We start from the raw sequence: 115,343 nt of genomic DNA on the forward strand, positions 1-115,343 counted from the left end.
GAAAAATCGCCCGACTCTCGCTGTTTGATCTTTTTCCAAACATCGATCTTCTCTTCATTGGTGTAAACACCCCACTCAGCTATCTCGATACCACTACGCTGACAAGCAATACAAAGGTCATTTTCATCGAGTGCACATACGCCAACACAAGGGTTTGGGATAGGTTTGTTTATCTGTTCTGTCATTACTTAGCCTTGCCGCTCTAAACTACGATTGTAACGGCGCATATTATCAACATAATGCTCAGCATTCTTTGTTAACTCAGCTACCTGCTCTACCGATAAGCTACGCTTTATTTTTGCAGGTGATCCCACTACTAACGAATAGTCCGGAATTTGCATACCTTCAGTGACTAAAGCGTTTGCACCAATCAAACAACCTTTGCCTATTTTAGCCCCGTTCAAAACAACAGCATTAATACCGATCAAGGAACCATCTCCTACCTCACAACCATGTAACATGGCCTGATGCCCCACTGTCACATTTGAACCTATACGCAAGGTAAACCCTGGATCAGTATGTAAAACTGCACCATCCTGGATATTTGAACCCGCTCCAATAAGGATAGGATCATTATCACCGCGAATAACAACATTGAACCAAATACTACTGCAGTCATGTAGCTCAACATTACCGATAACCGTCGCGTTTTCTGCCACAAAATGCTCTTTACCTATTAATCTGACACTTTGCTCTTCAAGGGAATACAACATTACGGCTCCTCCTAGTCACGTAAAAAATGTCTAACTGCATATTCAGGCCTCGGTTTCATTGGAATATCAGCACCGCACCCTTCATTTAAAAGCTCAACCAACATATAAGCCGTTAAGCCCCAAATAATATGCCCTTGATACTCCCATGCGGGAACATAAAGTGATTTCCCCTTAAAGCGTATCTCATCTGTTGAGTAACGCTGATCCGCTAAGAAAAAACTTAGCGGGACACTAAATATCTCATCAAGTTCACCTAAGTTCGGTACCAGCTCAACCGTTTTAGGCACAACGCCCACCCAAGGCGTAACCTGCAAACCGTGCTTAGAAAGCACTTGCCCTAAAGGACCGATAACATCAACCAACGAAGGCTGCAAACCCACCTCTTCATGAGCTTCACGCAACGCGGTAAACAATAGATCTGTATCGGTCTCATCATATTTACCGCCAGGAAATGCTATCTCCCCACTATGGGTTGAGAGTGTGGCGGCTCGTTTAGTTAGAATAACTTCTGGATCATCATCATCCGTTAATGCAATAAGCACACTGGCTTGCGGTCGGTTTGATGAAAACCGAGCGGGAGTTAATCCAGTTAAACGTTTTCGTATAGTCGTTATCATATAAATATCATTATTATTCACTCTGCTTTAATCATACCCTTAAGCACAGCGACAAATTAAGTAAGATTTTATAGACTCTCTATCTCTTTGCGATATTTATAATCTATAGACTCGCAAACCACTAGCAGCACGCTTAAGGATGTAGGATGAAATTTTGTTCCAATTGCGCAAACCCTCTTCGCTTAGGCATCCCCGACGAAGACAATTTACCGCGTCATATTTGTGATAACTGCGAGACAATTTATTACCAGAATCCCAAAGTTATCACCGGCTGTTTACCGGTTTATCGAGATAAGGTCTTACTCTGTAAACGCGCAATTGAACCCAGAAAAGGCTACTGGACACTGCCCGCAGGATTTATGGAAAACAATGAATCCACTATGGAAGGAGCATTACGAGAAACTTATGAAGAAGCTAATGCTCATGTCGAAATCAGCCATCTCTATACCTTAACCTCTATTGTTCACGTTAATCAGGTGCAACTTATCTATCTCGCCCATTTAGACAAGCCAGAATATGCACCGAGCAATGAATCCCTTGAGGTTGAACTGTTTAGCGAAAAGGAGATTCCTTGGGATGACCTTGCCTTTTCCACTATTAAAAACGCCCTCAACTTCTACTTTGAAGACCGACGCACGGGAACATACCCATTGCATGAGATGATCTTGAAGGGGAATAAAGCGTAAATTGAGGGCGTTAAAAGCACTGTAGCTATACTCGTTTAGAAGTTATAACTAACACCAAGTGATACCGTATCAATTTGGTCTTCAAAATCCATACGCTCCCACTCTAAACGCACATCTACAGTGTCAGTCACATTATAATTAAACCCAAGTCCATAAAGCACATCTGACTCACTATCAGATACACTTCCTATACCTGCCGCATCAACATTTGCATCAAGACGTGCGACGCCCAACTTGGCGAACACTTCAGCCTTTTCACCCAATGGCAACTTGCCGAGCACCGCTAAAGAAACAGCATCGCCATCAACCGATACCGGAACACCCGAAAGATCAACTGTACTGTCGCCTAAATCTTGGTACGCGAACTCAAGCGCAACGTTTTTATTAAAATTATAACCAGCAAAAAGTTTCCAGCTCGTATCAGAATCATCCGTTACTGTTAAACCTGGAAATGCAGCGTAATCAATCTCAGTTTGACCAACACTACCACCTACATAGAATGCTGAATCAGCCATTGCAGTTTGTGATGCCATACCGGCCATCAAAGCCGTTGCTATAAGTATCTTTCTCACCTAACTATTCCTTAAATAACTATCTATAAAAATGCACTTCATGTGCGCCGTAAAGATACCAATCATAATAACGTCACACCAGCTCTTCAAGTCAAAACTATAATTAATAACATCACAACCATTCATTAATGCTACTAATTAATATAAAAAAAAACCGCGGAACGACCTGCGGCAGGATGCCGCGCGACACTGTGCCACATTGTTAGCGTACTAAAAATCACTTATTTTCCGCGCCAATATATATTTAGGACGGAAATCACATGTCACTATGTCAGCCCCCCTTCCCCACCAAAAAAATAGCTATTCTCATTTCGGCAATGATTGCTCCTCTCTCGGTTTTTGCCGATGAAGACTCAGCCTCAAAAGTAACGACCGAAATAATTCCAGATACGATTACGGTCACAGCTACCCGAGCAGAAAGAAGCTCAGCTGAAGTACCTGAAAGCATTGCGATTGTTGATCAAGCTCGACTCGAACAAGAGAATATGACCAACATTGCCAATGCACTTAAAGGCACACCCGGTGTATTAATTGAATCCACTAGCGGCGGTTATAGCTCACGCATGATAGTCCGTGGCGCAGGATTAAAAGCACAGTACGGTATACGAGAGATCATGGTGCTTAGGGATGGTGTACCTATTACCGATCCTGATAGCTTCACGCGTATGGATTTTATCGACACCCAAGATATTGAACAGATCGAGGTCAGCAAAGGTCCAGGCAATATTTATGCACCGGGCTCTACCGGTGGTGCGATCCATATTATTTCAAAATCGGTTTTTGATGATAGGCGTGATCAAATAAAACTGGGTACTGGTGAATTCGGACAGAGCAACCTTCATCTACGTAAATCATTTATGTCCGAGGAGGGTAATGCACTCGCCATTACTGCATCCCACCGAAAAGCAGATAATGATTGGCGCGAGCATAATGATTTTGAATCCAACCAGTTCAGTATAAAGGGCGGCTTCCTCCCATCAGACAACAGCGAATTAGAGACTGAATTCAGCTATACAAAAGCGCAGCTCAATCTGCCCGGCAGCATGAACGAAAGCCAGTTTGAAGAGTACAAACGCACCGGTAAACAAACAGATAACAGCGACGCCTTTAAAAACTCTGCCCGCAACTCTGAAATCTTCTTTTTCAACAGCCGCCTAAATGTAGATTTGGGCGCCATCACATTGAAACCACGCGTTTACTATAACCACTGGAGTCATTTCCATCCCGTCACGGGCATTATTAATGATACGCCAGGAGTTGATATCTGGGGGACCGATTTAGAACTTGCTTATGCTCATAATCTGCTAGGTAAAGACAATTTAGTCGGCGGTATTACATATCGCCAAGACCGTAATATAGGCGCACAAAAATATGCTTACGCCGATATAGTTACAGCAGGCCCCACCTTAGTCAGCACTCTATCTGATAGAAAGGGTGAATTACTAGAAGAACAAAATGAAATAAATACCGTTTACGGATTCTTTTTGCAGGAAAACCTACGCCCCAACGACAGATTACTAATTGATGCAGGTTTCAGGTTTGATCATATCAAAGTCGAACAAGAAACATGGAATAGCGATACCTCATATAACTATGGCATGGGCGGTTATCTAACAATTCCTGGTAGTGGCGGCAACAGTGAAATGCAACATAGCTTTGATCTGTTCTCACCACGCGTTGGTGTTAGTTATAAACTCAACAACAACCTCACCCTGTTCGGTAACTTGGCGCAAGGCGAGCAAGTGCCGTTTGCAAGCGAGCTCGAAAGCAATTCCGATCTTAAAAACTCAACGAGCCGCAGTTTTGAAGTGGGCTTAAAAGGTCGCGCCTCCAGATGGCAGTTTGACTTAAATGCCTATATCAGCGAAGTAGAAGATGAGATTATTAACGTCCGCACGAACGGCGAAAGCATCTACCAAAATGCAGGTAGCACAGATAAAAAGGGCATAGAGTTTAGCGGTGCATTAAATGTATTAGAGAAACAACTCCCCGGGGAGTTATCACTCGGATTCAATTACGCCTATAGCGACTACACCTATAACGACTTTTCTGAAATTGTTTATAGTATGGGCGTTCCTGATAACTTTGACCGCTCAGGTAATCAGCTACCCTTTGTGCCAAAACACTACTACAGCATCAATGCAAACTATACCCACCCATCTGGCATAAAAGCCCGCTTACAAGCCGACAGCTGGGGCGAATATTATCTAGATAACGCAAATAGCGAAAAATACGGCGGCTATGACTTTGTCACTAGCGTTAATATTGGCTACACAAAAGGTCCTCACGATATCAGCCTAAACATCCAAAACCTATTTGATAAGCGTTACGCTGTGGAAGCACTAAAAGATACTAGTGGTGAAAAAACCTTTTCACCTGGAGCGCCTCGATCAGCCATGCTGAGTTATCGTTATCAATTCTAAATCGTACCTTTAAACCCCCACCAAAAAGTCATCGTAAAAGATGGCTTTTTTTATAAGCTTTTTCAGAAACAGCCCCGCTCCAACTAAAATCAACGCCAAGTAAGCACCCATTCTTCGATCTCACTTAATAATAACGTGAATAGCACCGATCCTAGTTTTCTTACAAAAACACGCCGATCTATTTAACTTTCTCCTGCCATTCCAAATCACCGATTTGAACTTTCAACCATTCAAATCCAATTCGCTTAGCGACGGCTGCCGCCCCATCTAAGCTTTTAAATTCTCGCTCTTTTTTAGAACGCTGAAGCTCAAGTGTAAAAACCTCCTCCTGTTTCGTAACAAATTTAAGCGTCCATCCCCGTGCCATAGAGATAGGCATTGCTTGGCATGAATCAAACACACCCGCCTTAAATAAAAGCCTTACTTCCTTTTCTTGCATTTTCATTTACTCCTTTTGAAGGATCATTTAACTTATATGATTATTATATATTTTATATTGATAAATCACAAATAAATTAAGATAATTATCGACATGTAACCTATTGAAATATAAGAGAAAAAAAAGAAAAACAAGAAGCGCAATACTCTCTTCTTCAAAATAATGTAAGGCATTGAAATATAAGGACTTTATAGGCTTGCTTTGACTTGAAAAGATTTCAATAAAAACAGAAAAACAATGATTAAAAGTAATTACACGAATAATCATAATTAATTTATGAAAAATCAAAAATAAACTGTAAATTTATAAAAAGAGGGGTTAAATAAAGAAGTAATCACTAAAATAAGGCACAAACAGTCCGAAATAGCTGAAGCTGCTCAACTATAAAAACGTCTATCTGTTAGATGGATAAATATGAAAGGAGCAAGTATCTCAGAAGGAAGATACAAACAAAGCGCAGCCAAGGCTATCGGAGAATCTTATACTGCAACGCCAACTCATAATTAAACGAGGCAGCGCCATTTAACAACTCAGAAGGAATAGATATAGGTAAAGATCGCTTGATCGAAGCTAAAGTACTTTTATAAAACAAACGATTTCCATCAATCCACTCAAAACTCTGCAGGTAGCCCTCGTTATTCAAGGTTAAACGGAAGCTCACCCGCCCTTGAATCCCTCGTTTAAGTGCACGACTGGGGTACTGTTTATTTTTGTCTATGCGCCGAACCAACTCAGCAAGCAAACGATCCCGCTGCTCAGCCTTACTTTTAATAGGTAGATCATTTGGCACCACGGACTCAAGCTGAGGCTGAGGCTGAGGCTGAGGCTGAGCAGCCTGATTATCCTTAGACTTTAACGGTTCGGCTGGCTTTGGCTTTGGCTTTGGCTTTGGCTTTGGCTTTGGCTTTGGCTTTGGCTTTGGCTTTGGCTTTTCAATTTTAGGTGGCAATTCGGCAATAGGAACTACCGATTTTTCTAACGCAGAGGTGTTAAGTACGGGGGCGGGTATAGGTTTGGAAACATTGATGCGAACAGCAGCATAACTTGGCATTAACTCCTGCGTTTGCTCCACTTTGGTATGCTGCAGTTTATAGCCAACAACCCCATGAATACCAAGTGAAAAAAGAACGCCTACGGCAAAAATAAGGCGGTGATAAGGTTTAATCGGGACAGACATTAAAGAGGCTCTGTAACTATATCTATGCTAGATATTCCCACCAAGCGTGCACTATCTAATACATGAACAAGCTTGCTATAACTCACCTCTTGATCGGCCTTTAACTGCAAGATTATCTCAGGGTTTTTACCCTGTTCCACCTTCAAACGCTCGCGCAACATATGAGCATGTAAGGCTTCTCCATCAATAAAATAGATTCCCGCCGCATCAATACTCACGGTAACAATGTCCTCAACATGGGTATCCATCGCACTTTCCGCGCTAGGTAGTTGTAACGCAATCTGCTTTCATCAACAAAGTGCGCGGTCAGCATAAAAAACACCAGTAAAAGAAAAACTATATCTATTAATGGGGTTAAATTTAGGATCCCATGCTGTTGAACAGGAGACTTATATCGCACTAACAGCCCCCTCATCCGTAGCTACCTCAGGAACGCTCGACGACTCCAGGTCATGATGATCCAATACTAGCGCAGCCGCTTTTTGCAACCGCCAGTGATAGCGTGCCAGAGCAGACTCAAGAAAGTGCAGAAAGATTAATAACGGAATGGCGACAGCCAACCCAACACCCGTTGTAAGCATCGCCTCCCATATACCACCTGCTAGTGCGGTCGCATCCACCTTACCACCTGCATTTTCAATGACTTGAAACGCTTTTATCATGCCAGCAATAGTACCTAGCAAACCCAACAAAGGTGCAGTGTTTGCTAGAATAGACACAGTTTTAAGGCCCGTTTCAAATACCTTAATCTCGTTATAAATCAGATGGGTAGCGGCCGCTCGAAGCTCAGGCCCATGAGCATGCCGTTTTTGTTTCTGCTGTAATTTAACAACAACTCTTTTTTCAGCGCTCTCCTTCCACTGAGAGATAGGCTGTTCCAGCTTTACCCGTCGTGTAAATAGGAGTTGTAAGTAACGCCCTGCCAAAATAGAAAACCCAATAACGGAATAGGCAACCAAAATCCATACTATAGGTCCGCCTTTATCTATCCACATCATCCTGGAATACCTCGCCATGCCGTATTCACCGCTACTAGAACCAACATTAATGCGCCGGTGCGTGTTAATCCTGCTTGCCACTGAACCAATTGATTTCTCAACTCCTTACCCAGTAACGCCACCCCGTAACGGACTAATAAACTAGGAATCACGATGGCGCCTAAACCAAAGCTAAGAGAAATAGCGCCTCCCCAAACAGGATCTGCACTTTGCGCAGCAGCAGCAAGCAAGCCAAGTAGAGGGATACAAGGATTTAACGCCAACGAGAAACCAAGCATACTCAACTGCCATGCGTTACGTGCATCAAGCGGCTGTGCATCAGAAGCGATAAGATTGTCACTTTTAGACCCAGTAGGTTGATGAACACCGGCACTTGAACATTTTTTTCACCTGCCTGTCGCCACATTTTTAGTGCTAACCACAAGCTAACGACTGCAGCAAAAATGGGCACTAAGGGATGTGCAAGGTAGCTCTTTATAATACCGCCAAGCAATGCAGCACTTGTTCCCATGCATAGATAACCCAAAAGACGACCTGACATGAAAGGCAGTACCACCTCGACAAAAGGTCGCTGAGCGCCAGGCCCAAGTAAAACAGGGCCTAAATAAGGTAAGCAGCTTAGATTACATGGCCCTGTACCAAAGCTAAGGCCGATTAAAAAAGCGGAGAAAGTCGCAGCAACAAACCCTAACTGCAATAGGTCTGCGCTCATCATTTCACTTTCACCGGCTTAGCCAAAGAGTGATCAAAACCAATGAGCTTAACTTTCTCCCATTGAGTTTGGGCTTTTTTACGTCGCTTAAAATACTGAGGAGTAGCGCTAAACACCGGGATATTAAGGTAACGGATTTGCAGAACATCTTTATCTGGACAAAATTCGACACAACGACCGCATAAGGTACAGTCAGGCAAGGTGATATCTTTAGCTTTATCTGTTGCATTGTGATCTGTCTGGAGCTCTTTTATATCCATAGGGCAAGCTTCAGCGCAAAGGCCGCACTTATCACAGCGCGAAGACCCCTTCTTAACTAAACGAACAAAACCCATCTTGCGAAACACTGCATGCATCGCCAACAAAGGACAGATACGGCAAAACGGCTGACGCAAGGTCATGGACATAGCGATAACCAAACCAAAAAGAAAATCACCTAAGATAGACAGCACCATATAGCTAGGAGTCGAAATATCAACAAACAACTGCTCATCACTACCTGTAAACAGTGTTGTCAGAATACGGCTAGGGCATATTTGGCAGAAGGGGTCACCCCACTCATCACTCAGAAAACCTAAACTGGTCAATGCTGGTAGGCCAAACACTAATCCACCGAGCATAAGCCACTTAATAGGCCTTACTTTATCCACAGCACCGTGGGACAAACTTTTCACTTGGCGCAATCCCAGCTTTTGACCAATAAGCCCCATCACCTCTTGGAAAAAACCCAAAGGGCAGACCCAACCACAAAAGGCCTTGTTAAGAAGTACAAACATCATTAAAAAAGTAACGATCGTTGTACCCACCGGTAGCAACAATTTCAAATAATCACCGCTATCAACTGCAGGCCCCAAACGATGATGAAACTGATGCTGTAATGGAATAAGAGCACAGTAATCAGCGTTCATAGAATCATACGCGCAGCTTAATGATGGCAAAGCACCGGAGAGCTTATCCGCCGCATAGAAACCAACAACCGTCGACCCATAAACCAAGAAAACAAACATAAATAACTGCACAAAACGCCGCAGTACCGTTAGGTTTTTCAACGTATTCACTTCACTTTTCTCCTGCTATGCTCAGGTAAACGGCGATTAATAACAAAACCAAAAACAATGCCAGCAAGGGCAACACCTGCACCTAAACTGACACTTTTCCAACTTGTTTCGCTAGCGTGGTAAGCGGTAGTTAAACTTGCCTCATAAGTAACGCCATCTTTCTCCACCGCACTAAACATTTGCAACTCAGCAGCGGGGGTAGCACGTTTAAGCGGCACTATTTCTGGAAAATCTTCCGGTGTAAACAGCTGCACACGGCCTTCATCATCGGTATGTACCACTTTATTACTACCTAAGGTGGTAGTAGCGAGCAAAGGGTGATCAGCCAAAGGAGCGCCATCCAAAATCACATTAAAGTTATACGTCTTTAAGCTTTCATAGCGCCAATGCTCTCTTGGCAAGGGAGAGGGGATTATTTGCAAACCACCCAATTCAACAGCGAGAAGATCAGAGGGAGATGTACTAACTGGACGGCCGTTGTTATAAATATATCGAACCGCTAGACTCTGAAAATTATCACTCTTTTGACGAGCCACTAGCGCGTGATAACTATCTTTCCCAGTCGGTTTCAGTGTAACGATACTGTTCTTTTTATCTAAGGGAGCGGACACTAAATCCGAATGAATAAATTCGATAACAGAACTAAACTCAGGCTGCTCACCCATCAACTGAAACTGCTTAGCTTGACGGCCATGACCTGAAGAGTGAGTTTGCTCTACCGGTTGCCAATAGATATTAGCGACTGACGAGGTAGTTACAAAGAGAAGTAAAGAAGGTAGATATTTACTCATAGAAAAATAGCCACAAGAGTTGAATTGCGGCGATTTTAACTAAAGAGGAGTAATTATAAATGTGACCCAATGCCACATGTGACAATTAGTCACAGTCTGAAAATGACGGCTCTGCTATATAAGGTATAGCCCCTAAACATTTTTTTAAGAGAAGTGTTTCTGCTCAAACTCCTTAACTGGAATCGGCTTTTCATAAAGGAAACCTTGCCCCTCAACACAACCGACATCAGCCAGAAACTTCACCTGTTCGATCGTTTCAATACCTTCTGCTACGGTAACTAAACCAAAATGATGTGCCACATCAATAATCGCCGATGTGATAGCTGCATCATCTTTATCATGGGGAAGATCACTAATAAATGCGCGATCGATTTTGAGCTGATCCAGATTAAAACGTTTTAAGTAGGCCATACTTGAATAGCCCGTACCAAAATCATCTAACGACAGTTGAACACCCAGATTCTTTAGCTCTTGAAGCAACACTAAAGTCGCTTCTTCATTTTGCATCAATGTGCTCTCTGTAATTTCTATAACAAGAGCATTTGCAGCCAGACCCGACTCACTTAAAGCACTACGGACCTCATCAACCAGTTCCGGTCTAAACTGCCGTACAGATACATTTACGGACATTGTGATCTTGGCATTATATTGTTCTGACCATTTGGCTGCTTGAAGACAGGCTTGCTCTAGCACCCAACGGCCGATTTGAATTATCAACCCTGTCTCTTCTGATAAAGGAATAAAAGCATCCGGTGAAACCAGTCCTTGTATTGGATGCTGCCAACGAATAAGAGCCTCACAACCAACCAACTGATTATCTTGCAAACAAAACTGGGGTTGATAAAACAACTCAAACTCTTTGTTCTTTATCGCTTTACGAAGCTCTGTTTCAATATGCAAACGTTGAGATGCTTGATGATTCATCTCAGCAGTAAAGAATTGATAGTTATTGCGGCCTTGAGCTTTAGCAAAATGCACAGCAGCATCAGCATTTCTTAATAGCTCATCAAAACTTAATCCATCATTAGGGTAAACAGAAATACCTATGCTTGGCGTGACCGTTAAATGACTATCATTCTCTAATGGCCTAGAGACTTCATGTAAAATACGTTCCGATAGACTAACTGCTGACTCTAAGTGGTCTAACTCTGACATAAGGATCACAAATTCATCCCCACTTAAACGACTTACGGTGTCTCCTTCTCTGAGTAAAGACTTCAGACGTTTAGCTATTTTTTGTAGGATTTCATCCCCAAAACCATGCCCTAAACTATCGTTAATATTCTTAAAATGGTCTAAATCTATATAAAGCAGCGCAAATTGTTGCTCACCTTTTTGCTTACTAACACTGATCGTTTGATCCACTCTGTGACCAACAAGTCGCCGATTAGGTAAGTTTGTCAAAGGGTCATAATCAGAGAGGTACGCTAATTTTTTCTCTACAGCTTTTCTTTCCGTCAAATCAGAAATGGAAGCTATATAGTTACGGACATTATCCATCTCATCGACAAAGGTACTAATTGCCAACCATTGCGGGAAAACTTCTCCGTTTTTCCTGCGGTTCCAAATCTCTCCACTCCACTGCCCATACTCTTTAAGCTGAGTCCACATATTGCTATAAAAGTCTTTATCATGCCGTCCTGAGCGCAAAAAGTTGGGGTTTTTATTCATAACATCAGCAGAGCTATACCCTGTGATCGCAGCGAATGCATTGTTTACTGCAATAATTCTATTGTCGGCGTTAGTCACCATAATGCCCTCACTGGCATTATGAAAAACCCGTGACGCTAACTCTAATTGATCCGCATTTTGATAAAGCTCTTTCTGCTTTTGCTCAAGATCACGATGATACTGCGTGAACTTTCTTTTCATCCACTGAGAAAAGATAAAGGATAGACTCAGCGTTATAATTGCCACAATAATAAGAAATATATATAACTGATCGCGATCTTCTTTTTGTGTTTTCGCCAATAGAGCCTTCTGCTCCTGCAGCAGATCTTCAACTTCCTTAGGATAAAAGCCTGCAATAAGGATCAAATCCAATTGCTCTATACTTCGCACTAAAGACTTTTTCGGATACGGGCCTCCTCCGTCGGGAAGAAACCAATCGTAATTAATAAAACCACCTCCTTGTTTAGCCACCCTAAGTGCTTTAGTGATGATATTTTTTTCTAGTTCATTGATCTCTTTATTGGCCGTATGGCCAGCTTGATAACTCACGCCTGATGTAGATAAAACCTTACCTTTATTATCGACGACCAATATATAGCCATACTTACCGAAATGGACTGCCTGTAAACGTTTTATTGCTTGCTGCTTCAAATCGTTTTCAATAAAGGAAAGGTAATCCCCTGTTCCAATAATCCATTCATAAGGTTCAAAGGTTTTAACAAAGGTTAGCTTTTCACGCATAGTGTCTGTTTTAGATGAGGGATACCAGCGATAACGAGAGTAACCTTCCCCCTCATCATTATCAACGGCAGCCAATAGACCACGCATAATATAGTGCCCAGTATCATCTTGGTTATTATATAACGAGCGCCCTTCGGCCGATGGTGAGGTAGGTAACAAAATGCACGTGCCATCTTTATCATCAATAAAGATATAACCACGTCCATTAAAAAAACGAAGACCCCTTAATGATTCGCGAATAAGCGCTTTTATTTCAGCGGCTGGTCTACTCCCATGCTCCCGCTCATAAATGGTTGTTGCCACCAAATGGGCTTTTAATACTTCAGCGCGTGCTTGTTCTTTTAGTACATCTTCAGCTTGAGCGATAACATAACGTATATAGTCCTCCGCACTGTCAATTTCCGAAACAACACGATCTTGTCCCTTTTTTAAAAACTCCTGTTCAAGAGCAAAAAGGCGATGACTATTGTCAGTATGATTTTTAATCAAGAAATGCGATGCAACTATAACTAATAGAGCTACAGCTATAGCTACAGTCCCAAGTAATAGAAATCGGGGAAATGCATGTATTTGATTTTGAGGCATAAATTACTGAGACACCGATCCGATATAGGCAGTTAGTTTCGTATCTACGATCACAATCCTATGAAACGCACATCATCTAAGCGTTTGGGATCTGCTTGATGCAGGCCAGATTGGCCGATTCTACCAGAAACCATTCAAACTAAGGATGAATGGTCGGTTTATTTATTGATACAGATCAACAAAACCACTAGGGTTTTGTTAAGTGTTCAATTTCTGCGTAATACCGACGAAAATCGGGACTATCTGAGCGACTATAATTTAAGTTTTTAAACAAGCTCGTCAGTTTCACAAAGTGATCCCTGACCTCCGTTTTATCTTTAAACACTGCAGGTGCAAACAAGCAAGCACGTAGCAATTGAAAGGTATCTTTCTGTCTCAATAAAGGCACGGATATATCTACATCATCAAATGCATCTTGCTGGAGGTAAACTTGATCTAAACAGATCGACTTGTGGTACAAAACATAGTCATCTAGCGTTACCCCTTCCTCCCCAGTCACTTGCATCATCTGTTGAACAGACTCGCCTTCACTTAATAAAAGCTGCATCTCTTTGACTTGATCAACCCAGCCCTCACCTAAATTCTCTTTATACCAAACAGAGATCTGATCTAAATAACGAGACCACGAAATTAAAGGATCAACCGCAGGATATGCACGTTTATAAGCACGTTCAGCACTTAAGCCAAGAAATGCTTTAACCGTTCTTAAGGTCGATTGAGTCACCGGTTCCTCAAAGTTACCGCCCGCAGGAGAGACCGTACCGATCAAAGTCAGGCTACCTAAATCACCTGCATTATTCTGAATAACACCTGCTCTTTCATAAAGTGCGCGTATAGCAGAATCCAGATACGCAGGGAAAGCCTCTTCACCTGGAATCTCCTCTAAACGACCAGAGGTTTCACGCATCGCTTGTGCCCAGCGAGAGGTGGAGTCAGCGATGACAAGCACGTTATATCCCATCTGACGATAGTATTCGCTGATGGTTATACCTGTATAAATTGATGCTTCTCGTGCAGCTACGGGCATTGACGATGTATTACAAATAATAACGGTACGATCCATAAGTGAGCCACCTTTAGGATCGGACATATTTGGAAACTCGGTGATCGTCTCAACAACCTCACCTGCACGCTCACCACAGGCAACAATAACCACTATATCTACATCAGAAAAACGAGAAATAAGGCTTTGTAGTACGGTTTTACCCGCACCAAATGGACCTGGAATACAGGCTGTACCGCCACGGGCGATAGGGAAAAAAGTATCGATTAATCGTATTGATGTTAACAGCGGCTTATCAGGATATTGGCGTACACTCTTACCACTTCTTAACAATGGCTGGCTTACCGGTACACGAACAGGCCATTTTTGCTGCATGGAGACTTCCATCTCCTCTGCATCATCAGTTACGCGAAGACGGGCAACAGGCGTATCGACTGTAAATGTTCCCTCTTGGATCCAGCTCACTTCAGCACAATCTTGTAGATCAAAAGGAGCCATGATGTGATGCTTGAAGCGCCCCTCTTGCACATGACCAATAACATCACCCGCTTCCACTTTATCGCCAATCTTCACGCAAGGCTGAAAAGCCCAATGCTGCTGTCGATCTATTCCGTCAACTTCCAAACCACGCGGCAGAAAAAAACCATGCTTTGAAGCTATATTTTCAAGAGGGTTTTGCAAACCATCATAAACCTGTCCAAGCAACCCTGGTCCTAAAGTAACCGACAGCATATGCCCGCTTTGCGTGACATCATCACCTACAGCAACCCCACGGGTATTCTCAAAAACTTGCACATCCGCCTCACCATGACGTACACGGAGAACCTCAGCCTGCAACGCTTCTTGCCGCCCTCCCTTACCAAGTCGTGTAGGGCAAATATGAACCATTTCATTCTTTAAAATAGGGAAGTAATCACCATCGTTACCTTTAAGCAATTTAATTGTAACAATGTCGTCCCTTACCGCCACAACCTGCGCTGTAATATGCTGATTCACTAATTATTCCCCTGTAATAACTGCTGATTCAAACCAGAAAGTTCTAACAACACACTGCGCGACTTATTAAACGTGTCTACGGCTTTATCACCGTCATATCGTAAACAGCGTTCGGCAATTGCCCAGCGCAAAACAAAGCAGGCGAGTGCCTCAAAGCTAAAGTGATGGCTATGCTCTGCCTGACGTAAACTTGTCCATAATTGCTGATTATAATATTGCTCTACAAGCATTGGCTTTTCTTTGCTCATTAAACGCTGCAACTGCAATAGCTGAGGACATACACGATCTAATCCAAAACCTGGCTCAAACCAATGCTTCTTAATCAATTGAACCCAGCGTCCGGCACCATGGAACTGCGAAGGATCATCTAAACCTACGGCTCGACACCTCAAAGCAGCCAGCAAGGTTTTTAGCTCCATCTGATAGTTAATCAACTCCAACATAACTGGGGACTCGACCTTGCTCATATCGGCCTTCCACTGAGCAATCAGATCTTTATCCGTCAACATAATGTAATGATCAATAATCGGATGAAATAGCGCTTCAATATTAGCCAACTGTGCGCTGCCTTCGTCTGACAACATGGTCAACCGACGATCTAAAGCAATCCGCGAAATAGGCAGCTGAGTACACTGCTCCAGTTCCGGCAGCCATGGTAGCGCCGTCATCAGCGTATAGTAATCCGACACTATCGAATCACTCCCTCAATGATCGCCCTAAATCGAGGCTGTAGATGTTTCAATAGAAGCTTAGCAACCGCCTCACTACTTAAATCAATCTCTACCTCTTGCCCACTCAAGCAGACCCTTATGCCCTTACCTTCATGCAGTTCAAAATTAACCCCTGCCCGCATCTGCTCAGCCGCTAAGGACTGGACAAACTGACTAAGCTTACCTTCGCGGTACTCTTTAGGGTTTCTTCGTAGTTCATCTAAACCGATAAAGTCTTCAGGCAGTAAAACATCAATCGCTTTCGCCTGTGAAATCCCTTGATCACTACTGACCTTAGCCACCAACTCTAAAATAAGGCTACGCATAAAAGCAGGGTTATCCATTTGAGTCGCAACTAACCGCTCAACTTGATCAGTAAAGGAGTGTGATAAAGTTTCTCTCACCTCAAGATGCATATCTCGCACAGCGATACGCAATGCATCTTCACCGGCTTGCTTAAGCTGTGCAGCCTCTTTCTTGGCCTTACTTAAAATAAGATCCGCTTCCTGCTTCGCTTGTGCAAGCAGCCAGTCCGCACGATGCTCAGCTTCTTCAACTAAGCGTTCCGCTTCATGTTGACCTTTTTGCACCCCTTGCTGACGTAGTTTTTCAATCAGATCCTCTACACCGGAAGAGGCTTGCGTTTTATGCTCGTTATTCATATTGACCACCTAGGCTGGCACACCTGCACTGATAACTAATGCAAAAATAAACGCAAACACAGCAAACCCTTCCACAATTGCAGCAGGCGCTAACGACATACCAAAGATTTCAGGACGAATTTTTGCAACATTAATTGCAGAAGCACAGCAGCGCCCCTGCCAAGCAGCACTGAACAATAATGCTAAGCCACAAAGCAAACCTATCGCCGCTAAACCGGGCGCATTATCAACAGTGATCTCACGGTTCAAAGCAAACATCACCACAATTCCATAAATTGACTGTGATGAAGGCATTGCAGCAATACCTATGTACCGACCATGGCCTGTTTCTGTCTCTAATAAAGCACCACATGCGGCCTGCCCAGCAAGAGCACAACCAATCATGCTACCAATAGCCCCTAACGCCATAGGCCCATACAAACCAGCCCAACCCAAAGCAATGATTAGGTTATCCAAGGTGAAACCTCCTGTTTAGCGAACGGCTGAAAGGCATAACCCTCATCAGCCAAACTCCAGTTATAAAATTCAATCAAGTTAAGGCGTAAACCGTGGATAACTCCACTGATTACAGTCAGTAAAAAGTTCAAAAGATGCCCAACCAAAGGGATAAGCACTTTAAAAAGAAGACCAATGGCAGGCAAAGCAGCCGCAACATCAACAGCCAATTTGTTAAAAGTCATGGCAAGAGAGGCGCTCGCTAAACCTAATGCAAATAAGCGCAAATAACTTAAAACATCGCCAAACAGCTTAGTAATACCGGTTAAAGCTAACAAACCATCAACAAGCCTCATCCCACTCCAGCCACTACGTGCAGAAGAGAAACATAGAACAAGCATTAACCCTGCGGCAAAACACAACCAGTGCAGAACAGTAAAGCCTTGAATCCAACCGGCTAAGGCCACTGCTATACTGATTGCCCAGCCTATTGCGGCCCAGGCTTGTAGCGACTTCCTACGTACCCAAGCCATCATCAAATTGCCTAATATCAGATGGATAGCACCGACGGTAATCGAGAGCAGCATCATACTATCAAAGTCGTTAAGATCTAACATTTTAAGCCCTTGAAGCCATCCAAATGGGGCCTGAGCACCGAAATAACTACCGACAACAACACCCCATATAAATCCAGCGATGGCTAACGCACAACCCATAGCACGCAGGCGTATACCGCTTTCAGTCATACCCATACGTTGCCAATAGAAAAACAAAATTGCAGCAAGCAGTAAGGAGTAACCTGCATCCGACATAATCAATGCAAAAAATGAAACGAATGAGAAGAAAACAACACGAGAAGGGTCCCAGCTACGATAACCAGGCATTTGGAAGAAGTTGACCACCTCTTCACCACCCGCTATGGCCGTAGGGTTATCAAGTAAGGTGGGAGGAAGCTCATCCTCTTTAGGTGACTCAACTTGAAGCGCTAAGCACTGTTCTTGCGCTAATAACTGGAGTTGCGCTAAATGCTCCTCGGAGAGCCAACCTTGAACTGCGAAAATTTCATCTCTATCTAATGTTTGATTAGAGACTTCCGCTAACTGTGCAGCATCATCAGTACCCGCAATAGAGCGCTGTAACAAATATATCCACCGCGTATAACCTTCTCGTTCAGCTTCAACGGTTTCAAGTTCAATCTCAATATCTTCTAATTCTCGCTTGAGATGAACCAGCGGCACGGCACCCGTGTGGGTTCGAAGAACAGGCAGTACATTAATACCTGGCTCTTTTTCAGAGATAACTGCAATATAGCTGTGACGGTTATCTCGATGAACCACCTGCCAAGGAAGTTCAACATCTTGCAGCTCTTTCATACGGAAATTGGGTACTAAATAGAACCAAAAGCGCTGTCCATAAAGTTCATTTTCTTCCGGTAATTCAAAGCTCCCCCAAGGGGTTAAATCTTTAATTCTTTTCTGTAAGAAGTCATATCGTTCAACAAGATCGAGGCGTAATCGGCGGTTTTTCTCGACACCTTGAACTACAGATAGCAGGTCGAAATGACGTTCACTAACAACCTGTTTCCGCTTTTGTTTACAATTCAGAAGGTAATGTAAACTTTCATATAACTGCTCTGGACTAACCTTTAATGAGTTTGTTTCGGTATGCTTGGAGGGTGCCGAAGAGGATAGTTCCTGTAAAGGTATAATATGCATTACACCTAAAGACTGAAGCTGATCTAAAACCTGTGCTTTATCTTCAGTTAACCCAACTAATGTGGCTTTTTTTAACGCTAGGATACTCATAGCTGCATCCTCCTGCGTTTATTTTTTGCAATTTTTGCTCTCACAACACCGGCACGCTCGGCATCTGAGAGCGCTATTCTAATTTTACGTATATTTCTTTGTGCTTCAGGAATCAAAACCTTATCAAACAGATTTAATCGCTGTGTGGTTTTTTGTAACCCTAGCTCCAGCAATTCTAACCGTTGTTGATAGATCTTAACTTCGATCTCAGTTCGTAACGCTTTGGTCTGTAAATTTAAGAAATCATCGACCCAGTGAGGTAGCAACAATACCGAATATTTTGCTATTTCGACGTCAAACACTGCCAACTTTGGTAACTCTAATCCAACAAGGTTCACATAATTAATAGTTAGCTGTTTAACCTGTATCAGTGAGTTTAAATCAATTTTTGAATCCGCAGACATAGGTAACTGCTCAACCACTTGCTGCTGCAATAACGCCAACTGTTCTTGATTATTTTCCAAGGCAGCAACCGCTTCTTGGCGAGCTGATAATAATTGCTTACGCTTAAGATCCAACGCAGGTACAAACTGCTTAAAAGCCTTTAAGCGCCGCCCCTCTCTATTGAGCGTGGTTTTATTAAGCGCTAACTTTGCCACTATTTATCTACCTTACTATTAAAGAGTTTCACTACTTTGAACATCGGCCTTTTTCGGGAAATACTTATCAATCAGCACTTGTTTCATTAACAACTCATGATCATGAAAGCATTCAGCTAAGGTTTCCCAGCTCAGATCCAACGCATCTTCTAAAGGCAAAGTAACGTCTATACCCATAAATCGTTGACGGAAGAGTTCACCAAATTTCAGAAGGCGCTCATCATACTCACTCAGTTCAAATGACATAGCCTGTTTCTGAGCGGCATCTTGCGCTTCTGCATAAAAGCGCACCATCGTATTCATAATCTGACTGTGGTCTTCACGGGTTACTTTGCCGATAACGTGCTGCTTTAAGCGTGATAAAGAGCCAAAAGGATCAATTACGCCATTATGCAAATAGAACTGACCTTCCGTTATATAACCCGTATTATCAGGCACAGGGTGCGTTACATCATCGCCCGGCATAGTTGTTACAGAGAGAATAGTCACAGACCCTGCACCTTTATAATCACAAGCTTTCTCATAACGACGTGCAAGCTGTGAATAAAGGTCGCCGATATAACCTCGGTTAGAAGGTACATGCTCCATAGAGATACCTACCTCTTTCAAAGCATCCGCATAAGCGGTCATATCAGTTAGTAAAACAAGGACGCGTTTGCCCTCTTCTACTGCAAATCGTTCCGCTACCGCAAGCGCCATATCCGGTACTAATAAAGCTTCGACGGTAGGATCTGAACCTTGATGAACAAACATCACCGTACGAGCATGAACACCTGCCTCCTCAAACGCTTGGCGAAAAAAGTAATAATCATCAAAGATCAGCCCTATCCCACCAAACACAACCACGTCAGCATCCGCGTGTGTGCCAATCTGAGCCAACAGCTGGTTATAAGGCTCGCCTGCAACTGAAAAAATAGGTATTTTTTGGCTTTCAACTAGGCAGTTAAAAACATCAATCATCGGCACATCAGTGCGGATCATATGGGAGGCTAAGACACGACGTGCGGGATTTACTGTTGGCCCGTCGATCTCAATTTTTGGTTCTTCCGTTAACGCTGGGCCTGTATCAATCGTTCGCCCAGTGCCAGAAAAGGCACGACCAAGAATATTAGGGGAGAATGTAACTTCCATTGATCGCCCTAAAAAGCGAATAACAGAATGAGTGGACAAACCTTTAGTGCCGCTAAACACCTGAAGAGACACGGCCTCTTTATCGAGCAAAATCACTTGCGCCAAACTGGCATGCTGGCCACGATTTTCATCATTTTCAATTAATGCCAGATCACCAAAACATATAGGTGAAATACCTTCTTCAGACAGTGGCACATGAACTTTGACGATATCGCCCACTATCTCAAGAATTCGCGAATACCTAACCAGCAGCTGCGTCACAACGTTCTCCCTATAAGAATTATGCGAATATGAGTTAAAACATTTCTAATTTCCAAACTTCATAGGCAGGCTCTTCATATGGATGAGCCTGTTTTAAAGCCATGACTGCCTGCTTAATAAACTCTTCATCACAAACCAATTCAACTTTCCATTCTGAAACGGTTTCTAACTCGTTGCACTTACCTATAAAAGGGGTACTGCCTTCTAAGGCTCTAAACTGTCCACGACCCAGCACTTGCCAGCAACATTGATCGTAATTACCAATACGGCCAGCACCTGTACTAAAAATAGCCGTTTTAACAGTTTCCAAATGATCTTCAGGTACAAAAAAACTCAACTTATACACGTACTTTTACCTGTTTATATCACACCGATAAGAATCTGCCACTCATTAAGTAAGTAACAACTAAAGTAAGCAACAACGGCTAAGCTCAAAATCTAATTCTATTAATCTACCACCTAATCGATTCAAGATAGAGTCATGACTCCAGTCTGCTTTATCTAGGTAACAAACAAATTGATCTGCGGCATTGATAGTTTAAGTTATTTGGCTAATTTCTACATTTCTACTACCCAATAGAATAATACTAATCTGCTCATCAAAACTTTAGCAAGATCCAGATAGAACTTCATACAGACCATAGGCAGATTGTAATAACGGACTTAAGAACCTACGAGCCATGAGCTCAAGCAAAAGTTTGTGTCTTAAAAATAAGGCGTTACCTCTCCACACACCACGCCTATTGCACAAAATATGAATAAGCAGGCATAAAAAAACCGCTTTAAAAGCGGTTTTAGCTATCAATCATCAATATAGGTTATTTCAGACCTAAAATATCTTGCATATCAAACAGGCCAGATTTTTTACCTTCTAACCACTTACACGCACGTACCGCACCTTTAGCAAAGGTCAGACGGTTACTAGCTTTATGAGTAATTTCTATACGCTCACCTTCAGTAGCAAACAGTACCGTATGATCGCCCACCACATCACCTGCGCGAATGGTTTCAAAACCGATTTCGCCACGTGGACGCGCACCGGTAATCCCTTCACGACCATAGACTGCGCACTCTTTTAAATCTCGACCAAGTGCATCGGCTACGACTTCACCCATACGTAACGCGGTGCCGGAAGGGGAATCAACTTTATGACGGTGATGCGCTTCGATCACCTCAATATCATAATCATCATTACCTAATGCCTGAGCGGCTACTTCTAGCAGCTTAAAGCATAAGTTCACGCCGACACTCATATTCGGTGCAAAAACAATCGCCGCCTTGCTGGAACGGTCTTGCAATATCGCTTTTTGCTCATCATTTAGACCGGTGGTCCCAATGACAATTTGTTTACCGTTCTCAACACAGAAATCGACATTCTGTAAGGTCACTTCCGGCGCAGTAAAATCAATCAACACATCAAAATCATCAACGGCTTCAGACAAGGAACCTTTGATAGTAACACCGAGCTTCCCAACGCCAGCCATTTCACCTGCATCAGCGCCGATCAAGGTACTTGTAGGCTCAACAATCGCGGCCCCTAATTCTATATTTTCAGTCATTTGGATAGCTTCAATATTAGCTTTACCCATTCGACCCGCTGCACCAGTCACTGCCACTTTAATCATGCGTTTTTTCCATTAGTCTTTGTCATACAGAATATTTTGATCCATATCCAGTGCAGGTTTCTCACAGGATGGGTGTCCTACTGCTCGGGCAGGCACACCAACAACAGTCGTATGTGCAAGCACATCATCAAGGACAACACTCCCACCGCCAATTTTTGCGCCAGCGCCAATTTCTATATTGCCGAAAATTTTTGCACCTGCCGCGATCATGACACCTTCGCGGATCTTTGGATGTCTATCACCTGTAATCTTACCGGTTCCGCCTAAAGTAACTGACTGCAGAATAGATACGTCATTCTCGATCACACTCGTTTCACCCACAACAATACCTGTTGCATGATCAAACATAACCCCTTGGCCAATAACGGCACCCGGATGTATATCCACTTGGAGCACACTACTGACACGACTCTGAATATACATCGCCATGCTTTTACGCCCCTGCTTCCACATATAATGCGCTACTCGATAAGCCTGTATCGCGTGAAAACCTTTAAGGTAGAGTAAGACAGTAGAATATTTATCAATAGCAGGATCGCGTGTACGTACCGCCGCTATATCAGCACAAACTGCCGCAATAATTTCCGGCGCATCACGAAAGACCTCTTCTATGACTAAACGGAAAGTTACCGCAGGTACGGCATCGTCATAGAGCTTTCGGCTTAAAAGATAGGCCAGTGCTGAACATAAGCTTTGGTGGCCTAATATATTGGCGTGGTAATAACCCGCTAAAACTGGCTCATTAATGACTTCTTGCTCAGCTTCTGCAGTAATCTCTTGCCAAAGCCAATCTCGGCATTCTGGATTCTGGCTCATGCCATCTCCGATGATCTTGTAAATACTCAAGTTAGCAGAGACTTTCCTAACCAACCTGAGTATTTGGGACAACTTTTTAGGTCATGTCTTCAAAGAATTTCTTCACGGAATCAAAGAAGCCATGCTTTTTAGGGCTGTGTTTACGTGTACCTTGCTCCATCTCATCTTGGAACTCACGCAATAACTCTTTTTGACGACTACTTAGTTTAACCGGCGTTTCCACAACCACTTTAACCAACATATCACCAACAGAACCACCACGAACAGGCGCAATACCTTTGCCTCGTAAGCGGAACATTTTGCCCGTCTGCGTTTCAGCAGGCACTTTCAGTTTCACACGGCCATCCAAAGTCGGAACTTCAAGCTCACCACCTAGGGCTGCATCAACAAAACTGATAGGTACTTCACAATAAAGATGTTTGCCATCACGCTCAAATATTGGATGCTCTTTAACATGAACCTGAACATAAAGATCACCCGCAGGACCACCATGCGTACCTGCTTCACCTTCGCCAGATAAGCGAATACGATCACCTGTATCAACTCCTGCAGGGATTTTAACGGATAAGGTTTTGGTTTTCTCTTTACGACCCTGACCATGACAATCAGTACAGGGATCAGAGATAATTTTACCTTCACCATGACAGGTAGGACAGGTTTGCTGTACAGAGAAAAAGCCTTGTTGCATACGCACTTGGCCTTGGCCGCCGCACGTACCACATACTTTAGCTGAACTCCCAGGTTTGGCACCAGTACCGTCACACGTTTCACAGGCTACAAGCGTAGGAATCTGGATGCTTTTTTCGACACCACGAACCGCCTCTTCCAGTGTCATCTCCATGTTGTAACGTAGATCAGCACCACGCTGCACGGAGCTTCGACCGCCACGACCACCGCCGCCGCCAAAGATATCTCCAAAGACATCACCAAAGATATCTGAGAAGTTACCATCAAAGCCGCCACCTTGACCGCCACGCATGTTGGGATCTACACCCGCATGACCGTATTGATCATAAGCAGCTTTTTTCTGCGCATCCGAAAGTACTTCGTAGGCTTCATTCACCTCTTTGAACTTATCTTCAGCCTCTTTATCATCCGGATTACGGTCCGGGTGATACTTCATCGCCATACGGCGAAAAGCTTTTTTGATATCCCGATCAGATGAATCTCGGGAAACACCTAATATTTCGTAATAATCTTGTTTCGACATGGTCACAACACTTGTCAGGGCTTAATGCCGGATATGACAACGCGGGCATAAAGCCCGCGGTGCCGAGTAAATCTGCTTTCCAGCTAAAGCCGGAAAGCCAATGCTAAATAGATCCTTTAAATCAGCGTCAATACGACTTATTTTTTGTCGTCTTTCACTTCTTCAAATTCTGCATCTACTGCATCATCGTTACCGCCGGTCTGTTCTTCTCCTGCAGCACCTTGAGCCGCTTCAGCTTGTTGAGCAGCTTCAGCATACATTTTTTGTGCAACAGCAGAGATCGCTTCAGTTAATGCCGCTGTTTTAGCTTCAATCGCGTCTTTATCATCCGCTTTCAAAGCTTCTTCCAACTCAGCAGTCGCTGCTTCAACAGCCGTTTTCTCTTCCTCAGTCGCTTTATCACCCGCTTCTTCCATTGTTTTCTTAGCGGAGTGAACCATGGCATCACCCTGGTTACGAGCCTGAGTTAGTTCTTCAAACTTTTTATCTTCTTCAGCATGGGCTTCAGCATCATTAACCATCTGATCAATTTCATCATCGCTTAAACCTGAAGAAGATTTAATCACGATAGATTGCTGCTTACCTGTTGCCTTATCTTGAGCGGATACATTCAAGATACCGTTTGCATCCAAGTCGAATGTTACTTCGATCTGTGGAACACCACGTGGCGCTGGTGGAATCTCAGCCAAGTCAAAACGACCTAGTGACTTGTTCTGTGTCGCTTGCTTACGCTCACCCTGAACAACATGAATTGTTACAGCGTTCTGGTTGTCATCGGCAGTAGAGAAGATCTGAGACTTCTTCGTTGGAATAGTCGTGTTCTTCTCAATAACTGGAGTAGCAACGCCACCCATAGTTTCGATGCCTAGTGTTAGCGGTGTTACATCAAGAAGTAGAACGTCTTTAACGTCGCCAGCCAGTACCGCACCTTGAATCGCAGCACCCATTGCTACCGCTTCATCAGGGTTCACATCTTTACGTGGTTCTTTACCGAAGAACTCAGACACTTTCGCCTGAACCATTGGCATACGAGTCTGACCACCAACAAGGATAACTTCGTCGACTTCAGACATGCTCAAGCCAGAATCTTTAAGTGCTAGACGGCAAGGCTCAAGTGAACGTTCAACCAGCTCTTCAACCAAAGATTCAAGTTTTGAACGGCTAATTTTAACATTAAGATGTTTAGGGCCTGACGCATCAGCTGTGATGTAAGGCAGGTTAACATCAGTGCTCTGTGCAGATGACAACTCAACTTTCGCTTTCTCTGCACCCTCTTTAAGACGCTGTAGCGCAAGAGGATCGTTGTGTAGATCAATACCTGTATCTTTCTTAAACTCTGCAGCCAAGAACTCAATCAAACGTAAGTCAAAGTCCTCACCACCAAGGAACGTATCACCGTTAGTCGATAACACTTCAAACTGGTGCTCGCCATCAACTTCAGCAATTTCGATGATAGAGATATCAAATGTACCACCACCTAAGTCATAAACAGCGATGGTTTTATCACCTTTAGACTTATCCATACCATAAGCCAGTGCAGCAGCTGTTGGCTCGTTGATAATACGTTTAACGTCTAGGCCTGCAATACGTCCCGCATCTTTTGTTGCTTGACGCTGAGCATCGTTAAAGTAAGCAGGTACAGTAACAACCGCTTCAGTTACCTCTTCACCGAGGTAGTCTTCAGCTGTTTTCTTCATTTTTTTCAGAATCTCAGCAGAGACCTGAGGTGCAGCTAGTTTTTCACCTTTTACTTCAACCCAAGCATCACCGTTGTCTGCTTCAATAATTTTGTACGGCACCATTTTGATGTCTTTCTGTACAACTTCATCTTTAAAGCGACGACCGATTAAACGCTTGATCGCAAATAATGTATTATTCGGGTTAGTAACTGCCTGACGCTTAGCCGGCTGACCAACCAAAATTTCACCGTCTTCTGCGTAAGCGATGATAGAAGGCGTAGTACGATCGCCTTCAGCGTTTTCAATTACTTTAGTTGTGTCACCATCTAAAACAGAAACACAAGAGTTTGTGGTTCCTAAGTCAATACCGATGATTTTACCCATTTGTATCTGCTCCAATTCGCGCTGCCCGATTACGACGGACAGTATTTAAAACTTGTAAAAGATAGCTACACTGTCGTGCTCTCAACTATCTCTCATGCTATGCAATCTATATAAGTACGTTTTATAAGGTTTCAAGGGTTACAAGTAAAAAAACTTATCCTTTTGCAACCACAACCATCGCCGGACGTACCAACCGGCCATGTAATGTGTAACCTTTCTGCATGACAGCAATAACGCTATTAGGCTCTGCATCAGGCGCATCCACCATTGACATCGCTTGATGTAATGCAGGATCAAACGCTTCACCTAAAGGACTAACCTGTTCCATCTTGAACTTCTCAAGTCCAGACAAGAACATCTTCATCGTCATCTCAACACCTTCACGCACAGGCTGCAGTGCTTCATCATCACCAAAAGCTTCAATTGCACGCTCTAAGCTATCAACAATTGGCAGCATTTCATTAGCAAATTTTTCTACACCAAATTTATGTGCTTTTTCGACATCCTGCTCAGCACGACGGCGAACATTCTGAGCTTCAGCCTGAATTCGAAGCATCTGATCTTTCAGAGATTCAACTTCTGCTACAGCAGCAGCTAACTCTTGAGCTAATGTCTCAGCATTCTGCTCTTCGCTTTCCCCATTCTCATCAACAATCTTTTCTGCTGTTTCTGTAGCAGCATCAAGTTGCTCATCATTTACAGATTCTGTTTGCTGGTTATCTTGTGGTGTCTGTTCTTCATGTGCCATTGCTACTCTCCAGCCAGCTCCGTGTTAACGTCACGGAAAGTCTAGGTATTAATTTCATTTGCAGCTTATATGGGGCCAAAGAGATACCTTTCAACACTTGAAAGCACTTTTTTTCAGATAAATTCAGATAAATATTGCATCAGCACACAAAAAAGCTTATATAAAAGTACTGTATAAAAACACATGTAATTTATTATGCTGAATCAACTGACTATTCGTGACTTTGCAATTGTTGAAAGCCTTGATCTAGAACTCAATCAAGGCATGACTGTCGTAAGCGGTGAAACTGGGGCCGGCAAGTCCATTATGCTAGACGCTTTGGGCCTCACTTTGGGCAACCGTGCCGAAGCCGGCACTGTAAGATTAGGCGCTGACAAAGCGGATATTACAGCAAGCTTCAATATTGCTGATATACCTAGCGCAGAACAGTGGCTACAAGAGAATGACCTAGATAACTGCGGAGAGTGCATTTTAAGGCGCGTAATCACTAAAGAGGGGCGCTCTCGCTGCTATATTAATGGTCGCCCTTCACCGGCTAGTTCTGTCAAATCTTTAGGTGAACACCTGATCGCTATTCATGGCCAACATGAACATCAACGCTTATTAAAAAGGGACTATCACCGCACACTACTAGATGACTTTGCGGGACTCAATAAGCTGGCCGAGCAAACACGCCATGCATTCCAACATTGGTCAAAACTGAATACAGAACTGACCCATTTATCAGAACAAAGCGCTGAGCAAACGTCACGCATTCAATTATTGAGCTATCAAATTGAAGAACTTGACCAGCTCGCTCTACAAGAAAACGAATTGAAGCAACTTGAACAAGAACAAAAAACCTTATCCAACGCCGGCGAAATACTGAGCACAGGCCATGAATTTATAGGCCTCGCCAGTGATAACGAAAATAGTAATTGTGTGCAATCACTTAACCACTGTCGTCAGCTTCTCACGGGTATCGAGTCTGAATCCCCCTCAGTCCGCCAAGCAGCCGAAATGCTTGATTCAGCCTTAATCCAAGTAGAAGAAGCTAGTACCGAAATTCGTCACTACCTAGACAGAGTGGAGATAAACCCAACACGCCAACAAGAGGTTGAAGAGCGTTTATCAACCATTTTTGAAATTGCACGCAAACATCGTATTAAACCAAACGAGATCACAACACTACATAAAGAACTTCAACAGGAATTCAACTCGCTCAGTCGCACCGATGAAGAACTTGAACAGTTAGAAGCATCCGTTGAGAGCGCATATTCAAGGATCATCGAACTCGCAAAAAAACTCAGCGAAAAACGAAACAAAGGCGCTCAAAAATTAAGCAAACTTGTCGATCAGCAACTACATAGTTTAGGCATGCCCGCAGCGTCGTTAACTGTGCAACTATCTACTTTAGAGAAACCAACCGCTAATGGACTAGAAGATATTGAGTTCTTGATCATAACCAACCAAGGCCAGCCAGCAAAACCTCTCAACAAAATAGCATCTGGCGGTGAATTATCTCGTATCAGCCTTGCTATTCAAGTAATCACGGCACAAACATCTACCACGCCCACACTTATTTTTGATGAGGTTGATGTAGGTATAGGCGGAGCTATAGCTGAGGTTGTCGGTAAACTATTAAGAACATTAGGCCAAAGCGCACAGATTCTTTGTGTCACTCACCAACCGCAAGTTGCATCACAAGGGCATCAACATCTATTTGTCAGCAAACGTAGTGATAAGCAACAGACCCATACCCAGATAGATCAATTAACAGAAGATAGACGGATAGAGGAGATAGCTCGCATGCTTGGCGGTATATCCATTACCGAACGCTCCATTGAGCATGCTAAGGAGATGTTAGATCTACAGCATTAACCTTAAAAAAAACAAGGGTTATAACAAACACTAAAAGACCAGCATAATTGCTGGTCTTTTAGAATTCACCGTAGCTAAGAATTGACGCTTACTTTTTACCTATGGAATCTTTATGGATACCGTATAGATAAAGCGTTCTATCAGTAACAACAAAACCCATAGACTCAGCAATTTCGTTTAATAGAACATTCAACCGCGGATCATTAAACTCTTTTACCATACCGCTTTTAACGCAAACAATATGATCATGTGCTTCATCACGCGCCAATTCAAAAACAGAGTGCCCACCTTCAAAGTGATGACGTGTCACTAAACCTGCGGCTTCAAACTGAGTTAATACCCTATAAACTGTTGCTAAGCCTACATCCTCGCCCTTTTCCATCAGTAATTTATAAATATCTTCAGCACTGAAATGATCACCTTCACCGGCTTGCTCCAGTATTTGATAAATTTTTACACGAGGCAAGGTAACTTTAAGACCCGCTTTTCGAAGTTCCTGATTTTCAAGTGACATAATAATTCTCTAGGCTATTTGGTGTTATCAAGTAAGCATAACAAGCTTAATAACTTGTTCAAATGCGTACGAATCTTTATTATCCGCATTTACGCACAATTGTGGAAGCAAAAACAGATGCAAAAACTACTTATTATCGCAGTACTCACTATAGTACTGTCTGGTTGTTCCGGTTTTCCTGGGGTTTATAAAATTGATATTCCACAAGGCAATGTAGTTAACCAAGAGATGGTTGACCAATTACGTCCAGGAATGACGGAAAACCAAGTCCGTTTCATTATGGGCAGCCCACTAATAACCGATACCTTCCATGAAGGCCGCTGGGACTATCTATATAGCAAGAAAAGCGGGTCAGAAAACGATGAAGGTTATATTCGCGAGCGCATATCCCTCTACTTTAAAGACGGCAAGCTATCCGGCCTAAATGGCGATTTCCGTCCAGGCGGTGGTAAAAGCGACAATTAAACCTGTTAGCGCGCAGCAGCTTCAGCTTCTTTTTTTGCTTTCATTTTAGCAGCGCGCTTTGCTCTAACCTCTTTAGGGTCTGCGATCAAAGGTCGATAGATCTCTACTCTCTGACCTTCACGCAAAACTGTTTCCTTAGGGTTTTTAATCGCTTTAGAAAAAATCCCCATGGGTGCTGTTTCTGGATCAATTTCCGGAAAGATCTCGACGATACCAGATTTGATCACGGCGTCATAAGCTGTACATTCATCTGGTACATTCAATGAAATGATTTTCTGTTCTGTGGGTAATGCAAACGCAACTTCGACAATCATATCGTGCTCTTAATCATAAATTTCATCAGCGCGACTTACGAAAGCATCAACTAAAGTCGTCGCGACTTGGTTAAATACTTTACTCATCGCAAGGGATGCAATTTTACCAGAAAACTCAAACTTAAGATTAAGGCTCACTTTGCATGCCTCATCACTGAGAATTTTAAAATCCCAAATACCAGCTAAAGAGGAAAAAGGACCCTCTACTAATTCAAGCATCATTTGGTTAGGACGTTTTAAGTCATTACGTGTAGTAAAACTGTATTTTAGACCTGCTTTAGACAAATACAGAGTTGCGATCAACTCCTGATCCGAACGGCTAACAACTTCAGTTTTAGAGCACCAAGGCAAAAACTCAGGATAACGCTCTACATCATTAATAAGATCAAACATCTGTTCTGCAGTGTGCAACACCAATGCACTGCGATCTACCTGAGCCATACCAAAAAAATGCCCCTACTTAAGCTTCTCAATTAAATTGAGAACAAAAATCACTGACACGCCTATAGGCGCAATAAAACGCAACGCAATATACCATGCATTAAACAGCAGAGGGGAAGAGATTGCCAACTCATTGGCCACCATATCCCGCGTGATAATCCAGCCTGCAAAGATAGCAATAAACAAACCACCCAGCGGCAACATTATATTAGCCGTCATGAAATCGAGGAAATCGAATACATTAAATCCAAGTAATTTCACATCAGAGATAAAGTTGAACGAACCTAAGGCGGCAACTCCCATACCCCAAACAATCAAACCCAAAACAATACAGGCGGGAATACGATGCCAATTAAACTTTTCGACTAACCAAGCAGCCGCTGGTTCCATTAGAGATATCGCCGAAGTCCAAGCGGCGATACCCACCAGCAAGAAGAACACAAAACCAAAAACCTGTCCGCCAGGCATCTGACCAAACGCAACAGGCAGAGTCACAAACATCAAACCAGGCCCCGCTCCTGGATCCATGCCATTAGAAAAAACGATAGGAAAAATAACCAACCCAGCAATCAGGGCAACCAAGGTATCCATGATTGCGATCCAAATAACCGCACCACCGATAGACGTTTTCTTCGGCATATATGACCCATAGGCCATAATTGCTCCCATCCCCAAAGATAAAGTAAAGAATGAATGTCCTAAAGCCACTAGAACAGAATCCCAACTTAATTCAGATGGGTCATAATGAAACAAAAAATCCCAGCCCGCCGTAAACCCTTCCGTTTGCGAAGAGTATCCCAACATAACAAGCAATAAGAGAAACAATGCGGGCATAAGAAATTTAACCGCATTTTCCAATCCCTTTTTAACGCCGCCAACAATAACTAGCATGACCATCATGACAAAAATCGAGTGCCAGATAATCAATGTCTGCGGGTCATCTAATAGGTTATTAAACACAGCACCTGCGTCCGCACTGCCTATAGCAATAAAGTCGCCAACCCCCATTCCCGCGATATAAAACAACACCCAACCCGCGACAACTGAGTAGAAAGAAAAAATCATAAACCCTGCAAGAACGCCCGTCCAACCGACAAGCGACCAGTACTGAGAGCGCCCTGCTTCAAGCGCCACACTTTTCATCGCATTAATAGGACTTTGACGGCCCCGACGCCCGATGAGTACTTCGGCTATCATGATCGGCACCCCAACAAGCAAAATGCAGCAGAGGTATACCAAGACAAACGCCCCTCCCCCGTTTTCACCCGTTATATAGGGAAACTTCCAGATATTACCTAAGCCTACAGCTGATCCTGTAGCCGCTAATATAAAGATCCAACGCGATGTCCAAGCACCATGAATAGATGTTTTGTCTTGCATAAGCTGATAGCTCTCTATTTATTCTTATGATCAACAGATAGCGAAATTCTTTCATCTATACTTCAAAAGCACAACGAAAAATAATCACTTTCCAACCATTAAAAAAGTACGGCAACGCCATTTCACACAACGGTAAATATTATTAGAACTGCTTTCTTTGCTTTGATCTGCACTATATAATCGCCCGCCATGGCTAAAAAGAAAAAAGCCCCATCAGGCAACACCATCTGTCAAAACAAAAAAGCACGTCACGAGTTCCTTATTGAGGATAAATTCGAGGCGGGCTTAGTGCTGACCGGATGGGAAGTAAAAAGTTTACGCGAAGGTCGCGCACAGCTCGTTGAATCTTATGTGAATATTCATAAGGGAGAAGCGTGGCTTGTGGGCGCCCATTTCACACCATTAAAGACAGCCTGCACCCACGTGGTCGCAGACCCTACACGTCAAAGAAAACTACTCTTAAATCATCGAGAGCTAGTTAAAATCATTAGCGCGATCAATGCTAAAGGTCTTACCTGCGTCCCACTTTCGCTCTATTGGAAAGGTAATCACATTAAATGTGAAATAGCCTTAGCCAAAGGTAAAAAACAGCATGACAAACGTGCTGCTGATAAAGATAAAGACTGGGCACTACAAAAACAGCGTTTAATGGCAGCTAGATAAATTGAGCAGCGACACTTGCCTAAGTGTCGCCCTCCCCCCTTGAATATGTTTTCTCATGTCATCGCTCAATTAAATGAACTTTAATCACGCTGCGCTGCAACGTAAAAATTAACAACCATTCGTAGAATCAACAACTTATTAAGTACTCAGGTAATTCCCTTAACACCCTATTTTATCCTCAGATAAACAAGCGTTTAAAATATACGTTTTCACCTCTTGATTTTGATCATTTCTAGTGCAATAGTTTACTCCAAAAAGCACATCACAGCGTGTTTTATGCAGCAGGGCGTTCAGGGAGAATAACGTGCAGTCACAGGGATATCAGTTACAAGTCAACAGCATAGGTGACGCAAATGCATTGACTATTAGTGCAGCTCATCAACATTTCGGGCTTTCTAAACAAGAGTGTGTTCAACGAATACTTACCTCGCCTTCTATACTTCAGTCTAATCTCAGCCAAGAGCGAGCGTCACAATTGAAAGCTGCGCTCAGCGACTTCAAGCTACCTTGTGAAATTGTTGGCAATGATGTCGTTATAGATACCGATACAACACAATACGAACTAGCCGCTCACATAAAAAGATTTGATCACGCAGCCGAATTTGCTGCTGAAATTGCAGCATTTACAGGGCAGACCGGCGAAGAAATTATCAAAAGTCTGACCCAAGTTCCCGCCATACTTTTAGGGCGCTTATCCAAAACGGTTGCCGCAGACCTTATCAGACGCTTTAGTAAACCTGGTATAGAGTTAGTTGCCTCAGCACCGGCAACTGCGCTTTATACTGTAATGGCATTTATGCCTAGTTATAATGAATCAATCCGAAGCCAATACATTAGCCTAGGCCTTAAACCCAATACTAATGAAGTCACCTGTAAACAGTGGTCAGCTAACAACTTAAGTTACAGCGCAGCACAAGATATATGGCAAAAAGCAACATCACTTCATCTTCCTGTAATTATCCAGAATCATGATTATTTCAGGTTTAACCTCGCCCTTGACACTGTACCTTCAGAATTAGATTTCGACTCTTTTTCAAACTGGTTAACTGAGCAATTCTCAATACCCGAAAAGATCCATAGGAAACTAATCAACTCCCTACCCATTGTATTAGAACGCTCTATTCCACTTGAGGATGCCCAAAAACATCTAGCTGTAATGTATGAATTGGGTTGCCAAGGGAGTGCAATATCAGTAGCGGGAGAGAAATATAATATCGAATTCAAAAACATAACCCCAAACACCCAACAAGCTCTAAGTAACCTGCTTAACAGTATTATGGGAAGAACAATACTGCTACCAACACCTAAAGATGGCATAAGCACAACCCCCTTAGCCGCTAATATCCATCAAGCATTGTGGATTACACACGAAGCAAAGAAAGCTGGATTGCTCGCACGCCTTATTCCAACAACCGAATCAAAAGGCCAATAAAGTCATGGATGCTGAACAAATCAGTTTTGGCGGAGCCTTAGAAGAGATCGCTTCCCTGCTAAAACGGCGACAATATGAACCCGCAGTTCAAGCTATCCACGTGCTAAGTCAGGCAGCTATGCGGCAAAATATTCAACTGATATTACAGCGCTATTTAGCCGAGTTAAGCATGGAATGCTTAGAGTTATGCGGGCAACTTAATACAGCACTCGATATTTGCGAACACAGCCTCGAACAATATGCAGAAGCTGCAGACAGTTTATCGACAGAAGCGAAAAAAGATCAGATCACACTAGAGATGAGAAAGCTCTGTTTGTTAGTCAAACTTGATATGCGCGATCAACTCGTCGCTCAGAACAAACACCTCATTTCACTCTGTACAGCCCAACAACAAGCAACATTGCAACCCATATTAAACCGTATAAATAGGTATAGCAGCGCTTCATCTGGCCGCTTAACTCAAGAACAACAAGGCTTAGGGTTATTTCATCTATCTGACCGACTTGTTCGAGAGGGCGCTAAAGCCATTGGCTTAGCTTAAAACTGAGCGCCAATACAAATTTATACATTGCTGTAGAAAGGAATTCTCTTACTGCATAAGTGCAGTAATAAACGCAATAGATCTGTGCATAGGTCAACCGATTAGCTCAGGCTAATCAACAAAGGGAGAGTATGATGAATTTTGATAACGAAGTCGCCGGAATGACACCGGGTCAGGCACTCATGGATGTGCCCATCCCTAAGCTTATCGAAAACACCGCGAAAGCAATCGCCTCCGCACAATATGAACTCGATGCGACCTCAGTGCGTGCAGCTACGCTACTCAGTGAGACACAAGTAACCTTCAATGATGCGCAAGGCGTACCTCGAGATAGGAGCTTACTTGAACTTGGTTTTATCCCACAGTTCTATCACTTTACTGAAACGGAGATGGAGTTCAAAGTTACCATTTCCGTACGGGTTGAATCAGGCATAGATATTGGCGGTGAACTAGAAGCCGGAACACCAGAAAACTCAAGCTTTCCTGTCGCATTTGCTGGCAGTATCTCTTTCGACCTACACCACAAATATGAGTTTGATATGGAAGCCGTCTCCCGTATCAAAACCACTATGCGCTCAGTTCCACCACCGCAAGCATTTTTAGATGCTATAAAGACCCATGCTGCAAACGGCGGCGGGCGCATTGCTTCCGATCCAAATCCCGCACCATTAGTTGATACACCTGCAGATCCTATCAACATTGACACGCCTGCGGATAACGACACACCGACCGACAATGGCGATACGGACACCGACGGCTAACCTGGAGCACTAAAATGTCACATAACAAAGTGATGGCAAGTTTAGAGCAATCCCCACTGCCAGGGCTTCTTAATCAGCTGGGTACCGCCATTGCCTCAGCGCAACGTGAGCTCGATATCAACTCTATCAATATGGCGATGCAGCTCGGTGATGCGGAAGGGCATGGAGTCGATGTAGGGGATGGTGAAAAACAATCGCTAATTAGCCTTGGATTTGCGCCTGTTTTTTATCACTTCACAGAAGCAACCATCGATCTAAAAGTCTCCTTATCGTCCTCAACCAGCAGAGAAGCCAGTTTTGGCACCTCAGTCATGGCTGGCGGCACCGCCTACTTCGTTATGTTTGCCGCGACGGTCAGCGCATCTTTCAGTAGTAAATATAGTTTCTCATCTGAAGCGAGCAGCTCAATAACAGCCAGAATTTCATCCATTCCACCCCCTAATGCTTTTCAAAACTGGCTCGCCAGTCGGCAACCAACCTCAACCAATAATAACGATACTAACGAATAAATTAGCAATATTTACAGGAGTTAACTCATGTCAAACATAGGAAGAGATCTACTAAATGTCCCCATGGGGGAGATGATCCGAGAGATGGCGTTTGCTATCGCCGACGCCCAATATGAATTGGACCAAGCCAGTGTACATGTAGCCCAAATGATGGGCGGGCGATTACCTATACTCGATGACAGCGGCAATATCACTGGTACTGAAGATACACGGGTATATTTTGGTAAAGATGAAGAGGGGAAATCACAAAAGCTCAGCATGATGGAATTAGGCTTTTCACCTACGTTCTACCAATTCACTAATAACATTATTGAAGTGAAAATTGCGATAAAAATGTCTCGTGAAATTGAACGTACAACCACAACCAATAGCACCCGCGACAACTACAAACGAAGCTCAAGCTTCTTTGGCCGTTTATTTGGCAGCAAAACAAAAGTAGGAACAACCACCGTCGACGCCACCTACTCAAGCAAATATAACTACAGTGCTGAAGGGGCCAGCTTATTACGCTGTAACTTAGTTCCGATTCCTGCACCGGCAATGTTTGAAGAACGGGTTCGAGCATTACTTGAAAATGACAATCCATCCGATGAAACCTAATGTCAAACTAAAATAGGAGCAACAGATTATGCCTCGTAGAAGCATTGGACGTGAACTAAGTGATGTCCCTTTTGGTGAAATGATAACCGGCATGGGGATGGCCATTGCAGAAGCTCAGTATGCAATGGATGAAAGCGGTCTACGCCTCGCCCAGATGATGAGCGGTGAATATGAAGTCACCGAAGTAGACCCCATTACAGGCGCTACATCGGTCACAAAAAAAGAATCTCTTGTTCATTTTGATGGCCAAAAAATGTCCTTAATTGAACTGGGCTTCACACCCACATTTTATCAATTTACCGATACAACTATTGAGATAAAAATCTCTATCAGTTTTACCGAGCAATCTGAGTTCGAACGCAAAAGCTCGAGTAAATCCGTCAGCGCAACTGCGACCGGTTTTATCATAGGTGCACATGCCAAAGTTAGAACCACATCCGTAAGCGCTCGCTATGCCAATAAATACAACTACTCGGCCGAAGGTTCTAGCTTAATGCGAAGCCGTATTATGCCTACGCCTCCACCGGCAGTTTTAGAAGAGCGCATTAGAGCTATTGTTGAGAGAAACCAACCTGACTCAGAATAAAAAAACCTAAGTGATGAGTGACTACCTTGACTGGAGCGACCTACTGGAAGAAGAGGATTCAAACGATTCACCTCAGTCTTCCACTACGCCGCTATTTGAAAGCGAAAAAAAATCACTAGCTGATCTACTGCAAATGGATCAAGTCTCAGATGAGCTTAAACATCTGATAGCGCACCATCAAGCTCTTGAACAGGAGATGGATCAATTATTAGGACGAACAAAGGCAGAAGAGAATAGCTGGGATAACCTACGTTTCCCGATGCCCGTTCACACTGCCAAATCGCGCCTACAAGATAAACAAGCAGCCAAAGCTGAACTTCTGTTGGCAGAACAAAAGAAAAGATGGCTAGAACAATCAAAACTAAAACGTAAACAAGAACAACAAAAAGAAGAACAAGCAAAAGCGTTAAAAACGGCGCAGCTTATTCGCAAAAAAATTGACACCAAAAACAAATTACAGCGCCAACAAAAGCTCGACCAATTAAAACGCGAGGCTTTAAATCAACAACTATTACAGCGTCAACGCAACGAAACATTACAACGCGAACGCCAAGAACGTTTAGCAATACAAAGACAGGAAGCATTAACACGTTTAGCGGCTGAACAGCAACGAATAGAACTACAAAGACAACAAGCACAGAAAATAGCTTTAGAAAACAAACAACGCCAAACCGAATACTTACTGCGGGAAGAAAGGCTAAAGAAAAAGCCTACCGACCCAGAGCAGGAAAATAGAGAAGCTGCAGCGGAAAAAGAGCTAGAACAACGACAAAACAGACTTCAAACACTCTTAGCTCGCAGAAAAGAAGAAGCGCGCCAACAGCAGTTAAACGATGAGAAACGGCGACAGCGCGCACTGCAAAAAAAAATGGACAGACGAGCAGAAAATGCCCGCTGGGGATTTTAGATCCAATGAATAGGTGGAGTAGATAACATGTCGAATCAGGTTGCCCAAGGGCAAAATTTAGATGACTTCCTGATCAATCTGGCTGATGGCCTGACCCAAGCACAAAGTCGGCTTAACAAAACGCCTGTACTCAATGCATATGGCCAAGAAGCGCTTGTTTACCATATCCCTAAAATGGAATTTGAGCTAAAGCTTGATATGACGTCAACATCCTCTTCCGAGGGTAGTAAGCAAGGTCGTTACACTAAAAAATTAGCATTTAAGCCATCCTCTGCAACGAATCAGACCCAAAGCGCCAGCAGCGTAATTCGAGGCGTAATGGTCGCCACACCGATTGATTCTGGACGGCCGACACCGATCATCACCCTGTCAGCTACAAAAAAATCGGCTACCCAAGTAACTATTGAGATACGCGGCCAAGACAGTCTAGGCACGCCCCTGAATAACAGTGTTGTTGAGGTAAATATCGACCGAGAACTATCCGAGAAGCTTAATAAACAAGAAAGAAGAGGCGCCTTACACAAAAGCACAAAACTTACTTTATCGACCTTAGAGCTTGACGATACAGGCTATGCCTCCTGCCAACTCAGCATCGCAAAAACAGAAAGTAAAAATCAGATTATCGCGATCAGTGCCGATCTGTTTTCACAAACCGAAACTCTGCTATATCGGCATCAATAGGAGATAACCAATGGCACTGTCAATTACAGCCAAGCTTCTTGATAACAATGGCAAAGCCCTAAAAAATGCCTTTGTAGATGTCTGTTTCTACGCTGCAAATGGTCGAATACAACGTATTGCTTCGGGTAGAACACTCGCAAGCGGTCTATTCAAAGCACAAGGCAGTGTAAACCTTACAGGATATTTACCGCGCGTCTTGCTACGAACTCAACACAAAAATAACTGGCTCAACCTAACCAACACACCAAAAAGCTATAGCAGCGCAAAATTGGATTTTGGCAACGTAAAAGTCAGTTTTAGTCCTGTTCTAACCGTTGCTAACACCATCTTCCATACAATTCCAACATCAATTACTGGGATTCCAGCAGCAGCCAGTAACACCGAAAGCGTAAAACAATTAAACACTCTTAAAGTTTCTAATCAAACACTAGAAAAACAGCTACAAGCCAGTAAAAAAGCGGAATCAACGCTAAAGCTTGAGATTGACCAGTTACGAAAAGTCACTCAGACAGCCAAGGTAGATCCTGCCATAACCAAGCAACTGTCGACGCTTCAGCTACATAATAAAAACCTAACCGAGCAACTAAAAGGCAAAGAGAAGCGTATAAAGGAACTCGAAAGAATAGATCCAAATGCCAAAATAAGCTTACAAACAGAAGAGCTTAATAAGGATGAAATGATCTCATCAGCTATGGCTGCGCTTAACAAAGCCGATACTGCCAACAATGGCCGCTTCCAACTAAAAAGTGCTCGTATGGATCTAAAAGTGCTGCCCGGTAGCAGTAAAGATAAAATACGACTCGTCAAAGATGCCAATAGCCTAACCTTAATTGATCCCGCCATGCTCTCGACACTGATACTCGACTTAGATGTCTCAGGCACTCAAGAAACAACCACAACTGAAAAACTAAAAATGCCCGACCTCATCGGCTATACCCGCAGCTTAGCTAATCGAAGACTCGATGAGATGCAGCTCGATGCCCAGTGGTACAACCAACAACTAACAAAAGAACAGCAAAGTGAAACCGGCAAAATTATTAGCCAATCACCTAAAGCTGGCACAGCAATCGATAGCGACACTGAAATCATGTTAATTATCGGGGTTTCCCCCAGTACAGGAGCTTAAACATGTCACAAAAGAATATCTTTCAGGATGTGTTAGCAGCACCCCTTGGTGATATGGTCGCCGAAATCGGTACAGGCATAGCTAATGCTCAGTACGCCATCGACGCTAAAACCATCGAAAACATGAAGGAAATCTACCGCAGTGATGATGAAACCATCACCGAGTTAAGAAACATCGGTTACCGCCCGACATGGTATGCTATCCCAGAGGCTACTGCTGAGATCAATATGGCCCTCTCATTGAGACAAACCTTAGACAACAATGGCAAACGAACCACTGAACTACAAGGCACGACCGTCGATGCTAGCTACCAAAATCAGTACGATTTTAATGTACAGGCCAGTAGCAAGCTGACCCTTAAGTTTTTACCTGTACCGGCACCGACACAGATCGATGATCTTAATATTGTCCCGAACATAACAGGACAACCTTTAGCTACTGCAAAAGTGCTACTCCAACGCTTAGGTATCAGTTTCAACCTCAGCCCTAAAAACGTATCTGATAGCAAAATCGTCACCGCCACAGATCCACAGGCAGGCGAACTGATAGAGGCTGATCAAGTCTTAACCATAAAGGTTTAACGGGTGAAGATTATGAATATTTCAGCTACCCAACTCGCTAATATGCTGCGAACCCTTGCCAATCAGTCATCACAACAAAGACAAAACGAGCAGCCAACTCCTGAGCAATCCCTACAGCAAGCATTAAATCCCGAACAATTACTAAGCTCACTAGGAAGCTCTTTATCATCACCTGGACAAAACGATCTACTGGGTAGCTCTGGATTACAAAACTCTCTTCGGCAACTAAGTAATCAATCCAACTTAGACGCCTCAAAGTTAAATGCACTATCGGAGCAATTAACACCCCATATAGAAAACGCGATCAAAAATGGGGATTTCTCCGACCAATAAAAAAAGACACTGTTTTAAAGCACAACATTGATGGATCAAATGCAGTAAATACCTATATAAAAAATTGGCTATAAATCGCCAGAAGGAGGCAACATGTGCAATCCAGGACAAGACGTTTCGACCGCGCTCTCGCGCGCTGGCAGAGATGGCTTAAACAACCGAATTACGCCCCAACAATCCCTGACGATTAATGCATTTGATCGTATTGTCGCCACACTTAGTGCACACCCTATTGATGAAGGTTACTTCTGGGATTCGGTTAACAGCCTTGAACACTACGTCGACCATACCGATTCATTTAACCGAGCACTTCGCGCCCAAGCATTTAGAACCTTTGCGGCTAGCCACACTCAAGACCAAGTAAACAATAATATCTGGAATGCCATCGGACGCCGCTACGCTAACATGAGTCAAGACCATCGAGGCACCCTTAATGTATTCCTGCGCGATAAAGTTAGAGACTCGTTAAGCGGTCAACTAGCTTGGGAAACCCATTCCCAAGCCGTCAGCATGATGGATCAAGCAGTTAGATCACTCAATGCGCTGGCCTCTAACGACACGCAACTACAAGAATGGAAAGCACGCTTACAAGCAATGCTATCCTCACCCGACCAAACCATTCAACGTGCAGGGCAGCAAGTCATGGACGGTCTAGGTATAGAATCGGTTGTCGCACTCGATAGCACCGAAAGAATGGCGAGCAGTATTCGCGCTACCAGCCGCTTAATCACAGACACCCTAGAAAACTTTCGCATTATAGCCCCGCAAAACCTGTTCAAGACCATCTCCCAACTTCCCGGCGCAAAAGAGAGCCTTATCCGCTCACTCGGCGCTAGTCAAAGCAGCTTTATTGTTCTCTGTATCAATCAAGCCGTCAGCCGAGGTGAATCACAACTTAGTACCGAAAGTTGGGTACGGTCAATATCTGGTATCACTGCCGGCATAGCGGTAGGTATCATTACCGGAGGGGCAGGCACCCCCGCAGTGCTCGGTTTCCTCGCCGGTGCTAGCACTAGTGCAGTTATGGGTCTTCCCGGCTTACTTCAATCGATCCGTGCCGTTGATGAAGCACGTATAGGTGAGGCTTCCGGCGTTATGGATGATCAAGCTATTGAACGAGCAAGCTCAGCCCAAAACTGGTCGACCGGCACCTACATTGCTGGGATATTGATACCTAATGGTGCAGGTAGTTACGTTAGTAGCCGAATAATTGACTCTAATACCGCTTTAGCAGCAGGAGTAGCCGTTGGTGCGGGACTATCAACTATATTAGAAATCATTGGCGCGCTTGCCCCTTCCAGCCGCGAAAGCGCAGGTTTTACGGCCCTATGGGAAAAACTTAACTCGATGACGCCAGAAGCACGGGAAGAGTACTCAACAGCTTTCGATACGGTTATGGAACAGAAAAATATTCCACAAAGCGCCAGACCTGCGGTACTTGCCGCCTTTGTTGAAAATAACTTAGCATCGTTAGATAAAACCGCATCAAAAGCAAGTAAAGATCTAGAAAGTTATTGTGATCAATTGGGCCGTCAGCAATAGATAAAAAATTTATTACAGAAAGACTTAGGCACAAAGGAAAACAAACGCTATAATACGCCCATCTGGGGATGACTTGGCTTCGACGCTGATTACAAAACCTTAGGTGCATGTCGAGAATGTAGTGATTCTCGTAAATCCCTCACTACACAGTTATAGTTGCAAACGACGATAACTACGCTCTAGCCGCATAAGTCGGCTTGTGCCGCTCCTTCAGGTGTCTGTAACTAGAGGATTTTGCGGTATCATTCGAGACAGAATCGCCCGGACGCTTTGCCTCAAGCTGAACGGTTAAAACTAAAGAGGCTCGCCCATAACACCCTGGCTCTCGGGTCGTGACGGGTTAATTAAATAGAGAAGCCTAAACATGTAGATCTTGAGGCGGAGGATTGACGGACGCGGGTTCGACCCCCGCCATCTCCACCAAATTGATAAACGAAGACGTCCTAGGGCGTCTTTTTTTATGCCTGAACCCCTTGAATCTCCTCACTTCCACACCTAACATCATTCTTAGGGGTTCCGAACATATCCTCAAAAAGCCCCCACCCTTGGGGGCTTTACTGGGGGCCTTTGCATTCCCACGCATGAGCATGGGAACGAGGTGAAACCAACCTCACACACTGCGTTAGTTCATTACGGGCTTAGCTTAACAGCAGTCCCAGTGGCTACTAAAAATAGCATTGACTTACCACTTCCACTAATTTCAGAATAATTCAGTGATACGCCAATCACAGCATTAGCATTTAAAGAAACTGCAATTTTCCTGAGTTCCATCAAACACTCCTGTTTAGCTTCACCTAATGCGTTTTGATAAGCTTTACTTCTTCCTCCTACCATATCTCTAACAGCCACAAACACATCTTTAAAAACATTCATACCGATTACACATTCAGCAGAAACTATATCGAGCGTTTCAACCACTGGGCGTGTTTCGACGTATGGCGCTGTTGTTAAAATCACCTCCAACAAATGTGGCTCTGCTTTTAAAGCATCTTGTCGACTAGCAACCTTCTCCAATAGCCCGTCTACTATCTCAGGAACTAGGTTAATACCCAACGTTCCAGCCTCGATAACTTTGGAGACAACGATTTGCCCTCTCAACAGCTCAACATTAACTAAGATTCCAGCCTTTTCAGTCATCAACTCTATTAATTGATCAACTGTTTCAATATTTTCACCATCAACGCCAATGATGAAATCATCTTTATATATACCCGCTTTCTGCCCAGCACTGCCCTCTGCTGGAACAGCTACAACCTGCAATCCAATCATTATTTAAATCCATTTTGGTAAAAATTCAGTCAGATTTCGCATAAAACAATGCACCTATAAACAGCCCACACTCAATGCGTAGCTGCAGAAATCGAATACTGGCTAATTGCGATTAATTTAACCTAGTGTAAACACAAACGGCAGCATCCATTCTGACGGAGCGCGGTTAGCACAAGCTTCAGCTAAAGAATGGCAAAGCTGGAAGTGACAAGCACTCCCCCACTTGGCTCCCACGCTCTGCGTGGTAGCCGATAGCGTCGCCGTATTGAACAGCCTGACTTGCATTCCCACGCAGGAGCATAGGAACGAGCTGAAACCAATCTCACACACTGCGCTCTACGCTTAATCCGGTTAGACCATCACCTTTTAATCATTCACAACAATTTCACTCAAACCATGCTTTTCAGCAAATTCTGTTAGTTTGCCGGTTTGCTTCATGGTTAAAAGGAAATCATTTATCTCTTGTAACCAGTCCAGTTCGCCTTTGGGAACTGCATAGGCATATTCCGTAGGTGCGAGTGACTCCTTAGGCTTAAAAAGCACTGCCCATGAGGTGAGCTGTGTCATTCTTTTTCCGTAGGGATAGTCCGCCATAAATACATCCGCTCGGCCACTTAGCACTTCCTGTTCTCGGGCTTTAAAGCTGTCCACTACTGTGACTTTAGCGTTTTTAATATAGCGCTTAATAACCGGTTCCATAAAGGTTCCACTTTGTACAACCACTACATTGCCATGTTCATCTATATCTTCCCAGCTAGATATATACTGGCTATCTTTTGTACCTACCGCATAAATATCACTTTTTAGATAAGGGGCTGAAAACTCCATATACGGCTTACGACTTTCCCTTACACCTATGCCGTGCATTGCGATATCGCAGGTGTCATTGGATAAATTCTCAACTAAGCTAGAGAAAGAGCTCTCCACAAATCTTAGCTTTACAGCCATAAAAGCAGACAGTTCCCTAGCCATATCAATGTCGATGCCTTCGAGGCGGCCAGTTCTGGGGGTTTTATAACTAATGGCAAAATAATCAGGCCAATAGCACACTTTAAGCTCGCCTAATTCACGTATTTTTTCACCTCTTAAGCTTGAAGCAGCAGACTGATTTATCAGCAACACTAGACACAATGCTATAAGGTGAATTAGCCTACATTTATACTTAGTTGCTCTCATTTATATAATCCATTACGCCCTAAGTTTTTCCCGTTGCATTACTAATAACAAACATAATTCTTCGTTATACTCAGTATGATCGACACTATCGAGCCAAATCTGAATGAAAGATTATAGCGCTATTAAATCCCGATCCATTACAAAATGGATATTTTCAGGTGTAATAAGCTCCATACTCTTAATCGCCAGTGTCTTATGGTTTAGCCTTATTCAAAGCATAACAGAGCGTACCGAGCGATCGGTTCTCTATGCAAGAATGATTGAGGCCACGGTCACACGAACATTAGAAGCACTCGAGATCAGCCTTCTCTCGTTATCAGATGAATTAGAAGCTCACGAAGCAAGCCCTGCTCATTTCAACGATGTGCGCGAAAGAGCATTAAATGTTCTCAATTTTGCCCCCCAATTAAGACAAATCGTCATAATAAAAAACAATAAAACGATTGTTAATACTAATACTGACAATAGCGAAAACCCAATAAATAATATTAACTTAGAGATATTAGGCTTTAAAAAAACACCGTCTAATGCCTATAGTCTTGGTCTTAATATAGGGACAACGATCAAAGGACGTTACTTACCAACCACCTACGAATACCCCGATGAATCCGCACGGCTTGAGCTTATTCCGATCGGCTTTTCGACCCGCACACATTCAGGGGAGGATCTGCTGATTATTGCCGCATTTAATTCCAATTACCTAATTCGATATATTAAAGACCTCGATATAGAAAAAAATGATGATGTTTATTTGATTGATTTTCATGGCAACGCGCTTATTCAAACAGGTTTGTTTGGCCCCAACAGAGAGAGCATTACCCAGCATCTATCAACCGTTTTAGATAATGGAGAAGATGAGGATATCAGTATCAACGCATCATCCTATTTCCCCACTTACACCACCACTACGCGACTCTCAACAAAATACCCCTTAGCGGTCGCCATTGTCACCAATTTTGAAGATACCTTTTTTCTTTGGGTAAAACGGAAAAGCACCTTCCTCTTAGTTATTGGCTTAGCCATTGTCACGCTCATTGTTGGTGCTATTTATATCGTTAGAATGAATAAAAAAGCATTCGCGATGAGGGAAAATGTCCACTTATTATCTGAAGTCGTCGAAAAGAACCCGACCGCTATTATCATTACCGACAATACCGGTGATATTCAGTATGTGAACAGAAGTTTTGAGCAGATCACTGGATATAAGAAGAATGATGTATTAGGGCAAACCCCACGCATTCTCAAATCAGGCCATATGCCTGAACCACAATATGACGATATGTGGCAAAAGCTTAAAAGAGGTAAAAGCTGGTATGGGGAATTTCATAATAGACGTAAAAACGGTTTACTCTATTGGGAAAGAGCATCCATCAGCCCGCTCATTAATGATGATAATGAGATCACCCACTATATTGCCCTGAAGCAAGAGATTACAGAGGAGCGCAAAGCTCAAAACAAACTGCGTTTAGCTTCAGCAGTCTTTAATGCAGCTGCCGAAGCTATATTGGTAACCGATGCAAAAAACCGTATACAAATGGTGAACCCATCCTTTCAAAAGATCACGGGTTACTCTGAAGCAGAAATTATTGGCCAAACCCCTGCGATATTAAAATCGGGTAAACATAGCCCTCAGTTCTATAAAGACATGTATGAACAGCTCAACAGCAAGCATAAGTGGGAAGGTGAGATCTGGAATAAACGAAAAAATGGGGAGCTTTATCCTCAGTGGATCGTGATCTCCTGTCGCTTAGACTTAGATAAAAACATTGAAGGATATGTCGCACTGTTTAGCGATATTACAAAAAGAAAAAGTGATGAGGCAATTATTCTTCATCAAGCAAATTATGACGCATTAACAGGTTTGCCTAACAGGCATTTATTTGAAGATCGCTTAAAACAATCTCAAAAACTTTGCCAAAGAAACAAGACAGAAGCCGCGCTCTTTTTTATCAACTTAGATCGCTTTAAATATGTAAACGATACATTTGGTCACCTCGCAGGGGATCTATTGCTGAAATCAGTCTCTACACGACTAGAAGCCTGCATTCGCAAAAGTGATACCGTAGCGCGCTTAGGAGGGGATGAGTTTGCAATCATCATTTCTGAGATAAACCACACAAGCGTTGTTGAAAAAATCGCTAAGAAAATTCTAGCCAGCTTAACTCAGCCTTTTATATTGGAAGGTAATCACGCCTATATTTCTTGCAGTATTGGTATAGTAACGCATAGCTGTGATGCCACGACTTCAGAACAGCTTATCGCCAACGCAGATAGCGCTATGTACAAGGCGAAAACGAAAGGACGCAATCGGTACGAGTTTTTTGATAAAGACCTAAGCACTAAAAACAAAGAACGTAACTTGCTAGAAAACGATATTTATAATGCCATTGAACGTAACGAATTCTATCTAACTTACCAACCTATATGGAGCATTGATGGTAAACATATACGTTCAATAGAAGCATTAATAAGATGGCAGCATCCCCAGAAAGGCCTTATACCACCCTCTAATTTTATCCCTATTGCTGAAGAATCAGGACAAATCTTAGCTATAGGTGAATGGGTAATTAAAGAGGCTTGCAAGTTTGCTCAGATACTCAGAAAAGAGGTAACGAATCCTCCCTCAGTGAGCATCAATATTTCCAGTGTTCAATTTATGGAAGGCCGTGTAGCCGAGATAATACAAAGGGAGTTAGCTGCCAATAACCTGCCAGGCTCAAGCTTAGTCGCAGAAATTACAGAAAGCGTTCTTTTATCAGAGAAAGAAAATATTTATACGCAGCTTAAAGAGATTGTCGTTGTAGGCGTAGACCTTGCGATAGATGACTTTGGTACAGGATACTCATCCCTTAGCTATCTGAAAAAGTATCCCATTAAAAGACTAAAAGTTGATAAAATCTTTATCGATGAAATTGCTTCGGATATGGATGATCAAGCGTTAGTATCGGGCATCTTATCTCTAGCTGAATCTTTATCACTATTAACGATAATTGAAGGGATCGAGACAGAGAGTCAATTAGCTATAATAAGAGGCTTAGGCTCCCCTATGATACAAGGTTATTTGTTTTCCAAACCGATTAAAGGGGAACAAATACTTGAGTTATTAGACAACAAAGCATAAATTGATTTTTTGATAATATGATTACCTCTTGGTAAGAAAAACATTCAATATATGCTCTAATTCTAAACCCCGTGCTGACATTTAAGGTAATACAGCACAATTACAAACACTTTCCGCAGAGCAGCACGAGAATAAGCAAGCCACACACCTTTAGTTTTAATTGAGCATAGTTATTGAATGACCTTTGCAATATAATTTACTGTAGCTCAATAAGAGGTACGGGATGCGGATATCATTACGTGGTGACGATGGGCTAACAAACTGGTCGAAACATGGATAGCAGACAGGCTTTGAACTTTATACTCATCCTTATTAGCGCCTCTATGGTTATGGCTGGGTTATATCTCAACCTCAATCATCACGACAATTCCACCGCATTAATTTTAATAGGCGCGGGTGCGAGTAGTCTTATTCCCCATTATTATTTTTCCAGTAAAGCTAAACAATTACATACCGTTAATTCATCAAGCCATACAGCACAAAGCTTTCAAGATACATTTGAAAAAGCCGCTATTGGATTAGCCCATGTAGATCTACAAGGTAAGTTTATTCGTGTAAACAGTAACCTATGCCAGTTTTTAGGTTACCCAGAACAGGAACTCCTCGAAACCACTTTTCAATCCCTCTCCCTTCCCGACGACTTGGAAGAAAGCTTTAGATGGATCAGAGCTGTTTTAGCTGGCGAAGAGGTTGAAGATTTCTCTAAGATCAAACGTTACTATCATAAAGATGGTCGTTTAGTTTGGGCAAAACTTACAACAACACTAGTTAAAAATGAGCTCAACGAGCCTGATTACTTCGTCTCTTCCATTCAAGATATATCAGACCTAAAAAATACAGAGATGCTTCTTCGTCAATCAGAAGAGAAATTTAAAACAATTATAGAAGCGGTATCTGATGAAGTTGTTATATGGATGTCGACACTAGGTATGCAAGAGATGCTCTATGTAAACCAAGGGTTCGAAAAACAATGGGGACGCTCGGTTGACACATTATATGAAAACCCAAAAAGCTTTTTAGATATTATCCATCCCGATGACAAAGACGCAGTTGAACAAATATTTACACTAAGCCCCGATAGCAACTGGAATATAGACTTTCGCATCATCCGAGATGATGGCGAAATACGTCATATTCATAACGTCGGCTTTGGTATCCTTGAAAACGGTGAACCTCTTTATCTTGTCGGCTCGGCTGTTGACCGTACCGATATAATGAATCGTCAGCAGCAGCTAGACGAATCTATTCTCAAGCTTGAAGCGGCTTATAAATCGTTAGAGCAGCTGTCACAAAAAGACGGACTGACCGGTGTCTTCAATCGCACAACATTTTTAGAACATCTCAGCGATGCTCATGAACGCTATAAGCGTTATAAAACACCCGCAACATTAATTTTTATCGACCTTAATCAATTCAAAGCGATTAATGATAATCATGGTCATATCACCGGGGACAATACGCTAATAGCTCTCGCTAATAAGCTATCAGAAAATATTAGACAAACCGATGTTCTCGGCCGCTATGGTGGAGATGAGTTTGTAGTTCTGCTTAACAATAGTTCAATTGAACATGCTCAAGAGTTTTTTAACCGCGTAGGTAATAGCATTCAGGTCGATTGCAACTTATCCGGCAAGCCCCTGAGAATTGGTATCTCTTATGGTGCATATGAAATTGATCCTACCGTGGAGACTCTTCAGCAATGGATATCCCATGCCGATATTTCGATGTATAAAGATAAAGGAACGCACTCCAGTTAGCCAAAACGCCTAACCTATACAATTGATGTTTTATCCCGCTTCACATAAGCTCATCTCATACCTTGCTGGAGTCGGAACATGCATCAACCTAGCCCTATCATCTTACAGAACAACCCTCCATTTTTAGATGAAATAGATCTAACAAACACTCAGCTAGCCGAAAAAAGTGTTTACTTAAAAACACTTAAGAAATCACAAAAAAAGATACTCAGTGTCCAGCAAGCTTATTACCACCAAAAGCGTCGAGCTATTTTGGTCTTTGAAGGTTGGGATGCCAGCGGTAAAGGGGGGGCTATAAGGCGCTTAACTGAAAAATTAGATCCTCGTGGCGTAAACGTTCACCCAATAGGTACGCCAACCCCTGAAGAACAAAGTAAGCATTACCTATATCGCTTCCAAACTCGCTTACCCAAAGCGGGGACGCTCGCACTTTTTGATCGCTCTTGGTATGGCCGAGTTTTAGTAGAGCGGGTTGAAGGTTTCGCTTCAGAACAGGAGTGGCAACGCGCTTATCAAGAGATCAACGAATTTGAACGTAGCCTTATTGATGACGGTGTAAAGATCATAAAGATCTTTATGCACATTAGCCCAGAAGAACAACTTAAGCGATTTGAAGAGCGATTAAATAATCCGGTAAAACGCTGGAAGCTAACCAGTGAAGATATTAGAAATCGTGCAAAATGGACAGACTATCATCAAGCCATTAATGATATGTTTAAATATACTTCTACAGAAGCTGCGCCTTGGCACATCATTCCGGCAAATCATAAATGGTATGCCCGCACTGATGTCCTAAAAATCATAGAGGCACAACTATCTGAAGGCATGGATATAAGCCCACCTCCCTTAGATCCAGCGATGATTCAAGAAGCCTATGAAGCTTTAGGTATAAAAATTTCTGATTAATCTCTCTTTGCAACAATTCTGAAATAATTAGTCGTCATTATTAGTCTCAATTACAAAGAGGCTAATAAATATGACAGAAAATACTTTAAAAACTCAGCTGAAACAGTTGCTGAATCGTGGTTACTCAGAGATTGACGTTTTAAACTTAGGCATTGCACCTAAGCATCTAATTGATCAAGCTATTTCCGAATACAAAGCTGATCAACGTATTCAAGACCAAACACTAAGTACTCAACATAATCAGGCAAGCTTCGCTATGCGCTTAGGTGGTTAATTTAGCCACCTCCCCTCCTTTTGAATCATTTTCCTATTATCTTTAGCAATATTCATTTCTTCTATTGATTTCATTCAGATACAATTCACCTCGTTTGGTGTATTAATGTTAGCTACTTGAGGAGAGTAATGACTCACCTCCAAGGGTGGCAGGCTGATTTTTGTGGGGGAAGGCCCGTTAGTCCCAATAACAAATTGATGAGCACTTATAGGAAAATTACAATGAAAAAAGTACTTATTGCAGCAGCAGCTGCTACTTTGATGTTACCTACTGCAGCTATGGCTGAGCGTGATGGCCTAACTGTATACAACACCAAATGTGGTGTATGCCATGCTTCAGGCGCCGCTGGCGCACCTAAAGTAGGTGACGCAGCAGATTGGGGCGCACGTGCAACACAAGGTATGGATACCCTATTAGCGACTGCTAAAAAAGGTAAAGGGGCTATGCCTCCTTCAGGTCTATGTATGGATTGTAACGATAACGAACTTAAGTCCGCTATCCAATACATGTTAGACAACTCAAAATAAGCACTGAATTCACATAAAAAAACCGCCAAATTAAGGCGGTTTTTTTGTCTCAAGCCACTCGCTAAAATATTTCCGTCGGCGAAAGGTTACGTAGCTCACCTGTAGGATCACCCTCCTCTCTCGCTTGAATTTTCTCTAACAACTCCTGATCTTTACCCTTTTGTACAATAATTTCTACGCGGCGATTTTTAATTCTATTCGCCGGGGTCGTATTAGGAGCGAGAGGTTTGGTATCAGCATAACCTAATACCCTAAAGCGTGACTGCTCAATACGCGGATCACCAAACAACTCGTGGGCAACCGCCAATGCACGTGCTACGGAAAGGTCCCAGTTAGATTCAAAACGGCGTCCAGCATAAGGAATATTATCACTATGCCCTTCAATCGCTACATTGCCTTTCACATCTAACAACACATCTCTAATCTTGGCTAACACTGGGATAGATTCATATTTCAACTCTGCAGAACCTGAATCGAAAGAGCCTTTCTCTTTAATACGAATAATAATTTTTTTACCATCCGTTTCAACTTCGACGCTGCCATCACCGATCTCTTCTGCCAACGCTGCGGCAAACTCAACCGCCTCCTCTTTTGCCTGCTGTTCTTGCTCTTTTTGCAATGCCTGATCAATACCGGCTTCTAGATCCGGTGTATCACTCTCACCTTCTTTTGAACGGACATCTAATGTATTCATATCATTATTGACCGTCATCTGACGGACTTCGTTCAAGGGAGTAGGTTCGGGACGACCTGGACTAAACTCTTGGGCAATAATAGAGGTGCCTTTAGGTATATCTTCAACCTTAATCTGGTTTTGCACACCAAAGGCTTCACGCATTGAACCCGCAAGCTGCTTAAACTTCAGCACATCCATCTCTGAAAAAGATAGAAGCAAAACAAAGAAACACATCAACAGCGACATTAAATCGCCAAAAGTTGCTAACCAACCAGGTAACCCTGCAGGACAGGGGGGGCATTCATGTTCTTCGGTATCATCACTCATTGCTCAGCTCCTTACCGAATTAACCTTCAGCCGCTGCACGTTTTTTCTCTGGCAGATAGTTTCTCAACATCTGTTCGATCACACGTGGATTTTGACCTGCTTGAATAGCCAATAAACCATCAATAACTAAAGACGCATTGAGCGCCTCTTCATCTTTTCTGACATTAAGTTTATCTGCCATAGGTAGAGCAATCATCGTTGCAAGCATGGCGCCATAAAGCGTTGTCAGAAGTGCTACGGCCATGGCTGGACCAATAGACTTTGGATCGCTCATGTTAGAAAGCATCTGCACTAAACCAACCAAAGTACCTATCATACCCATTGAAGGGCCGACATCCCCCACAGCAGAAAAAACTGATGCGCCGAATTCATGACGGTCACTGGTTAATTTCGCTTCTTTCTTCAGCAACGTTTTGACCACTTCAGGGTCATGGCCATCAACCAATAACTGAATCCCCCGTTGCATAAAGTCACTACTAACCGTTTTATCCTCTAAAGAAAGCAACCCCCCTTTACGTGCGGCATCCGCTAACTCAACGGTCTCGGCAATAATATCCTCAGGGTTTAAAGACTTATACATGAAGGCTTTGGCAGCCACTTTACCTGCACCAAGAAACTGACCTAAGGTAAACTTCATCAATACAACAAAAATACTACCGCCAATAACAATCAATAATGACGGCGGATTGACAAAAACACCTGGATCACCACCCGTTACAATTGCGGCGACGACAATACCAAAACCGCCTAATAAACCGACGAGCGTAGCTATATCCACTCAGGACTCCTTAATACCAGCCAATAAACACTGTTCAAGCCTTACCTAACGAACTGCTTATCATAGCAAAAAAGTCTCAACAATCACCCACTCTTCATAGGTTTAACGGTTATTCTTTAGGTATAATTGATTCTAGGCCGATGCTTCGGTAAGTTTAGCCCTTTCAATGTGGATTTATTCCCATGCCTCGTAAAAACAAAACAACCGATTTTGAGCAATCCTTGCAGGAACTCGAATCAATAGTCACACAAATGGAACAGGGAGACCTATCTTTAGAGGACTCTCTTAAAGCATTTGAAGAGGGCGTCAGCCTCACTCGCGAATGCCAAAATATCCTTGCACAAGCAGAGCAGAAAGTGCAGCTGTTAATCGAATCAGGCGGTGAGCTAAAAACAGAGCCATTTGAGCCTGAAGAGGATCGCTGATTTGGAGATTCAGAGCCTGCTCAACCAATACAGCGAACGTGTCGATAGTTATCTTAAAACATGCATAGTACAAAAAAGTATCGATCCGATTTTACAAGAGTCGATGCTCTATTCGCTTTTTAATGGCGGCAAGCGTGTCAGACCCACCTTAGTATATATGGTTAATACTATGCTGGGTGGTGAGATGTCCTATGCTGACAGCGTAGCTGCGGCAATAGAGTGTATTCATAGCTATTCGTTAGTACACGATGACTTACCGGCCATGGACGATGACGACCTAAGACGGGGCAAACCAACTTGTCATATCGCCTATAATGAAGCAACCGCAATATTGGCTGGCGATGCGTTGCAAAGCCTAGCCTTTGAACTGATCGCTGTAGATAAGTATCTTTCTGCCGACGCTAAAGTTCAGCTCGTAAAAGAGATCAGCATCGCTTCCGGCTATCAAGGTATGGCCGTGGGTCAATCCTTTGATCTACGCAATGTAGGAAAACCTTTAACCATCGCGCAGTTAGAAACTATGCATCAACATAAAACAGGAGCTCTTCTAAAATGCTCTGTCATTATGGGTGCAATCACTAGCGGTAAAGCTGATCAAGACCAGCTCATTGCATTAACCGATTATGCGCGAGCCATAGGCTTAGCTTTCCAAGTTCAAGATGACATTCTAGATATTGAGGGTGACTCTACTGTGATAGGAAAGCCCCAAGGCTCGGATATGGCGCAAAACAAACCCACCTATCCTGCACTATTAGGCCTTGAAGGTGCTAAGCTGAAGCTACAACAACTACACGAAGATGCTAAACAAGCTTTAGCCCCATTTGGTTCAGAAGCATCTGAACTCAAAGCCTTGGCTGATTTTATCGTTCATCGCGATCATTAACTGTAAAAGACCCTTTATGTTTCTCACAATTCCCCCATCTCGTCCTAGTACCCCCCTGCTAGATCAGATTAATGATCCGGACCAATTACGGCAGTTGTCCGCTGAAAAGCTACCTGAACTGGCTGAACAGCTTAGAGCGTTTTTACTCTATAGCGTTGGACAGAGTGGTGGGCATTTTGGTGCAGGACTTGGGGTTGTAGAGTTAACCATCGCTTTACACTATCTATTAAACACCCCTGAGGATCATCTGGTTTGGGATGTAGGTCATCAATCTTATCCCCATAAAATTTTGACTGAGCGTCGAGATAGCATGCTAAAAATCCGTCAAAAAGGCGGGCCATCGCCCTTCCCTAAACGCGCTGAAAGTATCTATGATGATTTCGGCGTGGGGCACTCCAGTACCTCAATAAGCGCTGCATTAGGCATGGCGATAGCCGATAAGTTAAAGGGCTTAAAGAACAAGACAGTTGCCGTCATTGGTGATGGTGCTATGACAGCAGGTATGGCTTTTGAAGCGCTCAACCATGCCGCGCATACCGACACTAACCTGCTTGTAATTCTAAATGATAACGATATGTCGATCTCTCAAAACGAGGGTGGTCTGGCAACCTATTTAGCTAAAAATATAAAACACAAAACTGAAGGCGAAACGACCGCCGCACTTTTTGAAGCCTTAGATTTTGAATACACAGGCCCTATAGATGGCCATGACCTACCCTTACTATTAGCAAAACTTTCAGACGTATTAGCCAAATCAGGTCCGCAATTCCTTCACCTTATTACGAAAAAGGGCAAAGGGTTTAAACCTGCAGAAGAAGACCCTGTGGGCTACCATGCGATCACCAAGATAAACCCGATCCACCAGCCAAAAGAAAAGAAGGTTACGTATTCTAATATTTTTGGCCGCTGGATCTGCCATATGGCAGAGTCTCATCCCGACCTAACAGCAATAACCCCCGCAATGAAAGAAGGCTCCGATCTCGTTGAATTTGCCAACCGCTTCCCTGCTCGATTTTTTGATGTGGCTATCGCAGAACAACACGCACTAACCCTTGCGGCGGGAATGGCTTGCCAGAAGATAAAACCGGTCGTTGCTATCTACTCCACCTTTTTACAACGGGCCTATGACCAGCTTGTTCATGATATATCAATCCAGGAGCTCGACATTCTACTGGCAATAGATCGCGCAGGACTTGTTGGTGAGGATGGTTCGACCCATAGCGGCGTACTTGATATTAGTATGCTTCGCTGCTTACCTAAGACCGTCATTATGACGCCCTCGAACGCTCAAGAGCTGCGTAACATGCTCTACACGGGTTACCTTTATAAAGGGCTAGCGAGTGTAAGGTACCCAAGAGGGTCAGCGATTGCCCATGTAGATGGTGAGATGGAAGCGCTCGATATTGGCCGCAGCCAGCTAATCACTACAGGTAAAAAAGTGGCGCTACTAAACTTTGGACCACTCCTAGAAACAGCACAAGCTGTTTCTGACAAACATGGCTACAGCTTAGTAGATATGCGTTTTGTGAAGCCGATTGACAGTGAAATGATTACAGAATTGGCAAATTCACACCAACTACTCGTCACTATAGAAGATCACAGCATTATTGGTGGCGCAGGATCAGAAGTAAGCGAGTATTTACACCGAACTAAAAGTAGCACACAACTCTTAACTTTAGGCATTCCTGATAAATGGATAGGCCATGCCACTAGATCGGAGCAACTTACTCAATGTGGATTAGATGAAGCAGGCATAGAAAAGGCTATAGCGCATGCACTCAGCCATTAAATTTATAACCTGAGAAACGCAATAAACTGCAAAACTATTGCCGCAAACACCCCAGCAATAACATCATCCAGCATCACTCCTAGCCCCCCGGAAACTTTTTGATCGGCCCATTTTATCGGCCAAGGTTTCCAAATATCAAAGATTCGAAACAGGACAAAACCTATAATAATCCACCAAAAGCCAGCGGGTGCTAAGGTCATCGTAATCCAGAAACCAACGAACTCATCCCAGACAATACCACCATGATCATGTACACCAATATCTTTACTGGTACGGTCACACAGCCAAATCCCAATCAATGTTGTTACGACCAACATTAAAAGATACCAAGGCAAGCTCAATTGCTGAAACCAGAAATAAGGAATGACAGCAGCCAGTGTACCAAACGTGCCCGGCGCCCATGGCGCTGCCCCACTCCCTAAACCGAAGGCTAAAAAGTGGATAGGGTTTTTCCAAACACTTGCCGGTACTTTATTCACGTACACTCCTCACTTAGTCATCTGTTCGCTGAAAATGATCGTAACCGGAGCCCTGTATCTGACAAGGTTCTCCTCGAAGAAATAGCTCGATATCCGCCCGATCTGTCACTTTGCCTATAACAGCCACAGGAACGGATAACTGCGATAAAAGAGCAAGATAATTAGGTGGGAGCGTAAAACACAACTCAAAGTCCTCCCCTCCCGTCAGTGCCCATTGACGAGCATTCTCCTCGCCAAACGTGGAAATGAGCTGGGATGAGATTGGCACCGCTTCTAACTGTAAACGTGCTCCTAAACCACCACTCGCTTTTAGAATATGCGAAAGGTCGGACAATAAGCCATCGGATATATCAATACAGCTACTGGCTTTACCTAACAGTACTTTACCAAGCTCAATACGTGGCGTCGGCGCATAAAAGCGTTCGAGTAGATAGTCTGCATAGCTATGATCCTCAAAGCCATTCAGCAAACCTTCTAAACCACCTCGACTATCACCTAAGCAACCACTGACACAGATAAGATCATCGACTTTAGCCCCTGCACGCGTTAAGCGGTGATCATGCGGTAGGAAACCATGTACTTGTGCAGAGAGTGCTAACGGCCCTTTTGTAGTATCACCCCCTACAAGCGAAACACTGTATTCAGCACACAACTGCGCCAAGCGACGGCTAAACAACAGTAGCCAATCATCTTCTGCTTTTGGCAGTGTAAGCGCTAAAGTAATCCACGCAGGCGTTGCCCCCATTGCAGCTAAATCACTTAACGCCGAGCCAAAAATTCGACTAGCGAGTAGATCAGCAGGGGTACCTTCAAGAAAGTGTGTACCCTGAACAAGCGTATCAATAGATACAGCTAACTGATAACCGGCAGGCACAGAAAGTACAGCACAATCATCACCTATGCCTAGTGCAACAGAAGCATCCGTAGATGCTTCTGCAAAGTAGCGCTGAATCAGCTCAAACTCACCTAGTGACATGGAGTTTAAGACTTGCGCTGACGTTGATCTCGGATCTCAGCCATACGGACGCGCTGAGCCAATTTATCTAATACACCATTAACATAACGATGACTGTCAGTCGCACCAAACTTCTTAGCTAACTCAACACTCTCATTAATGGCCACACGGTAAGGTACCTCAATACGCTGGGCAAGCTCAAAGGCACCAATACGAAGAACTGTCAGCTCAATTGGATCAAGCTCTTCAACTTGGCGATCAAGGAAATCAAGATAAGACTTATCTAGATCACTTTTTGCACCGGCAATACCATGCAGAAGCTCAGAAAATAGTTTGATATCCGTATCACGCATATCATTATCAACTCTAAACTGTGCTTCTATCTCGTTCACCGGTTGTCCAGCGATTTCCCACTGATACAAGGCTTGCAGCGCATAACTACGTGCATTACGACGCTGTGTGGTTAAAGATAGTTTTTTCTTAGTCGCTGGTTTATTTTCGTTGTCACTCATCTAAAATCAAACCTCAAGTTGCTTAAGCAAACTAACCATCTCTATTGCAGATAGTGCAGCTTCAGCCCCTTTATTGCCCATTTTAGTGCCTGAGCGTTCAACGGCTTGCTCAATACTGTTAACCGTTAAAATACCGTTAGCAACAGGCACATCATAGTCCAAAGAGACCTGAGCTACGCCTTTAGAGCTTTCACCAGATACATATTCAAAATGTGGTGTACCACCACGAATCACTGCACCCAATGCGATAATCGCATCATCTTTTTTCTGGGCAGCAAGACGTTTCACAGCCAACGGAATTTCAAAAGCACCCGGCACACGGATAACACGAATATTTTCTTCGTTGATACCATGGCGTTTAAGGGTATCAATTGCACCCTCTAATAAGCTTTCTACAACAAATGCGTTAAAACGACCGACTACGATAGCGTAGTTGCCGTCAGCGTTCACAAAATCACCTTCGATGGTTTTCACAGCCATGATTCAAGTACCGGTCTAATTAGTCTTCACAAGGAATATATTTTTCAATCTCAAGATCAAACCCAGAGATCGCATTAAACTTCATTGGTGCACTGAGTAAGTTCATTTTACCTACACCCAGGTCACGCAGTATTTGTGAGCCTGTTCCTACCGTTAGGTAGGCACCTGATGCACTCACGTTTACTTTTGATTTCTGATGACTATTAAGCATAAGCTCCAATGAGTCACCTATATCAATTTTTTCGCCATTATCTAACAGTAGAACAACACCTTGACCTTCTTTCGCTACGCGCTCTAAGGCTTTACGCATTGTCCACTTCGGCTCTTCACCCGACATAACGGCACCTACTACATCACGTAAGACCTCATTACGATTATGTACACGTACATAAGTGGGCTCATCTTCTTTAATCTCACCCAACGTCATCGCTAGATGAGTGCAGTTCTGAATCTCATCTTTGTAGGTAATATAGTTGAACTCACCATACTCAGTAGACATCACACCCGCATTTTCGCGCTGTACTGTATGCTCATTGGCCGTCCGGTAGTGGATCAAATCCGCAATCGTACCGATCTTTAGATTATGCTTTTGAGCAAACTCTTCTAAATCTGGACGGCGCGCCATAGTGCCATCATCATTCATCACTTCCACAATCGCTGCCGCTGGGGTGAAACCTGCCATACGCGCTAGATCACAACCTGCTTCAGTATGTCCCGCTCGGCTCAATACACCACCGGGCTGGGCCATCAAAGGAAAGATATGGCCCGGCTGAACAATATCGTCAACTGTAGCATCCGCTTTAACCGCTGTTCGAACTGTATGTGCACGATCCGCAGCAGAAATACCCGTTGTTACCCCTTCTGCCGCCTCAATAGACAACGTAAAGTTGGTCGCAAACTGAGCACCATTACTTTGAACCATCAACGGCAGCTTCAATTGTTCGCAGCGCTCTCGGGTCAACGTTAAGCAGATAAGGCCGCGGGCGTGCGTTGCCATGAAATTAATATCATCAGCACGAACCATTTCCGCCGCAATGATTAGATCACCTTCATTTTCACGATCTTCATCATCCATCAAGATAACCATCTTACCTTGACGAATATCTTCCAATAATTCTTCTGGTGTATTTAGTTTCATCAAATTTATACCATCGTTAGCGGTTAAAGCCGCAAGCCATCAACGTTTCCATTGTTAAACCTTGATCACTTTGTTCATTATTAATATCTTGAGTATGACCCAATAGACGCTCTAAATAGCGAGCAATAATATCCACTTCTAAATGGATCAAACGCCCGGGCACATACTCCATCATAATTGTTTCTTGCGCTGTATGAGGCACAATATTCAACTCAAAGCACTCACCGTCAATAGCATTCAGCGTCAAGCTAATACCATCAACCGTCACTGATCCTTTAGCTGCTAAATAACGCTGTAAGTTTTTCGGCGCTTTAACACTAAAACGTATAGAGCGTGCATCTTCTTGCCGAGAGACAATCTCACCTAAACCATCTACATGCCCAGTGACAATATGCCCACCTAAGCGACTGGTCGGCATCAATGCTTTTTCAAGATTAACACGTTCACCTATACTCAATGTATGAAAACGAGTATGAGCTAATGTCTCACGCGAGACATCCGCAATAAAGCCATCACCCGGTAATTCAACAGCGGTCAAACAGACCCCGTTAGTTGCAATACTGTCACCTAGCTTAACATCGCCAAGATCTAAATTTCCGGTACGCACATACAGACGCATATCGCCTGACTGCTCCTCGATTGAGGCAATGGAACCCACTGCTTCAATTATTCCGGTAAACATCTACTGTTCTCCATACACTGGTGTTAATACCAGCTTTAGATCGCTACCCATCATCCGACTATCGATCTGCTTTAATTGGATCTGCTCAGCCATTTTCGTCAACGGCAAACTGAAGGTTGGCCTGGCATCACTGCCAAGTAGTTTCATCGCTATATAAAGATGTAATTCATCCACTAGACCTTGTGCCATAAAAGCACCGGCCAACATTGCCCCCGTCTCAACGAGAAGGTCATTACATTGTTCATTTTTTACCAGCCACTCAAGCAATGCATTCAATGAGACTCGATCTTGTTCGTCAGGTAAAAGCACTATTTCAGCGCCTTCACTTTCTAATGCTCGATGTAATCCTTGATCGGTAGAACAGGTCGCTATTAGCGTACGCCCAGGCTGTTTTAGAATTTTAGCTGTTGTTGGGGTACGTAAAGATGAATCTAACACAACCCTTAGTGGCTGTTGCTTTATGATCTCCGCCGCGTCAGGTAAACCTAACTGCTCTTCACGTACCGTTAGAGCCGAATCATCATGGATAATCGATTCCACACCGGTAACAATAACTGAACTTTGCGCTCGTAATTTTTGTACATCTCGACGCGCAGCCGGCCCTGTTATCCATTGAGATTCCCCAGAGGACATAGCGGTACGACCATCAAGGCTTGAAGCCAACTTTACCCTAACAAACGGTTTGCCTGTCTCCATACGCTTGATAAAACCTGGGTTCAGCGCTCGGGCTTCAGCTTGAAGCAAACCCGATGAGGCTTGGATTCCAGCCTTGTACAGCATCTCTATACCTCGACCAGCTACTTGAGGGTTTGGGTCAACCATCGCGGATACAACACGAACAACCCCAGCCTTAATTAAACCCTCTGCACAAGGAGGCGTTCTACCGTAATGACTACAAGGCTCAAGCGTAACATAAGCCGTAGCGCCCTTAGCATCATTACCCGCTTGAGCAAGGGCATTCACTTCAGCATGTCCCTCACCGGCTCTAAAATGAAAGCCCTCACCGACAATCACATCATTTTTAACTAAAACACAGCCTACCCGTGGGTTGGGGTGGGTGGTATACAAGCCTTTACGCGCTAATTGAATGGCCCGTGCCATATACTCACGATCAGCAATAGACCACTGTGGATCGATAAGAGACACTTAATTTCCACCCTCTTTATGCTGTTCAGATAAGCGTTCAATCTCTTCTTTAAACTCATTTATATCTTGAAAGCTTCGATAGACTGAAGCAAAGCGAACATAAGCAACTTCGTCTAATTTACGGAGCTCCGACATCACCTCTTCGCCCACCTGCCTAGAGGGCAACTCCCGCTCACCCGTCGCTCTTAAACACTGCTTAATACGACTTATTGATGCTTCAACTTCTTCAATAGATACAGGACGTTTTTCTAGCGCACGATGAATACCTGCACGTAACTTTTCATCATCGAAAGGTTGACGAGATCCATCGGCTTTAATTAAACGAGGCATAAGAAGCTCGGCAGCTTCATAGGTAGTAAAACGTTCAGTACAATTTACACATTCGCGGCGACGACGTACCTGCTGGCCTTCTGCCACCAGCCGGGAGTCGACTACTTTGGTTTCAGTGGCATTACAAAATGGACAATGCATCAACCTTTCCTGCGTAAAGAGCGAGGGATATCAGCGCTGAATTAATCAACTAACATCCCGAATATTGGGGTATTTTTTTGTTCTTACATATAGAAAATAAAGAGAACAAAAAGGGGCTGTCTAAAGAACTTGCAAGCAAGTTCGGGACAGCCCCGCGATTGTACATTTTTCCGGCTATAAGTTATAGCCGGTTATAGAGATTACTTATATACAGGGTAGCGTGCACAGATCTCTTTAACTTGAGATTTAACCCGTGTAATAACCTCTTCATTGTTGATATCGTCAAGAATATCGCAGATCCAGTTTGTAAGATCTGTAACTTCAGCTTCTTTAAAGCCGCGACGAGTAACAGCAGGTGTACCTATACGTAAGCCAGAAGTCACAAAAGGTGAACGTGGATCATTAGGCACTGAGTTTTTGTTAACAGTGATATTGGCACGACCTAACGCCGCATCAGCATCTTTACCAGTAAACTCTTTATCGATCAGATCAACAAGGAAAAGATGATCATCTGTTCCTTCAGAAACGATTTTAATGCCGCGTTTCATAAATGCACCAGCCATCGCCTGTGCATTCTTAACCACTTGAGCTTGATACTCTTTCCACTCAGGCTCCATCGCTTCTTTAAAGCAAACCGCTTTACCCGCGATAACGTGCATCAGAGGACCACCCTGAGACTCAGGGAAGACAGCGAAGTTTAGCTTTTTCTGCAACTCCTCATCCGCACGCGCGGATAAGATCAAACCACCACGAGGACCACCTAAGGTTTTATGCGTTGTTGTTGTAACAACATCAGCGATACCTATAGGAGAAGGATAAACACCCGCAGCGACTAAACCGGCAACATGGGCCATATCAACAAACAGAGACGCACCCACTTTATCCGCGATATCACGAAAACGCTGCCAATCAACTACACGTGAATAAGCAGAGAAGCCCGCAACAATCATTGTTGGCTTATGCTCAAGCGCTAGACGCTCAACGTCATCGTAGTCGATTTCACCTGTATCTGGGTTCAAACCGTACTGAACCGCATTATAGATACGACCAGAGAAAGAAACGGCTGCACCGTGAGTCAAGTGACCACCGTGCGCTAAGCTCATACCTAAAACGGTATCACCTGGCTTACAAAGCGCCATATAAACAGCCGCATTTGCCTGCGAACCTGAATGAGGCTGAACATTGGCATATGTCGCACCAAACAATTCTTTAGCACGATCAATCGCCAACTGCTCTACAACATCGACATGTTCACAGCCGCCATAGTAACGCTTGTTGGGATAACCTTCTGCGTACTTATTGGTCAGCGCAGAACCCTGAGCCTCCATTACGCGTGGGCTAGTATAGTTTTCTGACGCAATCAGTTCGATGTGCTCTTCCTGACGTACAGTTTCAGCCTGCATTGCAGACCATAGGTCCGCGTCAAAATCAGCGATTGTCATATCTTTGCTAAACATTGTATTTTCTGTCCCCTCAATACAATATGGGCTCTGTTCAACTGAAAACAGCAACGGTTAAACCGCTGATCAATTAGCAGCAACGAACAACTTAAGAATTGGGAAAGGCGGTATTATAACGAAACATTTGCGGGGTTACACTTGAAACAGACTCAAAAACTCTTCAATTGTACTCAACATGCAAACTTCTAGGATTTTTCCTCTTTAAAGAGGAAAAATAATCTCTACTTTTATCGATTGATTTACTCAGGCGATAGCCTTCTACCTGCTATTTCCGTTAAAATTACTGCATTAATTTCTGACAAAACAGACAGGTTACTGCATGGCTCAGTTCGTTTATTCAATGAACCGCGTAGGCAAAGTTGTACCGCCAAAACGCGAAATTCTGAAAGATATCTCCCTCTCTTTTTTTCCTGGCGCTAAAATCGGCGTATTAGGGCTTAACGGCTCAGGTAAATCTACTCTTTTAAAAATTATGGCAGGGCTTGATACTGAAATTATTGGTGAAGCCCATCCAATGCCAGGTCTAAACATCGGCTACCTTCCTCAAGAACCTGAATTAGACGATACGAAAACAGTTCGTGAAGTTATCGAAGAGTCAGTCGCTGATGTAAAAGAAGCACTTGATGGCTTAGAGGCAGTCTATGCTGCTTATGCTGAACCGGATGCAGACTTCGATGAACTCGCCAAAAAACAGGCACAATTTGAAGACCTTATTCAAGCCAAAGATGGTCACAACCTAGACACCGCACTTGAACGTGCTGCCGATGCGATGCGCCTTCCCCCTTGGGATGCTGAAGTTAAAAACCTATCCGGTGGTGAACGTCGCCGTGTTGCTTTATGCCGTTTATTGTTAGATAAGCCTGACATGCTACTACTAGACGAGCCTACCAACCATCTGGATGCTGAGTCTGTTGCATGGATTGAACGCTTCCTGCAAGAATACCCAGGCACGGTTGTTGCGATCACCCATGACCGCTACTTCCTTGATAACGCTGCAGGCTGGATATTGGAGCTTGACCGTGGACGCGGGATTCCTTATGAGGGCAACTACTCCTCTTGGCTAGAACAAAAAGAGCAACGCCTCGCGCAAGAAGCCAAACAGGAAGCTGCCCATCAAAAAGCCGTTTCTTCTGAGTTAGAGTGGGTTCGTCAAGGGCAAAAAGGGCGTCAATCTAAATCAAAAGCACGCTTAAAACAGTTTGAAGAGATGAACTCAAAAGAGTTCCAAACGCGCAATGAAACCCAAGAGATCTACATTCCACCTGGACCACGTCTTGGTGATAAGGTTATCGATGCCGTTAATATCTCTAAAGCTTATGGTGACAAAGTGCTGTTTGAAAACCTTAGCTTCTCCATTCCTCAAGGCGCTATTGTCGGCATCATTGGTGGTAACGGCGCAGGTAAATCAACACTCTTTAAAATGATCAGCGGCGAAGAGAAACCAGATTCCGGTGAGATTGAAATTGGCTCAACCGTCGAACTCGCTTACGTTAACCAATCCCGTGACCTTAATGGTGATAAGACCGTTTTTGAAGAACTTTCTGATGGCCAAGATATTATTACTGTAGGTAATTACCAAACACCATCACGCGCTTATTGCGGTCGCTTTAACTTTAAAGGTGGCGATCAGCAGAAATTTGTCAAGGATCTATCCGGTGGTGAGCGTAACCGCTTACATATGGCGAAACTACTTAAAGAGGGCGGCAACGTTCTTCTTCTTGATGAGCCGACCAACGATTTAGATATAGAGACACTACGTGCCTTGGAGGAAGCTATACTTGCCTTCCCTGGCTGTGCGGTTGTTATCTCCCATGACCGTTGGTTCCTAGACCGTATCTGTACACATATGCTGGCCTACGAAGGCGACTCTAAGGTTGAGTTCTTTGAGGGCAACTACACTGAATATCAGGACGATTACAAACGTCGTTATGGTAAAGAGCATCAGCCTGAGCGTATCAAATACAAACGTATGGTCGATCTAGGTTAAACGATTACGACTAACAAAAAACCGAGGCAGTGCCTCGGTTTTTTTATAACGACAGAATAAATACGAGATTATGAAAAACCTCAAACAGCCACATAAAGCTGATCTCTTCCCGCATTTTTTGCTGCATAAAGCCCATCATCTGAACGTTTCAACAGGGACTCTATATCATCACTGTTATTCAGCTCAGCAATGCCTATACTCGCAGTAAAACCAATTTTATCACCATTTGGCGCAGTCACTTTTTCAGTATGACAAGCTAAGCGAATAACCTCCGCCACCTCTTTAGCTTCTATAACATTCATCCTTGGCAGCACCATCAAAAACTCTTCCCCCCCATACCGACATACCAGATCTATACGTTTACGGGCGTGTTTTCGCATGACTTTAGCAAAAGACTTTAAGACAAGATCACCCGCTGCATGACCATAACTATCATTTAAGTTTTTAAACTTATCTAAATCGAACAACAATACGCTTAATGCTTGCCCCCGCTCGCGAGCCTGAAGTATATCAAGTGATAACTGATCCATTGCTTGACGACGATTAGACAACCCAGTCAAAGGATCTCGCGTCGCCTGTCGATATAAACCTAGTAACATATTCAACTGATTAACCGCAGCCCAACCAGCAATCAAACCAAGAACAGCTAACAGCCATAAACTATTGATCGCCTCAACATCCCCTACCGTTCCTCTTAACAGCTGCGTGACAAATTCAATTAAAAGCACGCCCAAGGAAAAACATAAAGCTTCACTAATGGCGAGCGGGAAAATAGCCATCATCGTAATAATCATAAAAGGGAAAAAATGATACCCAGCCACATTAGAATCATAGCCTTGTATCAACAGAAGTGTACTAGAGGCTGTTTGGAATCCTGACAACAATATCACCAGAATCACCAAACGCAGCTGCGCGAATTTCAAACTGTAGCGTTTAAAACTCCACAACGAGAGAAACAAACAGCCTAATGCTCCGACAACACGCGCAAGCGCTATGGAGTCCAGCATATCTTCAGGCAATAGAAAATAATCAACTAAAAACCACGCAGGCTGAATAAGGGCTAATAGAAAAGCAATTATTCGTATCCGGCGAAACAAATAATAGCTACGCGTTTGATTAAAATATCGCGAATGACGACTGCCGCTAGACACATCCAACAAAGTTTCTAAAAACATAATAACCCTTACTCATTAAAGGTTTTTGTTGCGAAGCTTAAGGACAAGCATGCAGAACAACCATGATATAGCTCAGTTTATAGGCAATTATTCAAAAACCCAGCACATCAAACATCGTGAGAAACAACGATCCGTCAAACACAGCTATTTATTTTATATGCACGTCTATACTAAGATAACATCATCATAGGGACCATAGGGAAACCAATATTGTGACTACACCTAATACTGAGCGCCGCCGTTTTACTCGCATTGATTTTGATGCAAGAACGGAACTACAGCAAGGTGATCATATCTACGAGGTAACCCTAATTGATATATCGTTTAACGGTATATTAATAAAAAGCGCTCGCCCCCTTAACTTATCTTTAGGCGATGAAGCGTTCGCTACCATCCATATACAAGGGGATAACCTGAGTATACGCACCCCTGTGAGCCTGACCCATAAACACGAAAATGAGTATGGTTTTTTAATAGAAAACTTGGATCTAGATTCACTGACTTTACTACGCCGGTTAGTCGAGCTAAATCTAGGTGAGCCCTCTTTACTAGAACGGGAACTGGATCACTTTTTTACTGCTGAAGCAGATTAAAGCGCCTCAAGCGCTTCGGTCAACTTAGTAACAGGAACAATCTCCATTCCAGCTAAAGCCTCTTTAGGTACATTGCCTTTAGGCACAATCGCCCGTTTAAAACCATGTTTTGCCGCTTCTCTTATTCGCTCCTGCCCGTTAGGTACAGGTCGTATTTCCCCAGATAAGCCTACTTCCCCAAATACCATTAAATCATGAGGTAAAGCCTGATCCTTAAAGCTAGATACAACTGCAAGCAATAACGCCAGATCTGCACTTGTTTCCAATACCTTTACCCCGCCGACAACGTTTACAAATACGTCTTGATCACCCGTCATCAAGCCACCATGACGATGTAATACCGCCAACAACATCGCCATTCGGTTTTGCTCCAAACCCACAGCAACCCGTCGTGGGTTATTCATATGGGATTGGTCAACCAGTGCTTGAATCTCAACAAGCAAAGGCCGTGTTCCTTCCCAAACGACCATAACCACACTACCAGGGCTAGGACCCTCTTCGCGGCTTAAGAAAATTGAGCTTGGATTTTTAACCTCTTTAAGACCCGTTTCCAACATGGCAAACACACCCAGTTCATTCACCGCCCCAAAACGGTTTTTATGCGAACGAAGTGTCCGGAAACGAGAATCAGCTGAACCTTCCAGTTGCAACGAGCAATCAATCATATGCTCCAAGACTTTAGGGCCTGCCAATGAACCATCCTTAGTAACATGTCCAACCAAAAACAGTACGGTACCTGTCTGCTTTGCAAAACGAGTTAAGTAAGCCGCAGACTCTCTTACCTGCGATACGGAGCCTGGCGCAGATTGCACATCTGCCATATGCATTACCTGTATAGAATCAATTACCATCACTTTTGGCTTGAGTGTTTGCGCCACATCACAGATAGTTTCCACACTGGTTTCCGAGAGCATTTTTAACTGCCCCGTCGGTAAATTTAAACGGCTCGCACGCATAGCAACCTGCTGCAATGACTCCTCACCTGTTACATATAGGGCTGGCATCTGCTCAGCCAGATAACACATGGTTTGCAACAATAAAGTACTTTTACCTGCTCCCGGATGACCGCCCATTAGCACCGCAGAACCAGGCACTAAACCACCGCCTAACACACGATCCAATTCACCCGCTCCAGATGAAAAACGCGGCATCTCCTCCAAAGCGACCTCAGAAAGGTTAACGACACTCTGCTGCTTTGCCCCACCAGCATAACCATCAAAGCGAACATTACGTGTTTCATTTGCATTTGATTTTGCAGTCGACAACCGGACTTCCGTCAAAGTATTCCACGCATGGCACTCCGTACATTGGCCTTGCCACTTTGTGTAATCCGCTCCACAGTCATTACAGACGTAAGCCGTTTTCTGACGTGCCATTAAGCCTCTCCAAATTGCTGTAAATATTTTAGAATTTTACCCAACCTAAATCCTATAACCTACTGATCTTTACGTCGATCTTGATAAATACCGAAAACAGCCTTCATTTATTCAATAGATGCACTACAATCAGTTGCCTAACAATAATGCAGGCCTGCCCTTAGGAGATAAACATGAAATTGGAAACTGTAGCGATACATGGCGGATATGAAATAGACCCAACCACTAAATCTGCCGCGGTTCCTATTTACCAAACCACATCTTATGCCTTTGATGATGCTCAACACGGCGCAGACCTCTTTGACTTAAAAGTACCCGGTAATATATACACCCGCATTACGAATCCCACCAACGATATATTAGAAAAGCGTGTTGCAGAAATGGAAGGCGGCGTTGCCGCGCTTGCCGTTGCATCTGGTATGGCGGCTATTACATACACCATACAAACACTTGCAGAAACCGGCGATAACTTCATCTCTACCAGCGAACTCTACGGTGGTACATACAACCTATTTGCTCATACTTTGCCCCGCCAAGGCATTGAATGCCGCTTTGTAAATAAAGACGATGCAGCGGCTATCGAAGCACAAATAGATGAGCGAACTAAAGGTATTTACTGTGAATCCGTCGGCAACCCATCTGGTGGCATCGCCGATATTGAAACGTTAGCAGAGATCGCCCATCGTAACGGCATCCCACTTATCGTTGACAATACAGTGCCTAGCCCTGCCATGTGGCGCCCGATCGAACACGGCGCAGACATTATTGTACAAGCAGCAACCAAATATATTGGTGGACATGGTAACTCAATCGGTGGCGTCATCATCGATTCTGGTAACTTCCCTTGGGCTGATAACGCTGAACGCTTCCCTTTATTAAACACGCCTGATATTTCCTACCACGGCGTGGTATATACTGAAGCCTTTGGTCCTGCTGCATTTATTGGACGCTGCCGCGTGGTACCGCTTCGCAATATGGGAGCCGCACTTAGTCCCATGAATGCTTTCTTATTACTACAAGGATTAGAAACACTTAGTCTACGCATGGAACGCGTAAATGAAAACACACGTAAAGTCGCTAACTTTTTAGAAAACCACGATGCGGTTGGCTGGGTTAAATACGCGGGGCTCGAAAGCCACAAAGACTATGCACTCGCTCAAAAGTACATGAACGGCCAAGCCTCTGGCATTCTAAGCTTTGGCGTAAAAGCAGGCAGAGAAGGCACACGTAAATTCTATGACGCACTGCAAATTTTCTTACGTTTAGTAAACATCGGCGACTGCAAATCACTCGCTTCGATTCCTGCTGAAACGACCCATCGTCAGTTGAATGATGAAGAGCTCGCTTCTGCAGGTGTCTCGCCAGAAATGATTCGCTTATCTATAGGTATAGAGCATATTGATGACCTCATTGCCGATCTAGATCAGGCATTAGCAGCGATCAACAACTAAAGCCTGAGCATTAAACTCAGAGCATTGAATTCAGAACAAAAAACGGTTGGTAGCGAAAGCTCCAACCGTTTTTTATAGGCAGACCAAAAACACACTTAATTAAATAACGCGCGTAATTTGTTCCACAATGAGCGTGCATTTTGGTTGTCTTTATCAGAAGCTTGAGCCAGCTCTTTTAGTTTTTCAATTTTTCTGATGGCTAAACCATATTGTTCATCAACTTCATCGAGAGACGATGCGTTAAATTCAAGGTCGTTAACAAGACCATCATTAAGACCATAGATCCAGCCGTGAACAGTGAGCTCCTGCTCATTAGTCCAAGCTTTCTGAACTATAGTGGTTTCGCAGACGTTGCTTGCTTGCTCAATCACATTCAACTCACACAAACGGTCTAACTGCTGATGAGAGTGATCCCAAACAGATAAAAGTTCACGATGCTTTTTATATACATCGCGAATATGCCGCAACCAGTTATCGATTAAACCGTGTGGTTCAGTCTCGATTGCAGCTTTAACCCCTCCACAACCATAATGACCAACAACCATAATATGCTTAACTTTGAGAACTTCGACCGCATACTGAATAACAGACATACAATTCATATCAGTATGAATGACTAAATTCGAAACATTACGATGCACAAAAAGCTCACCAGGCAACATATCCACAATTTCATTAGCGGGAACACGGCTATCAGAACACCCAATCCATAAATACTCTGGAGCCTGCTGCTGTGCTAACGTCTCAAAAAAAAGAGGATCTTCCTTGTTAATCTTATCCGCCCATTGGCGGTTACTTTCTAGTAATTCAGTTAGCCGTTTCATATTAGTTTCTGATAACAAAAAGCGAGCTTATAGCCCGCTTCTTTTGGTTAAAGATATACTCTTTAAGTCCTAGATAAAGCCTTTTTTCTAGACTGGTTATACTCTTCTTCTGTAATCAAATCTTTTTCACGCAAACTTTTTAGTTCTTGTAACCTTAATTCAAGACTCTTTTCAGCTTCGACTAACTGATCCTCACTGCACGTTTTTTCTTAACGCAAACTATCAATACGCATTAAACGAGTATTAGCAGCATTGATTGCTGAATTATAGTTATTACTCTTTGCAATCAAGTTAAATGGAAACCATAAAAGCCCATCCAACATATCTTTGCCTGTAACATCATCCTTATCCTGATTCACGGCATTAATAATCGCCTGAACTCGCACCTGCTCTGCCGTCAGCTGCTCACAATTCATGACTTCATCCGAAGCGCTATACGCAGAAACAACTTCATGATCTGCGCTACCAGCACATCCTCCAAGCGTTAAAACAGAGCCTAAAACAGCAATAGACACACTACGTTTAATCATAAACATCTTCCTTGATAAGAAATTAATAAAAAAATAGAGAAGCACCTTAGCTCCTCACAAAAAAATCATGCGTGATACTTAGCACTTAACTCATGCACCGCATCAACAAACGCTTTAGGCTGTTTCGGATCAACAAACTGGTGAATACCATGGCCAAGGTTAAATACATGCCCAGATCCATTACCATACTGGCCTAAAATAAATTCAACCTCTTGCTCGATACGGCTTGCCGGTGCATATAAGACACTTGGATCCATATTTCCTTGCAGCGCAACTTTATCGCCCACTCGAGCGCGTGCATTGCCAATATCTGTCGTCCAATCCAAACCTAAGGCATCCGCACCGGTTTCCGCCATTACTTCAAGCCACTGCCCACCATTTTTAGTAAACAGAATAACCGGCACTTTGCGTCCATCATGCTCACGAATCAAACCATCAACGATCTGCTTCATGTACTTTAACGAAAACTCTTGGTAGCAAGGACCACTTAATGCGCCACCCCAAGTATCAAATATCTGTACGGCTTGCGCACCAGAACGAATCTGCTCATTCAAGTATGTAGTGACAGATTGAGCTAACTTATCCAAAAGAGTATGCATAACTTCAGGTGTTGCATACATCATCTGTTTAACGTGGCGAAAATCTTTACTAGAACCACCTTCAACCATGTATGTGGCTAAGGTCCATGGGCTGCCAGAAAAACCGATAAGAGGAACACGCCCATTTAATTCGCGACGAATCTCTTTCACTGCATTCATCACATAATCAAGGTCTGTTGCAGCATCAGGTACCGGTAGGTCTGCAACATCTTTCTCTGTACGAACAATTTTCTTAAACCGTGGACCTTCACCTACTTCAAAGTAAAGTCCCAATCCCATTGCGTCTGGGATCGTTAAAATGTCAGAGAATAGAATTGCGGCATCAAGATCATAACGCTCTAATGGCTGAATAGTTACTTCACAAGCAAGCTCTTTATTTTTGCAAAGGCTTAAGAAATCACCTGCTTTAGCACGCGTTTCTCTATATTCTGGAAGGTAACGTCCCGCCTGACGCATCATCCATACGGGTGTTGCATCTACAGGTTCATTAAGAAGAGCACGTAAAAAACGATCATTTTTGAGTTCAGCCATTTGTGTCAGCCACTTATATCTTGTAAATTCGAATTGGCCGATATTCTAACGATTTCTGACAGGAATTACCTGTAAATGTATAAACAATTTTAATAACTGATGATACAGATTAAATCAGCACTTTATTTTTTACTGCTCTTAGGCATATTGACTGGCTGCCAAAGCCATTCTGTAAAAGAGCTGCCACTGACACCTCAACCTTTGGCCGTTTTCGAACACGAAATAGTTTGGTTAACAACGTCAACCTCCAGTACCTCTCAAGAGCAACAAGTTAATAGCTTTAACCTTAAACTAAAAGATCGTCTGAAAATGTATGGTGCCAATAATATACAGACCACCAATAAGTCTAGGTCATCAAATAAGGGGTTAATTATTATTAGTAAAATCAATACGGATAACGAGGAAGGTGCTTACCAGCTATCTATCTTACGCGAGAACAGGGAACTCATTCACGGCTCTTACCCTAATACACTGAAAGGCGAAGAGGTCGCTATTAATAAGTTCTTAATGTCTATTCACCAAAAAATAGTCAACGCTGATAAGTACTTCTAATAAAAAAGGCCGCGAATGCGGCCTTTTTTCAAGATAATCTAAAAGCTTAAACTTCTAAATAATCCAAGATTCCTTCAGCCGCTTTACGACCTTCAGCAATCGCCGTCACAACGAGATCAGATCCACGTACCATATCACCACCCGCGAACACCTTTTCATTGGTAGTCTGGAATGGGTACGCATGCTGCTCAGGTGCCTTGACTCGACCATCTTCATGCAGATCGATACCGAAGTCAGCAAACCAAGGCGCTGGACTTGGACGGAAGCCAAAAGCCACTAATACTGCATCAGTTGGAATAACTTCCTCAGATCCAGATACCACCTCAGCACGACGGCGACCATTTTCATCAGGCTCACCCATTTGAGTGCTAACAACTTTAATCCCGGTCACTTTACCGTTTTCACCAACAACTTCTATAGGTTGACGGTTAAACTGAAATTGAACACCCTCTTCTCGGGCATTCTCAACTTCGCGTTTAGAACCAGGCATGTTTGCCTCATCACGACGATAAGCACAGATAACAGATTCTGCACCTTGACGGATAGAAGTACGGTTACAGTCCATGGCTGTATCACCACCGCCCAACACTACAACCTTCTTACCTTTAAGGTCGATAAAGTCGGCTGGATCTTTCTCAAAACCCAGACAGTGATTAACATTAGAGATCAAAAATGGAAGTGCATCATAAACACCCTCCAAATCTTCACCTGGAAAACCACCTTTCATGTAGGTATAGGTACCCATACCTAGGAACACCGCATCATATTGATCGACAAGGTCTTGCATAAGTACATCTTTACCAACTTCGGTATTTAAATGGAATTCAATACCCATCTCAGTAAAGATTTCACGGCGACGAGACATAACATTTTTTTCCAGCTTAAACTCTGGAATACCAAATGTTAACAAGCCGCCAATCTCAGGATTACGGTCAAAGACAACAGCTTTCACGCCATTACGTGCAAGTATATCCGCAGCTGCAAGGCCCGCAGGACCTGCACCAATAACGGCCACTTTTTTATCAGTCGCTGAAACCTTAGACATATCAGGTTTCCAGCCCATCGCAAAAGCGGTGTCTGTAATATATTTTTCAACCGAGCCAATAGTTACCGCACCAAAACCATCATTAAGAGTACAAGCCCCTTCACATAAACGGTCCTGAGGACAAACACGGCCACACACTTCAGGTAATGAGTTTGTTTGGTGGCTAAGCTCAGCCGCCTCAATAATATTTCCTTCCGAAATCAGCTTTAACCAATCAGGGATATGGTTGTGTACTGGACACTTCCATGAGCAATACGGGTTACCGCACTCTAAGCATCGATGCGACTGTTCTGATGCATCGGGTTTATCAAAAGGCTCGTATATTTCACCGAATCCTTCTTTACGCACATCAGCATCAATTTTCTGAGGCCCTTTACGGCCTACATCGAGGAACTGAAAATCGTTATTTAAACGGCCAGCCATAATCCTCACCTCTTAAAAGCAATCTCCCGACAAATTAGGAGATTGCAGATTATTCTTCATATACCAAATGGTACGTAGCACTTATTCTGGGCGTGTACGAATACTAGTCAGTAAATCATTTAAACTAGCCGCTTTCGGTTTAACCAACCAAAATCGACCAATATAGTCATCAAGATTATCAATAATCTCTCGACCCCAAGCACTGCCAGTTTCTTTGGTAAATTCAATAATGACTGAGCGTAGATGGTTTTTGTATGCTTCCATACTTTCAGTATGGATACGCTGAATCTCAACTAACTCATGGTTATACTTATCCACAAAGTTATTATCGACATCCAATACATACGCAAAACCACCCGTCATACCTGCACCAAAGTTATACCCCGTTGCACCAAGAACTGTGACTAAACCGCCTGTCATATATTCACAACAGTGGTCGCCTGCACCTTCAACAACCGCGTGAACACCAGAGTTACGAACACCAAAACGTTCACCAGCTTGACCTGCAGCAAACAATTTACCGCCCGTCGCACCGTATAAACAGGTGTTACCCATAATGGCAGTTTCATTTGATTTAAAGGTCACTTCAGCAAATGGTCGGATAACAATCTTGCCGCCCGCCATGCCTTTACCAACATAATCGTTAGCATCACCTTCAAGGTACAAGTTCTGGCCACCGGCATTCCATACACCGAAAGACTGCCCCGCATGTCCTTTAAAGTTAAAGGTCATTGGCTTGTCAGACATACCAAGGTTGCCATGCTTCTTAGCAATAGCACCCGATGTACGAGCACCAACAGAGCGATCGCAGTTGGTAATCGTCAGCGCCCATTCACCGCCCTGCTTCATATCAATCGCTGACTGAGTTAACTCAATCATCTGGTTATTCAACTGGGCAGTATCGTAAGGCTCGTTACGCTCAACTTGACACGTGTTCGGGAATTCATCACCAGCTGAAGCCAAAATAGGACTTAGATCTAAGTTCTTCTGACGTGGCGTATCACCATCCAAAGCTTCCAAAAGATCTACTCGACCAACAAGCTCTTCCATAGTGCGAACACCAAGTTGTGCCATAAGTTGACGAGTTTCTTCTGCAATAAACCTGAAGAAATTTTTAACCATTTCAACGGTGCCGCGGAAGTGATCTTCACGTAGCTTTTCATTCTGCGTTGCCACACCGGTCGCACAGTTATTTAGGTGACAGATACGAAGGTATTTACAACCTAGAGCAACCATCGGCATAGTACCAAAGCCAAAGCTTTCAGCACCTAATATTGCACCTTTAATTACATCCAAGCCAGTCTTAAGACCGCCATCTGTCTGCAACCGAATATTGCCGCGCAGTTGATTCCCACGAAGTGACTGATGAGCATCCGCTAAACCTAACTCCCAAGGGGAGCCTGCATAATGGATAGAAGTTATCGGTGATGCCGCTGTACCACCATCATAACCAGAGATAGTAATCAGATCAGCGTAAGCCTTAGCCACACCACAAGCGATAGTACCTACACCTGGGCGCGATACTAATTTTACTGAAACAAGAGCTTCTGGATTCACTTGTTTTAGATCAAAAATCAACTGAGCCAAATCTTCGATAGAGTAAATATCGTGATGAGGCGGTGGTGAAATTAGAGTAACACCCGGTACGGAGAAACGTAGGCGAGCAATAAGGTCGTTGACCTTACCACCTGGTAATTGTCCACCTTCACCCGGTTTTGCACCTTGAGCGACTTTAATCTGTAGTACTTCAGCATTCGACAGGTATTCAGGCGTTACACCGAAACGTCCTGAAGCAACCTGTTTAATTTTAGAGCGTTTCATGGTGCCATGACGAGCAGGGTCTTCACCACCTTCGCCAGAGTTAGAGCGACCTCCTAATTCGTTCATGGCAACAGCTAAAGCTTCATGAGCTTCAGGGGATAGCGCACCAAGAGACATTGCTGCCGAGTCAAAACGTTTAAAGATATTTTCTATCGGCTCCACTTCGTCAATGGAGATAGATTGCACATCTTTACGCAGCCCCAACATATCACGTAAGGTTGCATAACCACGGTTATTCACTAACGCAGCATAACGCTGATATGCTTCTGGGTTACCGGTCTGAACAGCTTCATGGATAGTACGAACCACATCAGGGTTGTATGCGTGATACTCACCGTCATGCTTATACTTCAGCAATCCACCCGCCTGGATAGGCTTACGCGCAACCCATGCTTCTTTAGCTAATAAGCTCTGTTCAAATTGAAAATCCTCAAAACGAGCACCTTCAATACGACTAGTAACACCCTTGAAACAAAGATCAACAATCTCTGAACTCAAACCAATCGCTTCAAATAACTGCGCGCCACGGTAAGAAGCAACGGTTGATATACCCATCTTCGACAGGATCTTCATCAAACCTTTGTTAATACCTTTGCGGTAATTTTCATGGGAATGCAAAGTTTCCATCTGGATCTCTCCAGTAGAACACAAGTCATTCAACACACGATAGGCAAGGTACGGGTAAACAGCAGTGGCACCAAAGCCAAACAAAACAGCAAAATGATGCGGATCGCGTACTGTACCACTCTCAATCACAAGGTTAGCGTCGCAACGCAAACCTTTGTCGACCAAACGGTGGTGTACAGCGCCTGTTGCTAATGCAGCATGAACAGGTAAAAGACCACGTGTAATATTAGCATCCGTGAGGATCAGAATAACTTTACCATCACGTACACTTTGTTCTGCTTTATCTGCGATCCCTTGAATAGCTTCTTTTAAAGAAAATTTCTCAGGGTCGTAGTTCAGATCAATTTGAATAACGTCAAAGCCTGGCTCACTGTTATCGCGCAAACGGTTAAACTTACTGGCCGACAGAACAGGGGTGGTTAAAATTACACGATGTGCATGTTCCGGCGTTTCTTCAAATACGTTTCGCTCAGCACCAATACATGTCTCTAAGGACATAACAATCGCTTCACGAAGAGGATCGATCGGTGGATTGGTAACTTGGGCAAACTGTTGACGGAAATAATCATATACAGAGCGCACCCTATGGGACAGCACAGCCATCGGCTTGTCGTCGCCCATAGAACCTATGGCTTCCATTCCGCTTTCGCCTAATGGTCGCAAAATCTGTTCACGCTCTTCAAATGTAACTTGGAACATTTTCATATGAGTCTTAACTTCATCCGCAGACATCTCTACAAATGATTTAGACTCTTCATCCAAGTTCATGGTCTGCTCTAGACGCAGTGCGTTCTCTTTCAGCCACGCTTTATAGGGTTTAGCAGCTTTCAGACGGTTATCGACATCTTGCGTATGTAAAACATCGCCAGTTGCCGTATCAATCGCCAGAATTTGGCCTGGTCCTACACGACCTTGAGCAACAATATCTTCAGGCTTATAACTGAACACACCTATTTCTGATGCTGTACAGATGTACCCTTGCTTAGTCATTACCCAACGAGATGGACGTAAGCCATTACGGTCCAACATACAGACAGCAAAGCGACCATCGGTCATTACCATACCTGCAGGACCATCCCAAGGCTCCATATGCATAGAGTTAAAATCATAGAATGCACGTAAATCAGCATCCATTGTTTCAACATTCTGCCACGCAGGCGGCACTATCATGCGTACAGCACGATAAATATCCATACCGCCAACCAACAAGAATTCCAGCATATTATCCATACTTGATGAATCTGAGCCGGTCGTATTTACAATCGGCTGTAGCTCATCCAAGTTGGGTAATAGATCAGTTGCAAATTTACTTGCACGCGCCTTCGCCCAGTTACGGTTACCTTCAACTGTGTTAATTTCACCATTATGCGCCAAGAATCGGAATGGCTGCGCCAAAGGCCAGCGAGGTGCTGTATTTGTAGAAAAGCGTTGATGATAAGTACATACCGCTGTTTCTAATCGCGGATCTGCTAGATCCTGATAAAACACAGGTAGATCCACCGGCATAGTTAATCCTTTATAGGAGATAACTTTGTCAGAGAAACTACAGATGTAAAAATCTTCATCTGCCGCCATAGCAATTTCAGATTTACGGCGAGCGATAAACAAACTAATAGCAAGCTCCCTCTCACTCTTGCTTCCAGCAGTAATAAAAACCTGCTCGATAAGAGGAAGAGTATCTTTTGCTATAGGGCCAAGGCATGAATCATCCGTTGGCACCACTCGCCAACCTGCAACACCTAGACCTTCATTAGTAATCGCAGTATTAACTGCAACACGTGCAGCTTCTGCTTTGGCAGCTTCGCACGGTAAAAACACCATACCCACTGCATAAAATTCGCCTAGTTCGGTGCCTAACTCTTCCTGTGCGACTGTGCGCAAGAAGCTATCAGGTTTCTGCATTAACAGGCCACAACCGTCACCTGTCTTACCATCTGCAGCTATACCCCCACGGTGCGTCATGCAGGCAAGCGCTTCGATTGCTTTATCTAGCAAATCGTGACTAGCTTGACCCTGCATGTGTGCCATAAGGCCAAAACCGCAGTTATCTTTAAATTCACCGGGGCAATAAAGAGCTTTGCTCATAAGCCATTCCCACTTAAAAATACTTCGAAATCAATGTCTTAATAATCTTTCTGCTGCAATATATACGCCAGTCAGCAAAAAGGGACAGCTATTCTACACGCGAAGTCTGTTCGGAACAAATTCCAAACAGCATAAAGGAAGGTTTAAATCACTAAAAGCAGGTATAAAACTAAATATATCTTATTGTTTCATCAAGGTTTTTTCTTTCTTATATCAAGTTGAACGCCTTGCACACTTCTTGCCCAAGGTTTCACATTTTGCAGCGTTTTAGGCAGTTTTCGGATAGCAGCATTAGCAATATCACGGTTAGGATATTGCCCATAAACAACCACATGCCAGGGCAAGCCCTTATAAATAGTCTCAAAATGGTGAAATTTGCTAGGGTTAGACTGAGCTGCGATAAACTCCAAAGCACTCTGCTTTGATCTCGCCCCGGTCATTTGTAAAGTATATCCAGATGATTTCCACGTGAGTAGAACGCTCTCACTTGGTGCAATATCGGCCACTTTATTTTGCGACGCAAGCGCTTTCTTCGTCTGCGGCACAGAGGGAACAGTTTTCTTTTCCTGCGCTTCAGATGCTGAAGGGGATTGTTCCTTCACAGCAACAGGAACACTGTTAGCAGATGGGGTGTTTTGCTTCACTACAGCTCTTAACTCTTCTTCCAACGGAGAAGGCTTAACCTTCACTGGAGATGGTTTTGTTTCTTCCACCACTAAATTTTCATTATTAAGTTTTGCTTCTTGCTGCTGCAATCGGAGCGCTAGATCACTTTTAACAGCAGATATAGGAGTATCCGTTTCAACGACCTGTGTATCATTAACAACAGGTACTTGCTCTATCAACTCATCTCCAGCACCTACAGCAGGTTCTACAGAAACTGTATCAGCCTTTTCGCCTTCAACTGACGCGGTAACAGCAAGAGAAAGAGGTACTGAAACCCGCTCATCGGTCACTACTTCAGAAAGAGGTTCTGTGCTTTCTGGCAAAAACTGCCACAAAGAGACGGCAACAATAGCAATTAAAAGCACTCCAACGCCCAGCATATGTAACGCTGGCAGAGGGAAGGATGATCGCTGTGCAGGTAGAGATGACAGGGATACCTTACCTCCAGCCAATAAAGTTTCGACCCTTCCAGGCATCCCTTCAGACAATTTAATTAGTTCGTTTTTTTTCTTTTCCGATAAAGTCGAAACAGCGGGGTGACATAATTCAATATATTCTGCGGTTTCCGCAACGCTCATACGTTCGATATTAAGATGATGAACTCGCCCCTCAAGATGTTTAACATCATTACTGGCGAATAATTTCTCTGCAAAATCGTTATTCGATACAAGCAACACTTGCGCATCAGCAGCATGTAAATTCAACAATAACGCCAGCGCCCCTTCTGACAGATATTCTGCATCATCAACAGTAATCAGACATTTCTGGCCCGCAGCTTGTATAGATTTTAATTGGAGATGAAAGGCACTTAATTGATCAGCAAAGCTAGCTCCACTTTGCTCATGCGAAGGAAATTGCTGCATTAACAATGCTAGCAGTTGCTGCTCACCTAACTCAATCTCGGGGCGAACTGAACAATAATATAAGGTACTGTCTTCTGTATCTGGCTTTAACTGGGCAAGCAATGTACTTTTACCTGCACCATGCTCACCTGAAACCAGCAAAAGAAAGTCAGAGAAACGAATAAAATGCTTCAATTTATCTAATAATTGAAGACGACTTGACGGCTCAAAATATATATTTTTCTTCATTTTACCCGTTCGAAACCCATGACATTAGCGCCTAATTCAGACTAGCAAAACGTTGCTAATTTTTTACCAGCACTTAACGTTTCCAACAAAATGGAAGGAGGGAAATCGGAAGTCACTACAGCTTTACCAATTTCTTTTAGGAGCACTAAGCGAATACTGCCATCAATAACTTTTTTATCGACACCCATAAGCTCCACAAAACGTTCCGGCGTCATTGCCTCAGGTGGGTATAATGGAAGATTTGCAGCCTCCAAAATAGACTTCACCCGAGCCACATCAGTAGCGGATATATTCCCTAAGCGAAAAGACATATCGGCAGCCATCATAGTACCGGCACCGACGGCTTCACCATGCAACCATTCACCGTAACCTTGATCCGCCTCGATGGCATGCCCGAAAGTATGGCCTAGATTTAATAAAGCTCGAATTCCCTCTTCTCGCTCATCCAAAGCAACAACTTCAGCCTTAATCTCACAAGAACGTAGTATTGCTTGCTCAAGAAGGTCCGGCTGCAATCCCATCAAGCCATCAATATGATCTTCTAAATAGCATAAGAAGGCCTCGTCATAGATTAGACCGTATTTAATAACTTCTGCCATTCCAGCGGAAAGCTCTTTTTCAGGCAAAGTATTTAGTGCATCTGTATCTATAACGACACATTGAGGTTGATGGAACGCACCAACCATGTTCTTCCCTTGAGGATGGTTGACGCCCGTTTTACCACCAACAGAAGAATCAACTTGCGACAAAAGTGTTGTGGGAACCTGAATAAAATCAACACCTCGCTGATAACATGCAGCGGCAAACCCTGTCATATCACCGATAACGCCGCCACCTAATGCAATCAAAGTTGTTGTCCGATTATGACGTTTATCAAGCAGGGCAGTAAAAATATTATTTATCTGCTCCAAGTTTTTATACTGCTCTCCATCAGGCAATATAACTTCATCAACCTGAAACTTTTTATTCAAAGTGGCTTTAAGTCGTTCAAGATACAGAGGCGCGATAGTTTCATTAGTAACAATTAAAACTTGCTTACCTGAAATATAAGGCACCATCAGGCCCTTATCTAACAACCCTTGGCCAATAAAAATAGGGTAGCTACGCTCCCCTAGGTCTACTTTCAACGTTTGCATACTACCTACTTATTACTCTACTTCGAGAGGAGACTTGGCCTTTAACTGCCTAATAATTTCTGTAACAACTGTTTTAGGATGGCGTTTATCTGTAACTACAACAATATCAGCTGTATCAAGATATAAAGGGTGCCGAATAGACATTAACTCTTCCAAAACAGCCTGTGGATTTTCCGTCTGCAACAAAGGACGGTTTTTATCCCTAGACGTGCGGTCTAATTGCTGCTCAACGGATGTTTCTAAGTACACTACCGTACCATTAGCTTGAAGCATTATTCTATTTTCAGGCCTTAAAATAGCCCCCCCGCCCGTAGACAAAACAATATCCTTACGTAAAGAGAGCGCTTCAATAACACCCTCTTCTCTATCCCTAAAGCCCGACTCACCTTCGACATCAAAGATCCAAGGTATATCAGCACCCGCTCGCTTCTCAATCTCACGATCAGAATCCACGAATTCAAGCTTCAATTCTTGGGATAACAAACGACCTATGGTACTTTTCCCAGCCCCCATAGGCCCAATCAAAAATATATTCAATTCACACAACCATAACTACTGAGATAAGGAATTACGCACCAATTTCGGTGTAATAAAAATCAATAATTCTGTTTTCTCAGAAGTGCTCTCTTTATTCCGAAATAGTGCGCCCATGATAGGTAAGTCACCAAGTAATGGGACCTTGTTAACACTATCACTTGTTTCATGTTTAAACACACCGCCAAGAACAATTGTTTGCCCATCAGGCACAACCACTGTTGTCTGCAGCTCATTATTGTCAATACTCAATTCACCATTAGCCAAAACTTGGCCTATAGAATCTTGTTTGATGAGTAGTTCCATTGCTATACGATCACCCGGATTTATGCGCGGCGTCACATCCAAACTCAGCACTACATCTTTAAATTCAATATTAACTTCCCCATCTTCAACTGTTTGATAAGGAATTTCGGAACCCGACTGAATTAAAGCTTTTTTACCGTTCGTCGTCAGAATCTTAGGTTGGGAAACAATTTCAGCTTTACCGTCTGCTTCTAAAGCACTCAATTCTAGACCGATCAATGTACTCGCACCCGGCGCAAAACCAATTGCTATCTGCCCAACATTAGTAGCTGTAGCACCCAGATCCACGTTCAAACCACTGGTTGGGGATGTACTAGAGAAATCGATAGAACTCTGATCTTGGCTGACAATCCAGCCTTTACCATTATCCACATCGTTATAGCCAAATCCCCATTTAATACCTAAGTCTTTAGTTACATTTGACGTAGCATTAACGAGGCGCGCTTCAATCAATACCTGCTCCACTTCTACATCAAAACGCTGCAAAGTTTCACGAATTTCTTGAATCGCATTGGCCGTTTCACGCACCATCAAAACATTAGTTTCATCATCCGCCATAATAAAGCCACGCTCAGAAACCAGTTTAGCGCCCTGAACCGTGCCCATCATTTCCGATGCTTTTCGATAATCTACCTGGATAAACTCCGTACGTAGGGGCGCAAGCTGTTCCACTTTCTGTGAGCTTTCCAACTCTGCCTGTTCCCTCTGCGCGATCTCATCGGCAGGTGCAATAAGCAATACATTACCTACGGTGCGTTGATCAAGACCTTCTGTTTTCAAAACAATATCCAGCGCTTGATCCCAAGGAACTTTTTTAAGACGCAAAGTGATATTACCGCCAACACTATCGCTCACCACCAAATTTAACTCGGCAACTTCAGCAATAATTTGCAGAACAGAACGTAACTCAACATTTTGGAAATTAAGATCTATCTGCTCACCGGTAAACTCAAATAACTCTTTAGTTCTTTCATCTTTTTCCGCTTGGCTCAACGGTTTAAAATCAAGAATCAATTGATTATCTGTTTGATAAGCTAAATATTCATAAGGCTCGGCACTTGGCTTAATCAAAATACTAGTATTGCCACCATTAGCCATCGAATCGATAAACATAACAGGCGTCACAAAATCTTGTACATCAACCCGCTGCTCCAACGCTCGTGACAGATCGGCGCCCACCAAGTTAACGACAACATTATTACCTTCTTCCTGAATATCGACACCGGCTTTATCATCAGACATGGTAATGGTAACTCGACCAACACCACCCTCAACTCGTTCAAAATCCATGCCTTGAACTTTAGAACGGGCATCGACAAACGCTGTAGCACTCCCAGAATCAGATGCTTTTGATACTACATTTTCTGATGCTTCTGACGTTGAAGGAAGCCCTGAGTTATTACTTTGCACAACAACAAACAAACTATTACCTTCGGAGAAGGTTTTATAACTAGAGGGCTCGTAAAGATTAGCCACGATCCTTAACCGGCCTTCCGTTTGAGCAAAGTTAATTCCATCTACTTGACCTGTTTTAACATCCAGGGAACGGCTTGTTAAATCACTCTCAACTCCCCATAAATCCATTACTATACGAGCAGGTTGATTGATCATATAAGCTTGCGGAGAAGGTGGTGCAGAATCGAAGTCAAAACGAATTTCTACTTTCCCTCCTGGCAGGGCCACAAAGTTAGCATTTTTCATTAAAACGTCTGCTGCCGCCCACTCCGACAATAAAAGACTGACCAAAGCTATGCTCAACCAACGGAGATTCGTATACACACGTACTTTAGTCATCATGGGGACCCAAATTTTCACAATAATATCCCTTATTCCTGCTCAGCCAAGGCAAGGTTTCGTGATCGTTTCATCCAACCACCACGCCCATTCGTTACAATTTCAACTAACTCGATTTTACGTTCATCTAGCGAAACAATTTCGCCAAAATTTAAACCCATATAGCTACCGACCGTAACCCGATGAATCTCGAAATTAGGATCTCGAATCAAAGCCCATAGCGTATTATCCGCTTTTTGATTGATTGTTCCGACCATATTCAACTGATCCAAAGCAAAAGATTCAAGATAATCTTTATCTCTTGCATCATCAGGTTTAATCCCATTATCTGGTTCTGCATTGACCTCTTCATCCACATTATCACTAACAGAGAGCGGAATCAGAGGAACAAAAGGCTCTCTCATAGAGGCACCTTTATACACAAAACTATGGTAAGGCTTAAATTCCGGAAGGGGTTCAATTGAACCTGCAGGCCTAGCTTGCACCTTAGCAATAAATTCCTTTAAATCACTCGTATCTTCAACCCACTCAACACACCCAGTAAGCAAAGAAAACAATAGTGGCAAGATAATAATCCTACTATGATGAGTCATCCCTACCCCCTTACTTAGTTTCATCATAACGATAAGTCTTAGCACTAATCTGCATAGAGACCTTACCGGCTGAGGGTTTTATTGTGTAGTCATGCAGGGTCACGATACGTGGTAAACCAGCGATTCCACTTACAAACTGCCCTAACTGATGATATGAACCGGAAACATTAATATTAATAGGCAACTCAATGTAGAATTCTTTTTTTGATTCTGCCGCAAGCTTGATCGATCCAATATCCAAACCGCTATCAGTACCTAGATTAGTAATATCATCCAAAAGCCCCGGTACTTCTTTCTCTGTAGGGAGTTGTTTTTTTAGTTCACTAAACTTTTCCTCTACATCTTCCATCTGTTTTCGAAGAGCATCAAGATTAGCCACTTGAAAAGCCTTTTCTTCGTAAACGGCCTTTAACCCTTGTTCTTTAGATATCTCTTTCTTCAAAGCACTTTGTTTATCTGTAATATAAAAATGCCAGCCTGCAGCACAGATAGCTACAACTACAATTAGATAACAGACAATCTTAACGCCTATAGGCCAGTTCCCCGCCGCATTGAAGTCCATATCATTAGGATCGAATCCTTTAAACGCATTCCTTAACGCACTCATTAATTAGCCTCATCCGCTTTAGGTTTAGTAACAGGCACAGAAAGATTAAACGTATTCAAACTATCTTTACCTTTACCTACCCCACTAAGATTGGGTTCACCAAACCAAATCGACGTATCCAAATTTCTCATCAACGTCGAAACATCTAAGTTATCTTGGGCCAACCCTGCTATAACAACACTGTTAGCTTTACGTGACAAAGATGAATAGTAAAGCCCATCAGGCATGACACGCACCAACTCATCAAAATTTCTAACAATAAGAGGTCTTGAACCTTGTAACTCTTGAATTGCAGTAAGGCGCTCAAGCAATTTCGCCCGTTTTTCCTTTAATTCTTTAATGGCTGCTAAGTCACGATCTAGTTTCTTCGTTTCAGTTTTCAAATAACCATTTCGGTCACTTTGACGATCTTTCATAAAATCAAAATAGTAACCGACTGCAAACACTATAAGGCCAGCAAATAATGCTGCTCCTAATAAGTTCATCAAGAAGTTTTTCTTTCTTTCTTCAGCGCGCTCTTCACGCCAGGGTCTTAAATTGATAGTTGCCATCTGTCCCTAACCCTCAAATCCACGCATCGCTAACCCACACGCCTTCACTAATGAAGGCGCATCCCGTTCAAGTCTAGATCGATTAACTCTCGAATTAATAGCCATTGAGACGAAAGGGTTAGCCATTTTAGTTGTTATACCCAGTTCCTCGGATAATTGATCAGCAAGCCCATCAATCGTCGCTGTACCACCTGAAAGGTAAAGCGCGGAAAGTTCACTATGTGCGCCAGAAGAATAGAAAAACTGCAATGATCGAGAGACTTGCTGCGCAACCGTTCCTCTAAAGGGAAGGACAACCATCTCATTAATTTCGGGGGACAGATCGTTAAGGCGTAATGATTGCTCCACCTCTTCTATACTCATACCATACTGCTGATGAATAGAGTTCGTAAGATCATTACCGCCAAATGCTTGCTCTCGGCTATAAACAATCTCTTTTCCCTTGAAAACGTTCAAGGTTAAGGTTGCCGCACCAATATCAACAACACCGATCAGGTAATCAGCGCTCCTTTGTTCAGAAGAGATCAGAGGAAATGTGCGCTCGACTGCGTATGTGTCTACATCGACCACTTGGCACTGCAAACCAGCACTATTAATCGCATCTTCACGCTGTTCTACATCACCTTTACGACAAGCAACGAGCAGCACTCGATTTAGATTATCATTATTCTCAACAGGCCCTTGCACCTCAAAGTCCAAGGCGACCTCATCTAAAGAATAAGGGATAAACTGATCGGCCTCTACTTTTATTTGATCTTCCAATTCAAATTCAGAAAAGGCATTGCTCATTTCTATACGTTTAGTGATGACTGCAGAGGCTGGTACGGCAGCAATTGCCGAGGACATCCTCCCTCCAGCAACCTTGATTGCTTTTTCAATCGTAGAGGCAACCTCCCCTACGTCTTGAATATTCCCATCAATGACGGCAGTAGGAGGCAAAGACACCACAGCATAAGCTTCTAACGAATAGCTCTGTCCACTCTTAGACAAGGCTACTAGCTTAACCGAAGAAGAGCCTATATCTAGCCCTACTAAGCTTCCCGATTTATTCCCCAATAAGCCAAACACAAATATATTCCCTAACTTAATACTGCGTTAATGTGTGTTTACTACTCTATTACCTAACTCTAACTCGTATTAAAACAAATTAAAATTCAATATACGCTAGAGCAAAGTGGTAAGCTGTCTATATAATAGACCTTTACTAAAACCCTCAATTATCAGATTAGCATGTCACCTATGTTTTCGCTTTTCAAACTTTTGTTTAAATTAGGTATTTTTTGTTTCCTCATCGGACTAATATCCGCTGCGGGCGCCTATTATTATTTTTCGCCGCAACTCCCGAATGTCGAAACATTACGGGATATACGTTTTCAGACCCCCCTGCGTATATATTCTCAAGATCAAAAACTCATCGCAGAGTTTGGCGAAAAACGCAGAACACCAATCACATTCGAGGAAATCCCACCTCAATTTACCCAAGCCCTCACCGCAGCAGAAGACAGTCGTTTCTTTGATCACCACGGCATAGACATAAAAGGCCTTTTTCGCGCAGCCTTTCAATTAGCAACCACCGGCCACATCCAAAGCGGTGGTTCGACAATAACAATGCAAGTCGCTAAAAACTTCTTCCTTACTCGCGAACGTACATTTAGCCGAAAATTTATGGAGATCTTGCTAGCACTCCGAATAGAGCAAGAACTATCCAAAGAAGAAATCCTTGAACTCTATATTAATAAAATTTATCTAGGACATCGCTCATACGGTATCCAAGCAGCAGCTAATGTATATTACGGCACCGACATCAAAAACTTGAGCCTTGCTCAACACGCCATGATAGCAGGCTTACCTAAAGCACCATCTGCATACAATCCAATTACAAATTCAGATAGAGCAATTGAACGCCGAAACTGGATTCTTAGGCGCATGCATTCCTTAAGCTTCATTAACGATCAGCAATTGGAAAATGCTACTAACGAACCTGTAAGCGCCAAGTATCATACAAGCGACATTGAGCTTAGAGCCTTCTATGTAGCAGAGATGGTTAGACAGCAACTCTACGAACAATATGGAGAATCGCTCTATACTGACGGCTATGTAGTATATACAACTTTACAGAGCAATCTTCAAACCACAGCAAATGATGCCGTCTCAAATGGTTTAATTGCTTATTCTGAAAGGCATGGTTATTTCGGTGCAGAAGACAACTGGGACACTACAGAACCACAAGAAACCTTACAAAAACGCTTAAATAAAATCATCAGCTACGGTGTACTCAAGCCAGCGCTAGTGCTTAATGTTTCCGAAAAAGGTGCTGAGCTACTTTTAAAAAACAACCAAACCACCACCTTAGAATGGGAAGGCATGTCATGGGCAAAACCTTATAAAAGTGTTAACCGCACAGGCAAAACCCCAAAAGCAGCAACAGATATCTTGAAAATAGGCGACCTAATTCGAGTAAGAGAGAAAGAAGGGAAACTCCATCTTTCACAAATACCAAAAGTGCAAGGCTCTCTCGTTGCCCTTAATCCAAAAACGGGGGCCATTCTATCCCTTGTTGGCGGTTTCAATTTCACTCATAATAAATTCAATCGCAGCACCCAAGCTGTGCGGCAACCAGGATCCAACTTCAAACCGTTCATTTATGCTGCAGCACTCAACAAAGGCTACTCACCCGCCTCACTTATAAATGATGCTCCCATTGTTTTTCATGACACATCACTTGAAGGAAACTGGAGACCTCAAAACTCAAGCCGAAAATTTTATGGGCCTACACGCCTTCGTCAGGCCCTCTACAAGTCTAGAAACTTAGTATCCATTAGATTATTAAGAGCTATAGGTATTCCCACAGCACAAGACTACCTGGAGCTTGCGGGCTTTGACCGCAGCAAACTACCTAGCAACCTGTCGCTATCCTTAGGTAGCGCCGACGTTACACCACTGACCTTAGCAACAGGCTACGCCGCTTTTGCAAACGGCGGCTTTAAGGTTGAGCCTTTCTTTATCAAACGAATTGAAGACGCTTTCGGCAAAAGCCTTTTCACAGCACAACCTAAAATAGCCTGTAACACCTGCGTAGATACCGAAAACCCTCAACAACAACTAGCACCAAAAATATATGACGAGAAAGTAACTTTTCTTATTTACAACATGTTACAAGATGTTATTCGTAGAGGGACAGGAAGAAAGGCTTTAGTACTCGATCGCCGAGATATTGCAGGAAAAACAGGCACAACTAACGATCAAAAAGACGCATGGTTTTCTGGCTTCAACCAAGAGTACATAGCAACAGCATGGGTAGGGTTTGACCAACCTAAAACATTAGGTAGAAGGGAGTTTGGCGGGACAGCCGCATTACCTATATGGATCGATTTTATGCGCGAAGCTCTTAAAGGCACACCTGAAAACCCACCGACACCACCGGAAGGCATTGTTAGCGTGAAGATAGATCCTAAAAGCGGGAAACGTGCTTATCCAGGCCAAAGCGATGCTATTTATGAATTCTTCCGTAAGGAAAACGTTCCTGCCAACTATGCAGCCCCATCAAGCATACAAAGAACTAATTCAACGGAAGAACTTTTCTAAATCCAATTTTAGTATCAAAAATTTAGATAAAAAAACCGGCGTATGCCGGTTTTTTTTATGCCCAACAATCAAACTTAAGAAAGTGGGTAATTATCAGGTAAAGGCAAACGAGCTACACCTGAATCAATTGCCGCCTGAGCAACTGCTGTAGATACAGCACCCAATAAACGAGAATCTGTTGCTTTAGGGATGATATATTCAGGACCAAGCTCCAACGAATCTAATCCATATGCATCCAACACATCCTGTGGAACAGGCTGTTTTGTCAAATCAACTAACGCACGAACTGCGGCAGCTTTCATCTCTTCATTAATCGCAGATGCACGAACATCTAAAGCACCACGGAAAATAAATGGGAAACCGATAACGTTGTTAACCTGGTTCGGATAATCAGAACGACCTGTCGCCATAATCACGTCATCGCGTGTTGCATGAGCAAGCTCTGGACGAATTTCAGGATCAGGGTTCGCGCATGCAAACACAACTGGGTTTGCTGCCATTTTAGCTAACTGCTCAGCAGAAAGTAGATTTGGACCTGACAGACCAACAAAAACATCGGCGCCATCAATTGCGTCATCCAGCGTACGTTTATCAGTTTCTGAAGCAAAAGCTGCTTTTTCTGGCGTTAGATTTTCACGACCAGAATGAATAACACCCGTACGGTCAATCATAAAGATGTTTTCGATCTTAGCGCCCATGCTTACAAGTAGCTTCATGCAAGCATTTGCAGCAGCGCCCGCACCTAGACAAACGATCTGAGCTTCCTCAAGCGTTTTACCTGCAATTTCCAGCGCTGTGATCATACCAGCAGCCGTAACAATCGCTGTACCGTGCTGATCATCATGGAAAACTGGGATATTACAGCGTTCAATAAGCACACGCTCAATTTCAAAACACTCTGGTGCTTTAATATCTTCTAGGTTAATGCCACCAAACGTTTCAGCAATGCGAGCAACCGTATCAATAAATGCCTGCGGGCTTTCTGCATCAACTTCAATATCAATGGAGTCTATACCGGCAAAACGTTTAAACAGTAATGATTTACCTTCCATTACAGGCTTAGACGCTAACGGACCTAGATCACCAAGACCTAAGATTGCTGAACCGTTTGTAATAACCGCTACCAAGTTACCTTTAGCCGTATAACGGTATGCATTATCAGGGTCTTTCGCGATTTCACGAACCGGCTCAGCTACACCTGGGCTATATGCCAAAGAAAGATCAAGCTGAGATTCAGCTGGTGTAGATAGCTCAACGCTGATCTTACCTGGACGTGGAAACTCATGGTAATCAAGAGCTGCTTGTTTCATATCATCAGACATAGCTGCTGTTCCAATCTAGTTAAAATTTCGAACCCCGAACTATATAGAAAACCCCCGTATCGAACAACCTTAAGGGGTACTCTATTGGCCTTTTTTCACTCAGCCAAACCTAAAGAACCAAACTCGACATGCGACTTATGATCAAGCATCACGCACAAAATAAGTAAAAATAGCAAAATAAAAAAAGATATTGTTATCTAGTCACCCGTCACTACAACATCAGCGTAAACTTAAACGCTAAACAAGATTATAAGCAGTCGATAACCAAATTAAAGACAACAAAAAAGGCGCCCCATAATGGAAGCGCCTTTTTTTAGAATTCTCGTAGACTATGCAGTCTTATTTTTTCACGCCGCGAGCACCGAAACGCTTGTTGAAGCGATCGATACGACCACCAGAAGTTGCTTCTTTCTGCTTGCCTGTGTAGAACGGGTGACAAGAAGAGCAAACATCTAAGTGAAGGTCTTTACCAAGAGTAGACTTGGTTTTAATAACATTTCCGCAAGAACAAGTAGCAGAAATTTCAACGTAATTAGGATGGATATCCGCTTTCATGGTAAACCTCATGTATTCATGCCGCCACTTGATCTTCTGCCAAGCACCGCATTGATTTAAACTACCAGCGAAAATCACCGGTACGTTAAGTAGGCGGCGGATTATACGCATGCAGATACAGCTTATCAACTTAAAAGCGTTTAAAAAGTGAGCAACGATAAACAATTATGATCATATTACGCCTTGCCATACCTAGCCCACTCCGCAAACTGTTTGATTATCTGCCTCCCGCAGGATCAGAACAACCTTCATTCGAGCCTGGACTAAGAGTACTCGTCCCTTTTGGCAACCGCGACTTAATTGGCATTTTAGTTGAGACAACCACTGAAACACAGTTCGAGATAAGCAAACTCAAGCGCGCAAAAAAAGTATTAGACGAAACCCCTCCCCTTCCCGCCCACCTTTTCAAACTAGCGCGCTGGGCGGCATCCTATTACCAACACCCCGAAGGTGATGCCTTACAGCAAGCACTGCCGGTACTACTAAGAAAAGGGCAAGCCTGCGAATATCAACACGAACTACTTTGGCGAACCACTACTAATGCTCAGATTAGCACGTTAAAAACCAACGCAGTCCGTCAGATCGAATTATTTAAGCTACTTAAGGAACACCCTTCAGGCATTAGCCTAGACGCAATCAAAGCAGAAGGCGGGACCCTCAACACACTACGCTCCCTTGAAGAAAAAAAGCTAGCAGAGTCTTTCCATCGCCCTCATAAGTCACATCACGATCAAGTTTTACATGAAGCCCCACTAACACTAAATGAAGAGCAGCAATCCACCCTAACTCAGCTCAACAAACGATCCGGTTTTACCGCCAGCTTAATCGAAGGTGTTACCGGCTCAGGTAAAACAGAAGTTTATCTACAAGCAATTGAAAAGGCCCTTAGCGAAGGTAAGCAGGCCCTAGTATTGGTACCTGAAATAGGTCTAACCCCGCAGACTGTTATGCGCTTTAAGCAGCGATTCAATCTACCTATGGCGGTACTACACTCAAACCTTTCCGACCGACAAAGACTCGACGCATGGCTACAAGCCAGAGAGGGAGTCGCAAAAATAGTTATAGGGACACGCTCCGCTATTTTCACGCCACTCAAACATCCGGGCATTATCATTATTGACGAAGAACACGATGCCTCATTTAAACAACAGGATGGCTTTCGCTATTCAGCCAGAGATCTCGCAGTGATGCGTGCCCGCGCAGAAGATATTCCTATCATCCTAGGTAGCGCAACGCCCTCCTTAGAGACATTACATAATGCAAAAGAAGGCCGCTACCAATGGCTAAAAATGACACAGCGCGCAGGCACATCGCAAGCACCTACATTTAAACTATTAGATATACGCCAAGAGAAATTAAGCGAAGGGCTTTCAGCACAATTAATTAGCGCAATCGGCCAACATTTAAATAACGGCACCCAAGTGCTCGTATTCTTAAATCGCCGCGGCTATTCTCCCACTTTAAGCTGTAACGACTGTGGCTGGATAGCCGACTGTAGTCGTTGCGATGCCCATATGACATTACACAGAGAACCGCCACATCTTCACTGCCATCATTGCGACAAACAACAAGGCATCCCACGGGTTTGCCCCGAGTGTAACAGCGATCAATTACAGCCAGTAGGCGTAGGTACCGAGCGTAGTGAACAAGCATTACAAAAGCTTTTCCCTGACTTCCCCGTCATTCGCGTTGACCGAGATAGCACTCAGCGAAAAAATGCCATGCATGACATTATGGACAAAGTTAACTCCGGCGATCCATGCATCCTTGTCGGCACGCAAATGCTCGCTAAAGGCCACCACTTTCCAAAAGTAACATTAGTTGCAATTATTAATGCCGACAGCGGTCTATTTAGTGCTGATTTTCGCGGCATGGAAAGAACCGCACAACTCATACTCCAAGTAGCTGGGCGCGCTGGTAGGGCTGAAGATCCTGGTACAGTTTTAATGCAAACCTATCATGCCGACCATCCTATTTTACAAACGCTTGTCGAGCATGGCTACAGCGCCTTTGCACTGGAAGAACTTCAGAATCGCAAAGCAGCGAAACTTCCACCTTATACTCACTATGCCTTGCTTCGCGCAGAAACAACAACCCAGTATAGAGCAGAATCATTTTTAGCCGCGCTAAGACAACAACTGGAAGATGACCTTCTTCTCCCTGAAAACGTTCACTGGATAGGCCCCTTCCCTTCACCTATGGAAAAACGAGCAGGCATGCACCGTGCCCAGCTTATGATCTATGCTGAAAACAGAAAAATACTCCACCAACTTTTAGCTAATTTATGCTGGTATTTGGAACAAAACAAAGAGTCCAGAAAGGTCCGCTGGTCCATAGATGTAGATCCTGCAGATACTTTTTAAACCAAAGAGCCCTTCTACCTCTTAACAAAATTCTGATTTACAGGGATAATACGCGGTTCTTTAGAGGCCTAACTTCGATGATGATAGCCGCAAGAGCGTAATACTCACCTTGCTAAAATCAAAACCGCCTTCAGGCCCACCGATTCATCCAAACGGTATATGTACGCTAATGAAACAAGTTATTGCAGGACTTATCGATTCTGCCCTAAAAACACTGATTGAAAATGGCACTTTGCCGGAAGATGTACAACCAAATATCATGGTTGAAAACACACGTGACAAATCACATGGTGATTACGCATCTAACATTGCCCTAACCCTAGCTAAACCTGCGCGTAGCAACCCTCGCCAATTAGCAGAAAAGCTGGTTGATGCCCTGCCTCAATCTGACAACCTAACGCGTACCGAGATAGCAGGACCAGGCTTTATTAACTTTTTCATTAGTGAAGCTTCAACCAACAGCTTGCTGACCACAATTTTGGATCAAAAAGAGAGCTATGGCCGCAACGCTGATGGTGCGGGACGTAAAGTTCAGGTCGAGTTCGTCTCAGCAAACCCAACCGGCCCTTTACATATAGGTCATGGTCGTGGCGCCGCTGTAGGCGATTGCCTTTGCCGCCTCATGGAAGCCAATGGCTGGGATGTGACCCGTGAATTTTATTACAATGACGCGGGCCAACAGATCAACAACCTAGCTCTCTCTGTGCAAGCTCGTTGCAAAGGACTAACGCCTGATGACGCAAGCTGGCCTGAAGATGGCTACCGTGGCGATTACATTATCGATTTGGCCGAAAGCTTTATGCGCGGCGATACCGTTAAATCTGAAGACCAATCCTTTACCGGGACAAAAAATTCTGAAGATTTAGAAGCAATTCGCCATTTCGCTGTTGCCTATTTAAGACGCGAACAAGACCTCGATCTAAAAGCATTTGCGGTAGATTTTGATGTTTACTTCCTTGAATCCTCCCTTTATGAGGAAGGAAAAGTAGAACATACGGTACAAAAACTGATAAAAAATGGCTATACCTACGAAGACGGTGGCGCACTTTGGTTACGTACAACCGATTTTGGTGATGACAAAGACCGAGTAATGCGCAAAAAAGATGGCGGCTACACCTACTTTGTACCAGATGTTGCTTATCACTTGGACAAATGGCAACGTGGGTTTGAATGCGTATTAAATGAACAAGGTGCCGATCATCACAGCACGATTACTCGCGTCCGCGCAGGCCTTCAAGCACTTAAAGCAGACATTCCTAAAGGCTGGCCTGATTACGTACTTCACCAGATGGTTACCGTCATGCGCGGTGGAGAAGAGGTAAAAATATCCAAACGTGCAGGCAGCTACCTAACCCTGCGAGACCTAATCGATGAAGTCGGCCGTGACGCTACTCGTTACTTCTTGGCAGCGCGTAAATCAGATAGTCATTTAACGTTTGATATAGATCTTGCCCGCTCTCAATCCGCAGACAATCCGGTTTACTATATTCAATACGCCCACGCCCGTGTTTGCTCCATTTTCCGCAAACTCGCCGAGAACAATTTAGACTGGGATCTTGAAACAGGTAAAGCAGCTCTATCTTGCTTAGAACTAGAATCTGAAAAGAACTTGGTTATCAACCTTGGACGCTATCCAGAAGTGGTAAAAAATGCAGCTAGCGCCCGTGAGCCTCACCAGATCGCCAACTACTTACGTGATCTAGCCGGTGATTTCCATACTTACTATAATTCAGAAAAAACCTTAGTCGATGATGAAAACCTACGTAATGCACGCCTAACTCTGGCCGTTGCCGTGCGTCATGTTTTAGCAAACGGCTTAGATCTACTTGGCGTTACCGCACCGGAGCAGATGTAACACTATGGCCTCCCGTAAGGACTATGCAAAAAACAAACGCGGCGCAGCTTCGGCTAGCCGCTCTAGACCCTCTACTAAAAAAGCGCCCGCTAAAGCCAAAAAGCGCTTTCCTACAGGTCTACTTGCAATCACCCTTATCTTACTGGGAGGCCTAGGCTATGGATTATTCAAACTCACCCAAATCGATAGGGATCCGAGTACAACACCTATAGCTAATCACTCGGCTCCTAAACCCAGCGTAAAAAAAGCACCCGAAAGTAAAGCGCCTGTAGTTGAGAAATCAACAACGGCAGCCACTACGACAGAGAACACCAACCGCTTCGAATTTTACGAAATGCTAAAAGAGAGTGAAGTAGAAACCGTCAAGGTTGACGCTTATAAATCAACGCCTAAAAACGCGAAGTCTGAACACAAATACCTTTTACAGGCAGGCTCTTTCAAAGTGAAGGCTGATGCAGAAAGAATGCGCGCACAACTCATCCTGCAAGGCTTGCCAGATGTCCATACAGATACCAGTAAAAACAAAGACGGTACCCTTTGGTATCGAGTTCGTTTAGGGCCTTTTGATAATCGATCTAAATTATCTAAAGCCTACGATAAGCTTGTGCAACTCAATATCCAACCTCTGCGCATCAAGCAATAAGGCGCAATACAGAAACAAACGAGAAAGCCCAGCGATAAAGCTGGGCTTTTTAGTCAATTAAACCTTGAAATTCATCTCAGCGTCACCATCTTTCTGTAAACCCCTTAAAGAAAGCAATATCACGCCCTCCACATCGTTTTTTGCGTGTTATTGGTAATTAAATCTCCCATTAGGAGCAGAAGATGACAACGATTGTATCCGTACGTCGTGGAGACAAAGTAGTAGTCGGCGGTGATGGCCAAGTATCTTTAGGCAACACCGTAATGAAAGGCAGCGCAAAAAAAGTGAATGTGCTCGCTAAACACGCCGTCATAACAGGCTTTGCAGGCTCTACCGCTGATGCGATTACACTACGTGATCTATTTGAACAGCAACTTGAAAAACACCAAGGCAATATCGTCAATGCGGTAATCCATTTAGCACGTGAATGGCGCAGCGATAGAGTACTACGCCGTTTAGAAGCCCTAATGCTCGTTGCTAACAAAGAAAAAACCTATTTAATCTCTGGGAGCGGAGATGTTATTGAACCGGAAGATGGCGTCATTGCAATCGGTTCTGGCGGCAACTTTGCGTTAGCGGCTGCACGTGCACTCGTTGATAATACTGACTTAAACGCAAAAGAGATCGTTGAGAAAAGCCTGCATATTGCCGCAGGGATCTGTGTCTTCACCAACGGCAACTTAACGATTGAAGAACTTGATTCTGTCGCCAGCTAAGGAAACTAATAAGATATGTCTAACATGACCCCACGCGAAATTGTATCCGAGCTGGATCGCCATATTATTGGACAAGATGAAGCAAAAAGAGCGGTATCTATTGCCCTACGTAACCGTTGGCGCCGTATGCAATTAAATGATGAATTGCGCACCGAAGTAACACCTAAAAACATCTTAATGATCGGCCCAACCGGTGTAGGTAAAACAGAGATAGCACGCCGTTTAGCTAAACTAGCTAATGCGCCATTTATAAAAATCGAAGCAACCAAATTTACTGAAGTTGGCTACGTTGGACGCGATGTAGAAACCATTATCCGCGATCTTGTCGACATGTCCATCAAACTCCTGCGTGAAAAGGAGATGGAGAAAGTTCGTTTTCGAGCTGAAGAAGCAGCTGAAGAGCGCGTTTTAGATGCATTATTGCCACCCGCCCGTCCTGCAAACTTTGGCGAGCAACAATCCCCTGCCGAACGGGAAGACAGCGCTACTCGCCAAGTTTTCCGTAAAAAGCTTCGTGAAGGCCAGCTAGATGACAAAGAGATCGATATCGAAGTAGCCCAACCCCAAGTGGGCGTTGAGATAATGGCACCTCCAGGCATGGAAGAGATGACCAACCAGCTACAAAATATGTTTTCTGGCATGGGTGGTGGCAAAAAACAATCTCGTCGCATGAAGATAAAAGAAGCCTTCAAAATGCTAACCGATGAAGAAGCGGCTAGTATGGTGAAAGAGGATGAGCTCAAGCAGAGTGCGGTTGAGTTAGTTGAACAACACGGAATCGTTTTTCTAGATGAAATAGATAAAGTCTGCAAAAACGGCTCGAATAGTAGTGGTGAAGTATCTCGTGAAGGCGTGCAACGTGACTTACTACCTTTAATTGAAGGCTGCACTGTAAGCACTAAATATGGCATGATCAAAACAGACCATATTCTATTTATTGCTTCGGGCGCATTCCACCTATCTAAACCATCAGACCTGATCCCTGAACTCCAAGGCCGCTTGCCAATTCGCGTTGAATTAAAAGCACTTACGCCAGATGATTTCCGCCGCATTCTCAAAGAGCCAAATGCATCGCTTACCGAACAATATATCGCCCTACTAAAAACTGAAGGCGTAAATGTTGAATTTACCGATGACGGTATTCACCGTATTGCAGAACTCGCTTTTCAAGTAAATGAAAGCACCGAAAACATTGGGGCTAGACGCCTACATACAATGATGGAACGCTTGCTAGAAGAGTTATCATTCTCAGCTTCAGATTGCTCAGGTCAATCCATTAAGATAGATAAAGCCTTTGTTGACCAACAACTGAGCGAGTTGAGTCAGGATGAAGACTTAAGTCACTACATCCTCTAGCAACAAGGAGATCCACATGCCAAAAACGCCATTACCTAACGAGATTAAATTACATAAAAAATCTCGTACTCTGGAATTAACATATGGAAAAGATAAGTTCGAGTTAACAGCGGAGTATCTTCGAGTCCACTCACCCTCGGCAGAAGTTAGGGGCCACGGGATAGGTAATGGCGTACTGCAAACAGGTAAAAAACTGGTAGGAATTAAAGAACTTATCCCAACCGGCAACTACGCACTTAAAATTGTCTTTGACGATGGTCATGATAGTGGCCTTTACACATGGGACTGCCTACATGATCTAGCGTACAATCGTGATCAGTACTGGCAAACCTACCTTGAAAAACTCCAAGCTGCAGGCGAAAGTCGTGATGGTGGGCTTATCGCCATTGGTCGGGGCTAAGCGATTTAAGAGTAATAACTCTTGAATACATTCCCAAGACAATACCGCTCCATATAGGTACAATTCCAGCATTCATATTTAAGACCATCATCAGGACATCTAAACATGACCGACCAGCGCAATGACGACACGACTCACTTCGGCTTCGAAGACGTAAAAAAAGAAGAGAAGGTTCAACGTGTTGCTGATGTATTCCACAGCGTAGCGGGCAAATATGACTTGATGAATGATCTGATGTCGGGAGGTGTTCATCGCCTTTGGAAACGTATCACTATAGAGCAAAGCGGTGTACGTACAGGCAATACTGTTTTAGATATTGCAGGTGGTACCGGTGATTTAACCATGCGTTTTTCACGCTTAGTTGGTCCAACGGGAAAAGTTATATTAGCAGATATCAACGACTCCATGTTAAAAGTTGGCCGCGATAAGCTGATGGACAAAGGCGTAACAGGCAATGTCGAGTTTGTGCAAGCTAATGCAGAAGCATTGCCTTTTCCTGATAATACCTTCGATGTTATTACAATCGCGTTTGGCCTACGCAATGTAACGGACAAAGATGCGGCATTACGCTCAATGGCCCGCGTGTTGAAACCTGGCGGAAAAGTAATGGTCCTAGAGTTTTCTAAAACTGACAATCCATTACTAACTAAAGCTTACGACTTTTACTCTTTCAACATCTTACCTCAGATGGGTTCCATGATAGCTGGAGACGCGGAAAGCTATCGTTACCTTGCCGAATCCATCCGTATGCATCCCGATCAAGAAACACTCAAATCGATGATGCAAAATGCAGGACTCACAAACTGCAAATATCAAAACATGACTGGTGGCATTGTCGCTCTGCATACAGGCATTAAACCTTAAAGGCCTCCCAATGATCGAGATGTTACAAGCAACCCTCTTCACAACAGCGGAAGAGACATGCAACCAATTATTACAACGTGACCCGATTACACTACAACATCTCGAACGTTTAAGCGGTAAAGTTATCGCCGTAGAATTAACAAACCCTAGACTTAACCTGTTTCTACTCCCTAATACCGATGGAATCCAAATCCAATCGGTTTATAACGACAAACCCGACGCCACGCTGAGTGGACAGGCTATCGACTTCCTTAAGCTTTTGGCAACTAAAGACCGAGTAGATGCCATGTTTGGCAAAACAATTCAGCTTTCAGGGGATACAGCTCTAGCAACACGCTTACAAGAGATTTTGGCCGATACACTCATTGACTGGGAGGGCATGCTTGCTAACTTAGTTGGAGAGCTACCGGCTCACCAATTAGCCATCTATGCTACTTGGAAAAAAAACGGGTACAAAAACGCAGGCCTAAGCGTCATTCAGAATCTGGATGAATATCTAAAAGAGGAGGTTAAGCTGATCCCTACTCGTCCTGAAATCAACAACTTTTACAGCGAGATAGACGTTTTAAGAGAGCGCGTAGAGCGCTTAAGCGCCAAGATAGCAGCTAAGGTTAAGAGCTAACCTTAGCCATACTCACTACTTAAATCTCTTAGAAAGGTTTAACAACAACAAAAATAAGTATAGGTATAAAGATCAATAATGGTAGTTCGTTAAATAAACGAAAATAACGCCCACTCCGATCCAAAGCCCCTGCTCTCATCTTCTTCAGATATGCTTTACACCAGTGATGATAACCAATTAACAAAACCACAAAAACAAGCTTGGCATGTAACCATCCACCACTAAAACCATAACCCAGCCACAACCATAAACCCAAACCTAGCGTAAATAGCGCCATAATACTCATGAAGCCATAAAGCTTACCGGCCATAACCTCTAAACGCGTAACATCTTGTCCCGCTTCACGGCCTTCAACATAATGTACAAAAATACGAGGAAGGTAGAAGATCCCCGCCATCCAACTTGTCATCGCAAGAATATGAAAGGTTTTAACCCATAACATGGCGATCTCCTTAATAGCCTAAAAGGGGGTAAAGCTCACCGGATCGAATATCACGGTTTGCAGTTTTAATTGTACCGTCATTCTGCCAATTACGAATTAATTTATTTAAAAAGGGTTTCACATCGCGCTCAGTCATACCACTTCTTAGTTCAGGGCTATACAGCATTTTAAGTAGCAAACCATCTAAGCCGGAAAGCAAACTCTCAGGTGTCTTATCATTGAAAATTGAGGGGTAAACTGCCTCAGAGTCATTTGGCAACCCCATCACTTGAGTAATCTCTTCCACAATACAAGTCACTAATTTCCCATGCATTCGCGCTTGATCTACAGGAATAATAATAGCTGCGCTCTCTATTTCATACCTGCTGTTAACACGAAAGTTAGCCATACAAACTGCCCCATGCATGACGTTTATCGCCTTTTCACCAAAAAGCTGACCAATCTGTTCAGCCCAGTCACGCTGCTGAGTAAACACAATTTTCAGGTTAGCCTGCTCAGGAGAGGACACAAAACTAATGGGATGCTGCATCAACGAAGATAGATGGGTAATATGCATACGCACTAAGTCAGCATGTAGGCTTTTATCGCCAACCTTGTGATCCAGCCATACACGGATAGGCTTTTCCCAACGGCGAACCACACGCCCTTGCTGCGAGTACTCATTACGTAGCGCAACCTGAGTAAAAGCCTGTACTAAATAACTGGGCTGCTGCCAGCGATAATCAGCACTGGCAGCAAATGTACAATTCAGTAGCGCTAAAAAAACAAACCTCCGATAAAGCGGAAACATTATTAGATAGCACGTGTAGAGATATTTAGAAGATCAGCCAATGACACCTCCAATTGATCTCCCGACAAGATAGGCCCAACACCCGCAGGCGTACCCGTCAAAATGACATCTCCTGGTTCTAAGGTAAAAAACTCACTACTGTGGCTAATCAAGGGTAAAACGCGATTCAACATATGTGAACTATTACCCGACTGACGTACTTCACCATTAACTATCAACTTGATATCTACATTCTGCAAATCAGGAACACGGCTAGGTGCTACAAAAGCTGATAAAGGCGCAGCCCCATCAAAGCCTTTTGCCTTTTCCCAAGGATGGCCCTTATCTTTCAGCTTAGCTTGTAAATCTCGTAAAGTAAGATCTAAACCCAAACCAATACCAGCAATCGCAGCTAACGCTTCCCCTTCCGATGCATGACTTAAACGTTCACCTATTAAGACAGACATCTCGGTCTCAAAGTGTACTGAACCATACCCCTTAGGAACAATAAAAGGCTCAGCCATATCAACCACGCTCGTTGATGGCTTGATAAACAACATCGGCTCAGTAGGAATAGGATTATTTAGCTCAGCTGCATGATCAGCATAGTTGCGCCCCACACAAACCACTTTACCTGTCGGTAAACCTGTAGGTGTACCGTCAATAAAACAATGCTGATAACTCATCAATATTCCCCAACTATTCCAAAGGCCAGCTTATCGGCTAAGTTTACCCGCACCCTTGCCCAGTAGCTAGAGAGAGGCGCGAACGCAGATACAATCCCACAGATAAAATAAAGGTTAATGTCAGTACAATTAAAGACCCGACAACAACACCATGCCAGCCAAGCCAATGCCAAAAAGGATCGAGATAAAAGCCGCCGCTACTCGCACCTAAATAATAAAATACAAGATAAATAGAAGACGCCGTGGCACGTGCATACCGCGCGTTTTGGCTAACCCAGCTACTAGCGCTTGAATGGGCAACAAAAAAGCCAAAAGCACTAATCAGGAAACCAATTATAATCGTCCATAATGAAGGAACAAGCGTAACGAGAGTTCCCAGCATTAAAACTAAACAACCAAGTGCAATCACCAATGGTTGAGGTATTTTGGCCGCTATATTGCCAGAAATAGCTGAACCAAATGTACCGCTTAAATAGGTAAGGAACAACATACCTAATAAACTAGCAGGGAGATTAAAAGGCGCCTCGGCTAACAGGAAGGTTGCATAACTATATTGATTAATAAATATAAAGAAATTTAACCCACCAATAATATATGCCAACACCAACAATGGGTTCTGCAAATGAGATAAAATATCAGCGAAGACGCGCTTAGGACGTAACAGGGTTGGCGAAAAGTTTTCAGACATAGGTAACATCCAAGCAAAAACACTTAAACAGATGAAGCTGATTAAACTCATCAATGCAAAAGCTTCCTGCCACCCCAGCCAATCGCCAATAAAACCGCCGATCAACCGTCCACCGATGCCTCCGAGTGTATTACCACTAATATATAAACCAACCGCAACCCTTACTGCATTTCGTCCAAACTCATCCCCCATATAGGCGATAGCAATAGCGGGTAAACCTGCTAAACAAACCCCTTGTATAGCTCTTAACAATACAAGCTGCTCAAAACTGCTAACTTGAGACAAAGCAAAGCTACACAAAACAACACCTGCCATGCTCCCTAGCATCAACTGTGTACGGCCTATAGCATCAGAGATCGGCCCAAAAAACAGCAAAGATATACCCAAAGTGAGGGTTGTAACAGTTAAACTCCAGCTCGCCTGCAAAGGTGTTATCTGAAATTCATTCGCCAACATAGGAAGAAGTGGCTGAGTAATATAGACATTAGAGAAAACCATAAATGAGCCTAAACATAACGCCAATGTAGCTCGCCAAAACTGGGCTGTACCTACTTCTATCATCTTTGCACCTCTAATTATGGGTGCAGATTAGCAACCAGCAGATAATAATAAAAATATATACTTTTTATTGATTTCATAAGAAAATGTTATACATGGATATAAAACACCTGACCTACTTCAAAACCGTGACCGACTTCAGTAGCTTTACAAAAGCCGCCGAACATCTTCATATAGCCCAACCCGCAATCAGCATGGCCATAAAAAAGCTAGAGGCCCAGTTAGAGCTCACCCTATTCCATCGACAGGATCGAAAAATCAGCCTTACCGATGAAGGCCAACACCTCTATCAGCATGCATGCAAAATACTGCAGGCAACAGAGGATGCGTTACTGGAGATGCAGGAGTTAAAAGGTTTAATCCAAGGTGATGTCCGTGTTGGTATACCTAGTATGTTGGGATCCTATCATTTCCCTCCCATACTGATGGCTTTTCGTCACCGCTACCCACAATTAAACCTAACCGTTATCGATGGTGGGGCGGGGAAGCTGCAGCAACTACTTGAAACCGGTGAGCTCGACCTAGCGGTGATTGTAGATGAAACAACCTCTGACTTTTTGGAAACTAAAGTATTCCTACGTGAACAGATGATGGTGGTATGTCCCAAAGATCACCCCTTCGCCGCATTAGAGAGCATTAATTATCCACAGCTCTTCGCCGAAGAGCTGGTCATGTTTAACAGCGGGTATTTCCATCGTAACGTTGTCGACCGTATTGCCGCCGAATCAAATGTCACACCTAATATCAGCTTTGAAACCAATCTAATCCCGCTCATTAAATCAATTGTAAAGCAGGGGTTTGCTATCTCCACCTTAATGGAGATGGTTATTCAAGATGAACCCGACCTCGTAGCTAGGCCCTTCACCAAATCCGTATGGCTTGATCTATCTATTGCTTGGCGTAAAGGGGGTTACCTGTCACATGCTAACCGCACCTTTGTGGAATTTCTTTTAGAACATAGCCAAGAGAAGAAATAACAAGATAAAGCCCGCTAAACACTCAGCTTGCAGCAACCTTATTTTATCTCTATGATTCGCGAAAATTTGAGGAGATTACGATAATGTTGGATGTAAATGAGTACTTCGACGGAACCGTCAAATCGATTGGTTTTACAAACACTGAAGGTAAAGCAACAGTCGGTGTGATGGCGCCTGGTGAATATGAATTCGGCACCAGTGAAGATGAATTAATGAAAGTTGTCAGCGGCGAACTTATTGTTAAACTTCCAGGTACTGAAACCTTCCAATCGTTTCCGACAGGTACTGAATTTAAAGTAGCAGCTAATCAAAGCTTCCAACTAAAAGTTGAACAACCTACTGCTTACCTATGCTTCTATAGCTAAATAATTCCCTAGCTATAGAACACCTGCCGACTAAAAGAATCGCACAATCTTTCGCTTTTAGTTGGCGGGCAAAATTTGACAATTTCCTTATTCAATACAATCTGCCTCAACTTAAGTTGAATATTTTTCCCGCAATCTGGACTGTTCATTCATCCTTTTCAACTTAGGCTGTGATAATATGCCCGCATAAATTTTCAGCGACTAAACCTGTGGCGCACCTGTTATAGGCGATCACCACGCAATTAAAGAGCTACTACCATGAGTAATACAACCTCTCTTGATAAAAGCAAAATCAAGATCTTGCTACTAGAAGGCGTACACCAATCTGCGGTGGACACTTTTAATCAGAATGGTTACACCAATATCGAATTCTTAACTGGCTCACTACCAGAAGACGAATTGATCGCCCGTGTAAAAGATGTTCACTTCATTGGTATTCGTTCCCGCACTCAGCTAACGGATAAAGTTTTTGATGCTGCTAAAAAATTAGTAGCTGTAGGTTGTTTCTGTATCGGCACCAACCAGGTGAACTTAGAAGCAGCAACCATGAATGGTGTTGCCGTCTTTAATGCGCCTTTCTCAAACACACGCTCTGTAGCAGAGTTAGTCATTGCTGAAGCGATCATATTGCTTCGTGGCGTTGCTGAAAAAAGTGCTAAAGCTCACCGTGGAGAATGGCAGAAATCAGCTAAAAACTCTTACGAAATTCGTGGTAAAAAACTAGGTATCGTTGGCTACGGCAGCATCGGTTCACAGTTAAGTGTTATTGCTGAAGCAATGGGCATGGACGTTTACTTTTATGACGTTGTTACAAAACTGTCTCTTGGTAATGCAAAACAAGTTGGATCGTTAAAAGAACTGCTGAATATTAGTGATATTGTTACCTTACATGTTCCTGAAACTGCATCAACTAAAGATATGATGGGTGAAGCCCAGTTTGCAGAAATGAAGCAAGGCTCTATCTTTTTAAACGCCGCTCGCGGCACCGTTGTAGTGATTGATGATCTATGTGACGCGCTGGATTCAGGCCGTTTGTTAGGCGCAGCAATCGATGTATTCCCAGTTGAACCTCGCTCTAACAATGATGAGTTCATCTCCCCACTACGTAAATATGACAATGTTATTCTGACGCCTCACGTCGGTGGTTCTACTATGGAAGCACAAGAAAACATTGGCTACGAAGTAGCTGAAAAACTGATCAAATATAGTGATAACGGTTCTTCAATTACCTCTGTGAACTTCCCTGAAGTAGCACTGCCAGAGCATCCAAATGTTCACCGCTTGCTACACGTTCACAACAATGTACCTGGCATCATGGCATCGATTAACAATGTTTTCTCTGCTAACAGTGTAAACGTGAGCAGCCAATACCTACAAACAAACGAAAAAGTAGGCTACGTTGTAATTGATGTAGATGCTGATTGTTCTAAAGTTGCGTTAGAAAACTTAAAACAGATCGAAGGCACCATCCGCTGCCGTCGCTTGTTTTAATAGATCGACCAACAAGATAAGCCTTTATCGGCTTTAGATAAAACGGGCGCGCGATCAGCGCCCGTTTTTGTTTTCCCAACGATCAAAAATCTGCCCCACTTTTTCAAACACTTCATCTCGATAGATTTCGGTTTCATTCACTAAATGGTGTTTTGCACCGTTAATCAACGTTAGCTCCAATTCTGGATACAAACGCCCTAATATAGCTAGGTTATAACGCCAATCAACCGTGTCATCATCGGTTCCTTGAATCATGTGAATAACGCCATTCACGGATTCATGAGATTCAATCCAGCGTCCCCATGCCAACATAGCTCCCACCCAATTCACGGGTATCTCTTTGTGTTGCAGAGGGTCCTCTTGGTTAATAAATTGCCGAAACTTCAAGTCATGGGTGTTGTTGCTATAACCTCTAGGCACTTTTTTCACTATATATTTAAGCCAACGAAATTTTCGCTGGATGGCGCGCCATGAGGATGAACGAACCAACGGCGCCAATAAAACTCTCTCACCAATAGGAAACATATTTTCATCTGTAAATAACAATTGATGAGCCATGATGACTGCCCCTCCGGTGCTTTGCCCAATCAAATGCAAAGGCACCCTAATATCGGATTTTACAAAAGCGATCAGGTCCGCTAATTGAGTCGCATAATGTTTAAAGTCCTCCACGGATAAAGGATCCCCATCCGACAAACCGTGGCCACTTAAGTCGTAACACAGCACATCAAAGCCATCACTGAGTAACCTATCAATTAGACATTTATACAGTCCGACATGATCCATATACCCATGAAGAACAATGACCGTTCCTCGGCAAACGCTCTCTTCTTGCGAATAGGACTGAAGGGTCACCTCTATTCCATCCAGCCTAATGCGACCTATTCTGTATTTAGATCGACTTACCAACGGCATCAGCTGATAAGTTTCCAAATAAGCCCTAAGCTGATCATTCAATACTCCTTCTGCTGCATCCGTGTAGGCAGGTAAGTTCCTAATCAATAAGTCTCGTTTGAACAAACCCATATACACTCCTGAAGGAAAAACTTTGGAAATAGCCCTGTATAAAAACAATAAGTTACTCCCTTAACTCTAGCTTATCACGATAACTATTCGCTTAACTTATAACGAATATAAGGCGTACTTATCATACTTTAGGGTCTAGTTAGGCGACTTTTTTTCTTCTTTAAGCTACTGTTGCATTGCACAATGACAACTGCAATCAAAAGCAGTTTCTACTCCACTCAGTTCACGGTTGCCTCGCACCTGGACTGTCGGAACATATAACTGGGGCAAGTAATTATGAGTCAAAGGGTACAGAGCGGCGGCCTTCAAGTTGCAGAGTCTCTATATAATTTCGTAAACAATGAAGCACTGCCAGGCACTGGCGTAACTAGCGAACAGTTTTGGGCTGGTTTTGATGCCCTTGTTCACGATTTAGCACCTAAAAATCGCGATCTTCTCGCTAAACGTGATGCAATCCAAGAGCAGATCGACGCATGGCATCGCGAACGCCAAGGTCAAGCTTTCAATCTAGAAGCCTATAAAGGCTTCTTATCTGAGATCGGCTATCTATTGCCTGAAGGTGAAGATTTCACCGCGACAACAGAAAACGTTGACCCTGAAATGGCAACGATGGCTGGCCCTCAGCTTGTTGTTCCTGTCATGAATGCGCGTTTTGCATTGAATGCAGCAAATGCCCGTTGGGGAAGTCTTTACGACGCTCTCTACGGTACTGATGCTGTTTCAGAAGAGAATGGAGCCGAGAGAACTGCCGGTTACAACCCAGCACGTGGCGCAAAAGTTATCGCCGCTGCTCGCGATTTTCTTGATCAGGCAGTACCTTTAGCCACAGGCTCTCACAAAGATTCAGCCGGTTACACTATTGTTGATGGGCAGCTAGTTGTTGCTATGACTAATGGCGACACAACAACACTAGCAGATACCCAAAAACTTATCGGCTATACAGGCGAGACATCTGCACCACTGTCTATTCTGTTTGAAAATAACGGTCTACATTTTGAAGTTCAGATCGACCGTGACAGCCAAATAGGCAAAGAAGATGCCGCTGGCATTAAAGATATCATCATGGAAGCAGCCCTGACTGCTATCATGGATTGCGAAGACTCTGTTGCTGCTGTTGATGGCGATGACAAAGTTGTTATCTATCGCAATTGGTTAGGTCTAATGAAAGGCGATCTTACTGAAGAAGTAAGTAAAGGGGGCAAAACCTTTACTCGCCGCATTAATGCAGACCGTGAATTTACTGCACTAGATGGTTCCGAAATCGCCCTTAAAGGTCGTAGTTTAATGTTCGTTCGTAACGTAGGTCATCTAATGACTAACGAAGCGATCTTGGACAAAGACGGTAATGAAATCCCTGAAGGGATTATGGATGGTGTTATTACAACACTTATCTCCATCCACGATATGAAAGGCACTGGTAAGTTTAGTAACACAACAACGGGCTCCACCTACATCGTAAAACCTAAGATGCATGGTCCTGAAGAAGTTGCTTTTGCTAACGAACTATTTGCTCGTATCGAAGATATGCTTGGCCTTGCACGCTTCACAATGAAGATGGGCATCATGGATGAAGAGCGTCGCACAACTGTCAACCTAAAAGAGTGTATCCGCGCAGCAAAAGAGCGCGTGGTATTCATCAACACAGGTTTCCTTGACCGTACCGGTGATGAGATACATACATCCATGGAAGCTGGCCCAATGATCCGTAAAGGAGACATGAAAGCCGCCTCTTGGATTGGTGCTTACGAAGATTGGAACGTTGATAACGGCTTGCTTTGTGGTCTACAAGGTCGTGCACAGATCGGTAAAGGTATGTGGCCAATTCCTGATCAAATGGCAAACATGCTGAAAGCTAAGATCGGTCATCCTATGTCGGGCGCGAATACCGCATGGGTACCTTCACCAACCGCTGCTGTTCTTCATGCAACCCATTACCATCAGGTAGATGTTTTTGCCCGTCAGGATGAACTAAAATCACGTCCTCGTGCAAATTTAGACGACATTCTAACGATCCCAGTTGAAGCTAACCCAAGCTGGTCTGCTGAAGAGATTCAACAGGAACTGGATAACAACGCACAAGGTATCTTAGGCTACGTTGTTCGCTGGATCGATCAAGGTGTAGGTTGCTCAAAAGTACCAGACATCAACGATGTTGGCTTAATGGAAGATCGTGCAACACTGCGTATCTCTAGCCAGCATATTGCTAACTGGTTACGTCATGGTATCTGCTCTGAAGAGCAAGTAATGGAAACCATGAAACGCATGGCTGCCGTTGTTGATCGCCAGAACGAAAACGATCCACTATACCGCCCTATGGCTGCTAATTTTGACGACAGCATTGCTTTTGCCGCTGCCTGCGAACTTGTGATCGAAGGCTGCAAGCAACCAAACGGTTATACAGAACCGGTTCTGCACCGTCGCCGCATCGAAGCCAAAGCAAAATTTGGTGCATAATTAGTTTTACTCATAGCGACTGAATGACACATAAAACCGCGCTCTCTAAACCAAGAGCGCGGTTTTTTCGTATAAGGTAGACTACAGATACCGTTTACGAGTCAATTTTGATGAATATCTCAACCTACGCAGAGCAACTCGCCGAGTTTATTAACCAGCACCCACGTTTAGTCGTCCTGACGGGCGCGGGTGTAAGCACGGACTCGGGAATCCCCGCCTACAGAGATAAACAGGGTAACTGGCAGCACTCAGCTCCCGTACAACACCAGGAGTTTATGAACAGCCATTATGCCCGTCAGCGTTATTGGGCACGGAGTTTACTCGGCTGGCCAATGATTCGCGATGCACAACCCAGTCCCGCCCACTTAGCCCTATCTAAGCTAGAGAAAATGGGCCATATCCATTTGCTGATTACACAAAATGTCGACCGCTTACACCAAAAAGCAGGAAGCCATCAGGTTATCGACCTGCATGGGCGTTCCGACAAAGTAAAGTGTATGCAATGTTCGCAGCGCTACAATCGAACCTATATCCATGAAATCAGCGCGCAGGAAAACCCTCAATTTGAGATATTTGAGGCAAAAGCAAAACCTGATGGCGATGCCGACTTAGAAACCGATCAGTTTAAACACTTTAAAGTGCCTGACTGCGCTGAATGTGGGGGCATTTTAAAACCTGACGTTGTTTACTTTGGCGATAATGTACCTAAAGAAACAGTCTTTAGCGCACTGGATGCACTGGAACAAGCTGATGCTTTGCTCACTATTGGAAGCTCACTCATGGTTTATTCTGGTTTCAGGTTCTGCAAAAAAGCCGCAGAATGGAACAAACCTATCGCCGCACTTAATCTAGGCGTTACTCGCGCCGACCCGTTACTCAACTTGAAAATTAACGCCCCTATTAGCGAAACACTCACCGCAACACTATCAGTACTGCAAGCGCAGTCTTCACGCTCATAGAATCCTTCTGCAATTAACAGCCTTTTGCAGTAAAATAAAAAGATACATTTTGAGGGGTAGAGTCATGGCTAATCGCGCCTGCGCACGGCATATATTGGTAAAAACACAAGATCAAGCGGAAGCAATAAAAAAGCAATTAAAGCGAGGGGCTGATTTTGGGAAGTTAGCTAAAAAGCACTCTTTTTGCCCTTCCGCCAAACGTTTTGGTGATCTTGGCGAATTCCGTCGCGGCCAGATGGTGAAACCTTTTGATGATGTGGTCTTCAAAAAGCCGCTGCATATTGTTCATGGACCGATAAAAACTAAATTTGGCTGGCATCTAATCGAAACAATTTATCGTAAATAGCCTATCCCAACCAACTACTCAGCCAAACGTACGCAATTTCGACCATCCTGCTTTGCCTTATACAGGGCCGTATCAGCAGCTAACACATGAGCATCTAAGTCAAATAGACCTTGTTGCTCAGCAATACCAATACTTAATGTTACTTCCTGCTGGCACAACCTAAAGATTAACTGATGGCTCTCAAGTTTAGCGCGAATACGCTCAGCAATATGCGCCGCTTGCTGTAGATCCGTTTCGGGTAGTAAAAGAATAAACTCTTCACCTCCCCAACGCCCTATACAATCGGAAGGCCTTTGGTTGTCACGCAGTAATTCAGCAATGAGCAGTAAAACCTGATCCCCTAAAGCATGCCCTCCCCTATCATTAATGGCTTTAAAATGGTCAATATCGATCATCAACAAAGAAAGCGGCTTGCCATTACGTAGGTGAATACTTTTAATTCGCTCATAACGCTCGGCCAAAGCTCGTCTATTTAACAGACCTGTTAATGGATCTTGCCAAGCAACACTCTCCAACTCCCGCTGATAATGATTGATCGCTTTTAAGAGCAGTGCGAGAACAACACCCGTCACAATAAAACAGACAAATAAGGTAATGAACAATGGAGGAAAAAGTGCGTCATCAACCTGTCCCTCTTCCGCTTCCACACAGAGAATTAGATCTAACTCCTCTATATGACGAGTATTTAGAAGATAGGTCTTCCCATCTTTTTTATAGGAGAAACGTCCTTCAGGCTGAGACAAAACCTGCTCCACAACAGATTTAACACCCACCTTTTGATAAAGACTTTTCGCCGCCTCCCCTGAGCGCTCCTGTAATAGGAGATTCCCCCCCGGTGTTACAAGAAAAACGTTATTTCCATAACGAGCACGATAGTCAGAAAAAACCTGAGTGATACTCGCTAAATTGAGTCCTAGCCCAGTAGCACCGAGGAAGGTACCATCAGAGGTACGAATCTTAAAATTGATAAATATAGTTAATTCATCCCCGTTCGCTAAATCAGGGTCTAGATTTAATTCACTATCGCCAGGTAGTTGGCGCAGATGGAAATACCAATCATCTCGAGAATTATTCTCCGAAACCTGTTTAAGGAGCCCACCAGCATAATAATAATTACGGGTTAAATCAGATACCATAAAAGCAGTAAAAGCACCGTACTTTTGTTTAATCTCATTTAAATAACGAGTAATAGCCGCAACATCTTTTTCACCACCTAAAATCCAATCTTCTAGAAAAGTATCATTCCCCATAAACGAGGAAACGGTTCTCGGCTTAATTAAATCCCGCTGTACTTCAGCATAAATATTATCGCTTGTTAACGGCATCTCATGCTCAACTAGCGAATTTAAGGCCGCTTGCCGAGAAAGATAAAAACTGACGCTAGCCGTCAACATGAACCCGACAATAATAAGCAGACTAACAACCACAAGCATACGCTGTTTAAACTTCACGAACTTCCACCTAACCCTTTAAGCCCATTTCAGCTTTGTTAAAAAATACCAAGATAAACACCGTATTGATGTTCTGAATCTATAATATTTGATGGGTATCAATATAATAAAATCTCAAAAAAAGGTATTATTGATAACGGTTATCAATTACATTCATATTATCGAATATATTTCACATGCATATACACACTCGCCACAATACCTTGCTTTTCTTGCTATTACTGCTTGCAACATACAGTAATGCCAATAATACAGATGATACCCGACATACCCCAATTAAAGAACAGCTAGGGCAGCAGTTGTTTTTTGACCCCAATCTATCTTTTAACCGCACTCAATCTTGTGCAACTTGCCACGCTCCTGACCGAGCCTTTACAGACCCTAGAGACAATGGTGTTCAAGGTGCTTACTCACTAGGTGATGATGGTCATTCACTCGGTGATCGCAACGCCCCTACAGCCGCCTACGCAATGTTTAGCCCAGATTTCACATTCAATAAGGAAGGAAAATATATTGGTGGACAGTTCCATGATGGCCGCGAAAACAACTTAGCAGGCCAAGCGGGAGGACCACCTACGAATCCTATAGAGATGGGCATGCCCAACAAAAGAGTAATAGCTAAACATTTGCAGGAAAATCCGTTTTATCTCTCTGCATTTAAATCACTTTATGGCGATAATATTTTCACCAATGCGGAAAACAGTTATGCAGCGATGGCCGACAGCATCGCCCATTTCGAGCGTACTGAATTATTCGCACCATTTGATTCAAAATATGACCGCTATTTAAAAGGCGAATATAAGATGACAGAGCAGGAGGAATTAGGCCGCACGCTATTTTTCTCCCAACAATTCACCAACTGCAATCTATGCCATCAGCTGAATAAATCTCAACGTCACCCGCAAGAGACATTCACTAACTACGAATATCATAATATTGGCATTCCAACCAATATTGAGGGACGCAAGAAAAATGGTGTTCCTATTGATACAGCAGATACAGGCTTACTCAATCATCCACAGGTTGATGATCCTAAACAAGCAGGTAAATTTAAAGTCCCGACACTGCGTAATATCGCGGTAACAGCCCCTTATATGCACAACGGTGTTTTTCAAAATTTACGCACTGTTGTTCTGTTTTACGATAAATACAACAGCCGCAGTAGTAAACGCCAAATCAATCCCGAAACAGGGCAGGTTTGGGCTACACCTGAAGTACCGCAAAACTTATCAATTAAAGAGTTAGAAACAGGGCCAGCACTTGATGATCAACGCGTAGATGCGCTAGTAGCATTTATGAAAACACTCACAGATAAACGTTATGAGCATCTGTTAAATAATAACGAATAACGCCCCAAATCTTTGCACAACTTACCCATAGGCTGTTTTATTAATATTTTTCTAAAACAGCCAATAATTATCAGCTACTGTTCAGCTTTCTAACAATAGAATACGAGTCATATTTTGCTCTGACTGTTGTAGAAAACGATGCCAAAACTCATTAAAGATTTTCGTAACTATCAATTTGTTTATTATTGGTATGATAAAAGTGCGGGTAGAACTAGCCCCTACTTCCCTACGCTGAACCATGCAGAAGACTGGTTTGTGCAACAACAGCGCGTCAATTATTCAGGTCCTGAGCGCCGCAAACCTGCCTGTGATAAACATCACACGATACGAAGACGCGCTGCCGATACAACAATTAAAGTTGATTTAGATATATCTCGCGAGAAAATATCCGAGCTTAAACAACTCCTCATTGCCTAACATTCGGTCAGTTACCAGCCTCCTCTCCAATAATAAATAAAGATCTCTAGACTAAAAGCGCTACTAAAACACATCGTTGCGGCATAAAAAAAGCGGCATCCCGTTACCAGAATGCCGCTTGATTCTAACCTTTGTCTGAATTTATACGCTCAGAACTTTCTCACCACGGGCAATACCCGATACACCAGAACGTACGACTTCCATAATATTGGACGTCCCTAAAGCTTCGATAAAAGCATCCAGCTTACTACTTGCTCCCACCAGCTGTACGGTAAAGGTATTTGGCGTCACATCGATAATAGTGCCACGGAAGATGTCTGTCGTACGCTTAATCTCAGCGCGAACAGTACCATTGTTAGCCTTCATCTTAATCATCATCAACTCACGTTCAAGATGATCACCTTCAGTCAGGTCAACAACCTTTACTATATCGATCAGCTTATTTAGCTGTTTAGTGATCTGCTCAACCACAC

Annotated in this window: 113 protein-coding genes, 1 other RNA gene and 1 pseudogene (2 of these 115 running past the window's edge); 47 read left to right on the forward strand and 68 right to left on the reverse strand. The window is 43.4% G+C overall.

The annotated features are described in order from the left end of the window. The 3 genes in view from ACOQOE_RS16880 to ACOQOE_RS16890 are tightly spaced (at most 11 nt apart) and all read right to left on the reverse strand, a layout consistent with a single transcriptional unit that may run on beyond the window. Positions 1–185, reverse strand: the 5' portion of a protein-coding gene (locus ACOQOE_RS16880; RefSeq protein WP_067862501.1) for a DUF1289 domain-containing protein. The gene continues 7 nt to the left of window position 1, outside the view; 185 of the gene's 192 nt are visible here — the first part of the coding sequence; it begins with the start codon at positions 183–185; the stop codon falls past the left edge of the window. A gap of 3 nt (positions 186–188) precedes the next feature. Then, on the reverse strand, positions 189–713 hold the full coding sequence (locus ACOQOE_RS16885; protein WP_420554527.1) for a gamma carbonic anhydrase family protein: 525 nt from the start codon (positions 711–713) through the stop codon (positions 189–191). Between the two features lie 11 nt (positions 714–724). Beyond that, positions 725–1,330 (reverse strand): CoA pyrophosphatase, encoded by a 606-nt coding sequence (locus ACOQOE_RS16890; protein ID WP_420554528.1) that lies wholly within the window; start codon positions 1,328–1,330, stop codon positions 725–727. A 146-nt stretch (positions 1,331–1,476) separates the two neighbouring features. On the opposite strand from ACOQOE_RS16890, the gene ACOQOE_RS16895 reads away from it, so the two are divergent. Further along, positions 1,477–2,016, forward strand: coding sequence for an NUDIX hydrolase (locus ACOQOE_RS16895; RefSeq protein ID WP_420554529.1), 540 nt, complete (start codon positions 1,477–1,479; stop codon positions 2,014–2,016). Between the two features lie 35 nt (positions 2,017–2,051). Here ACOQOE_RS16895 and ACOQOE_RS16900 read toward each other — a convergent pair whose 3' ends face one another. Beyond that, positions 2,052–2,588 (reverse strand): outer membrane beta-barrel protein, encoded by a 537-nt coding sequence (locus ACOQOE_RS16900; RefSeq protein WP_303518816.1) that lies wholly within the window; start codon positions 2,586–2,588, stop codon positions 2,052–2,054. Positions 2,589–2,848: 260 nt separating this feature from the next. On the opposite strand from ACOQOE_RS16900, the gene ACOQOE_RS16905 reads away from it, so the two are divergent. After that, positions 2,849–5,011 (forward strand): TonB-dependent receptor, encoded by a 2,163-nt coding sequence (locus tag ACOQOE_RS16905; protein ID WP_420554530.1) that lies wholly within the window; start codon positions 2,849–2,851, stop codon positions 5,009–5,011. A 178-nt stretch (positions 5,012–5,189) separates the two neighbouring features. On the opposite strand, the gene ACOQOE_RS16910 is transcribed toward ACOQOE_RS16905, so the two are convergent. The 22 genes and pseudogenes from ACOQOE_RS16910 to grpE form a co-directional block, all read right to left on the reverse strand. Beyond that, positions 5,190–5,450 carry a hypothetical protein gene (locus tag ACOQOE_RS16910; RefSeq protein ID WP_067863284.1) on the reverse strand — a complete coding sequence of 87 codons (261 nt, stop codon included), beginning with the start codon at positions 5,448–5,450 and terminating at the stop codon, positions 5,190–5,192. Between the two features lie 466 nt (positions 5,451–5,916). Further along, positions 5,917–6,627, reverse strand: coding sequence for an energy transducer TonB (locus tag ACOQOE_RS16915; protein ID WP_420554531.1), 711 nt, complete (start codon positions 6,625–6,627; stop codon positions 5,917–5,919). Continuing rightward, positions 6,627–7,042, reverse strand: a pseudogene (locus tag ACOQOE_RS16920) (ExbD/TolR family protein). Before ACOQOE_RS16920 ends, ACOQOE_RS16915 begins: the two are co-directional and overlap by 1 nt. Then, a complete protein-coding gene (locus ACOQOE_RS16925; protein ID WP_420554532.1) occupies positions 7,017–7,625 on the reverse strand; it encodes a MotA/TolQ/ExbB proton channel family protein in 609 nt (202 codons plus the stop codon). The pseudogene ACOQOE_RS16920 and the gene ACOQOE_RS16925 overlap by 26 nt, the downstream one beginning before the upstream one ends. Further along, on the reverse strand, positions 7,622–7,909 hold the full coding sequence (locus ACOQOE_RS16930) for a sulfite exporter TauE/SafE family protein (protein ID WP_420554533.1): 288 nt from the start codon (positions 7,907–7,909) through the stop codon (positions 7,622–7,624). Before ACOQOE_RS16930 ends, ACOQOE_RS16925 begins: the two co-directional genes overlap by 4 nt. Continuing rightward, entirely contained in the window at positions 7,906–8,340 is a 435-nt protein-coding gene (locus ACOQOE_RS16935) for a sulfite exporter TauE/SafE family protein (protein ID WP_420554534.1), read from the reverse strand. The genes ACOQOE_RS16930 and ACOQOE_RS16935 overlap by 4 nt, the downstream gene beginning before the upstream one ends. Continuing rightward, positions 8,337–9,395 (reverse strand): 4Fe-4S binding protein, encoded by a 1,059-nt coding sequence (locus ACOQOE_RS16940; protein WP_067862516.1) that lies wholly within the window; start codon positions 9,393–9,395, stop codon positions 8,337–8,339. The genes ACOQOE_RS16935 and ACOQOE_RS16940 overlap by 4 nt, the downstream gene beginning before the upstream one ends. After that, complete coding sequence (locus tag ACOQOE_RS16945; protein WP_067862518.1) at positions 9,392–10,186, reverse strand: hypothetical protein; 795 nt, start codon at positions 10,184–10,186, stop codon at positions 9,392–9,394. The genes ACOQOE_RS16940 and ACOQOE_RS16945 overlap by 4 nt, the downstream gene beginning before the upstream one ends. Before the next feature lie 144 nt (positions 10,187–10,330). Continuing rightward, a complete protein-coding gene (locus tag ACOQOE_RS16950) occupies positions 10,331–13,183 on the reverse strand; it encodes a bifunctional diguanylate cyclase/phosphodiesterase (RefSeq protein WP_420554535.1) in 2,853 nt (950 codons plus the stop codon). A 187-nt stretch (positions 13,184–13,370) separates the two neighbouring features. Then, positions 13,371–15,182: a V-type ATP synthase subunit A gene (locus tag ACOQOE_RS16955; protein WP_420554536.1), complete on the reverse strand. Its 1,812-nt coding sequence runs from the start codon at positions 15,180–15,182 to the stop codon at positions 13,371–13,373. Beyond that, entirely contained in the window at positions 15,182–15,871 is a 690-nt protein-coding gene (locus ACOQOE_RS16960; protein WP_156473642.1) for a DUF2764 family protein, read from the reverse strand. The genes ACOQOE_RS16955 and ACOQOE_RS16960 overlap by 1 nt, the downstream gene beginning before the upstream one ends. Further along, positions 15,871–16,554, reverse strand: coding sequence for an ATPase (locus tag ACOQOE_RS16965; RefSeq protein ID WP_067862526.1), 684 nt, complete (start codon positions 16,552–16,554; stop codon positions 15,871–15,873). Before ACOQOE_RS16965 ends, ACOQOE_RS16960 begins: the two co-directional genes overlap by 1 nt. A gap of 9 nt (positions 16,555–16,563) precedes the next feature. Next, positions 16,564–17,010, reverse strand: a complete 447-nt coding sequence (locus tag ACOQOE_RS16970; RefSeq protein WP_067862529.1) for an ATP synthase subunit C — start codon at positions 17,008–17,010, stop codon at positions 16,564–16,566. Beyond that, positions 16,998–18,794, reverse strand: coding sequence for a V-type ATP synthase subunit I (locus ACOQOE_RS16975; RefSeq protein WP_420554537.1), 1,797 nt, complete (start codon positions 18,792–18,794; stop codon positions 16,998–17,000). Before ACOQOE_RS16975 ends, ACOQOE_RS16970 begins: the two co-directional genes overlap by 13 nt. Beyond that, a complete protein-coding gene (locus ACOQOE_RS16980; RefSeq protein WP_067862533.1) occupies positions 18,791–19,393 on the reverse strand; it encodes a V-type ATP synthase subunit D in 603 nt (200 codons plus the stop codon). The genes ACOQOE_RS16975 and ACOQOE_RS16980 overlap by 4 nt, the downstream gene beginning before the upstream one ends. An 18-nt stretch (positions 19,394–19,411) precedes the next feature. Then, complete coding sequence (locus tag ACOQOE_RS16985; protein ID WP_420554538.1) at positions 19,412–20,785, reverse strand: V-type ATP synthase subunit B; 1,374 nt, start codon at positions 20,783–20,785, stop codon at positions 19,412–19,414. Positions 20,786–20,819: 34 nt separating this feature from the next. Further along, entirely contained in the window at positions 20,820–21,131 is a 312-nt protein-coding gene (locus ACOQOE_RS16990; protein ID WP_067862537.1) for a YqfO family protein, read from the reverse strand. A gap of 472 nt (positions 21,132–21,603) precedes the next feature. Further along, complete coding sequence (gene dapB, locus ACOQOE_RS16995) at positions 21,604–22,410, reverse strand: 4-hydroxy-tetrahydrodipicolinate reductase (protein ID WP_197467995.1); 807 nt, start codon at positions 22,408–22,410, stop codon at positions 21,604–21,606. Positions 22,411–22,422: 12 nt separating this feature from the next. Next, positions 22,423–23,226 (reverse strand): serine O-acetyltransferase, encoded by an 804-nt coding sequence (cysE, locus tag ACOQOE_RS17000; RefSeq protein ID WP_067862540.1) that lies wholly within the window; start codon positions 23,224–23,226, stop codon positions 22,423–22,425. A 76-nt stretch (positions 23,227–23,302) separates the two neighbouring features. Further along, a complete protein-coding gene (dnaJ, locus tag ACOQOE_RS17005) occupies positions 23,303–24,436 on the reverse strand; it encodes a molecular chaperone DnaJ (protein ID WP_067862542.1) in 1,134 nt (377 codons plus the stop codon). Positions 24,437–24,573: 137 nt separating this feature from the next. After that, positions 24,574–26,499, reverse strand: coding sequence for a molecular chaperone DnaK (gene dnaK, locus ACOQOE_RS17010; protein WP_067862544.1), 1,926 nt, complete (start codon positions 26,497–26,499; stop codon positions 24,574–24,576). A gap of 154 nt (positions 26,500–26,653) precedes the next feature. Continuing rightward, positions 26,654–27,247, reverse strand: coding sequence for a nucleotide exchange factor GrpE (gene grpE / locus ACOQOE_RS17015; RefSeq protein WP_067862546.1), 594 nt, complete (start codon positions 27,245–27,247; stop codon positions 26,654–26,656). Between the two features lie 195 nt (positions 27,248–27,442). On the opposite strand from grpE, the gene recN reads away from it, so the two are divergent. Beyond that, positions 27,443–29,107, forward strand: a complete 1,665-nt coding sequence (gene recN / locus ACOQOE_RS17020) for a DNA repair protein RecN (protein WP_420554539.1) — start codon at positions 27,443–27,445, stop codon at positions 29,105–29,107. Between the two features lie 88 nt (positions 29,108–29,195). Here recN and fur read toward each other — a convergent pair whose 3' ends face one another. After that, positions 29,196–29,621: a ferric iron uptake transcriptional regulator gene (gene fur / locus ACOQOE_RS17025; RefSeq protein ID WP_067862551.1), complete on the reverse strand. Its 426-nt coding sequence runs from the start codon at positions 29,619–29,621 to the stop codon at positions 29,196–29,198. A 117-nt stretch (positions 29,622–29,738) separates the two neighbouring features. Between fur and ACOQOE_RS17030 the strand changes: the two genes are divergently transcribed. After that, a complete protein-coding gene (locus tag ACOQOE_RS17030; protein ID WP_420554540.1) occupies positions 29,739–30,086 on the forward strand; it encodes an outer membrane protein assembly factor BamE in 348 nt (115 codons plus the stop codon). A 5-nt stretch (positions 30,087–30,091) separates the two neighbouring features. On the opposite strand, the gene ACOQOE_RS17035 is transcribed toward ACOQOE_RS17030, so the two are convergent. Genes ACOQOE_RS17035 through ACOQOE_RS17045 form a run of 3 tightly spaced genes read right to left on the reverse strand, consistent with a single transcriptional unit; the run spans position 30,092 to position 32,221 of the window. After that, positions 30,092–30,400: an RnfH family protein gene (locus ACOQOE_RS17035; RefSeq protein WP_420554541.1), complete on the reverse strand. Its 309-nt coding sequence runs from the start codon at positions 30,398–30,400 to the stop codon at positions 30,092–30,094. Positions 30,401–30,409: 9 nt separating this feature from the next. Next, complete coding sequence (locus ACOQOE_RS17040; protein WP_420554542.1) at positions 30,410–30,841, reverse strand: type II toxin-antitoxin system RatA family toxin; 432 nt, start codon at positions 30,839–30,841, stop codon at positions 30,410–30,412. A gap of 15 nt (positions 30,842–30,856) precedes the next feature. Beyond that, entirely contained in the window at positions 30,857–32,221 is a 1,365-nt protein-coding gene (locus tag ACOQOE_RS17045; RefSeq protein ID WP_067862558.1) for a sodium-dependent transporter, read from the reverse strand. Positions 32,222–32,410: 189 nt separating this feature from the next. Here ACOQOE_RS17045 and smpB point away from each other — a divergent pair, with 189 nt between their 5' ends. The 14 genes from smpB to ssrA all read left to right on the forward strand — a co-directional run bounded on the left by smpB (position 32,411) and on the right by ssrA (position 42,906). Further along, positions 32,411–32,884 carry an SsrA-binding protein SmpB gene (gene smpB, locus ACOQOE_RS17050; RefSeq protein ID WP_420554543.1) on the forward strand — a complete coding sequence of 158 codons (474 nt, stop codon included), beginning with the start codon at positions 32,411–32,413 and terminating at the stop codon, positions 32,882–32,884. A 304-nt stretch (positions 32,885–33,188) separates the two neighbouring features. Beyond that, entirely contained in the window at positions 33,189–34,316 is a 1,128-nt protein-coding gene (locus ACOQOE_RS17055; protein ID WP_420554544.1) for a hypothetical protein, read from the forward strand. A gap of 4 nt (positions 34,317–34,320) precedes the next feature. Beyond that, positions 34,321–34,857: a hypothetical protein gene (locus ACOQOE_RS17060; RefSeq protein ID WP_067862564.1), complete on the forward strand. Its 537-nt coding sequence runs from the start codon at positions 34,321–34,323 to the stop codon at positions 34,855–34,857. Between the two features lie 131 nt (positions 34,858–34,988). Further along, on the forward strand, positions 34,989–35,618 hold the full coding sequence (locus ACOQOE_RS17065; protein ID WP_197467996.1) for a hypothetical protein: 630 nt from the start codon (positions 34,989–34,991) through the stop codon (positions 35,616–35,618). A gap of 14 nt (positions 35,619–35,632) precedes the next feature. Continuing rightward, a complete protein-coding gene (locus ACOQOE_RS17070; RefSeq protein ID WP_067862568.1) occupies positions 35,633–36,127 on the forward strand; it encodes a hypothetical protein in 495 nt (164 codons plus the stop codon). 27 nt (positions 36,128–36,154) lie between these two features. Continuing rightward, entirely contained in the window at positions 36,155–36,727 is a 573-nt protein-coding gene (locus ACOQOE_RS17075) for a hypothetical protein (RefSeq protein ID WP_075107888.1), read from the forward strand. A gap of 28 nt (positions 36,728–36,755) precedes the next feature. Then, on the forward strand, positions 36,756–37,313 hold the full coding sequence (locus ACOQOE_RS17080; RefSeq protein ID WP_067862572.1) for a hypothetical protein: 558 nt from the start codon (positions 36,756–36,758) through the stop codon (positions 37,311–37,313). Positions 37,314–37,326: 13 nt separating this feature from the next. After that, positions 37,327–38,220 carry a hypothetical protein gene (locus tag ACOQOE_RS17085; protein WP_067862574.1) on the forward strand — a complete coding sequence of 298 codons (894 nt, stop codon included), beginning with the start codon at positions 37,327–37,329 and terminating at the stop codon, positions 38,218–38,220. A gap of 27 nt (positions 38,221–38,247) precedes the next feature. Further along, a complete protein-coding gene (locus ACOQOE_RS17090; RefSeq protein WP_067862575.1) occupies positions 38,248–38,901 on the forward strand; it encodes a hypothetical protein in 654 nt (217 codons plus the stop codon). A gap of 10 nt (positions 38,902–38,911) precedes the next feature. Further along, a complete protein-coding gene (locus ACOQOE_RS17095) occupies positions 38,912–40,027 on the forward strand; it encodes a PASTA domain-containing protein (protein WP_067862577.1) in 1,116 nt (371 codons plus the stop codon). A 2-nt stretch (positions 40,028–40,029) separates the two neighbouring features. Next, positions 40,030–40,608, forward strand: coding sequence for a PASTA domain-containing protein (locus tag ACOQOE_RS17100; protein WP_420554545.1), 579 nt, complete (start codon positions 40,030–40,032; stop codon positions 40,606–40,608). A gap of 12 nt (positions 40,609–40,620) precedes the next feature. Further along, positions 40,621–40,941, forward strand: a complete 321-nt coding sequence (locus tag ACOQOE_RS17105; protein WP_420554546.1) for a hypothetical protein — start codon at positions 40,621–40,623, stop codon at positions 40,939–40,941. A 93-nt stretch (positions 40,942–41,034) separates the two neighbouring features. Further along, positions 41,035–42,483, forward strand: a complete 1,449-nt coding sequence (locus tag ACOQOE_RS17110; RefSeq protein ID WP_420554547.1) for a hypothetical protein — start codon at positions 41,035–41,037, stop codon at positions 42,481–42,483. A 64-nt stretch (positions 42,484–42,547) separates the two neighbouring features. Next, positions 42,548–42,906, forward strand: a transfer-messenger RNA (tmRNA) gene (gene ssrA / locus ACOQOE_RS17115). Positions 42,907–43,113: 207 nt separating this feature from the next. Here the strand turns inward: ssrA and ACOQOE_RS17120 are convergent. Both ACOQOE_RS17120 and ACOQOE_RS17125 read right to left on the reverse strand, forming a co-directional pair. Continuing rightward, the gene (locus ACOQOE_RS17120) at positions 43,114–43,752 is read right to left on the reverse strand and encodes a heavy metal-binding domain-containing protein (protein WP_420554548.1); all 639 of its coding nucleotides are present in this window, start codon (positions 43,750–43,752) and stop codon (positions 43,114–43,116) included. Between the two features lie 366 nt (positions 43,753–44,118). Further along, positions 44,119–44,874 carry an ABC transporter substrate-binding protein gene (locus ACOQOE_RS17125; RefSeq protein WP_420554549.1) on the reverse strand — a complete coding sequence of 252 codons (756 nt, stop codon included), beginning with the start codon at positions 44,872–44,874 and terminating at the stop codon, positions 44,119–44,121. A gap of 157 nt (positions 44,875–45,031) precedes the next feature. Between ACOQOE_RS17125 and ACOQOE_RS17130 the strand changes: the two genes are divergently transcribed. The 5 genes from ACOQOE_RS17130 to ACOQOE_RS17150 all read left to right on the forward strand — a co-directional run bounded on the left by ACOQOE_RS17130 (position 45,032) and on the right by ACOQOE_RS17150 (position 51,513). After that, positions 45,032–48,049, forward strand: coding sequence for an EAL domain-containing protein (locus tag ACOQOE_RS17130; protein ID WP_420554550.1), 3,018 nt, complete (start codon positions 45,032–45,034; stop codon positions 48,047–48,049). Positions 48,050–48,321: 272 nt separating this feature from the next. Next, positions 48,322–49,806 (forward strand): diguanylate cyclase, encoded by a 1,485-nt coding sequence (locus ACOQOE_RS17135; RefSeq protein ID WP_420554551.1) that lies wholly within the window; start codon positions 48,322–48,324, stop codon positions 49,804–49,806. 78 nt (positions 49,807–49,884) lie between these two features. Continuing rightward, positions 49,885–50,712 (forward strand): polyphosphate kinase 2 family protein, encoded by an 828-nt coding sequence (locus ACOQOE_RS17140; protein WP_067862593.1) that lies wholly within the window; start codon positions 49,885–49,887, stop codon positions 50,710–50,712. Positions 50,713–50,782: 70 nt separating this feature from the next. Continuing rightward, positions 50,783–50,986 (forward strand): hypothetical protein, encoded by a 204-nt coding sequence (locus ACOQOE_RS17145; RefSeq protein ID WP_067862595.1) that lies wholly within the window; start codon positions 50,783–50,785, stop codon positions 50,984–50,986. Between the two features lie 221 nt (positions 50,987–51,207). Further along, entirely contained in the window at positions 51,208–51,513 is a 306-nt protein-coding gene (locus ACOQOE_RS17150; RefSeq protein WP_420554552.1) for a c-type cytochrome, read from the forward strand. 61 nt (positions 51,514–51,574) lie between these two features. Here ACOQOE_RS17150 and ACOQOE_RS17155 read toward each other — a convergent pair whose 3' ends face one another. Together ACOQOE_RS17155 and pomA are read right to left on the reverse strand one after the other, a co-directional pair. Continuing rightward, the gene (locus tag ACOQOE_RS17155; protein ID WP_420554553.1) at positions 51,575–52,516 is read right to left on the reverse strand and encodes a flagellar motor protein MotB; all 942 of its coding nucleotides are present in this window, start codon (positions 52,514–52,516) and stop codon (positions 51,575–51,577) included. A 19-nt stretch (positions 52,517–52,535) separates the two neighbouring features. Further along, on the reverse strand, positions 52,536–53,294 hold the full coding sequence (gene pomA, locus ACOQOE_RS17160; RefSeq protein WP_067862601.1) for a flagellar motor protein PomA: 759 nt from the start codon (positions 53,292–53,294) through the stop codon (positions 52,536–52,538). A 182-nt stretch (positions 53,295–53,476) separates the two neighbouring features. Here pomA and ACOQOE_RS17165 point away from each other — a divergent pair, with 182 nt between their 5' ends. The 3 genes from ACOQOE_RS17165 to dxs are packed head-to-tail and all read left to right on the forward strand — an operon-like array spanning position 53,477 to position 56,391. Beyond that, on the forward strand, positions 53,477–53,719 hold the full coding sequence (locus tag ACOQOE_RS17165; RefSeq protein ID WP_067862604.1) for an exodeoxyribonuclease VII small subunit: 243 nt from the start codon (positions 53,477–53,479) through the stop codon (positions 53,717–53,719). 1 nt (position 53,720) lies between these two features. After that, positions 53,721–54,602 (forward strand): polyprenyl synthetase family protein, encoded by an 882-nt coding sequence (locus ACOQOE_RS17170; protein ID WP_067862606.1) that lies wholly within the window; start codon positions 53,721–53,723, stop codon positions 54,600–54,602. Between the two features lie 16 nt (positions 54,603–54,618). Further along, entirely contained in the window at positions 54,619–56,391 is a 1,773-nt protein-coding gene (gene dxs / locus ACOQOE_RS17175; RefSeq protein WP_420554554.1) for a 1-deoxy-D-xylulose-5-phosphate synthase, read from the forward strand. A 2-nt stretch (positions 56,392–56,393) separates the two neighbouring features. Here dxs and ACOQOE_RS17180 read toward each other — a convergent pair whose 3' ends face one another. From ACOQOE_RS17180 to glyA, 9 genes are all read right to left on the reverse strand, one after another. Beyond that, a complete protein-coding gene (locus tag ACOQOE_RS17180) occupies positions 56,394–56,870 on the reverse strand; it encodes a phosphatidylglycerophosphatase A (RefSeq protein WP_067862609.1) in 477 nt (158 codons plus the stop codon). A 13-nt stretch (positions 56,871–56,883) separates the two neighbouring features. After that, positions 56,884–57,846 carry a thiamine-phosphate kinase gene (gene thiL, locus ACOQOE_RS17185; protein ID WP_420554555.1) on the reverse strand — a complete coding sequence of 321 codons (963 nt, stop codon included), beginning with the start codon at positions 57,844–57,846 and terminating at the stop codon, positions 56,884–56,886. A 5-nt stretch (positions 57,847–57,851) separates the two neighbouring features. Then, the gene (gene nusB, locus ACOQOE_RS17190) at positions 57,852–58,337 is read right to left on the reverse strand and encodes a transcription antitermination factor NusB (protein ID WP_067862613.1); all 486 of its coding nucleotides are present in this window, start codon (positions 58,335–58,337) and stop codon (positions 57,852–57,854) included. A 6-nt stretch (positions 58,338–58,343) separates the two neighbouring features. Beyond that, entirely contained in the window at positions 58,344–58,817 is a 474-nt protein-coding gene (gene ribE, locus ACOQOE_RS17195; protein ID WP_067862615.1) for a 6,7-dimethyl-8-ribityllumazine synthase, read from the reverse strand. Between the two features lie 19 nt (positions 58,818–58,836). After that, complete coding sequence (ribBA, locus tag ACOQOE_RS17200) at positions 58,837–59,955, reverse strand: bifunctional 3,4-dihydroxy-2-butanone-4-phosphate synthase/GTP cyclohydrolase II (protein WP_420554556.1); 1,119 nt, start codon at positions 59,953–59,955, stop codon at positions 58,837–58,839. Between the two features lie 16 nt (positions 59,956–59,971). Then, positions 59,972–60,637: a riboflavin synthase gene (locus ACOQOE_RS17205; RefSeq protein ID WP_067862618.1), complete on the reverse strand. Its 666-nt coding sequence runs from the start codon at positions 60,635–60,637 to the stop codon at positions 59,972–59,974. Next, a complete protein-coding gene (gene ribD, locus ACOQOE_RS17210) occupies positions 60,638–61,738 on the reverse strand; it encodes a bifunctional diaminohydroxyphosphoribosylaminopyrimidine deaminase/5-amino-6-(5-phosphoribosylamino)uracil reductase RibD (RefSeq protein ID WP_420555495.1) in 1,101 nt (366 codons plus the stop codon). It lies immediately after the preceding gene. A gap of 45 nt (positions 61,739–61,783) precedes the next feature. Beyond that, a complete protein-coding gene (gene nrdR / locus ACOQOE_RS17215; RefSeq protein WP_067862620.1) occupies positions 61,784–62,254 on the reverse strand; it encodes a transcriptional regulator NrdR in 471 nt (156 codons plus the stop codon). A gap of 200 nt (positions 62,255–62,454) precedes the next feature. Beyond that, the gene (gene glyA, locus ACOQOE_RS17220; protein WP_420554557.1) at positions 62,455–63,711 is read right to left on the reverse strand and encodes a serine hydroxymethyltransferase; all 1,257 of its coding nucleotides are present in this window, start codon (positions 63,709–63,711) and stop codon (positions 62,455–62,457) included. A 322-nt stretch (positions 63,712–64,033) separates the two neighbouring features. Here glyA and ettA point away from each other — a divergent pair, with 322 nt between their 5' ends. Continuing rightward, positions 64,034–65,701, forward strand: a complete 1,668-nt coding sequence (gene ettA / locus ACOQOE_RS17225; protein ID WP_067862625.1) for an energy-dependent translational throttle protein EttA — start codon at positions 64,034–64,036, stop codon at positions 65,699–65,701. An 80-nt stretch (positions 65,702–65,781) separates the two neighbouring features. On the opposite strand, the gene ACOQOE_RS17230 is transcribed toward ettA, so the two are convergent. Then, positions 65,782–66,876, reverse strand: coding sequence for a diguanylate cyclase (locus ACOQOE_RS17230; protein WP_420554558.1), 1,095 nt, complete (start codon positions 66,874–66,876; stop codon positions 65,782–65,784). 212 nt (positions 66,877–67,088) lie between these two features. Here ACOQOE_RS17230 and ACOQOE_RS17235 point away from each other — a divergent pair, with 212 nt between their 5' ends. Further along, complete coding sequence (locus tag ACOQOE_RS17235; RefSeq protein ID WP_420554559.1) at positions 67,089–67,469, forward strand: PilZ domain-containing protein; 381 nt, start codon at positions 67,089–67,091, stop codon at positions 67,467–67,469. Here the strand turns inward: ACOQOE_RS17235 and radA are convergent. Next, positions 67,466–68,845 (reverse strand): DNA repair protein RadA, encoded by a 1,380-nt coding sequence (gene radA / locus ACOQOE_RS17240; protein ID WP_067862630.1) that lies wholly within the window; start codon positions 68,843–68,845, stop codon positions 67,466–67,468. The two genes, ACOQOE_RS17235 and radA, sit on opposite strands and share 4 nt — an antisense overlap. 173 nt (positions 68,846–69,018) lie before the next feature. Here radA and ACOQOE_RS17245 point away from each other — a divergent pair, with 173 nt between their 5' ends. After that, a complete protein-coding gene (locus tag ACOQOE_RS17245) occupies positions 69,019–70,296 on the forward strand; it encodes an O-acetylhomoserine aminocarboxypropyltransferase/cysteine synthase family protein (RefSeq protein ID WP_420554560.1) in 1,278 nt (425 codons plus the stop codon). A gap of 95 nt (positions 70,297–70,391) precedes the next feature. Here the strand turns inward: ACOQOE_RS17245 and can are convergent, their stop codons facing one another. The 4 genes from can to hemE form a co-directional block, all read right to left on the reverse strand. Further along, entirely contained in the window at positions 70,392–71,120 is a 729-nt protein-coding gene (gene can / locus ACOQOE_RS17250) for a carbonate dehydratase (protein ID WP_067862634.1), read from the reverse strand. A 62-nt stretch (positions 71,121–71,182) separates the two neighbouring features. After that, positions 71,183–71,254: a hypothetical protein gene (locus ACOQOE_RS17255; RefSeq protein ID WP_420555496.1), complete on the reverse strand. Its 72-nt coding sequence runs from the start codon at positions 71,252–71,254 to the stop codon at positions 71,183–71,185. 75 nt (positions 71,255–71,329) lie between these two features. Further along, positions 71,330–71,650 (reverse strand): hypothetical protein, encoded by a 321-nt coding sequence (locus ACOQOE_RS17260; RefSeq protein WP_420554561.1) that lies wholly within the window; start codon positions 71,648–71,650, stop codon positions 71,330–71,332. A 65-nt stretch (positions 71,651–71,715) separates the two neighbouring features. Beyond that, on the reverse strand, positions 71,716–72,780 hold the full coding sequence (gene hemE / locus ACOQOE_RS17265; RefSeq protein WP_067862638.1) for a uroporphyrinogen decarboxylase: 1,065 nt from the start codon (positions 72,778–72,780) through the stop codon (positions 71,716–71,718). A 99-nt stretch (positions 72,781–72,879) separates the two neighbouring features. On the opposite strand from hemE, the gene ACOQOE_RS17270 reads away from it, so the two are divergent. Continuing rightward, positions 72,880–73,332: a hypothetical protein gene (locus tag ACOQOE_RS17270; RefSeq protein ID WP_420554562.1), complete on the forward strand. Its 453-nt coding sequence runs from the start codon at positions 72,880–72,882 to the stop codon at positions 73,330–73,332. 46 nt (positions 73,333–73,378) lie between these two features. Here ACOQOE_RS17270 and ACOQOE_RS17275 read toward each other — a convergent pair whose 3' ends face one another. The 10 genes from ACOQOE_RS17275 to pilM form a co-directional block, all read right to left on the reverse strand. Beyond that, complete coding sequence (locus tag ACOQOE_RS17275) at positions 73,379–74,800, reverse strand: FAD-dependent oxidoreductase (protein ID WP_420554563.1); 1,422 nt, start codon at positions 74,798–74,800, stop codon at positions 73,379–73,381. Between the two features lie 81 nt (positions 74,801–74,881). Then, positions 74,882–79,333: a glutamate synthase large subunit gene (gene gltB / locus ACOQOE_RS17280; RefSeq protein WP_420554564.1), complete on the reverse strand. Its 4,452-nt coding sequence runs from the start codon at positions 79,331–79,333 to the stop codon at positions 74,882–74,884. A gap of 191 nt (positions 79,334–79,524) precedes the next feature. Continuing rightward, positions 79,525–81,090, reverse strand: coding sequence for an AAA family ATPase (locus tag ACOQOE_RS17285; RefSeq protein ID WP_067862646.1), 1,566 nt, complete (start codon positions 81,088–81,090; stop codon positions 79,525–79,527). Positions 81,091–81,131: 41 nt separating this feature from the next. After that, on the reverse strand, positions 81,132–82,226 hold the full coding sequence (aroB, locus tag ACOQOE_RS17290) for a 3-dehydroquinate synthase (RefSeq protein WP_067862648.1): 1,095 nt from the start codon (positions 82,224–82,226) through the stop codon (positions 81,132–81,134). Positions 82,227–82,238: 12 nt separating this feature from the next. After that, positions 82,239–82,763: a shikimate kinase AroK gene (gene aroK / locus ACOQOE_RS17295; RefSeq protein WP_420554565.1), complete on the reverse strand. Its 525-nt coding sequence runs from the start codon at positions 82,761–82,763 to the stop codon at positions 82,239–82,241. 15 nt (positions 82,764–82,778) lie between these two features. Further along, entirely contained in the window at positions 82,779–84,881 is a 2,103-nt protein-coding gene (pilQ, locus tag ACOQOE_RS17300) for a type IV pilus secretin PilQ (RefSeq protein WP_420554566.1), read from the reverse strand. Positions 84,882–84,892: 11 nt separating this feature from the next. Then, positions 84,893–85,453 carry a pilus assembly protein PilP gene (locus tag ACOQOE_RS17305; protein ID WP_067862655.1) on the reverse strand — a complete coding sequence of 187 codons (561 nt, stop codon included), beginning with the start codon at positions 85,451–85,453 and terminating at the stop codon, positions 84,893–84,895. Between the two features lie 10 nt (positions 85,454–85,463). Further along, positions 85,464–86,060 carry a type 4a pilus biogenesis protein PilO gene (locus ACOQOE_RS17310; RefSeq protein WP_067862657.1) on the reverse strand — a complete coding sequence of 199 codons (597 nt, stop codon included), beginning with the start codon at positions 86,058–86,060 and terminating at the stop codon, positions 85,464–85,466. Next, on the reverse strand, positions 86,060–86,611 hold the full coding sequence (locus ACOQOE_RS17315) for a PilN domain-containing protein (protein ID WP_067862659.1): 552 nt from the start codon (positions 86,609–86,611) through the stop codon (positions 86,060–86,062). Before ACOQOE_RS17315 ends, ACOQOE_RS17310 begins: the two co-directional genes overlap by 1 nt. A 6-nt stretch (positions 86,612–86,617) precedes the next feature. After that, positions 86,618–87,679, reverse strand: coding sequence for a type IV pilus assembly protein PilM (gene pilM / locus ACOQOE_RS17320; protein ID WP_067862661.1), 1,062 nt, complete (start codon positions 87,677–87,679; stop codon positions 86,618–86,620). 162 nt (positions 87,680–87,841) lie between these two features. Here pilM and ACOQOE_RS17325 point away from each other — a divergent pair, with 162 nt between their 5' ends. Next, positions 87,842–90,196, forward strand: a complete 2,355-nt coding sequence (locus ACOQOE_RS17325) for a penicillin-binding protein 1A (RefSeq protein WP_420554567.1) — start codon at positions 87,842–87,844, stop codon at positions 90,194–90,196. Between the two features lie 74 nt (positions 90,197–90,270). Here the strand turns inward: ACOQOE_RS17325 and ACOQOE_RS17330 are convergent, their stop codons facing one another. Together ACOQOE_RS17330 and rpmE are read right to left on the reverse strand one after the other, a co-directional pair. Then, the gene (locus ACOQOE_RS17330) at positions 90,271–91,518 is read right to left on the reverse strand and encodes a malic enzyme-like NAD(P)-binding protein (RefSeq protein WP_067862665.1); all 1,248 of its coding nucleotides are present in this window, start codon (positions 91,516–91,518) and stop codon (positions 90,271–90,273) included. A gap of 339 nt (positions 91,519–91,857) precedes the next feature. Then, positions 91,858–92,073 carry a 50S ribosomal protein L31 gene (gene rpmE, locus ACOQOE_RS17335; protein ID WP_067863299.1) on the reverse strand — a complete coding sequence of 72 codons (216 nt, stop codon included), beginning with the start codon at positions 92,071–92,073 and terminating at the stop codon, positions 91,858–91,860. A gap of 167 nt (positions 92,074–92,240) precedes the next feature. Here rpmE and ACOQOE_RS17340 point away from each other — a divergent pair, with 167 nt between their 5' ends. From ACOQOE_RS17340 to ACOQOE_RS17375, 8 genes are all read left to right on the forward strand, one after another. Next, positions 92,241–94,436, forward strand: a complete 2,196-nt coding sequence (locus ACOQOE_RS17340; protein WP_067862667.1) for a primosomal protein N' — start codon at positions 92,241–92,243, stop codon at positions 94,434–94,436. 169 nt (positions 94,437–94,605) lie between these two features. Next, the gene (argS, locus tag ACOQOE_RS17345; protein ID WP_067862669.1) at positions 94,606–96,291 is read left to right on the forward strand and encodes an arginine--tRNA ligase; all 1,686 of its coding nucleotides are present in this window, start codon (positions 94,606–94,608) and stop codon (positions 96,289–96,291) included. 4 nt (positions 96,292–96,295) lie between these two features. Beyond that, complete coding sequence (locus ACOQOE_RS17350; protein WP_067862670.1) at positions 96,296–96,934, forward strand: SPOR domain-containing protein; 639 nt, start codon at positions 96,296–96,298, stop codon at positions 96,932–96,934. Between the two features lie 182 nt (positions 96,935–97,116). After that, complete coding sequence (gene hslV / locus ACOQOE_RS17355) at positions 97,117–97,650, forward strand: ATP-dependent protease subunit HslV (protein WP_067862672.1); 534 nt, start codon at positions 97,117–97,119, stop codon at positions 97,648–97,650. Positions 97,651–97,665: 15 nt separating this feature from the next. Beyond that, positions 97,666–99,006 (forward strand): ATP-dependent protease ATPase subunit HslU, encoded by a 1,341-nt coding sequence (hslU, locus tag ACOQOE_RS17360; protein WP_067862674.1) that lies wholly within the window; start codon positions 97,666–97,668, stop codon positions 99,004–99,006. Positions 99,007–99,022: 16 nt separating this feature from the next. Further along, the gene (locus ACOQOE_RS17365; protein ID WP_067862675.1) at positions 99,023–99,406 is read left to right on the forward strand and encodes a gamma-butyrobetaine hydroxylase-like domain-containing protein; all 384 of its coding nucleotides are present in this window, start codon (positions 99,023–99,025) and stop codon (positions 99,404–99,406) included. Positions 99,407–99,511: 105 nt separating this feature from the next. Then, on the forward strand, positions 99,512–100,270 hold the full coding sequence (gene ubiE / locus ACOQOE_RS17370) for a bifunctional demethylmenaquinone methyltransferase/2-methoxy-6-polyprenyl-1,4-benzoquinol methylase UbiE (protein ID WP_420554568.1): 759 nt from the start codon (positions 99,512–99,514) through the stop codon (positions 100,268–100,270). Between the two features lie 10 nt (positions 100,271–100,280). Further along, positions 100,281–100,892: a ubiquinone biosynthesis accessory factor UbiJ gene (locus ACOQOE_RS17375; RefSeq protein WP_420554569.1), complete on the forward strand. Its 612-nt coding sequence runs from the start codon at positions 100,281–100,283 to the stop codon at positions 100,890–100,892. 28 nt (positions 100,893–100,920) lie between these two features. Here ACOQOE_RS17375 and ACOQOE_RS17380 read toward each other — a convergent pair whose 3' ends face one another. From ACOQOE_RS17380 to ACOQOE_RS17395, 4 genes are read right to left on the reverse strand one after another with little or no spacing between them, the layout of a single operon-like run. Then, a complete protein-coding gene (locus ACOQOE_RS17380) occupies positions 100,921–101,334 on the reverse strand; it encodes a CopD family protein (protein WP_067862681.1) in 414 nt (137 codons plus the stop codon). 10 nt (positions 101,335–101,344) lie between these two features. Beyond that, entirely contained in the window at positions 101,345–102,124 is a 780-nt protein-coding gene (locus tag ACOQOE_RS17385) for a DUF2927 domain-containing protein (RefSeq protein ID WP_420554570.1), read from the reverse strand. Between the two features lie 2 nt (positions 102,125–102,126). Then, positions 102,127–102,789, reverse strand: coding sequence for a fumarylacetoacetate hydrolase family protein (locus ACOQOE_RS17390; protein ID WP_067862685.1), 663 nt, complete (start codon positions 102,787–102,789; stop codon positions 102,127–102,129). 43 nt (positions 102,790–102,832) lie between these two features. Further along, positions 102,833–104,038 carry an MFS transporter gene (locus ACOQOE_RS17395; RefSeq protein ID WP_067862687.1) on the reverse strand — a complete coding sequence of 402 codons (1,206 nt, stop codon included), beginning with the start codon at positions 104,036–104,038 and terminating at the stop codon, positions 102,833–102,835. Positions 104,039–104,130: 92 nt separating this feature from the next. Here ACOQOE_RS17395 and ACOQOE_RS17400 point away from each other — a divergent pair, with 92 nt between their 5' ends. The 3 genes from ACOQOE_RS17400 (at position 104,131) to serA (ending at position 106,868) form a co-directional block, all read left to right on the forward strand. Next, entirely contained in the window at positions 104,131–105,012 is an 882-nt protein-coding gene (locus ACOQOE_RS17400; RefSeq protein ID WP_420554571.1) for a LysR family transcriptional regulator, read from the forward strand. 83 nt (positions 105,013–105,095) lie between these two features. Next, positions 105,096–105,377, forward strand: coding sequence for a pyrimidine/purine nucleoside phosphorylase (locus ACOQOE_RS17405; RefSeq protein ID WP_067862691.1), 282 nt, complete (start codon positions 105,096–105,098; stop codon positions 105,375–105,377). A 258-nt stretch (positions 105,378–105,635) separates the two neighbouring features. Next, a complete protein-coding gene (gene serA, locus ACOQOE_RS17410; RefSeq protein ID WP_067862693.1) occupies positions 105,636–106,868 on the forward strand; it encodes a phosphoglycerate dehydrogenase in 1,233 nt (410 codons plus the stop codon). Between the two features lie 54 nt (positions 106,869–106,922). Here the strand turns inward: serA and ACOQOE_RS17415 are convergent, their stop codons facing one another. Next, positions 106,923–107,894, reverse strand: coding sequence for an alpha/beta hydrolase (locus tag ACOQOE_RS17415; protein WP_420554572.1), 972 nt, complete (start codon positions 107,892–107,894; stop codon positions 106,923–106,925). Between the two features lie 276 nt (positions 107,895–108,170). Here ACOQOE_RS17415 and ACOQOE_RS17420 point away from each other — a divergent pair, with 276 nt between their 5' ends. The 3 genes from ACOQOE_RS17420 (at position 108,171) to ACOQOE_RS17430 (ending at position 111,653) form a co-directional block, all read left to right on the forward strand. Further along, on the forward strand, positions 108,171–110,348 hold the full coding sequence (locus tag ACOQOE_RS17420; protein WP_420554573.1) for a malate synthase G: 2,178 nt from the start codon (positions 108,171–108,173) through the stop codon (positions 110,346–110,348). Positions 110,349–110,458: 110 nt separating this feature from the next. Beyond that, on the forward strand, positions 110,459–111,307 hold the full coding sequence (locus tag ACOQOE_RS17425; protein WP_420554574.1) for an NAD-dependent protein deacetylase: 849 nt from the start codon (positions 110,459–110,461) through the stop codon (positions 111,305–111,307). A 64-nt stretch (positions 111,308–111,371) separates the two neighbouring features. Then, positions 111,372–111,653 carry a peptidylprolyl isomerase gene (locus ACOQOE_RS17430; RefSeq protein ID WP_067862701.1) on the forward strand — a complete coding sequence of 94 codons (282 nt, stop codon included), beginning with the start codon at positions 111,372–111,374 and terminating at the stop codon, positions 111,651–111,653. Positions 111,654–111,667: 14 nt separating this feature from the next. On the opposite strand, the gene ACOQOE_RS17435 is transcribed toward ACOQOE_RS17430, so the two are convergent. Then, on the reverse strand, positions 111,668–113,104 hold the full coding sequence (locus ACOQOE_RS17435) for a sensor domain-containing diguanylate cyclase (RefSeq protein ID WP_067862703.1): 1,437 nt from the start codon (positions 113,102–113,104) through the stop codon (positions 111,668–111,670). 176 nt (positions 113,105–113,280) lie between these two features. Here ACOQOE_RS17435 and ACOQOE_RS17440 point away from each other — a divergent pair, with 176 nt between their 5' ends. Then, a complete protein-coding gene (locus tag ACOQOE_RS17440; RefSeq protein WP_420554575.1) occupies positions 113,281–114,453 on the forward strand; it encodes a cytochrome-c peroxidase in 1,173 nt (390 codons plus the stop codon). Between the two features lie 138 nt (positions 114,454–114,591). Next, positions 114,592–114,870 carry a hypothetical protein gene (locus ACOQOE_RS17445; RefSeq protein WP_067862707.1) on the forward strand — a complete coding sequence of 93 codons (279 nt, stop codon included), beginning with the start codon at positions 114,592–114,594 and terminating at the stop codon, positions 114,868–114,870. 141 nt (positions 114,871–115,011) lie between these two features. Here ACOQOE_RS17445 and ilvN read toward each other — a convergent pair whose 3' ends face one another. Beyond that, on the reverse strand, positions 115,012–115,343 hold the 3' portion of the coding sequence (ilvN, locus tag ACOQOE_RS17450; RefSeq protein WP_067862709.1) for an acetolactate synthase small subunit. It continues 163 nt past the right edge of the window; the window shows 332 of its 495 coding nt (coding positions 164–495); its start codon lies beyond the right edge, outside the window; the stop codon is at positions 115,012–115,014.

It is taken from the genome of Neptuniibacter marinus, assembly GCF_965223595.1.
In the GTDB taxonomy this organism is placed as follows: Bacteria; Pseudomonadota; Gammaproteobacteria; order Pseudomonadales; family Balneatricaceae; genus Neptuniibacter; species Neptuniibacter marinus.

Coding starts and splice junctions, on each gene's coding strand:
- ACOQOE_RS16885 (WP_420554527.1), bottom strand. CDS start 713: ATGTTGTATTCCCTTGAAGAGCAAAGTGTCAGATTAATAGGTAAAGAG.
- ACOQOE_RS16890 (WP_420554528.1), bottom strand. CDS start 1,330: ATGATAACGACTATACGAAAACGTTTAACTGGATTAACTCCCGCTCGG.
- ACOQOE_RS16895 (WP_420554529.1), top strand. CDS start 1,477: ATGAAATTTTGTTCCAATTGCGCAAACCCTCTTCGCTTAGGCATCCCC.
- ACOQOE_RS16905 (WP_420554530.1), top strand. CDS start 2,849: ATGTCACTATGTCAGCCCCCCTTCCCCACCAAAAAAATAGCTATTCTC.
- ACOQOE_RS16910 (WP_067863284.1), bottom strand. CDS start 5,450: ATGCAAGAAAAGGAAGTAAGGCTTTTATTTAAGGCGGGTGTGTTTGAT.
- ACOQOE_RS16915 (WP_420554531.1), bottom strand. CDS start 6,627: ATGTCTGTCCCGATTAAACCTTATCACCGCCTTATTTTTGCCGTAGGC.
- ACOQOE_RS16925 (WP_420554532.1), bottom strand. CDS start 7,625: ATGATGTGGATAGATAAAGGCGGACCTATAGTATGGATTTTGGTTGCC.
- ACOQOE_RS16935 (WP_420554534.1), bottom strand. CDS start 8,340: ATGATGAGCGCAGACCTATTGCAGTTAGGGTTTGTTGCTGCGACTTTC.
- ACOQOE_RS16945 (WP_067862518.1), bottom strand. CDS start 10,186: ATGAGTAAATATCTACCTTCTTTACTTCTCTTTGTAACTACCTCGTCA.
- ACOQOE_RS16950 (WP_420554535.1), bottom strand. CDS start 13,183: ATGCCTCAAAATCAAATACATGCATTTCCCCGATTTCTATTACTTGGG.
- ACOQOE_RS16965 (WP_067862526.1), bottom strand. CDS start 16,554: ATGAATAACGAGCATAAAACGCAAGCCTCTTCCGGTGTAGAGGATCTG.
- ACOQOE_RS16975 (WP_420554537.1), bottom strand. CDS start 18,794: ATGAGTATCCTAGCGTTAAAAAAAGCCACATTAGTTGGGTTAACTGAA.
- dapB (WP_197467995.1), bottom strand. CDS start 22,410: ATGATTAAAGTGGCAGTGACTGGTGCAGCGGGTCGAATGGGTAAAGCT.
- cysE (WP_067862540.1), bottom strand. CDS start 23,226: ATGAGCCAGAATCCAGAATGCCGAGATTGGCTTTGGCAAGAGATTACT.
- dnaJ (WP_067862542.1), bottom strand. CDS start 24,436: ATGTCGAAACAAGATTATTACGAAATATTAGGTGTTTCCCGAGATTCA.
- dnaK (WP_067862544.1), bottom strand. CDS start 26,499: ATGGGTAAAATCATCGGTATTGACTTAGGAACCACAAACTCTTGTGTT.
- grpE (WP_067862546.1), bottom strand. CDS start 27,247: ATGGCACATGAAGAACAGACACCACAAGATAACCAGCAAACAGAATCT.
- recN (WP_420554539.1), top strand. CDS start 27,443: ATGCTGAATCAACTGACTATTCGTGACTTTGCAATTGTTGAAAGCCTT.
- fur (WP_067862551.1), bottom strand. CDS start 29,621: ATGTCACTTGAAAATCAGGAACTTCGAAAAGCGGGTCTTAAAGTTACC.
- ACOQOE_RS17030 (WP_420554540.1), top strand. CDS start 29,739: ATGCAAAAACTACTTATTATCGCAGTACTCACTATAGTACTGTCTGGT.
- ACOQOE_RS17035 (WP_420554541.1), bottom strand. CDS start 30,400: ATGATTGTCGAAGTTGCGTTTGCATTACCCACAGAACAGAAAATCATT.
- ACOQOE_RS17040 (WP_420554542.1), bottom strand. CDS start 30,841: ATGGCTCAGGTAGATCGCAGTGCATTGGTGTTGCACACTGCAGAACAG.
- ACOQOE_RS17045 (WP_067862558.1), bottom strand. CDS start 32,221: ATGCAAGACAAAACATCTATTCATGGTGCTTGGACATCGCGTTGGATC.
- smpB (WP_420554543.1), top strand. CDS start 32,411: ATGGCTAAAAAGAAAAAAGCCCCATCAGGCAACACCATCTGTCAAAAC.
- ACOQOE_RS17060 (WP_067862564.1), top strand. CDS start 34,321: ATGGATGCTGAACAAATCAGTTTTGGCGGAGCCTTAGAAGAGATCGCT.
- ACOQOE_RS17065 (WP_197467996.1), top strand. CDS start 34,989: ATGATGAATTTTGATAACGAAGTCGCCGGAATGACACCGGGTCAGGCA.
- ACOQOE_RS17070 (WP_067862568.1), top strand. CDS start 35,633: ATGTCACATAACAAAGTGATGGCAAGTTTAGAGCAATCCCCACTGCCA.
- ACOQOE_RS17075 (WP_075107888.1), top strand. CDS start 36,155: ATGTCAAACATAGGAAGAGATCTACTAAATGTCCCCATGGGGGAGATG.
- ACOQOE_RS17080 (WP_067862572.1), top strand. CDS start 36,756: ATGCCTCGTAGAAGCATTGGACGTGAACTAAGTGATGTCCCTTTTGGT.
- ACOQOE_RS17085 (WP_067862574.1), top strand. CDS start 37,327: ATGAGTGACTACCTTGACTGGAGCGACCTACTGGAAGAAGAGGATTCA.
- ACOQOE_RS17090 (WP_067862575.1), top strand. CDS start 38,248: ATGTCGAATCAGGTTGCCCAAGGGCAAAATTTAGATGACTTCCTGATC.
- ACOQOE_RS17095 (WP_067862577.1), top strand. CDS start 38,912: ATGGCACTGTCAATTACAGCCAAGCTTCTTGATAACAATGGCAAAGCC.
- ACOQOE_RS17100 (WP_420554545.1), top strand. CDS start 40,030: ATGTCACAAAAGAATATCTTTCAGGATGTGTTAGCAGCACCCCTTGGT.
- ACOQOE_RS17105 (WP_420554546.1), top strand. CDS start 40,621: ATGAATATTTCAGCTACCCAACTCGCTAATATGCTGCGAACCCTTGCC.
- ACOQOE_RS17110 (WP_420554547.1), top strand. CDS start 41,035: ATGTGCAATCCAGGACAAGACGTTTCGACCGCGCTCTCGCGCGCTGGC.
- ACOQOE_RS17120 (WP_420554548.1), bottom strand. CDS start 43,752: ATGATTGGATTGCAGGTTGTAGCTGTTCCAGCAGAGGGCAGTGCTGGG.
- ACOQOE_RS17130 (WP_420554550.1), top strand. CDS start 45,032: ATGAAAGATTATAGCGCTATTAAATCCCGATCCATTACAAAATGGATA.
- ACOQOE_RS17135 (WP_420554551.1), top strand. CDS start 48,322: ATGGATAGCAGACAGGCTTTGAACTTTATACTCATCCTTATTAGCGCC.
- ACOQOE_RS17140 (WP_067862593.1), top strand. CDS start 49,885: ATGCATCAACCTAGCCCTATCATCTTACAGAACAACCCTCCATTTTTA.
- ACOQOE_RS17145 (WP_067862595.1), top strand. CDS start 50,783: ATGACAGAAAATACTTTAAAAACTCAGCTGAAACAGTTGCTGAATCGT.
- ACOQOE_RS17150 (WP_420554552.1), top strand. CDS start 51,208: ATGAAAAAAGTACTTATTGCAGCAGCAGCTGCTACTTTGATGTTACCT.
- ACOQOE_RS17155 (WP_420554553.1), bottom strand. CDS start 52,516: ATGAGTGATGATACCGAAGAACATGAATGCCCCCCCTGTCCTGCAGGG.
- ACOQOE_RS17165 (WP_067862604.1), top strand. CDS start 53,477: ATGCCTCGTAAAAACAAAACAACCGATTTTGAGCAATCCTTGCAGGAA.
- dxs (WP_420554554.1), top strand. CDS start 54,619: ATGTTTCTCACAATTCCCCCATCTCGTCCTAGTACCCCCCTGCTAGAT.
- thiL (WP_420554555.1), bottom strand. CDS start 57,846: ATGTCACTAGGTGAGTTTGAGCTGATTCAGCGCTACTTTGCAGAAGCA.
- nusB (WP_067862613.1), bottom strand. CDS start 58,337: ATGAGTGACAACGAAAATAAACCAGCGACTAAGAAAAAACTATCTTTA.
- ribE (WP_067862615.1), bottom strand. CDS start 58,817: ATGGCTGTGAAAACCATCGAAGGTGATTTTGTGAACGCTGACGGCAAC.
- ribBA (WP_420554556.1), bottom strand. CDS start 59,955: ATGAAACTAAATACACCAGAAGAATTATTGGAAGATATTCGTCAAGGT.
- ACOQOE_RS17205 (WP_067862618.1), bottom strand. CDS start 60,637: ATGTTTACCGGAATAATTGAAGCAGTGGGTTCCATTGCCTCAATCGAG.
- ribD (WP_420555495.1), bottom strand. CDS start 61,738: ATGGCACGGGCCATTCAATTAGCGCGTAAAGGCTTGTATACCACCCAC.
- nrdR (WP_067862620.1), bottom strand. CDS start 62,254: ATGCATTGTCCATTTTGTAATGCCACTGAAACCAAAGTAGTCGACTCC.
- glyA (WP_420554557.1), bottom strand. CDS start 63,711: ATGTTTAGCAAAGATATGACAATCGCTGATTTTGACGCGGACCTATGG.
- ettA (WP_067862625.1), top strand. CDS start 64,034: ATGGCTCAGTTCGTTTATTCAATGAACCGCGTAGGCAAAGTTGTACCG.
- ACOQOE_RS17230 (WP_420554558.1), bottom strand. CDS start 66,876: ATGTTTTTAGAAACTTTGTTGGATGTGTCTAGCGGCAGTCGTCATTCG.
- radA (WP_067862630.1), bottom strand. CDS start 68,845: ATGGCACGTCAGAAAACGGCTTACGTCTGTAATGACTGTGGAGCGGAT.
- ACOQOE_RS17245 (WP_420554560.1), top strand. CDS start 69,019: ATGAAATTGGAAACTGTAGCGATACATGGCGGATATGAAATAGACCCA.
- can (WP_067862634.1), bottom strand. CDS start 71,120: ATGAAACGGCTAACTGAATTACTAGAAAGTAACCGCCAATGGGCGGAT.
- ACOQOE_RS17260 (WP_420554561.1), bottom strand. CDS start 71,650: ATGATTAAACGTAGTGTGTCTATTGCTGTTTTAGGCTCTGTTTTAACG.
- hemE (WP_067862638.1), bottom strand. CDS start 72,780: ATGGCTGAACTCAAAAATGATCGTTTTTTACGTGCTCTTCTTAATGAA.
- ACOQOE_RS17270 (WP_420554562.1), top strand. CDS start 72,880: ATGATACAGATTAAATCAGCACTTTATTTTTTACTGCTCTTAGGCATA.
- ACOQOE_RS17275 (WP_420554563.1), bottom strand. CDS start 74,800: ATGGCTGGCCGTTTAAATAACGATTTTCAGTTCCTCGATGTAGGCCGT.
- gltB (WP_420554564.1), bottom strand. CDS start 79,333: ATGAGCAAAGCTCTTTATTGCCCCGGTGAATTTAAAGATAACTGCGGT.
- ACOQOE_RS17285 (WP_067862646.1), bottom strand. CDS start 81,090: ATGAAGAAAAATATATATTTTGAGCCGTCAAGTCGTCTTCAATTATTA.
- aroB (WP_067862648.1), bottom strand. CDS start 82,226: ATGCAAACGTTGAAAGTAGACCTAGGGGAGCGTAGCTACCCTATTTTT.
- ACOQOE_RS17305 (WP_067862655.1), bottom strand. CDS start 85,453: ATGACTCATCATAGTAGGATTATTATCTTGCCACTATTGTTTTCTTTG.
- ACOQOE_RS17310 (WP_067862657.1), bottom strand. CDS start 86,060: ATGAGTGCGTTAAGGAATGCGTTTAAAGGATTCGATCCTAATGATATG.
- ACOQOE_RS17315 (WP_067862659.1), bottom strand. CDS start 86,611: ATGGCAACTATCAATTTAAGACCCTGGCGTGAAGAGCGCGCTGAAGAA.
- ACOQOE_RS17325 (WP_420554567.1), top strand. CDS start 87,842: ATGTCACCTATGTTTTCGCTTTTCAAACTTTTGTTTAAATTAGGTATT.
- ACOQOE_RS17330 (WP_067862665.1), bottom strand. CDS start 91,518: ATGTCTGATGATATGAAACAAGCAGCTCTTGATTACCATGAGTTTCCA.
- rpmE (WP_067863299.1), bottom strand. CDS start 92,073: ATGAAAGCGGATATCCATCCTAATTACGTTGAAATTTCTGCTACTTGT.
- ACOQOE_RS17340 (WP_067862667.1), top strand. CDS start 92,241: ATGATCATATTACGCCTTGCCATACCTAGCCCACTCCGCAAACTGTTT.
- argS (WP_067862669.1), top strand. CDS start 94,606: ATGAAACAAGTTATTGCAGGACTTATCGATTCTGCCCTAAAAACACTG.
- ACOQOE_RS17350 (WP_067862670.1), top strand. CDS start 96,296: ATGGCCTCCCGTAAGGACTATGCAAAAAACAAACGCGGCGCAGCTTCG.
- hslV (WP_067862672.1), top strand. CDS start 97,117: ATGACAACGATTGTATCCGTACGTCGTGGAGACAAAGTAGTAGTCGGC.
- hslU (WP_067862674.1), top strand. CDS start 97,666: ATGTCTAACATGACCCCACGCGAAATTGTATCCGAGCTGGATCGCCAT.
- ACOQOE_RS17365 (WP_067862675.1), top strand. CDS start 99,023: ATGCCAAAAACGCCATTACCTAACGAGATTAAATTACATAAAAAATCT.
- ubiE (WP_420554568.1), top strand. CDS start 99,512: ATGACCGACCAGCGCAATGACGACACGACTCACTTCGGCTTCGAAGAC.
- ACOQOE_RS17375 (WP_420554569.1), top strand. CDS start 100,281: ATGATCGAGATGTTACAAGCAACCCTCTTCACAACAGCGGAAGAGACA.
- ACOQOE_RS17380 (WP_067862681.1), bottom strand. CDS start 101,334: ATGTTATGGGTTAAAACCTTTCATATTCTTGCGATGACAAGTTGGATG.
- ACOQOE_RS17385 (WP_420554570.1), bottom strand. CDS start 102,124: ATGTTTCCGCTTTATCGGAGGTTTGTTTTTTTAGCGCTACTGAATTGT.
- ACOQOE_RS17390 (WP_067862685.1), bottom strand. CDS start 102,789: ATGAGTTATCAGCATTGTTTTATTGACGGTACACCTACAGGTTTACCG.
- ACOQOE_RS17395 (WP_067862687.1), bottom strand. CDS start 104,038: ATGATAGAAGTAGGTACAGCCCAGTTTTGGCGAGCTACATTGGCGTTA.
- ACOQOE_RS17400 (WP_420554571.1), top strand. CDS start 104,131: ATGGATATAAAACACCTGACCTACTTCAAAACCGTGACCGACTTCAGT.
- ACOQOE_RS17405 (WP_067862691.1), top strand. CDS start 105,096: ATGTTGGATGTAAATGAGTACTTCGACGGAACCGTCAAATCGATTGGT.
- serA (WP_067862693.1), top strand. CDS start 105,636: ATGAGTAATACAACCTCTCTTGATAAAAGCAAAATCAAGATCTTGCTA.
- ACOQOE_RS17415 (WP_420554572.1), bottom strand. CDS start 107,894: ATGGGTTTGTTCAAACGAGACTTATTGATTAGGAACTTACCTGCCTAC.
- ACOQOE_RS17420 (WP_420554573.1), top strand. CDS start 108,171: ATGAGTCAAAGGGTACAGAGCGGCGGCCTTCAAGTTGCAGAGTCTCTA.
- ACOQOE_RS17425 (WP_420554574.1), top strand. CDS start 110,459: ATGAATATCTCAACCTACGCAGAGCAACTCGCCGAGTTTATTAACCAG.
- ACOQOE_RS17430 (WP_067862701.1), top strand. CDS start 111,372: ATGGCTAATCGCGCCTGCGCACGGCATATATTGGTAAAAACACAAGAT.
- ACOQOE_RS17440 (WP_420554575.1), top strand. CDS start 113,281: ATGCATATACACACTCGCCACAATACCTTGCTTTTCTTGCTATTACTG.
- ACOQOE_RS17445 (WP_067862707.1), top strand. CDS start 114,592: ATGCCAAAACTCATTAAAGATTTTCGTAACTATCAATTTGTTTATTAT.